General features: G+C 66.8%; 106 protein-coding genes and 3 tRNA genes (2 of these 109 cut by a window edge). 47 read left to right on the top strand and 62 right to left on the bottom strand.

The genetic code is table 11. The features are described 5' to 3' along the window. On the bottom strand, window positions 1-621 hold the 5' portion of the coding sequence (locus AC1U2B_RS19575; RefSeq protein ID WP_480218069.1) for an SDR family NAD(P)-dependent oxidoreductase. The gene continues 204 nt to the left of window position 1, outside the view; the window shows 621 of its 825 coding nt (coding positions 1-621); it begins with the start codon at window positions 619-621; the stop codon falls past the left edge of the window. 84 nt (window positions 622-705) lie between these two features. Here AC1U2B_RS19575 and AC1U2B_RS19570 point away from each other — a divergent pair, with 84 nt between their 5' ends. Beyond that, entirely contained in the window at window positions 706-1,572 is an 867-nt protein-coding gene (locus AC1U2B_RS19570) for an LLM class F420-dependent oxidoreductase (RefSeq protein ID WP_480218068.1), read from the top strand. Next, complete coding sequence (locus AC1U2B_RS19565) at window positions 1,569-2,066, top strand: nuclear transport factor 2 family protein (RefSeq protein WP_480218067.1); 498 nt, start codon at window positions 1,569-1,571, stop codon at window positions 2,064-2,066. The genes AC1U2B_RS19570 and AC1U2B_RS19565 overlap by 4 nt, the downstream gene beginning before the upstream one ends. On the opposite strand, the gene AC1U2B_RS19560 is transcribed toward AC1U2B_RS19565, so the two are convergent. The 4 genes from AC1U2B_RS19560 to AC1U2B_RS19545 all read right to left on the bottom strand — a co-directional run bounded on the left by AC1U2B_RS19560 (window position 2,063) and on the right by AC1U2B_RS19545 (window position 5,187). Then, window positions 2,063-2,668, bottom strand: coding sequence for a TetR/AcrR family transcriptional regulator (locus tag AC1U2B_RS19560; protein WP_480218116.1), 606 nt, complete (start codon window positions 2,666-2,668; stop codon window positions 2,063-2,065). The genes AC1U2B_RS19565 and AC1U2B_RS19560 overlap by 4 nt on opposite strands. A 113-nt stretch (window positions 2,669-2,781) precedes the next feature. After that, on the bottom strand, window positions 2,782-3,837 hold the full coding sequence (locus AC1U2B_RS19555; RefSeq protein WP_480218066.1) for a DUF6670 family protein: 1,056 nt from the start codon (window positions 3,835-3,837) through the stop codon (window positions 2,782-2,784). A 24-nt stretch (window positions 3,838-3,861) separates the two neighbouring features. After that, window positions 3,862-4,695, bottom strand: coding sequence for an SDR family NAD(P)-dependent oxidoreductase (locus tag AC1U2B_RS19550; RefSeq protein ID WP_480218065.1), 834 nt, complete (start codon window positions 4,693-4,695; stop codon window positions 3,862-3,864). Window positions 4,696-4,788: 93 nt separating this feature from the next. Further along, a complete protein-coding gene (locus tag AC1U2B_RS19545; RefSeq protein ID WP_480218064.1) occupies window positions 4,789-5,187 on the bottom strand; it encodes a hypothetical protein in 399 nt (132 codons plus the stop codon). A 214-nt stretch (window positions 5,188-5,401) separates the two neighbouring features. Between AC1U2B_RS19545 and AC1U2B_RS19540 the strand changes: the two genes are divergently transcribed. Beyond that, a complete protein-coding gene (locus AC1U2B_RS19540) occupies window positions 5,402-6,373 on the top strand; it encodes a dipeptidase (RefSeq protein WP_480218063.1) in 972 nt (323 codons plus the stop codon). A gap of 24 nt (window positions 6,374-6,397) precedes the next feature. Here the strand turns inward: AC1U2B_RS19540 and AC1U2B_RS19535 are convergent, their stop codons facing one another. The 6 genes from AC1U2B_RS19535 to AC1U2B_RS19510 all read right to left on the bottom strand — a co-directional run bounded on the left by AC1U2B_RS19535 (window position 6,398) and on the right by AC1U2B_RS19510 (window position 12,597). After that, entirely contained in the window at window positions 6,398-8,119 is a 1,722-nt protein-coding gene (locus tag AC1U2B_RS19535; RefSeq protein WP_480218062.1) for a dipeptide ABC transporter ATP-binding protein, read from the bottom strand. After that, a complete protein-coding gene (locus tag AC1U2B_RS19530) occupies window positions 8,119-9,078 on the bottom strand; it encodes an ABC transporter permease (RefSeq protein WP_480218061.1) in 960 nt (319 codons plus the stop codon). The genes AC1U2B_RS19535 and AC1U2B_RS19530 overlap by 1 nt, the downstream gene beginning before the upstream one ends. Further along, on the bottom strand, window positions 9,071-9,997 hold the full coding sequence (locus tag AC1U2B_RS19525; RefSeq protein ID WP_480218060.1) for an ABC transporter permease: 927 nt from the start codon (window positions 9,995-9,997) through the stop codon (window positions 9,071-9,073). The genes AC1U2B_RS19530 and AC1U2B_RS19525 overlap by 8 nt, the downstream gene beginning before the upstream one ends. A gap of 3 nt (window positions 9,998-10,000) precedes the next feature. After that, window positions 10,001-11,713 (bottom strand): peptide ABC transporter substrate-binding protein, encoded by a 1,713-nt coding sequence (locus tag AC1U2B_RS19520; RefSeq protein ID WP_480218059.1) that lies wholly within the window; start codon window positions 11,711-11,713, stop codon window positions 10,001-10,003. 180 nt (window positions 11,714-11,893) lie between these two features. Further along, window positions 11,894-12,349 (bottom strand): SRPBCC family protein, encoded by a 456-nt coding sequence (locus tag AC1U2B_RS19515; protein ID WP_480218058.1) that lies wholly within the window; start codon window positions 12,347-12,349, stop codon window positions 11,894-11,896. A gap of 165 nt (window positions 12,350-12,514) precedes the next feature. After that, window positions 12,515-12,597 (bottom strand) — tRNA-Leu (locus tag AC1U2B_RS19510). A 291-nt stretch (window positions 12,598-12,888) separates the two neighbouring features. On the opposite strand from AC1U2B_RS19510, the gene AC1U2B_RS19505 reads away from it, so the two are divergent. The 7 genes from AC1U2B_RS19505 (at window position 12,889) to pknB (ending at window position 22,579) form a co-directional block, all read left to right on the top strand. After that, window positions 12,889-14,412 (top strand): FHA domain-containing protein, encoded by a 1,524-nt coding sequence (locus tag AC1U2B_RS19505; RefSeq protein WP_480218057.1) that lies wholly within the window; start codon window positions 12,889-12,891, stop codon window positions 14,410-14,412. A 124-nt stretch (window positions 14,413-14,536) separates the two neighbouring features. Then, the gene (locus AC1U2B_RS19500; protein ID WP_043391430.1) at window positions 14,537-15,004 is read left to right on the top strand and encodes an FHA domain-containing protein FhaB/FipA; all 468 of its coding nucleotides are present in this window, start codon (window positions 14,537-14,539) and stop codon (window positions 15,002-15,004) included. Beyond that, entirely contained in the window at window positions 15,001-16,551 is a 1,551-nt protein-coding gene (locus tag AC1U2B_RS19495) for a PP2C family protein-serine/threonine phosphatase (protein WP_480218056.1), read from the top strand. Before AC1U2B_RS19500 ends, AC1U2B_RS19495 begins: the two co-directional genes overlap by 4 nt. 28 nt (window positions 16,552-16,579) lie before the next feature. Continuing rightward, window positions 16,580-17,995, top strand: coding sequence for a peptidoglycan glycosyltransferase RodA (locus tag AC1U2B_RS19490; protein ID WP_480218055.1), 1,416 nt, complete (start codon window positions 16,580-16,582; stop codon window positions 17,993-17,995). Beyond that, the gene (pbpA, locus tag AC1U2B_RS19485; RefSeq protein WP_133760052.1) at window positions 17,992-19,470 is read left to right on the top strand and encodes a D,D-transpeptidase PbpA; all 1,479 of its coding nucleotides are present in this window, start codon (window positions 17,992-17,994) and stop codon (window positions 19,468-19,470) included. The genes AC1U2B_RS19490 and pbpA overlap by 4 nt, the downstream gene beginning before the upstream one ends. Continuing rightward, window positions 19,467-20,699: a protein kinase domain-containing protein gene (locus AC1U2B_RS19480; protein ID WP_043986310.1), complete on the top strand. Its 1,233-nt coding sequence runs from the start codon at window positions 19,467-19,469 to the stop codon at window positions 20,697-20,699. The genes pbpA and AC1U2B_RS19480 overlap by 4 nt, the downstream gene beginning before the upstream one ends. Beyond that, window positions 20,696-22,579 carry a Stk1 family PASTA domain-containing Ser/Thr kinase gene (gene pknB / locus AC1U2B_RS19475; RefSeq protein WP_480218054.1) on the top strand — a complete coding sequence of 628 codons (1,884 nt, stop codon included), beginning with the start codon at window positions 20,696-20,698 and terminating at the stop codon, window positions 22,577-22,579. Before AC1U2B_RS19480 ends, pknB begins: the two co-directional genes overlap by 4 nt. A gap of 309 nt (window positions 22,580-22,888) precedes the next feature. Here the strand turns inward: pknB and AC1U2B_RS19470 are convergent, their stop codons facing one another. Together AC1U2B_RS19470 and AC1U2B_RS19465 are read right to left on the bottom strand one after the other, a co-directional pair. Beyond that, window positions 22,889-23,557: an aminodeoxychorismate/anthranilate synthase component II gene (locus AC1U2B_RS19470; RefSeq protein ID WP_480218053.1), complete on the bottom strand. Its 669-nt coding sequence runs from the start codon at window positions 23,555-23,557 to the stop codon at window positions 22,889-22,891. A 37-nt stretch (window positions 23,558-23,594) separates the two neighbouring features. Then, window positions 23,595-24,416 (bottom strand): DUF881 domain-containing protein, encoded by an 822-nt coding sequence (locus tag AC1U2B_RS19465; protein WP_480218052.1) that lies wholly within the window; start codon window positions 24,414-24,416, stop codon window positions 23,595-23,597. 80 nt (window positions 24,417-24,496) lie between these two features. Here AC1U2B_RS19465 and crgA point away from each other — a divergent pair, with 80 nt between their 5' ends. Continuing rightward, on the top strand, window positions 24,497-24,781 hold the full coding sequence (gene crgA, locus AC1U2B_RS19460) for a cell division protein CrgA (RefSeq protein WP_020099906.1): 285 nt from the start codon (window positions 24,497-24,499) through the stop codon (window positions 24,779-24,781). A gap of 148 nt (window positions 24,782-24,929) precedes the next feature. After that, the gene (locus AC1U2B_RS19455; RefSeq protein ID WP_480218051.1) at window positions 24,930-25,343 is read left to right on the top strand and encodes a PH domain-containing protein; all 414 of its coding nucleotides are present in this window, start codon (window positions 24,930-24,932) and stop codon (window positions 25,341-25,343) included. Between the two features lie 62 nt (window positions 25,344-25,405). Here AC1U2B_RS19455 and AC1U2B_RS19450 read toward each other — a convergent pair whose 3' ends face one another. Next, on the bottom strand, window positions 25,406-25,933 hold the full coding sequence (locus AC1U2B_RS19450) for a peptidylprolyl isomerase (protein ID WP_480218050.1): 528 nt from the start codon (window positions 25,931-25,933) through the stop codon (window positions 25,406-25,408). 131 nt (window positions 25,934-26,064) lie between these two features. On the opposite strand from AC1U2B_RS19450, the gene cwsA reads away from it, so the two are divergent. Then, on the top strand, window positions 26,065-26,433 hold the full coding sequence (gene cwsA / locus AC1U2B_RS19445) for a cell wall synthesis protein CwsA (protein ID WP_260934728.1): 369 nt from the start codon (window positions 26,065-26,067) through the stop codon (window positions 26,431-26,433). Between the two features lie 62 nt (window positions 26,434-26,495). Here the strand turns inward: cwsA and AC1U2B_RS19440 are convergent, their stop codons facing one another. The 11 genes from AC1U2B_RS19440 to dnaA form a co-directional block, all read right to left on the bottom strand. Further along, window positions 26,496-26,867, bottom strand: a complete 372-nt coding sequence (locus tag AC1U2B_RS19440; protein WP_480218049.1) for a hypothetical protein — start codon at window positions 26,865-26,867, stop codon at window positions 26,496-26,498. Between the two features lie 243 nt (window positions 26,868-27,110). Beyond that, a tRNA-Ala gene (locus tag AC1U2B_RS19435) sits at window positions 27,111-27,183 on the bottom strand. Window positions 27,184-27,335: 152 nt separating this feature from the next. Beyond that, window positions 27,336-27,409, bottom strand: a tRNA-Ile gene (locus AC1U2B_RS19430). A 90-nt stretch (window positions 27,410-27,499) separates the two neighbouring features. After that, entirely contained in the window at window positions 27,500-28,384 is an 885-nt protein-coding gene (locus AC1U2B_RS19425; protein WP_480218048.1) for a DUF3566 domain-containing protein, read from the bottom strand. Between the two features lie 43 nt (window positions 28,385-28,427). Continuing rightward, complete coding sequence (gyrA, locus tag AC1U2B_RS19420) at window positions 28,428-30,944, bottom strand: DNA gyrase subunit A (RefSeq protein WP_480218047.1); 2,517 nt, start codon at window positions 30,942-30,944, stop codon at window positions 28,428-28,430. A gap of 80 nt (window positions 30,945-31,024) precedes the next feature. Next, a complete protein-coding gene (gyrB, locus tag AC1U2B_RS19415) occupies window positions 31,025-33,052 on the bottom strand; it encodes a DNA topoisomerase (ATP-hydrolyzing) subunit B (protein WP_480218046.1) in 2,028 nt (675 codons plus the stop codon). A 218-nt stretch (window positions 33,053-33,270) separates the two neighbouring features. Then, window positions 33,271-33,879 (bottom strand): DUF721 family protein, encoded by a 609-nt coding sequence (locus tag AC1U2B_RS19410; protein ID WP_480218045.1) that lies wholly within the window; start codon window positions 33,877-33,879, stop codon window positions 33,271-33,273. Further along, entirely contained in the window at window positions 33,876-35,042 is a 1,167-nt protein-coding gene (gene recF, locus AC1U2B_RS19405; RefSeq protein WP_043391467.1) for a DNA replication/repair protein RecF, read from the bottom strand. Before recF ends, AC1U2B_RS19410 begins: the two co-directional genes overlap by 4 nt. Further along, window positions 35,043-35,954 (bottom strand): phosphogluconate dehydrogenase (NAD(+)-dependent, decarboxylating), encoded by a 912-nt coding sequence (gene gnd, locus AC1U2B_RS19400; protein ID WP_480218115.1) that lies wholly within the window; start codon window positions 35,952-35,954, stop codon window positions 35,043-35,045. 10 nt (window positions 35,955-35,964) lie between these two features. After that, on the bottom strand, window positions 35,965-37,155 hold the full coding sequence (gene dnaN, locus AC1U2B_RS19395; RefSeq protein WP_043391472.1) for a DNA polymerase III subunit beta: 1,191 nt from the start codon (window positions 37,153-37,155) through the stop codon (window positions 35,965-35,967). A gap of 627 nt (window positions 37,156-37,782) precedes the next feature. Then, window positions 37,783-39,252, bottom strand: a complete 1,470-nt coding sequence (gene dnaA, locus AC1U2B_RS19390) for a chromosomal replication initiator protein DnaA (RefSeq protein WP_480218044.1) — start codon at window positions 39,250-39,252, stop codon at window positions 37,783-37,785. Window positions 39,253-39,862: 610 nt separating this feature from the next. On the opposite strand from dnaA, the gene rpmH reads away from it, so the two are divergent. The 11 genes from rpmH (at window position 39,863) to AC1U2B_RS19335 (ending at window position 50,538) form a co-directional block, all read left to right on the top strand. Then, entirely contained in the window at window positions 39,863-40,006 is a 144-nt protein-coding gene (gene rpmH / locus AC1U2B_RS19385) for a 50S ribosomal protein L34 (RefSeq protein ID WP_073695092.1), read from the top strand. A 22-nt stretch (window positions 40,007-40,028) separates the two neighbouring features. Beyond that, window positions 40,029-40,406 carry a ribonuclease P protein component gene (gene rnpA / locus AC1U2B_RS19380; RefSeq protein ID WP_480218043.1) on the top strand — a complete coding sequence of 126 codons (378 nt, stop codon included), beginning with the start codon at window positions 40,029-40,031 and terminating at the stop codon, window positions 40,404-40,406. Further along, the gene (yidD, locus tag AC1U2B_RS19375) at window positions 40,403-40,678 is read left to right on the top strand and encodes a membrane protein insertion efficiency factor YidD (RefSeq protein ID WP_081936537.1); all 276 of its coding nucleotides are present in this window, start codon (window positions 40,403-40,405) and stop codon (window positions 40,676-40,678) included. The genes rnpA and yidD overlap by 4 nt, the downstream gene beginning before the upstream one ends. 43 nt (window positions 40,679-40,721) lie before the next feature. Next, on the top strand, window positions 40,722-41,735 hold the full coding sequence (gene yidC / locus AC1U2B_RS19370; RefSeq protein ID WP_480218114.1) for a membrane protein insertase YidC: 1,014 nt from the start codon (window positions 40,722-40,724) through the stop codon (window positions 41,733-41,735). A gap of 58 nt (window positions 41,736-41,793) precedes the next feature. Continuing rightward, the gene (locus AC1U2B_RS19365; protein WP_071286390.1) at window positions 41,794-42,348 is read left to right on the top strand and encodes a Jag family protein; all 555 of its coding nucleotides are present in this window, start codon (window positions 41,794-41,796) and stop codon (window positions 42,346-42,348) included. Between the two features lie 66 nt (window positions 42,349-42,414). Further along, entirely contained in the window at window positions 42,415-43,098 is a 684-nt protein-coding gene (rsmG, locus tag AC1U2B_RS19360) for a 16S rRNA (guanine(527)-N(7))-methyltransferase RsmG (RefSeq protein WP_418004097.1), read from the top strand. Between the two features lie 23 nt (window positions 43,099-43,121). Then, window positions 43,122-44,090: a ParA family protein gene (locus tag AC1U2B_RS19355; protein WP_377041980.1), complete on the top strand. Its 969-nt coding sequence runs from the start codon at window positions 43,122-43,124 to the stop codon at window positions 44,088-44,090. A 2-nt stretch (window positions 44,091-44,092) separates the two neighbouring features. Beyond that, window positions 44,093-45,109 carry a ParB/RepB/Spo0J family partition protein gene (locus AC1U2B_RS19350; RefSeq protein WP_480218042.1) on the top strand — a complete coding sequence of 339 codons (1,017 nt, stop codon included), beginning with the start codon at window positions 44,093-44,095 and terminating at the stop codon, window positions 45,107-45,109. A gap of 234 nt (window positions 45,110-45,343) precedes the next feature. Next, window positions 45,344-46,096 (top strand): acetyltransferase, encoded by a 753-nt coding sequence (locus AC1U2B_RS19345; protein ID WP_480218041.1) that lies wholly within the window; start codon window positions 45,344-45,346, stop codon window positions 46,094-46,096. Window positions 46,097-46,185: 89 nt separating this feature from the next. Continuing rightward, window positions 46,186-47,127, top strand: coding sequence for a prolyl aminopeptidase (gene pip / locus AC1U2B_RS19340; RefSeq protein ID WP_480218040.1), 942 nt, complete (start codon window positions 46,186-46,188; stop codon window positions 47,125-47,127). A 108-nt stretch (window positions 47,128-47,235) separates the two neighbouring features. Continuing rightward, on the top strand, window positions 47,236-50,538 hold the full coding sequence (locus tag AC1U2B_RS19335; protein WP_480218039.1) for a helix-turn-helix transcriptional regulator: 3,303 nt from the start codon (window positions 47,236-47,238) through the stop codon (window positions 50,536-50,538). On the opposite strand, the gene AC1U2B_RS19330 is transcribed toward AC1U2B_RS19335, so the two are convergent. Beyond that, window positions 50,539-51,516: an aldo/keto reductase gene (locus AC1U2B_RS19330; RefSeq protein WP_480218038.1), complete on the bottom strand. Its 978-nt coding sequence runs from the start codon at window positions 51,514-51,516 to the stop codon at window positions 50,539-50,541. Between the two features lie 118 nt (window positions 51,517-51,634). On the opposite strand from AC1U2B_RS19330, the gene AC1U2B_RS19325 reads away from it, so the two are divergent. After that, window positions 51,635-52,567, top strand: coding sequence for a helix-turn-helix transcriptional regulator (locus AC1U2B_RS19325; RefSeq protein WP_480218037.1), 933 nt, complete (start codon window positions 51,635-51,637; stop codon window positions 52,565-52,567). Here the strand turns inward: AC1U2B_RS19325 and AC1U2B_RS19320 are convergent. From AC1U2B_RS19320 to sigM, 6 genes are all read right to left on the bottom strand, one after another. Further along, window positions 52,508-52,990, bottom strand: a complete 483-nt coding sequence (locus AC1U2B_RS19320; protein ID WP_480218036.1) for an AAA family ATPase — start codon at window positions 52,988-52,990, stop codon at window positions 52,508-52,510. The genes AC1U2B_RS19325 and AC1U2B_RS19320 overlap by 60 nt on opposite strands. A 9-nt stretch (window positions 52,991-52,999) precedes the next feature. Further along, window positions 53,000-54,193: an N-acetylmuramoyl-L-alanine amidase gene (locus AC1U2B_RS19315; RefSeq protein WP_043986329.1), complete on the bottom strand. Its 1,194-nt coding sequence runs from the start codon at window positions 54,191-54,193 to the stop codon at window positions 53,000-53,002. Between the two features lie 158 nt (window positions 54,194-54,351). Beyond that, a complete protein-coding gene (gene trxA, locus AC1U2B_RS19310; protein WP_043391502.1) occupies window positions 54,352-54,684 on the bottom strand; it encodes a thioredoxin in 333 nt (110 codons plus the stop codon). Between the two features lie 40 nt (window positions 54,685-54,724). Beyond that, a complete protein-coding gene (trxB, locus tag AC1U2B_RS19305) occupies window positions 54,725-55,663 on the bottom strand; it encodes a thioredoxin-disulfide reductase (protein ID WP_480218035.1) in 939 nt (312 codons plus the stop codon). Between the two features lie 121 nt (window positions 55,664-55,784). Continuing rightward, entirely contained in the window at window positions 55,785-56,540 is a 756-nt protein-coding gene (locus AC1U2B_RS19300; protein ID WP_480218034.1) for an RsmA family anti-sigma factor, read from the bottom strand. A 51-nt stretch (window positions 56,541-56,591) separates the two neighbouring features. After that, window positions 56,592-57,152 carry an RNA polymerase sigma factor SigM gene (gene sigM / locus AC1U2B_RS19295; protein WP_480218033.1) on the bottom strand — a complete coding sequence of 187 codons (561 nt, stop codon included), beginning with the start codon at window positions 57,150-57,152 and terminating at the stop codon, window positions 56,592-56,594. Window positions 57,153-57,354: 202 nt separating this feature from the next. On the opposite strand from sigM, the gene AC1U2B_RS19290 reads away from it, so the two are divergent. Then, window positions 57,355-58,401 (top strand): hypothetical protein, encoded by a 1,047-nt coding sequence (locus tag AC1U2B_RS19290; RefSeq protein WP_480218032.1) that lies wholly within the window; start codon window positions 57,355-57,357, stop codon window positions 58,399-58,401. 8 nt (window positions 58,402-58,409) lie between these two features. Here the strand turns inward: AC1U2B_RS19290 and murJ are convergent, their stop codons facing one another. From murJ to AC1U2B_RS19275, 3 genes are read right to left on the bottom strand one after another with little or no spacing between them, the layout of a single operon-like run. Then, a complete protein-coding gene (gene murJ, locus AC1U2B_RS19285) occupies window positions 58,410-61,823 on the bottom strand; it encodes a murein biosynthesis integral membrane protein MurJ (protein WP_480218031.1) in 3,414 nt (1,137 codons plus the stop codon). Further along, the gene (locus AC1U2B_RS19280) at window positions 61,820-64,222 is read right to left on the bottom strand and encodes a hypothetical protein (RefSeq protein WP_480218030.1); all 2,403 of its coding nucleotides are present in this window, start codon (window positions 64,220-64,222) and stop codon (window positions 61,820-61,822) included. The genes murJ and AC1U2B_RS19280 overlap by 4 nt, the downstream gene beginning before the upstream one ends. After that, the gene (locus AC1U2B_RS19275) at window positions 64,219-65,007 is read right to left on the bottom strand and encodes an NUDIX hydrolase (RefSeq protein ID WP_480218029.1); all 789 of its coding nucleotides are present in this window, start codon (window positions 65,005-65,007) and stop codon (window positions 64,219-64,221) included. Before AC1U2B_RS19275 ends, AC1U2B_RS19280 begins: the two co-directional genes overlap by 4 nt. 124 nt (window positions 65,008-65,131) lie before the next feature. On the opposite strand from AC1U2B_RS19275, the gene AC1U2B_RS19270 reads away from it, so the two are divergent. The 3 genes from AC1U2B_RS19270 to AC1U2B_RS19260 are packed head-to-tail and all read left to right on the top strand — an operon-like array spanning window position 65,132 to window position 68,784. Beyond that, entirely contained in the window at window positions 65,132-66,598 is a 1,467-nt protein-coding gene (locus AC1U2B_RS19270) for a CCA tRNA nucleotidyltransferase (protein WP_480218028.1), read from the top strand. Window positions 66,599-66,616: 18 nt separating this feature from the next. Next, a complete protein-coding gene (locus AC1U2B_RS19265; RefSeq protein WP_480218027.1) occupies window positions 66,617-67,138 on the top strand; it encodes a pullulanase in 522 nt (173 codons plus the stop codon). A 44-nt stretch (window positions 67,139-67,182) separates the two neighbouring features. Then, the gene (locus tag AC1U2B_RS19260; RefSeq protein WP_480218026.1) at window positions 67,183-68,784 is read left to right on the top strand and encodes a diflavin oxidoreductase; all 1,602 of its coding nucleotides are present in this window, start codon (window positions 67,183-67,185) and stop codon (window positions 68,782-68,784) included. Between the two features lie 4 nt (window positions 68,785-68,788). Here AC1U2B_RS19260 and AC1U2B_RS19255 read toward each other — a convergent pair whose 3' ends face one another. Both AC1U2B_RS19255 and AC1U2B_RS19250 read right to left on the bottom strand, forming a co-directional pair. Continuing rightward, a complete protein-coding gene (locus tag AC1U2B_RS19255) occupies window positions 68,789-69,571 on the bottom strand; it encodes a TIGR03084 family metal-binding protein (RefSeq protein ID WP_480218025.1) in 783 nt (260 codons plus the stop codon). 9 nt (window positions 69,572-69,580) lie between these two features. Beyond that, window positions 69,581-70,870 (bottom strand): MFS transporter, encoded by a 1,290-nt coding sequence (locus AC1U2B_RS19250; RefSeq protein WP_480218024.1) that lies wholly within the window; start codon window positions 70,868-70,870, stop codon window positions 69,581-69,583. Between the two features lie 126 nt (window positions 70,871-70,996). Here AC1U2B_RS19250 and AC1U2B_RS19245 point away from each other — a divergent pair, with 126 nt between their 5' ends. Continuing rightward, window positions 70,997-71,602 carry a YqgE/AlgH family protein gene (locus AC1U2B_RS19245; RefSeq protein WP_043391524.1) on the top strand — a complete coding sequence of 202 codons (606 nt, stop codon included), beginning with the start codon at window positions 70,997-70,999 and terminating at the stop codon, window positions 71,600-71,602. Window positions 71,603-71,610: 8 nt separating this feature from the next. Here the strand turns inward: AC1U2B_RS19245 and AC1U2B_RS19240 are convergent, their stop codons facing one another. Both AC1U2B_RS19240 and AC1U2B_RS19235 read right to left on the bottom strand, forming a co-directional pair. After that, window positions 71,611-71,967, bottom strand: a complete 357-nt coding sequence (locus AC1U2B_RS19240; protein ID WP_418004119.1) for a hypothetical protein — start codon at window positions 71,965-71,967, stop codon at window positions 71,611-71,613. A gap of 49 nt (window positions 71,968-72,016) precedes the next feature. Continuing rightward, complete coding sequence (locus tag AC1U2B_RS19235) at window positions 72,017-73,054, bottom strand: LpqN/LpqT family lipoprotein (RefSeq protein WP_480218113.1); 1,038 nt, start codon at window positions 73,052-73,054, stop codon at window positions 72,017-72,019. A 243-nt stretch (window positions 73,055-73,297) separates the two neighbouring features. On the opposite strand from AC1U2B_RS19235, the gene leuS reads away from it, so the two are divergent. After that, entirely contained in the window at window positions 73,298-76,132 is a 2,835-nt protein-coding gene (leuS, locus tag AC1U2B_RS19230) for a leucine--tRNA ligase (protein WP_480218112.1), read from the top strand. Window positions 76,133-76,193: 61 nt separating this feature from the next. Here leuS and AC1U2B_RS19225 read toward each other — a convergent pair whose 3' ends face one another. Then, entirely contained in the window at window positions 76,194-76,859 is a 666-nt protein-coding gene (locus AC1U2B_RS19225; RefSeq protein WP_480218023.1) for an SDR family oxidoreductase, read from the bottom strand. Between the two features lie 54 nt (window positions 76,860-76,913). Here AC1U2B_RS19225 and ggh point away from each other — a divergent pair, with 54 nt between their 5' ends. After that, complete coding sequence (gene ggh / locus AC1U2B_RS19220) at window positions 76,914-78,254, top strand: glucosylglycerate hydrolase (protein ID WP_043986340.1); 1,341 nt, start codon at window positions 76,914-76,916, stop codon at window positions 78,252-78,254. A gap of 62 nt (window positions 78,255-78,316) precedes the next feature. Here the strand turns inward: ggh and AC1U2B_RS19215 are convergent, their stop codons facing one another. The 10 genes from AC1U2B_RS19215 to AC1U2B_RS19170 form a co-directional block, all read right to left on the bottom strand. Beyond that, entirely contained in the window at window positions 78,317-78,781 is a 465-nt protein-coding gene (locus tag AC1U2B_RS19215; RefSeq protein WP_043391536.1) for a MarR family winged helix-turn-helix transcriptional regulator, read from the bottom strand. Window positions 78,782-78,821: 40 nt separating this feature from the next. After that, window positions 78,822-79,559, bottom strand: coding sequence for an amino acid ABC transporter ATP-binding protein (locus AC1U2B_RS19210; RefSeq protein WP_480218022.1), 738 nt, complete (start codon window positions 79,557-79,559; stop codon window positions 78,822-78,824). Next, on the bottom strand, window positions 79,556-81,310 hold the full coding sequence (locus AC1U2B_RS19205; RefSeq protein WP_480218111.1) for an ABC transporter substrate-binding protein/permease: 1,755 nt from the start codon (window positions 81,308-81,310) through the stop codon (window positions 79,556-79,558). Before AC1U2B_RS19205 ends, AC1U2B_RS19210 begins: the two co-directional genes overlap by 4 nt. A gap of 90 nt (window positions 81,311-81,400) precedes the next feature. Beyond that, on the bottom strand, window positions 81,401-82,183 hold the full coding sequence (locus AC1U2B_RS19200) for an LLM class F420-dependent oxidoreductase (RefSeq protein ID WP_260971478.1): 783 nt from the start codon (window positions 82,181-82,183) through the stop codon (window positions 81,401-81,403). A 9-nt stretch (window positions 82,184-82,192) separates the two neighbouring features. Next, window positions 82,193-83,095, bottom strand: a complete 903-nt coding sequence (locus AC1U2B_RS19195) for an Rv0045c family esterase (RefSeq protein ID WP_480218021.1) — start codon at window positions 83,093-83,095, stop codon at window positions 82,193-82,195. A 33-nt stretch (window positions 83,096-83,128) separates the two neighbouring features. Continuing rightward, entirely contained in the window at window positions 83,129-84,700 is a 1,572-nt protein-coding gene (gene ahpF / locus AC1U2B_RS19190; RefSeq protein WP_480218110.1) for an alkyl hydroperoxide reductase subunit F, read from the bottom strand. A 130-nt stretch (window positions 84,701-84,830) separates the two neighbouring features. Next, window positions 84,831-85,394, bottom strand: a complete 564-nt coding sequence (ahpC, locus tag AC1U2B_RS19185) for an alkyl hydroperoxide reductase subunit C (protein WP_043391547.1) — start codon at window positions 85,392-85,394, stop codon at window positions 84,831-84,833. Between the two features lie 129 nt (window positions 85,395-85,523). Further along, a complete protein-coding gene (locus AC1U2B_RS19180; RefSeq protein WP_260934868.1) occupies window positions 85,524-86,612 on the bottom strand; it encodes an inositol-3-phosphate synthase in 1,089 nt (362 codons plus the stop codon). A gap of 52 nt (window positions 86,613-86,664) precedes the next feature. Then, a complete protein-coding gene (locus tag AC1U2B_RS19175) occupies window positions 86,665-87,210 on the bottom strand; it encodes a PadR family transcriptional regulator (protein ID WP_043391550.1) in 546 nt (181 codons plus the stop codon). A 165-nt stretch (window positions 87,211-87,375) separates the two neighbouring features. After that, the gene (locus AC1U2B_RS19170) at window positions 87,376-88,230 is read right to left on the bottom strand and encodes a DUF1707 SHOCT-like domain-containing protein (protein ID WP_480218020.1); all 855 of its coding nucleotides are present in this window, start codon (window positions 88,228-88,230) and stop codon (window positions 87,376-87,378) included. Between the two features lie 144 nt (window positions 88,231-88,374). On the opposite strand from AC1U2B_RS19170, the gene AC1U2B_RS19165 reads away from it, so the two are divergent. The 4 genes from AC1U2B_RS19165 to AC1U2B_RS19150 are packed head-to-tail and all read left to right on the top strand — an operon-like array spanning window position 88,375 to window position 93,387. Beyond that, window positions 88,375-88,806 (top strand): DUF5318 domain-containing protein, encoded by a 432-nt coding sequence (locus tag AC1U2B_RS19165; RefSeq protein ID WP_480218019.1) that lies wholly within the window; start codon window positions 88,375-88,377, stop codon window positions 88,804-88,806. Between the two features lie 4 nt (window positions 88,807-88,810). Next, window positions 88,811-91,267 carry a transglycosylase domain-containing protein gene (locus AC1U2B_RS19160; protein ID WP_480218018.1) on the top strand — a complete coding sequence of 819 codons (2,457 nt, stop codon included), beginning with the start codon at window positions 88,811-88,813 and terminating at the stop codon, window positions 91,265-91,267. Beyond that, window positions 91,264-92,919: a glycosyltransferase family 87 protein gene (locus tag AC1U2B_RS19155; RefSeq protein WP_480218017.1), complete on the top strand. Its 1,656-nt coding sequence runs from the start codon at window positions 91,264-91,266 to the stop codon at window positions 92,917-92,919. The genes AC1U2B_RS19160 and AC1U2B_RS19155 overlap by 4 nt, the downstream gene beginning before the upstream one ends. A 42-nt stretch (window positions 92,920-92,961) precedes the next feature. Further along, window positions 92,962-93,387 carry an SRPBCC family protein gene (locus AC1U2B_RS19150; protein WP_480218016.1) on the top strand — a complete coding sequence of 142 codons (426 nt, stop codon included), beginning with the start codon at window positions 92,962-92,964 and terminating at the stop codon, window positions 93,385-93,387. Between the two features lie 56 nt (window positions 93,388-93,443). On the opposite strand, the gene AC1U2B_RS19145 is transcribed toward AC1U2B_RS19150, so the two are convergent. The 3 genes from AC1U2B_RS19145 to AC1U2B_RS19135 form a co-directional block, all read right to left on the bottom strand. Next, window positions 93,444-94,040 (bottom strand): hypothetical protein, encoded by a 597-nt coding sequence (locus AC1U2B_RS19145; RefSeq protein ID WP_480218015.1) that lies wholly within the window; start codon window positions 94,038-94,040, stop codon window positions 93,444-93,446. Window positions 94,041-94,069: 29 nt separating this feature from the next. Further along, window positions 94,070-94,777 (bottom strand): hypothetical protein, encoded by a 708-nt coding sequence (locus AC1U2B_RS19140; protein ID WP_480218014.1) that lies wholly within the window; start codon window positions 94,775-94,777, stop codon window positions 94,070-94,072. A 167-nt stretch (window positions 94,778-94,944) separates the two neighbouring features. After that, window positions 94,945-95,589, bottom strand: coding sequence for a hypothetical protein (locus AC1U2B_RS19135; protein ID WP_480218013.1), 645 nt, complete (start codon window positions 95,587-95,589; stop codon window positions 94,945-94,947). A gap of 193 nt (window positions 95,590-95,782) precedes the next feature. Between AC1U2B_RS19135 and rpsF the strand changes: the two genes are divergently transcribed. The 6 genes from rpsF to AC1U2B_RS19105 all read left to right on the top strand — a co-directional run bounded on the left by rpsF (window position 95,783) and on the right by AC1U2B_RS19105 (window position 102,309). Further along, window positions 95,783-96,073, top strand: coding sequence for a 30S ribosomal protein S6 (gene rpsF / locus AC1U2B_RS19130; RefSeq protein WP_043391567.1), 291 nt, complete (start codon window positions 95,783-95,785; stop codon window positions 96,071-96,073). An 81-nt stretch (window positions 96,074-96,154) separates the two neighbouring features. Continuing rightward, window positions 96,155-96,664 carry a single-stranded DNA-binding protein gene (locus tag AC1U2B_RS19125; protein WP_043391569.1) on the top strand — a complete coding sequence of 170 codons (510 nt, stop codon included), beginning with the start codon at window positions 96,155-96,157 and terminating at the stop codon, window positions 96,662-96,664. A 47-nt stretch (window positions 96,665-96,711) separates the two neighbouring features. Next, the gene (gene rpsR / locus AC1U2B_RS19120) at window positions 96,712-96,966 is read left to right on the top strand and encodes a 30S ribosomal protein S18 (RefSeq protein WP_043391572.1); all 255 of its coding nucleotides are present in this window, start codon (window positions 96,712-96,714) and stop codon (window positions 96,964-96,966) included. A gap of 15 nt (window positions 96,967-96,981) precedes the next feature. Then, window positions 96,982-97,437 carry a 50S ribosomal protein L9 gene (gene rplI, locus AC1U2B_RS19115; protein ID WP_043391573.1) on the top strand — a complete coding sequence of 152 codons (456 nt, stop codon included), beginning with the start codon at window positions 96,982-96,984 and terminating at the stop codon, window positions 97,435-97,437. Between the two features lie 508 nt (window positions 97,438-97,945). Beyond that, entirely contained in the window at window positions 97,946-101,011 is a 3,066-nt protein-coding gene (locus tag AC1U2B_RS19110) for a replicative DNA helicase (RefSeq protein WP_480218012.1), read from the top strand. A gap of 422 nt (window positions 101,012-101,433) precedes the next feature. After that, complete coding sequence (locus tag AC1U2B_RS19105; protein WP_480218011.1) at window positions 101,434-102,309, top strand: glycoside hydrolase family protein; 876 nt, start codon at window positions 101,434-101,436, stop codon at window positions 102,307-102,309. A gap of 131 nt (window positions 102,310-102,440) precedes the next feature. Here AC1U2B_RS19105 and AC1U2B_RS19100 read toward each other — a convergent pair whose 3' ends face one another. The 5 genes from AC1U2B_RS19100 to AC1U2B_RS19080 form a co-directional block, all read right to left on the bottom strand. Beyond that, entirely contained in the window at window positions 102,441-102,740 is a 300-nt protein-coding gene (locus tag AC1U2B_RS19100; protein ID WP_480218010.1) for a hypothetical protein, read from the bottom strand. Between the two features lie 431 nt (window positions 102,741-103,171). Beyond that, complete coding sequence (locus AC1U2B_RS19095; protein WP_480218009.1) at window positions 103,172-103,585, bottom strand: nitroreductase family deazaflavin-dependent oxidoreductase; 414 nt, start codon at window positions 103,583-103,585, stop codon at window positions 103,172-103,174. Window positions 103,586-103,597: 12 nt separating this feature from the next. Further along, window positions 103,598-104,101: an SRPBCC family protein gene (locus tag AC1U2B_RS19090; RefSeq protein WP_480218008.1), complete on the bottom strand. Its 504-nt coding sequence runs from the start codon at window positions 104,099-104,101 to the stop codon at window positions 103,598-103,600. Beyond that, on the bottom strand, window positions 104,091-104,429 hold the full coding sequence (locus tag AC1U2B_RS19085) for a hypothetical protein (RefSeq protein ID WP_480218007.1): 339 nt from the start codon (window positions 104,427-104,429) through the stop codon (window positions 104,091-104,093). The genes AC1U2B_RS19090 and AC1U2B_RS19085 overlap by 11 nt, the downstream gene beginning before the upstream one ends. Window positions 104,430-104,452: 23 nt before the next feature. Next, on the bottom strand, window positions 104,453-105,313 hold the full coding sequence (locus AC1U2B_RS19080) for a hypothetical protein (protein WP_480218006.1): 861 nt from the start codon (window positions 105,311-105,313) through the stop codon (window positions 104,453-104,455). Between the two features lie 735 nt (window positions 105,314-106,048). On the opposite strand from AC1U2B_RS19080, the gene AC1U2B_RS19075 reads away from it, so the two are divergent. Next, complete coding sequence (locus AC1U2B_RS19075; RefSeq protein ID WP_480218005.1) at window positions 106,049-106,564, top strand: TetR/AcrR family transcriptional regulator; 516 nt, start codon at window positions 106,049-106,051, stop codon at window positions 106,562-106,564. Between the two features lie 88 nt (window positions 106,565-106,652). Here AC1U2B_RS19075 and AC1U2B_RS19070 read toward each other — a convergent pair whose 3' ends face one another. The 3 genes from AC1U2B_RS19070 to AC1U2B_RS19060 are packed head-to-tail and all read right to left on the bottom strand — an operon-like array spanning window position 106,653 to window position 111,042. Continuing rightward, a complete protein-coding gene (locus AC1U2B_RS19070; RefSeq protein WP_480218004.1) occupies window positions 106,653-109,688 on the bottom strand; it encodes an MMPL family transporter in 3,036 nt (1,011 codons plus the stop codon). Continuing rightward, the gene (locus AC1U2B_RS19065; protein ID WP_480218003.1) at window positions 109,685-110,152 is read right to left on the bottom strand and encodes a nitroreductase/quinone reductase family protein; all 468 of its coding nucleotides are present in this window, start codon (window positions 110,150-110,152) and stop codon (window positions 109,685-109,687) included. The genes AC1U2B_RS19070 and AC1U2B_RS19065 overlap by 4 nt, the downstream gene beginning before the upstream one ends. Further along, a complete protein-coding gene (locus AC1U2B_RS19060; protein WP_480218002.1) occupies window positions 110,149-111,042 on the bottom strand; it encodes an SDR family NAD(P)-dependent oxidoreductase in 894 nt (297 codons plus the stop codon). Before AC1U2B_RS19060 ends, AC1U2B_RS19065 begins: the two co-directional genes overlap by 4 nt. Before the next feature lie 298 nt (window positions 111,043-111,340). Between AC1U2B_RS19060 and AC1U2B_RS19055 the strand changes: the two genes are divergently transcribed. Next, window positions 111,341-111,934, top strand: a complete 594-nt coding sequence (locus AC1U2B_RS19055; protein ID WP_480218001.1) for a PadR family transcriptional regulator — start codon at window positions 111,341-111,343, stop codon at window positions 111,932-111,934. Between the two features lie 310 nt (window positions 111,935-112,244). On the opposite strand, the gene AC1U2B_RS19050 is transcribed toward AC1U2B_RS19055, so the two are convergent. Beyond that, window positions 112,245-112,643: a MerR family transcriptional regulator gene (locus AC1U2B_RS19050; RefSeq protein WP_480218109.1), complete on the bottom strand. Its 399-nt coding sequence runs from the start codon at window positions 112,641-112,643 to the stop codon at window positions 112,245-112,247. Between the two features lie 189 nt (window positions 112,644-112,832). On the opposite strand from AC1U2B_RS19050, the gene AC1U2B_RS19045 reads away from it, so the two are divergent. The 3 genes from AC1U2B_RS19045 to AC1U2B_RS19035 all read left to right on the top strand — a co-directional run. Beyond that, the gene (locus AC1U2B_RS19045) at window positions 112,833-113,321 is read left to right on the top strand and encodes an Hsp20/alpha crystallin family protein (protein ID WP_260938012.1); all 489 of its coding nucleotides are present in this window, start codon (window positions 112,833-112,835) and stop codon (window positions 113,319-113,321) included. Between the two features lie 747 nt (window positions 113,322-114,068). Then, the gene (locus AC1U2B_RS19040) at window positions 114,069-114,350 is read left to right on the top strand and encodes a hypothetical protein (protein WP_480218000.1); all 282 of its coding nucleotides are present in this window, start codon (window positions 114,069-114,071) and stop codon (window positions 114,348-114,350) included. 935 nt (window positions 114,351-115,285) lie between these two features. Continuing rightward, window positions 115,286-115,343, top strand: the 5' end (the start) of a protein-coding gene (locus tag AC1U2B_RS19035; protein WP_480217999.1) for a DUF309 domain-containing protein. The gene runs 419 nt beyond the window's last position; the window shows 58 of its 477 coding nt (coding positions 1-58); the start codon lies at window positions 115,286-115,288; the stop codon falls past the right edge of the window.

The raw sequence follows: 115,343 nt of genomic DNA, 5'->3' as shown, positions 1-115,343 counted from the left end.
GTCGAAATTGAGGCCGACCCGCTCCATCGCCGGTGTCCTGGTGAGGCCGAGGACGAGCTCGAGGACGTCCACGTTGTGCTCGCGCAGCTCCAGCCACAGGCCTTCGGCGTAGATCCGGCTGAATGCCTTCACACCGCCGTACACGGTGTGCCGCGCCGACCCGAGATGTCCGCTGAGCGACCCGACCAACATCAAGCCACCGCGGCCGCGCTCGCGCATCGGCGCTCCGAAATGCTGGACCAGCCGCAGCGGCGTGGTGATGTTCAGATCGATGACCCGCTGGAACGCGGCGAGGTCGCCGTCGAGGAACTCCGCGCTGTGGGTGTTGGCCCCCGCGTTGTAGATGAGCAGCCCGACTTCCAGATCAGTTGTCGCGCTGATGATCTGGTCGACACTGTCGTCGGTGGTGAGGTCGACGGTGAGTTCGCGTACCGCGACGCCCGATTCGCGACACCGGTTCGCGGTGGCCTGCAGCGGACCCGGCTTGCGGGCGATCAACACCAGGTTGATGCCGGCCTGCGCCAGCAGTGCCGCGAACTCGGCGCCGACGCCTTCCGAGCCACCCGCGATGACCGCCCACGGCCCGTACTTGTGCAGCTGCAACGCGTCTTCGCTAGACAAGTTCTCACCCCATATCTAAAATTCATTTTAGTTTTCTGCGTCCGAGGGTATCCGATCCAGACGCCAAGACGGAAGGGCGTGTGCATGCGGATAGGACTGCAGACACCGGTGGTCATCCAAGTTCCGGCCACCGCATCGACGTGGGAAAGAACCGCGGGCGCCGCGGAAATCGGGGAGATCGCCGCCGTGGCCGATCTGCTCGGCGTCGACTACCTCACCTGCTCCGAGCACGTCGTCGTGCCTGTTGATGTCGCGGCCACTCGGGGGTCGACGTACTGGGATCCGTTGGCCACCTTGGCTTTCATCGCCGGGCGGACATCGCGAATTCAGCTGGCGACGTCCGTGCTGGTGCTGGGCTACCACCATCCGCTGGAGATCGCCAAGCGCTACGGCACGCTCGATCAGGTCAGCGACGGCCGGCTGATCCTGGGGGTGGGCGTCGGGTCATTGCGTGAAGAGTTCGACCTGTTGGACGCCGCCTGGGACGACCGGGGCGCCCGGGCAGACGAGGCTGTGAGTGCCTTGCGTGGGGCCTTGGCCACCAATCACCCAGTGCACCAAGGCAAGTACTACAACTACGACTCCGTCGTCATGGACCCTTGCGCGCTGCAACTGCGGGTACCGATCTGGGTGGGCGGCCGGACCCGGCGTTCGCTTCGCCGCGCCGTCGAGCTCGGGGACGGCTGGATGCCCTTCGGCCTCGCGGCAGCCGAGATAGCGACAATGCTTGCCGCCGTGGACCTTCCGGATCCTTTCGACGTCGTGCTCGCCACGGGGCCGCTGGATCCGATGGGCGCGCCGCAACAGACACTCGACGAACTCGGGGCGCTCGAAGACGCCGGGGCGACGGCGGCAACGTGCGTGATCGCCTCCCGATCCGCCTCGCACTACTGCGAACAGCTCGGCGCTTTGGCGGACCTGACGAACCTGCCGGCCACGGAGCGGCGATGACCGAACAGCGGCTCGCCGAACTCGAGGCCCGTCTGCGCCGCATCGAGGACGAACGTGCGATCGAGCGGATGATCGCTTCGTACGGACCGCTCGTTGACGCCGGTGCGGCCGACGCCGTCGCCGCGATGTGGGCACCGGACGGGGTGTACGACGTCGAGAACTGGCTCATGACAGGTCGCGACGATATCGCCGCGATGGTGCGCTCACCCGGTCATCAGGAGTTCATCACCACCGGATGCACCCACTTCCTGAGTCCCGCCGTGGTCACCATCCATGGCGACGAAGCGGTCGCGGTCTGTGAGTCGACGCTATTGCTCAGGCGCGCAACGACTTACGAGGCCATCCGCGCCGGCGTCAGCCACTTCCATCTCAACCGCGCAGCCGAGGCACCGCACGGCTGGCTGATCGTCAAACGCATCACCCGGCTCCTCGACGGGACCGAGCCGCCCCGCAGGTTGTTGGCGGCCGGTGTCGACGGACGGATCGTGACCTAGCCCGTCGTGCTGTCCAGCGTGTGCCCGGCCATGGCCGCCAAGACCCGGTGGGCGCGGGCGACCATCTCAGCGGCAGGCTCCTCGGGATGATTGCGCCAGAACAGCATCAGTGCCGACACCATGTGTTCCCACACGCCGGTGGCGGCGACCAGATCGACGGGATCGGTCAGGCCGACCCCGCCGAGAGACCGCGACACTCCCGCGAACGCCTGCTGGCGCAAGATCGTCCGCTGCTCGCGCGCCGCATCCCGCGCCGGGCCCTTGGGGACCGACCGGTCGAACAGCACATGCCAGTCGCCCGGATGCCCCTCGAACGTCGTGAAGATCGCGGCCAGCACCGGCTCACCGGCCGCGGCACCGGCCCCGGCCAGGTGATCGGGGGACTGGAGCGCGTCAGCGACCGCCTGCTCGATCTGATTTCCGATCCTGGTGACGCACGCGGCGTACACCGCATCTTTGGACCCGAAGTAGCTGATGATCAGGGTCTTGGAGACCTCGGCCTGCGCGGCGATGGCAGCCAGCGACGCACCCGCGTAGGTGGCCCGGCTGAATTCGGCGATTGCCGCCTCGACGATCAGCTGCTCACGCTCGCCGCGCGGCACCCCTTTGGTGCCGGTTCTGCCGCTGACGGGCCGGGTGGTCATCGTGACAGCCTAATCAGGCTTGTCGGGTGTTCGAACCGTTGTTGACCGGTGCCCGGGACGAACGGGCCGATTCAGCGCGGCTGAACGTCGATCCACTCCAGATATGCACTGCCCGAAACTGATCCGGTACCCCAGGTACCGGTATACGAGTAGGCGGCGGCGTATCCCGGTCCGTGGCCGTGGCGCCACGGCGAGTCGACGGTGCCGATCAGGGCCAGAATTTCCCGGTTGCCGTCGCGCACCGACCACTTGAACTTGCGAGGCCTTCGCATGGTGTTGCCACGGTCGTCGACCAGTGGCTCGCCGTACTCGGTGACCGCGAAGTGGACGTCGGAGTACACCTCGGTTTCACCACCGAGGACTCGCACGTGAGCCAACTTGCAGGCAGTCCGGCCCCGGGCCCGGACGTCGGTCAGCAGCACCTGAGTGCGCTCGTCGAGGTTGATGATCTGGTAGGTGAAGAAGTCCATCGGCAGTTTGAGCCGTGCCGGCACCGGACTGCCGGTAAGTGCCTGGTGCGTACGGATTCTCGCGTACTCGAAGGTGCCGAGACCGCTGACGTCGACGCCGTCGACGGTGCCCGTGTACGGCGCGAGCAAGCTCAGGTGGTCGTACACCGGCGATTTCACGAAGTACGAAACCTGATCTGTGACATCGAGTTTCAGATCGACGTCGAACTGCGGGTAGCGGCCGCGTACGACGACGTGGGGCAACGCCACATTGATGGCCAGGTCCTCGGCCCAGCGCAGCCGTCGGCCGTCGGCGGTGAACGAACAGTCGGCGTGCATGTCGTAGGCCCGATAGAAGCGCTGGTCCGCATGCGCCGTCGACGAGAAGACCGTGGACGTATCGCGCGCATCGGGCGCCGCGAGGTGGTCGAGGTCGAACAGTTCGGTACCCGATGCGCCCAGCAGCGTCATGGTGTTGAGGTAGCGGTACGGCTCCGGCAGGTCCGGGACGAACACCCCGAAATGCGTTACGCCCCAGGCGCGTGAGACATCATGGGGTTTGAGAATCTCAGGGGCATCGAACGGCAGGCGCGACGCCGGCAGCCGACTGTCGACCAGCGGCAGCAGGCCATCGATGACGACGCGCGACAGCGCACGGGAGACCAGGTGCTTGTTCATCGGATCCTTCGAGTTGCGGCCGGGCTACGTGAGCGCCGCGAGGGCGCGGTCGGCCGTGGCAGGGGAGATGAGGTCGATCGTCGGTAGGACCGCACGCAGGACCGCCGGGCTGACTTCCACCGGCTGATGCGTGACCGCGCGGACGATCCAGCGTCCCGCTTCTTCCGCGGAAAGTGCTGCGGCACTTTCATATTCGGCAGTGGGCGCGATCATCTCGGTGCGGACCAGCGGGAAGTAGACATTGGTGGCGCTGATGCCGGGGTGGGGCCGCTCGGCGTTGAGGCTGCGGCCGAAGATCGCCAGCGCGCTCTTCGAGGCGGCATAGGCGGAGAATCGCGGAAATGTGTTGGCGTGCAGGCCCCACGTGCAGATGTTGATGACCTGACCGCGGCCGCGTTCGATCATGCCGGGCAGCAGGCCCAGGCTGAGCTGGACGGCCGCGAGGTAGTTGAGGGACATCGTGCGCTGGTAGTCGTGCAACCGGTCGGTGGCGTCGACGATGCTACGGCGGATCGAGTGGCCGGCGTTGTTCACGAGGACGTCCACCCGCTGATCGGCGAGCTCGGTCAGCAATCGGGCGGTCGCGTCTTGGTCCGCGAGATCGCATGTGCGCCAAGAGCATCCGGTCTCGGCGGCCAGGCTCCGCAGTTCGTCTTCGCGACGGGCGACGGCGATGACCGTGGCGCCACGGGCGCTGAGCTGGGCGACCGCCTGCCGGCCGATTCCGGCCGAGGCACCCGTCACCACGATGGTCAGATCACTGACGTCACGACCCGGACCGGCCAGCGCGGCATCGAGCCGCTCGGGCAACAGCGTCCGGCGCTGAACGAGATCCATAACAACATTACGAATGGACATGGCTTCCTCCCACACGGTGTTCTCACCGGGACTCAGCCGATATTACCATGCGGTCACTTTTGCTGATGTGGCCCGCCGGGGCACGCCGTGGCGCTACGCCGCGCCGATGACGGACCCGGCCATCCACAGCGGCGGCTCACAGTGGTCGCCGAGCGCGGCGTGCGGATTCATCGCACTCCAGCGCTGACGGCGCGTCATCCGGTCGTAGTGCTCGTCGGCGACCGACTTCAGGAAGTCCACGCTGCCGCTCATGAAATCCAGTCCGTACCCGGTCAGCACATACGCGGGCAGGCCCGGCGTGAACTGCTCGGAGATGTCGTACCGCTCGCAGCGGTGGTGTGTCCCGCGGTGATCTGTACTGGCTGCCCACTGCAGCACCGCCGGCCGGCGCCAGGACGTCGCCGTCGCCTCGACCGCGGTGTACCAATCGACGCCGGTGGCGGGAGCGATCCGGGTCGGCACCGGGATCTCGTAGACGATCTTTGTCTCCACGCCGATCACTCCACTCGCCACTCGCCGACCGAAATTCGTGTACCGAGTGTGGGCACTGGCCCCGTGGTCGAGGAAGAGTTGCCGGCTCGATCAGCCCGGTTCCTCGCACAAATCAAAGATTCGGCCGGCGAGTGTGGGGTAACGGCGAATCGGTAGAAGTGCCGTGATGATTGGCAGTGCGCTGCCCGCGGCCGATGCGGCAATATCGGTTGGCATGTCCTCGCTCCTATGGGACCAGCACAGCTGCCTGCCGCTACAGGTCGGAACCGCCATAGAGCCGCTGACCCGGTACCAGCGTCCCGGAGGCGCTTTTGTCTCGGTCAACGCCGGATATTCGCCGCACTCATTCGCCGAGACCACAGCCCTGCTGGCCTATTACCGCGCCCAGGTGACAGCGCATGGGCAACTACATTTGGCGAGCAGTACCGATGACATCACAGCGATTACCTCGGCCGGCGGGATCGCGGTGGCCTTCGACCTCGAAGACTCCAAGCCGATCGATGACAATCTGGACAATCTCAGTGTGCTGGCCGCGCTCGGCGTCCGCACGCTGCTGCCGACGTACAACCACGCCAACCGCGCGGGATGCGGCTGCCTGGACACCGAAGACACCGGTCTGACGGCCTGGGGCAGACAGATCGTCGCCGAAATGAACCGGGTCGGCATCGTCGCTGACGGGTCGCACTGCAGCATCCGCACCGGGTTGGATCTGTGTGAGGTGTCGACGAGGCCTGTTGTATACAGCCATTCCTGTATGCGATCGATATGGGATCACCCTCGCAACATCACCGACGACCAAGCCCGAGCTTGCGCAGACACCGGTGGCGTCGTCGGCATCACCGGTGTCGGAATATTCCTGGGGCCCAACACACCAACGCTGGAGGCGATGACGCGCCATTTGGAATACGCCGTCGACCTGATCGGCATCGAGCACGTCGGGATCAGCACCGACTTCTCCGTCGACTACGCCGATTTCAATGCCGAATTACAGCGCAATGCACATCTATTCGACGACAGCTACACCCGGTGGGGCCCGATCCAGTGGATGCCACCCGAAACCATGCTTACCCTCGATGCTCACCTGTCCAGCCGAGGTTGGAGCGCGGCCGATATTCGGGCCGTGTTGGGCAGCAACTTCTTTCGCGTCGCAACAGCGGTCTGGGGCGGAAATGTTGAACCTTCATAGGACTCTTTCAGGACGGCCCCTGCATCAGCCGGCGAGCTCGATCTTTCCGCCCGGGATCGCGTCGATCAACATTCGGGTGTAGTCAGACGTCGGGTTCTCGTACACCTGGTCGGTAGGCCCGGAATCCACCACCTCGCCGCGGGACATCACGATCACGTTGTGAGCGATCTCCTTCACCACCGCCAGGTCGTGGGTGATGAACAGGTAACTCAGGCCGAGCTCGTTCTGCAGATCGCGCAGCAGCGTCAAGATCTGCGCTTGCACGAGCACGTCCAGCGCGGACACCGCTTCGTCGCACACCACCACCTCAGGGTTGAGTGCGAGCGCGCGGGCGATCGCGACGCGCTGCCGCTGACCGCCGGACAGCTCGTTGGGGAAGCGCTGCATGACCGACTGCGGCAGCGCGACCAGGTCCAGCAGTTCCTTCACTCGGGCGGTGCGAGAGGACTTGTCTCCTATGCCGTGGATGTTCAGCGGCTCGGCGATCGCCCGGTAGATGGAGTACATCGGATCCAGCGACCCGTAAGGGTTCTGGAACACCGGCTGTACCCGGCGGCGGAACTCCTTCGCTGCCGCGCCGCGCAGCGACGTGACGTCTTTCCCGTCGAAATGCACGGTGCCCGAGGTCGCCTCCAACAGCCCCAGCACCATGCGCGCCACCGTCGACTTTCCCGAGCCGGACTCGCCGACCACCGCGGTGGTCGTCCCCCGCCGCAGGGTGAAACTCACATCGTTCACGGCGCGAAAGGTCGAGCCGCCGCTGAAGGGGACGGCACCGCGGATCGGGAATTCCTTGACCAGGTTCGCCGCGACCACGACGTCCTGGGGGCCGGATGACGGGTGCTCGGGTTCGGCAATGGTGCCGGTGACCTTGAGCTGCAGCGCCTGGTCGCCGGAGAGTGCACCCTGGTCCAAATCGGCGTGGGCACGCCGGGCGGCCAAGGAGGGCGCCGCGCGCACCAACCGCTTGGTGTACTCGTGGTGCGGGTCCTGCAGGATCTGCAGGGCGGGTCCCGACTCGACCACCCGCCCCTTGTACATGACGACCAGGTGGCTGGCGCGTTCCGCGGCCAGGCCGAGGTCGTGCGTGATGAGTAGGACCGCCGTGCCGAGCTCGGTGGTCAAATCCTCGAGATGGTCCAGGATCTGCCGCTGCACGGTCACGTCCAGGGCCGAGGTCGGCTCGTCGGCGATCAGCAGCTTCGGCCGGCACGCGAGTCCGATCGCGATCAGCGCCCGCTGCCGCATGCCGCCTGAGTACTCGTGCGGGAACTGATTGACTCGCTTGTCGGGGTCGCGCATGCCTGCCTCGCTGAGCAGCGCGATGGCGCGTTTGCGCGCATCGCCCCGCTTCGCTGCGCCATTCGCCTGCAGGGTTTCGCGGATCTGGAATCCGACGCGCCACACCGGGTTGAGGTTGGTGTTGGGGTCCTGCGGGACCAGGCCGACGCCGCTGCCCCGGATCTTCTCGAAGTCGCGGCGGGACGCGGCGGCCAAGTCCTGGCCGTCGAAAAGAATCTGACCGCCGGTCACCTTCCCGGTCCCCGGCAACAGGCCGAGCACCGCGGCGGCCGTGGTGGATTTGCCCGACCCGGACTCCCCGACGATGGCCACCGTTTGCCCCGGGTAAACGGTGAGGCTCACATCTCGCACTGCGGGCACCGACTTGTTCTGCACCCGAAACTCGACCTGCAGGTCGCGGATGTCGAGCAACGGCGCAGATCCGTCCTTCGACGTCTGGGGCATCAGCGGGTCCTCGCCTTCGGGTCCAGCGCGTCGCGCAGCACGTCACCGAGCATCATGAAGGTGAGCACGGTGATCGCCAGCGCCGCCGCGGGATAGAACAGGATCGGCGTGCCCTCGCGGAGCAGTTGCTGCCCGGCCGCGATGTCGATGCCCCACGACACTGCCGTGGACGGTAATCCGATGCCGAGATACGACAGGGTCGCTTCGGTGACGATGAAGATGCCCAGCGAGATGGTGCCGACCACGATCACCGGACCCAGCGCGTTGGGTATGACGTGGGTGAACAGGGTGCGAATCCGGGACGCTCCCAGCGAGCGCGCCGCCGTGATGAACTCCTCGTTGCGGACCGCGATCGCGGCCGATCGGGCGATGCGCGCGATCTGCGGCCAGCTGAAGATCGCGAGCACGATCACCACGGTGAACACGGTTCGCGAGCTGATCATCTGCATCGTGACCACCGCCGCCAGGATCAGCGGGATACCGAAGAAGATGTCCGCCAGCCGCGCGATCACCGAGTCGATCCAGCCACCGAAGAACCCGGCTACGCTGCCGAGCAGGCCGCCGATCAGGACCACGACGATCGTGGTCAGTACGCCCACCGCCACCGAAGCACGGGCGCCGTAGATCGTTCTGGTGTAGATGTCGTAGCCCTGCCGGTCGGTCCCGAACCAGTGCTCGGAGCTGGGCGGGAGCAGCGACTGCTCGAGCGAACCGTAGTGCGGGTCCTGACTGGTGAACAGTCCTGGGAAGAGCACGACGACCACGATCATGGCCAGCAGCACCATCGACACGATGAACTCCGGCTTGGTGCGCAGCTCCAGCCACGCCGACTTCCAGAAGCCGGCGGGATGCACGCCGGCGGCGACCGCGTCGACCTCGGCGACGCTGACCGCGTCAGGGCCCGCGACGAAACGCTCCTGGCCGGGGTACCGGGTGGGTTGGGTCGGCGTCTCAGGCATAGCGGATCCTCGGGTCGAGGGCGGCGTAGAGCAGGTCGACCACCACGTTGGACGCCAGGTAGATGAGCACGAGCACAGTGACAAAGGACACGACGGTCGACGATTCGCCCCGGATCACCGCCTGATAGATGGTTCCGCCCACTCCCGGAATGTTGAAGATGCCCTCGGTGACGATCGCGCCGCCCATCAGCACACCGAGGTCGGCGCCGAGAAACGTCACCACCGGGATCAGCGAGTTGCGGAGCACGTGCACCACGATCACCCGCGGGCGGGACAGCCCCTTCGCCGTGGCGGTCCGCACGTAGTCCGCCGAGAGGTTCTCCGTGATCGACGAGCGGGTCAGCCGGACAACATATGCGAACGACACCGCACCGAGCACGAAACCGGGCAGCAGCAGGTGATAGAGGTCGAGGTGGCCGCCGACGGTGACGGGGAAGATCTGCCAGCGCACACCGAACAGGTACTGAGCCGCAAAGCCGATCACGAAGATCGGGACGGCGACGATGAGCAGCGTCACGATCAGGATCGTGGTGTCGACCCACTTGCCCTTGTTCAGACCCGCGAGCACGCCGAACGTCACACCGAACACCGCCTCGACGGCGATCGCGATGAGCGCGAGGTCGACCGTGACGGGGAAGGCACGCTTCATCACGTCGAACACCGGCTGGCCCGAGAAGGAGGTGCCGAAGTCCAACCGGAACACTCCGCTGATGTAGTGCCAGTACTGCAGGTAGAACGGCTGGTCCAAGTGATACTGCGCGCGCAGCGTCGCGATCAGCGCGGGCGACATGGGCTTGCCGCCGCCCAGCGCGGAGATCGGGTCGGCCGGCAGCAGGAAGACGAGCGCATAGATCAGGAAAGTGGCGCCGAAGAACACGATCACCACCTGCCCGAGCCGGCTCAATCCGTATCTCAGCATCGGTTACCCCTTGGTGTTCTCGGCAACGTCGCCCTTGATGATCTGGGTGAAATCGGCCAGGCCGTTCCAGGTCAGCTGGGCCGTCACACCCGGCCCGACGCCGCCGGCGGCTGTGTAGTCCCAGAGCGGGATCACCGGGAGGTCGCGCATGAGGATCGCCTGGGCGCGATTGACCAGTGCATACGACTGGTCCGGATCGAGCGCCCGTTCGGCCTCGATCAGCTTCGCGTCGAAAGCGGGTGAGCTGTAGACGGGATCGTTGGAGCCCGCGCCGGTGACGAACTGGGGTTGCAGGAACTCGATCATCGACGGGTAGTCGCCCTGCCACCCGCTTCGAAATGCGGTCCGAATGGTCCGCTTGGTGATTGCGTCCCGGACCTGCTTGAACGTCGGCTGCGGAGCGCCGTGCGCGTCGATGCCGAGCGTGTTCTTCAACTGGTTCGACAGCGCGTCGATCCACTCCTGGTGATCGCCGTCGGAGTTGTACGCGACCTCGAACGATCCCGACCACGGCGCGATCGCGTTGGCCTGCGCCCACAGCTGCTTGGCTTTGACCGGATCGAACTTCAACACATCGTTGCCCGGGATGTTCGGGTCCCAGCCCGGTAGCGACCGGGCGGTGAAGTCCTGCGCCGCACCGCGGGCGCCGCGGAAGATCGCCTTGATGATCTCGGGCCGGTTGATCGCCATCGAAATCGCCGCGCGTCGTAGGCGACCCTCCTCGCCGCTGAAATGCGGCAGGTAATAGGGGATTCCGAGCTGCATGTTCTGAGCGGTCGGTTTGGTCAACGCCCGGCTCCCGAGCACCTTCTGATATGTGCCCAACGCACTCACCGGCACTGTGTCGAGCACGTCGAGGTTGCCGGACTCGAGGTCGGTGTACGCGGTGTCGAAGCTGCTGTAGAAGATGAAGCTCAGGCCACCGTTCTTGGGCTTGTCCGGACCCTTGTAGTTCGGGTTGCGCACCACGTCGAGCTTGACGTTGTGCAGCCACGCGTCCGGGCCCTTCAGCATGTACGGGCCGTTTCCGACGGGATGCTCGCCGAACTTGGCCGCGCCCTCGGTGAAGAACACATCGGGCAATGGCTTGAAGGGCGTAAACCCGAGCCCCAGTTTGAAGTCGATGTTGGGGCTGGTGAGGCGCACCGTGAAGGTGTAGTCGTCAACCACCTTCAAGCCCGACATCTCGGTCAGCGAGGACCCCTCGGCGGCAACGCTGTCGTATCCCTCGATCGGCGAGAAGAAGCTCTGCTGCAGCTGCCCATTGACGGTGGCCGCACCGAAATTCCAAGCGCGGACGTAGTTTTCGGCCCGCACCGGGGTGCCGTCGGTAAAGGTCCAGTTCCGCACGAGGTGAACCGTGTAGTGCTGGTTGTCGGTGGTGTCCACTGACTCCGCGTTCGCCAGCACCGGCGTGCCGTCGGCGGTGTAGCTGTAGAGCCCCGTGAACAACGAATCGACGACGCGACCGCCCATGTTCTCGTTGGTGTTGGTGGGCACCAGGCCGTTCTGTGGTTCACCACCGTTGACGGTGATGATCGCGTCCGGGCCGGTGCCATAGTTGCCGCGCGCACCTTCCAGGCTGCACCCCGACGCGGCCAGCACTGTGCCCAGCACCGCCGCGCACAATGCCCTTGCTGCCCATTTCACCTCGGACCTCCGATCGCGGGCCTTCACATTCCCACAGCTCGATCCCCTCGGCCAGGCAGGGAACATTGAGTACGAGCCGTCGTGCTCGCGTAGGACGAGGGGATCGATACGTCCTCTTCGCTGCGAAGCGCGGCCACCCGAAAGCCACTGGCGCAGGTACGCCCGACGAGTTCCACCTACACGGACGATTCCGCTGATTGCACTAGAGACGGTCAGCGGCTCGTGACCTAGATGGCCGCGGCACCGTCAGGCCGTCTCGGCCTCGGCTTTGATCCGGTTGAGCGTGGTGGTCATGTCCCGGATGTTGCGCCGGGTGCGCAATTGGCCACCGAAGATGCCGAACACCGTGTCGAGCAGGCCAGGCGTCATCCAGAACGACTCGGTGACGTCCGTGCCATCACCGGCAGACGCGAGAGCGTAATGCCAATTGTTTACCGCCTTATCGCCGGCAAGCACCGCGAAGCCGAATTCGCGACCGGGCTCGCAAGCCGTGACACGGCACGTCGTCCAATAGATCGGCCCGATCTCGTTGCGCTTGACGTGGCCACGAAACCGCGCGCCGAGTGCCGGTCCGGTCGCTCCGTCCAGCCATTCCGATTCGAACACCTCCGGCGAGTATTTCGGGGTGTTGCGAATGTCGGCAATCAGGTTCCAGACCTGATCGGCCGGCGCGTTCATGTGCACGGTAACCGCACCTTTCATGGCGCGATCCTATCGATCAGTACCGCCCGGCAGGCCGCTTCACGTCAGGCCCACGAGTGTGAGGGCTGTGCACGAATTCGGGCCGGTTCACCTGCGCAGCCCTCACAGTCATGCTCTACAAAGCAAAAGCCGCGAATCCGAACCGGATTCGCGGCTTTTGTTGAGTGGGCGAAGGGGGACTTGAACCCCCACGTCCCGAAGGACACTGGCACCTGAAGCCAGCGCGTCTGCCATTCCGCCACTCGCCCCAAACAACTGGGAGAGACTATCACCACCCCTACCCCCGGCTCCAAATCCGCCGCTGACCAGTGGCTTCCGGACCAGCCAACCTGGGCGTCGAGGGTGCCAACGGCGCGCGAAACCGCGCGAACGGATCGCCTGGGGGCACGCCCCACACCGCCTGACCAGCGCCTTTCGAATTCTCACGATTCTGTTGGTCACGTATTACAAGGTCAGGCCGATACCATGCGTAACAGTGGTGTCCGGAGTTATTGCGCACATCACATCTGGAGTACCGAGACGAGGCGAGGCAGGGGGACATGGGTCTGGTCGACCGGTTCGAGCGCAAGCTCGAGACCACGGTCGGAGACGCTTTTGCCCGCGTCTTCGGGGGGTCGATCGCACCCCCGGAAGTCGAGGCCGCATTACAGCGGGAAGCCGAATCGCGTGCCCACGATGTCGGCGGCGGCCGTATTTTGGCACCGAACGAATACGTCATTACGCTCAGTTACACCGATTTCGAGAAGGTAAACGCCGATCCTGACCTCACACCCAGTGCTTTTGCCAAACACCTTGAGGGATTCGTCCATGAGCGGGGATGGCAAACGTATGGTGAGGTGGTCGTCAGGTTTGAGCCGTCACCTGGCCTTCATACCGGCCAATTCCGCGCCCACGGCGCGGTCAACCCCGACTCAACCGCCGGGCCAGCGCGGCCGGCGGCACCCAGCGACCGCGTGCACACCGCAGAACCAGGAGTACCAACGATGACTGACAACCCGACCCACCGCCCCGGCCAGGGACAGGGCCAGCCAGGCGACGAGTACGACTACGGACGGCAGCCCGAAGAGCAGCGCGGTCAGCAGTACCCGCAGGACCCGAACCAGGGCTACGGCCAGCCCCCGCAGGGCTACGGACAGCAGGGCGGCTACGGCGCCCCGCAGGGTGGCCCCGGTTACGGACAGCAGGGCGGCTACGGACAGCCGGGCGACCAGGCCGGTTACGGCGCGGGCCCGTCCGGATACGGCCAGGGCGGCTTCGGCGGCCCGCAGGGTGGTCCTCCCGGACCGCCGCCCGTCGGCGGCCCGCAGGGCGGTTACGGCCAGCCCGAGCAGGGCTACGGACAGCAGAACTACGGCCAGCAGCCCGAGCAGGGTTACGGCGGCCCGCAGGGCGGCTACGGCCAGCAGCCCCAGCAGGGCGGTTACGGCCAGCCCGAGCAGAACTACGGCCAGCCGGGCTACGGCCAGCAGCCCCAGCAGGGTGGCTACGGCCAGCCCGACCAGGGCTACGGCCAACCCCCGCAGAGCTACGGCCAGCCGAGCTACGGCCAGCCCGCCGGCCAGGGCGGCTACGGCGAGCAGAACTATGGCCAGCCGCAGCAGGGCTATGCACAGCCCCCCGCCGATCAGGGCTACGCACAGCCCGATCAGGGTTACGGCCAGCCCCCGGCCCAGGCCGGTTACGGCGATCAGGGTTACGGCGGCGGCGCGGGCGCCGGCTACGCCGAGCCCGAGTACGGCCAGCCGGGCGGATACGCCGGTGGCTACGGTGCCGCCGGTGCGAACGTCACCCTGCAGCTCGACGACGGCAGCGGCCGCACCTACCAGCTGCGCGAAGGCGCGAACGTCATCGGCCGCGGCCAGGACGCGCAGTTCCGCCTGCCCGACACCGGCGTCTCGCGCCGGCACCTCGAGATCCGCTGGGACGGCCACACCGCGCTGCTCTCGGACCTGAACTCGACCAACGGCACCACCGTCAACAACGCCCCGGTTCAGGAGTGGCAGCTGGCCGACGGCGACGTCATCCGGGTGGGTCATTCCGAGATCGTGGTCCGCGTTCACTGAGCTCGGTTTCCGTCACCGGCCGGGTCATGTGCGCACCGGCCGGTGACCGCCAAAGTATCGTGACGATGCCGACGGCTACCGGGCACCGGGCCCAGCCTCGACGCGGCAACGGAGAGGACGTCGGATGCAGGGGTTAGTTCTGCAGCTGACGCGGGTCGGTTTCCTTCTGTTGCTCTGGCTTTTCATCTGGTCGGTGCTGCGCGTGCTGCGCACCGACATCTACGCACCCACCGGAGCCGTCATGGTGCGGCGCGGTCTGGCGTTCCGGGGCACCCTGCTGCCCAATCGGGACCGACGCCGGTACGCGCGCCAGTTGGTGGTGACCGAAGGTGCCCTGCAGGGCACCCGGATCACCCTGACCAGCCAGCCCGTTCTGATCGGCCGGGCCGACGACTCCACCCTGGTGCTCACCGACGACTACGCCTCGACACGGCACGCCCGGCTGTCGCCGAGAGGCTCCGAGTGGTACGTCGAAGACCTAGGATCGACCAACGGTACATACCTGGACAGGGCGAAAGTGACGACGGCGGTAAGGGTTCCAATGGGAACGCCGGTTCGAATCGGCAAGACGGTAATTGAGCTGCGCCCGTGACACTTGTACTCCGATATGCCGCGCGCAGCGACCGCGGCCTGGTCCGCGCCAACAACGAGGACTCCGTCTACGCGGGGGCCCGCCTGCTCGCGCTGGCCGACGGCATGGGCGGCCACGCCGCGGGTGAGGTTGCCTCGCAGCTCGTCATCGCCGCGCTGGCCCACTTGGACGACGACGAACCCGGCGGCGACCTGCTGGCCAAGCTGAACGATGCCGTCCACGACGGCAATACGGCTATCGCCGCCCACGTCGAAGCCGATCCCGAGCTGGAGGGCATGGGCACGACCCTGAGCGCCATCCTGTTCGCGGGCACGCGCCTCGGCATGGTGCACATCGGCGACTCCCGCGGCTACCTGATGCGCGACGGCGAGCTGACCCAGATCACCAAGGACGACACCTTCGTCCAGACTCTGGTCGACGACGGCCGGATCACCGCCGAAGAGGCCCACAGCCACCCGCAACGCTCGCTGATCATGAAGGCGCTGACCGGCCATGAGGTCGAGCCGACGCTGACCATGCGCGAGGCCCGCGCCGGGGACCGCTACCTGCTGTGCTCGGACGGACTGTCCGACCCGGTCAGCCACGAGACCATCCAGGGCGCCATGCAGATCCCGGACGTCGTGGACTGTGCCGACCGGCTCATCGAGCTGGCGCTGCGCGGCGGCGGCCCGGACAACGTCACCGTCGTCGTGGCCGACGTCGTCGACTACGAGTACGGCCAGACCGCACCCATTCTGGCGGGCGCGGTGTCCGGTCAGGACGACGACACCTTGCCGCCCAACACCGCGGCCGGACGTGCCTCCGCCTTCAATCCGAAGCGCACGGCGGCAGCGGCGAAAAAGCCTGTGCCGCAACCTGATCCGCCGCCGCGAAAGAGCCACACCCGGCGCAACCTGATCATCGGCGCGATCCTGCTGATCCTGCTGCTCGTCAGCGGACTGGCCGTCGGGCGCTACATGATCCGCAGCAACTACTACGTCGCCGGCTACAACGGCTCGGTCTACATCATGCGCGGCGTGCCGGGCTCGCTGCTCGGGCTGCCGCTGCAGGATCCCTACCTGCTGGCCTGCCTGGACACCCACTCCGAGATGACGATCATCGGCGTCGACGACACCCGCGCGGGCTGCCAGCCCATGAAGGTCTCCGACCTGCGCGAGTCTGGCCGGGCCCAGGTCACCGCCGGCCTGCCGACCGGCACCGTCGACGACGCGATCCGTCAGCTCAAGGAACTCAGCCGCAGCTCGCTGCTGCCGCTGTGCGCGCCGCACGTCGCCACCCCGCCGGCGGCGCCCGCACCCACCCCCGGCGCACCGGCCCCGTCGCTGTCGGTGGTGCCGCAGCCGCCGCGCGGTCCGGCCCCCGGACCCGAGGCGCCAGGTTCGACGACGCCGGCCCCCGCACCAACACCGGCGCCGAGCCCGGCACCGGCCCCCAACCCGTCCAGCCCTGCGCCTGCCCCGACCTCGCCTGCGGCTCCGTCCCCGACGGCCACGGCACTCCCTCCGCCACCTCAGGAGCCGGGCACAAACTGCCGGAACGCGTCATGACGCCCCGAGAGCGAGCGGGAGTCGAGGCATGACGACGCAGCCGCAGTCTCCGGTTGCGGTCGCTCCTCCACTGCCCAATCGGCGCAATTCCGAATTGGTGCTGCTGGGGTTCGCGGCCGTGATCACGACTGTGGCGCTGCTGATCGTCGAGGCCAACCAGGAGTCCGGCCTGCAACTGGACCTCATCCAGTTCACCGTCGGCTTCGTCGTGCTGTTCGGCGGCGCCCACCTGGCGGTGCGCCGCTACGCGCCGTACGCCGACCCGCTGCTGCTGCCGGTGGTCGCGCTGCTGAACGGCCTGGGCCTGGTGCTGATCTACCGGCTGGATCTGTCGGCGCACACGCGGCCCGCGGGCATCCTGCCGGGCGGCAACGCCAACCAGCAGATGCTCTGGACACTGCTGGGCATTCTGGTGTTCACCGCGGTGCTGATGTTCGTGCACGACCACCGGATGCTGGCCCGCTACGGCTACATCTGCGGCCTGACCGGCCTGGTGCTGCTCGCGATCCCCGCGGTGCTGCCGGACTCGGTGGCCGAGCAGTACGGCGCCAAGATCTGGATCCGCCTGCCGGGCTTCTCCATTCAGCCCGCCGAATTCTCCAAGATCCTGCTGCTGATCTTCTTCGCCAGCGTGCTGGTCACCAAGCGCAGCCTGTTCACCAGTGCCGGCAAGCACATGTTCGGGCTGGACCTGCCGCGACCGCGCGACCTGGCACCGCTGCTGGTGGCCTGGATCGGGTCCATCGGCGTGATGGTGTTCGAGAAGGACCTCGGAGCGTCCCTGCTGCTCTACGCGACGTTCCTGGTGCTGCTGTACGTCGCCACCGAGAAGCTGAGCTGGGTGATCATCGGGCTGAGCTTGTTCTGCGTGGGCAGCCTGGTGGCGTACCACCTTTTCGATCACGTGCGGGTGCGCGTGCAGAACTGGCTCGACCCGTTCGCCGACCCCGACGGCGCCGGGTACCAGATGGTGCAGTCCCTGTTCAGCTTCGCCACCGGCGGCATCTTCGGCACCGGCCTGGGCAACGGTCAGCCCGGCACCGTGCCCGACGCCTCCACCGACTTCATCATCGCGGTGGTGGGTGAGGAGCTCGGGCTCGTCGGCCTGGCCGCGGTGCTGATGCTCTACACGATCGTCGTGATCCGGGGTCTGCGCACCGCCATCGCGGTCCGGGACAGCTTCGGCAAGCTGCTGGCGGCCGGCCTGTCCGCCGCGCTGGCGCTGCAGCTGTTCATCGTCGTCGGCGGCGTCACCAAACTGATCCCGCAGACCGGCCTGACCACGCCCTGGATGTCGTACGGCGGCTCGTCCCTGCTGTCCAACTACGTGCTGCTGGCCCTGCTGCTGCGGGTCTCGCACGTCGCGCGCCGGCCGCTGTCCACCCGGGGCGCCAACGCGGCACCGATCGCGGCGGCCAACACCGAGGTGATCGAGAAGCAATGAACACCTCGCTTCGTCGCGTCTCCGGACTGGTGATGGCACTGGTCGTGATGCTGCTGCTGAACGCCACCACCACCCAGGTGTTCGCCGCCGACAGCCTGCGCGCCGACCCGCGCAACCAGCGGGTCCTGCTCGACGAGTACTCGCGCCAGCGCGGCCAGATCACCGCAGGCGGCCAACTGCTGGCGTACTCGATGCCGACCAACGGCCGGTTCCGCTACCTCCGCATCTACCCGAACCCGCTGGTCTACGCGCCCGTCACCGGCTTCTACTCGCTGCAGTACTCGAGCACCGGCCTCGAGCGGGCCGAGGACAGCATCCTCAACGGCTCCGACGAGCGGCTGTTCGGCAACCGCATCGCGGACTTCTTCACGGGCCGCGATCCGCGCGGCGGCAACGTCGACACCACGATCGTGCCGCGGGTGCAGCAGGCCGCCTGGGACGCCATGCAGCAGGGCTGCGGCGGCAACCCGTGCAAGGGTTCGGTGGTGGCGCTCGATCCGTCGACCGGCAAGATTCTGGCCATGGTGTCGTCTCCGTCGTACGACCCCAATCTGCTGGCCTCGCACGAGAGCGAGCGGCAATCCGCCGCCTGGCAGGAGCTGCGGGACAACCCCGATTCACCGCTGCAGAACCGGGCGATCTCCGAGACGTTCCCGCCGGGGTCGACGTTCAAGGTGCTGACCACCGCCGCGGCGCTGCAGGCCGGTGCCACCCCGGACACCCAGCTGACCTCCGCGGCCCGAATCACGTTGCCGGACAGCACCGCCACGCTGGAGAACTACGGTGGCGCGGCGTGCGGCGGGGGCCCGACGGTCTCCCTGCGCGAGGCGTTCGCCAAGTCCTGCAACACCGCGTTCGTCGAACTGGGCCTGCACAACGGGGCCGACGCGATGCGGACCATGGCCAAGCAGTTCGGCCTGGACACCCCGCCGCCGTCGATTCCGCTGCAGGTCGCGGAGTCGACCGTCGGCCCGATCTCCGACGCCCCGGCCCTGGGTATCTCCAGCATCGGCCAGAAGGACGTCGCCCTGACCCCGCTGCAGAACGCGATGGTTGCCGCGACCATCGCCAACGGCGGCGTCAGCATGGCCCCGTACCTGGTCGATGACCTGAAGGGACCTGACCTTTCCAACATCGCGGCTACCTCACCGCACCAACAGCGGCGGGCCATCTCATCCCAGGTCGCGGCTACACTTACGGATCTGATGGTCGGCGCCGAGCAGGTGACGCAGCAGAAGGGAGCCATAGCCGGCGTGCAGATCGCATCAAAGACGGGCACGGCCGAACACGGCACCGATCCACGTCACACACCACCACATGCGTGGTACATCGCTTTTGCCCCGGCGAAATCCCCGAAGGTCGCCGTCGCCGTCCTAGTGGAGAATGGTGGAGACCGTTTGTCCGCGACCGGCGGTGCGCTGGCCGCACCCATCGGGCGGGCCACCATCGCCGCGGCGCTACGGGAGGGATCATGAGCGCGCGGGTCGGAGTCACACTTTCCGGCCGCTATCGACTTCAGCGACTCATCGCCACTGGCGGCATGGGTCAAGTCTGGGAGGGCGTCGACAGCAGGCTCGGCCGACAGGTCGCCATCAAGGTGCTAAAGGCCGAGTACTCGACCGACCCCGAGTTCGTCGAGCGGTTCCGCGCTGAGGCGCGCACGGTAGCGATGCTGAATCACCCCGGCATCGCCAGCGTCTACGACTACGGCGAGACCGAGCTCGACGATTCCGGCCGCACCGCCTACCTGGTCATGGAGCTCGTCAACGGCGAGCCGTTGAACTCGGTGATCAAGCGCACCGGCCGGCTGTCGCTGCGGCACTCGCTGGACATGCTGGAGCAGACCGGCCGGGCCCTGCAGGTCGCGCACAGCGCCGGCCTGGTGCACCGGGACGTCAAGCCCGGCAACATCATGATCACCCCGACCGGCCAGGTGAAGCTCACCGACTTCGGCATCGCCAAGGCCGTCGACGCGGCTCCCGTCACCCAGACGGGCATGGTGATGGGTACCGCCCAGTACATCGCGCCCGAGCAGGCCCTGGGCCACGACGCCACCGCGGCCAGCGACGTCTACTCGCTCGGTGTCGTCGGCTACGAGTCTGTGTCCGGCCGGCGGCCGTTCACCGGCGACGGTGCCCTGACCGTCGCGATGAAGCACATCAAGGAAGCGCCGCCACCACTGCCGTCCGACCTGCCCCCGAACGTCCGCGAGCTGATCGAGATCAGCCTCGCCAAGGACGCCATCCACCGCTACCGCAGCGGCGGCCCGTTCGCCGACGCCGTCGCCGCGGTCCGGGCCGGACGCCGCCCCCCGCGGCCCAACCAGGCGCCGACCATCGGCCGGGCCGCTCCGGCGGCGATTCCGTCGAGCACGCAGGCCCGCACGAGCAACGAACTGGCCGTGCGTCCGGCACCGGCAACCCCGCGGCCCCGGCCCGCCGCCGGTAGTCACCGGCCGGCCCCGCCCGCGCGGCGGACTTTCTCGCCCGGTCAGCGCGCCCTGTTGTGGGCGGCTGGTGTCCTGGGTGCGCTGGCAATCGTCATCGCGATCCTGATCGTGCTCAACGCGCAGGACCGGCAGGACCAGAAGAACCAGCAGCAGTCCACCGTCACCAACACCATCACCGAGACCACGAAGACGCCCGGCGCACCGGCGGGTCAGTCGGCTTCGCTCCCTGAATTGTCAGGACCGGCCATTTCATGACCACGCCCCAGCACCTCTCCGACCGCTACGAACTGGGGGACATCCTCGGCTTCGGCGGCATGTCCGAGGTTCACCTCGGCCGCGATCTACGTCTGCACCGAGACGTGGCGGTCAAGGTGCTGCGCGCCGACCTGGCCCGGGACCCGAGCTTCTACCTGCGTTTCCGCCGCGAGGCGCAGAACGCCGCCGCACTGAACCACCCGGCGATCGTCGCGGTCTACGACACCGGTGAGGCCGAGACGCCCAACGGCCCGCTGCCGTACATCGTCATGGAGTACGTCGACGGCGTGACGCTGCGCGACATCGTGCACACCGAGGGGCCGCTGCCGCAGCAGCGCGCCATCGAGATCATCGCCGACGCCTGCCAGGCCCTGAACTTCAGCCACCAGCACGGCATCGTGCACCGGGACATCAAGCCGGCGAACATCATGATCAGCAAGGCCAACGCGGTCAAGGTCATGGACTTCGGCATCGCCCGCGCCATCGCCGACAGCAGCAACCGGATGACGCAGACCGCGGCGGTCATCGGCACCGCGCAGTACCTGTCACCCGAGCAGGCCAGCGGACAGAACGTCGACGCCCGCTCGGACGTGTACTCGCTGGGCTGCGTGCTCTACGAACTGATCACCGGTGAGCCGCCGTTCGTCGGCGATTCCCCGGTCGCGGTGGCCTACCAGCACGTCCGCGAGGACCCGGTGCCGCCGTCGCAGCGGCACGCCGGCATCTCGCCCGAGCTGGACGCCGTCGTGCTCAAGGCCCTGGCGAAGAACCCGGACAACCGGTACCAGAGCGCCGCGGACATGCGGAACGACCTGATCCGCGTGCACGCCGGCGAAGCTCCCGACGCACCCAAGGTGCTCACCGACGCCGAGCGCACCGCGATGATGGGCACCGGCGGCTTCGGTGGGCCGCGCAGCATGATGCCCGAGCAGATCACCGTCACCCCGCAGCCGTACCGCTCGACGGACCGGGCCGCGACGCCGATCGGTCGCTGGCTCATCGCCGCCGCCATCCTGGCCGTGCTGACGGTCGTCGTCACCGTGGCCATCAACCTGATCAACGGCAAGCCGCATGATCAGCAGATTCCGGACGTGCGCGGGCTGGCTCAGGCGGACGCCGTCGCCAACCTGCAGAACCGCGGCTTCAAGACCCGCACGCAGCAGCGGCCCGACTCCACGGTGGCGCCGGACCATGTCATCGGCACCGAGCCGTCGGCCAACACGTCGGTGGCCGCCGGCGACGAGATCACCATCAACATCTCCACCGGTCCCGAGCAGCGCGAGGTCCCGGACGTCTCGAAGCTCTCGCCTTCCGACGCGATGGCCAAGCTGCAGTCCGCCGGTTTCCGGAACATCCAGCAGACGGTGTCGCAGTCGCTGCCGGACCAGAAGGACCGCGTCATCGCAACCAACCCGCCGGCCCACCAGACGTCGGCCATCACGAACGTGATCACGATCATCGTCGGCTCCGGGCCTGGTTTGGTGCCGGTCCCGGACACCAACGGGCAGAACGTCGAGGTCGCGACCAAGAACCTCAACACCGTGGGCTTCATGACGATCCTGACGGCCCCGGTCGACAGCCCGAAGCCGGCCGGCGAGATCATCGCGAGCGATCCGCCGGCGGGTACGCCGACGGCCAAGGACGCGCCGATCACGCTGAAGGTCTCGCAGGGCAACCAGTTCGTCATGCCGAACCTGGCCGGTCAGTTCTGGACCGATGCCGAGCCGAACCTGCGCGCCCTGGGCTGGACCGGCGTGCTGATCAAGGGCGCCGACGTGCAGAACAGCGGTCAGCGCAGCAATGCGGTGGTGAGCCAGATGCCGGCAGCCGGCAGCGGCGTCAACTTCGGCGCGTCGATCACTCTGAGCTTCGCTTCGTAGTCTTGCCGGGGGACGTTCTGGCAGGCCGTTGCTCGCACTTTTACGCCATGAAGTGAGAGTCAGTCACCCAGCGGCCCAACATCGCGTTGACTCTCACCTCAGGGACACGGCCACTCGGTCTTTTGCGCCATCAGGTCAGGGTCAACGGGATTCCGGCCCCAGCAGACGTTGACTCTCACCTCAGGGCCGTGGTTACTCGCACTTCCGCGCCATGAAGTGAGAGTCAACGACCCGGGCAGCCCACAACGGCGTCCACCCTGAACCCACGGCACACGCCACTCGCACTGCGTGGATGGAAGCTCGGCGGAATTAGGCCGTGCGGGTCGCGGCCGAGACGGCGTCGGCGACTTCCTGCTCGAGCCGACTGACCAGTCCCTCGTCAGGCGCCTGGCCGCAGAAGGCGAGCCAGTTGGCCAGCATCCGGTGACCGCCCTGCGTCAGGATGCTCTCCGGGTGGAACTGGACCCCGTGGATCGGCAGCTCGCGGTGCCGGACCGCCATGATGACGCCGCTGTCGGTGTGGCCGATGGCCTCCAGCTCATCCGGCAGCGTCTCCGGCAGGATGGTCAGCGAGTGGTAGCGAGTGGCCGTGAACGGGTCCGGAAGTCCTTGCAGCACACCACTATCCGCGTGGTGCACCAGGCTGGTCTTGCCGTGCAGCAGTTCCGGCGCGCGGTCCACCGTGCCACCGAAGGCCACCCCGATGGCCTGGTGTCCCAGGCACACGCCGAGTAGGGGAGTGCGGGTCTCGGCACAGGCGCGGACCAACGGAATGGACGCGCCGGCCCTTTCGGGAGTACCAGGGCCGGGGCTCACCAGGATCCCGTCGAACTCCTCGGCCACGGCGGCGACGCCCTCGGGGGTGGAGACCCGCTCGTCGTCGCTACGCCAGACCTGCGCGTGCACCCCGAGCTGACCCAGGTACTGGACCAGGTTGAACACGAAGCTGTCGTAGTTGTCGAGGACGAGAACCTGCATGCCGCCAGGCTACTGGGTCACCCACAGACCCGATCAATCAATATGTGACCGGTCCAGCCGGTTTGGCGTACTGGAGCTTCAACGGCATCCGGTGGCCGACGACGTCGACCGACGCCCGCGGCTCCTCGGTGTAGCCGAGCCCGAACCGCACCACGTACTGCTTGTACAAGGTCACCAGCGGCGCGGCGGCCAGCGCGGCCCGCATGCCCTCGACGTTGCCGATCACGGTGACGACGTACGGCGGGCTGTAGGTCCGGCCGTTGAGCAGCAGGGTGTTCCCGACACAGCGCGGGGCCGACGTGGCCAGGATCCGCTGGTCCTGCATCTGCACGGCCTCGGCACCGCCCAACCACAGTGCGTTGAGCACCGCCTGGACGTCCTGCTGATGCACGACGAGGTCGTCGGGGGTGGCGTCGCGCGGGTACTGACCCTGCGCATTGCGCTGCGCGTCGTTGAGGGTGATCACCAGGCCCGGTCCACGCATGGGATCGAGGCCCAGCTCCAGGCCGAGCTCGTTGGCGCGGCCCGTGATGGCGCCGAGCGCGGCGTCGGCGCCGGGCGTACCGCCGTGGTGGTTTTCGAGCTGATGCTGCAGGTTGTCGCGCTCCGCGGTCCGGGTGGCGACGGTGCGTTGCGCCTCTTTCACCATGTCGACGAGGCGGGGCGCGTCGCTGCGCCGGATCTCGCTGCCGCCGGACACGCTGTGCGTGGTGGCCAGCAGGAGGCCGGCAAGCACACAGACCACCGGCACACCGAATCGCCAGGCGGAGTGGCGGGCCGGTTGGGCAGGTTCCGAGGTCCCGGCCGTCCACCAGGGCCTGCGAGGCGACACGTCTTCTGCGTTAGGCTCTGAGTGCATACCGCTCCATCGTCGCACCGAATTGCCGGTTTTTCTCCACCGGCGCGAGTGTGCGGCACCGACTGTCCGCGAAGGTACCAATGCCCAAGTCCAAGGTTCGCAAGAAGAACGACTTCACCATCAACCCGGTGAGTCGGACGCCGGTGAAGGTCAAGGCCGGACCGTCGAGCGTGTGGTTCGTGGTGTTCTTCTGCTCGCTGATGCTGATCGGCCTGATCTGGCTGGCGGTCTTCCAGCTCGCCGCGCTGAACCCGGCCGGTACGCCCCACCTGCTGCAGTGGATGGCCGATCTCGCCCAGTGGAACTACGCGATCGCCTTCGCATTCATGATCACCGGTCTGCTGCTGACCATGCGGTGGCGCTGAGCTGCGTGAACGGCCCCGGTTCGTTACATACCGGTCTCGTTGCGTAACCCAACTGGCAACCTGGCGGTCACGCAATCACATCGATGTGATTCATCCCCATTGGGGATAGTGCCTGTGGATAACTTGCCCCTGAGGGTGTGGACATCTCATGGAACAAACTCAATGGAGCCCCCCGACCGCCGGCATCGCGGCCTGTGGAGCATTCGGCGTCGCACTGACGGCAGTGGCCCTGACATCGGTCACTGACCTGCCCGGACGTGTTCTCGGCGGCATCGCGGCCATCGGTCTGCTGGTGTTCGCCGTCATGTCCTGGCGGGCGCGGCCGAAGCTCGCCATCACCCCGGCGGGGCTGGTGGTGCGCGGGTGGTTCAGCACTCAGACTTATACACAGTCCGACCTCAAGAGTGTGCGTATCACCGAGTTCCGCCGGCTGACCCGCAAGGTGCGGCTCTTGGAGCTCGACACCGTCGACGACCGGCTCCTGGTCTTCACGCGATGGGATGTCGGCACCGACCCCATCAACGTCCTCGACGCCCTGACCGACGCCGGCCTGATTCCTTAGTTCCAACGCAAACGGCGCGACAGCCCCGGTAGGGACTGCCGCGCCGCGCGTCAGGCTGGGATTCAGGAAATGGTGACCGAGTCGACGACGACTGCTTCGGTCGGGCGGTCGCCGCGGTCGACGGACGTGGTGGCGATGGCGTCCACGACCTTCTGCGACTCCGCATCGACGACCTCACCGAAGATGGTGTGGCGACGGTTCAGGTGCGGGGTTGGGCCGACGGTGATGAAGAACTGCGAGCCGTTGGTGCCCGGGCCGGCGTTGGCCATGGCCAGCAGGTACGGCTTGTCGAACTGCAGCTCCGGGTGGAACTCGTCGGCGAACTGGTAGCCCGGGCCGCCACGGCCGGTGCCGGTGGGGTCGCCGCCCTGGATCATGAAGCCATCGATGACGCGGTGGAAGACGACGCCGTCGTAGAACGGGCCGGAGGTGCCGCCCGAGGCGTTCTCGGCGGAGTAATCCTTGGTGCCCTGGGCCAGACCAACGAAGTTGGCGACGGTCTTGGGCGCGTGGTTACCGAACAAAGCAATCTTGATGTCGCCGCGGTTGGTGTGCAGCGTCGCGGTCGCGGTCTGAATAGGGCTCGTCACGGAAAGTCAGTCTGCCACTCACATTTAAGACCCCGAAGTCGCCCCCACCGAATAACGTGGAAGGCCTAGCGTAGAGCCAAGCCCCCGCTTGGGAGGTCTGCAGAAATCGTGTCCGGCAGAGAGGTTGGTTGATGAGCACTGTCACCGAGAACGTCCCCGAGGTCAGCCGCCCCAGCTCCGGTGCCCGCCTGGGTCGTGGGCTGAAGTACACCATCGCCGGGCCGCTGCTGATCCTGCGCGGCGTGCTCGGGCTCGGCGTCGGCTCCACCCTCGGTACCGCGCGCTGGGTGGGCCGGCGGTGCCACCGCAGCGAGGATTCCGCGGGAGATCTCGCGGTGGTGGTGCAGTCGGGCGCCAACCGTCGCCGGCCCCTGCTGATCGCCGGCGCCACCGTCGCGGTCCTGGCCCTCGGTGGCATCACCTTCTCGATCGTGCGGCGCTCGATGCAGCCAGAGCCCTCTCCGCTGCCCCCGAGCGTGGACGTGACGCCCCAGCCCTAGGTTTCCGCGTCGAGGGTGAGCTTGTGTGTCAGATCCGGATCTGACACACAAGCTCATGTTCGTCAGCCCGCCTTGGTGCAGGCCGTGATGAGGGCATCTGGGTCGGTCACGCTGATCCCCAGCTCCCGCAGCGTCACTGGCACGCCACAAACCTTGGCCTTGACGGGTGGGTCGATGGTCAGCGCCACCACGCCGTCGGACGAGCCGTTCACCAACCAGCGTCCGCGGAAGCCGTGTACACCCCAGGACGTGATGCGGCCGTCCCACCGGCTGGCTGTCGCAATGGAGCTCAGCGGGATCTCCGCGGCGAAACCCCACCCCATGGTCACGTGCAGCGCTCCCTCGCGCACTTCCACCGCGCTGTGCTTCGGCCCGAGACCGAACGGCACCGACAACGGAAGCATCCACTTCGCGTAGCTGATTTCTGTCGTCATGGCGGCAGCGTAGGACGGCGACGTTGGAGCCCCTTTGGAACACGGCAGACGCCGCTCTCCCTTGACATGTTCGACTGGCGCCGTCAGCTTTCCTTGACCGTCAAGGAAGCTGACGGGTCGGAATCGCACTTGGTACAGGAAGAGCCGGCACACGGGGCCATGCCTTCGTCGCATCGAGTCTGCCGGGCAGCAGGATCCAAAAACGGCCCCGGTGACGAACACCGAAGCCGTTGTCTTGATTTGTGGAGCCTAGGAGATTCGAACTCCTGACATCTGCCTTGCAAAGGCAGCGCTCTACCAACTGAGCTAAGGCCCCTCGATGGTGTCCGGAATTGAGTGCCAGACCTCTGCGCCATGCTGGGTCCGCCATACGAAGCCGGCGGCGACTGCGACCATGGCACCGAGCACCAGCAGAACCAATCTCACGGTGCACCCTTCCGGTGGGGGAGTCGGTGATACCGACTTCCGTGGGCCTAGGAGGACTCGAACCTCCGACCTCTTCGTTATCAGCGAAGCGCTCTAACCGCCTGAGCTATAGGCCCGAAAGTGGCCTTGCGGCCGAGCGATGAGATTACCGTATGGGGACCTCTGCGCCCAAAACGCGACGTCAGTCGCGCCCGCAGGCCTGCCGACTAGTCGCGATCGGCGAGCGTCACCTCAACCCCGCCGACCAGATCGGTCGTCAGGTTGTAGACGAACGCCGCGGCGGTGGCCATGGCCGTCAACAGCACGATGTTGACCAACCCGACGAGGGTCGCGCCGCCGAAAATCGTACTGGCAGAAACCAATTCACCGCCGCTGCCGCCACCACTGGTGAGCAGATCGCCGACATTGCTGTTGAGCTTGCTCCACACACCCATGCCACCGAGGACCAGGTAGAGGAACGCCACCGCGATCATCCAGACGAAGAACAGCGCCACCGACAGCACCAACGAGACCTTCAACACGCTCCACGGATCGACGTGGCGCACCTGCATGCTGGCCCGCACCGGGCCGTCCTGCCGGGCACCCACGCGGCTCCGTGGTGCCGCCGAACGTGCTGGGGCCGGAGAGACGGTGGCGACGGTGCTGCGCGGCTCCCGTGGTTCGCCCGACGCCCGACGCTGCGGCTGGCGGGACAGATCCGGGATCTCGCTGGCGTAGGCGGCCTCGGGCCGCGTCTCCGTCCGAACCGTCTCGGTCGTCCGGACGGGCTTCGGCGGCACGTTGCCCGTCGGAGTCACGGCCGGCACCGGGGGCACCGGCGGGACGTCGGGGGTGACGGCCGGCGTGATGGTCGTCTCGGCTTCGGAGGCCGAACCCCCGCTGCCGCTGACGAACCGGTTGAGCCGGTCATCCAGGCTCTGCGCGGCGGCCGCGGGCGCGTCCGCCGGAGCTCCCGTACGGGCCCGCTGCCAGGGCGGCGCTTCGCCGCCCTGGTCGGCCGCATGGGCGCCGCCACCCGATCCGGCAGGCCCGTTGTTGCTCGCGGGTCCGTCACCGGTACGGGTGTATCCCGGCTCGTTCGGGGAACTCACCTGGCGGCTCCTTCAATCAGTGCGGCTGCGGGCAGCCGCAGCACTACGTTTCGTCGGTCTCGGTCGCGGTTTCGATCTCGGCGTCGATATCGTCGCCACCTTCGGCCTCTTCGGCGTTGCGCGCGACGGCAATCAGTGTGTCGCCCTCACCCAGGTTCATCAACCGCACACCCTTGGTCTGCCGCCCGGCCTTGCGCACCTGACGTGCCGCGGTCCGGATGACACCACCGCCGGAAGTGATGGCGTACAGCTCGGTCTCGTCATCGACGATCAACGCTCCGACCAGACTGCCACGCTTCGGGTCGTACTGAATCGTGAGGATGCCCTTGCCGCCGCGGCCCTGCGCGGTGTACTCGTCGATGGCCGTCCGCTTGGCGTAACCGCCCGCCGTCGCAACCAACAGGTAGGTGTCCGGGATCACGACGTTGAGCGACAGCAGCCGGTCGTCCTCGTTGAACCGCATGCCCTGCACACCGGAGGTGGCCCGGCCCATCGGCCGCAGCGCCTCGTCGGTCGCCGAGAAGCGGATGGACTGGCCGTTGGCGGAAACCAGGAGCAGGTCCTCTTCGGCGGAGCACAGCACCGCGCCGACCAGTTCGTCACCGTCGCGCAGGTTGATCGCGACGATGCCGCCGGAACGGTTCGAGTCGAAGTCGCCCAGCTTGGACTTCTTCACCAGACCGTTGCGGGTGGCGAGCACCAGGTACGGCGCGTCCTCGTAGCTCTTGATCTGGATGACCTGAGCGATGCGCTCTTCCGGCTGGAAGGCCAGCAGGTTCGCCACGTGCTGACCGCGCGCGATCCGCGAGGCCTCGGGCAGTTCGTAGGCCTTGGCCCGGTACACCCGGCCCTGCGTGGTGAAGAACAGGATCCAGTCGTGCGTGGAGCACACGAAGAAATGGTTGACGATGTCGTCCTGCTTGAGCCCGGCACCCTGCACACCCTTGCCGCCGCGCTTCTGGCTGCGGTACAGGTCGGTCTTGGTCCGCTTGGCGTAGCCGGTCTCGGTGATGGTGACGACGACGTCCTCGCGCTGGATGAGGTCCTCGTCCGTGACGTCGCCGTCGGCCGCGATGATCCGGGTACGACGGTCGTCGCCGTACTTGTCGGCGAGCTCCTTGAGCTCGTCGTGGACGATGGCGCGCTGCCGCTCGGGCTTGGCCAGGATGTCCTCGAGGTCGGCGATCTCGGCTTCGATCTTGGCCAGGTCGTCGACGATGCGCTGACGTTCCAGGGCGGCCAGGCGACGCAGCTGCATGTCGAGGATGGCCTGCGCCTGGATCTCGTCGACCTCGAGCAGCTCCATCAAGCCGCCCCGCGCTGCGTCGGCGTTCGGGGAGGCCCGGATCAGCGCGATGACTTCATCAAGGGCGTCAAGAGCTTTCACCAAGCCGCGCAAGATGTGGGCGCGCTCGTTGGCCTTGCGCAACCGGTACCGGGTGCGCCGGTTGATGACGTCGAGCTGATGCGCGACGTAGTAGCGGATCATCTGATCCAGCCGCAGGGTGCGCGGCACGCCGTCGACGATCGACAGCATGTTGGCGCCGAAGCTGGTCTGCAGTTGGGTGTGCTTGTAGAGGTTGTTCAGCACCACCTTGGCGACCGCGTCACGCTTGAGGTCGACGACGATGCGCAGACCCACACGGTCGCTGGACTGGTCCTCGATGTTGGAGATGCCGGCGATCCTGCCGTCGCGCACCTGCTCGGCGATCGAGGTGATGAAGTTGTCGTGGTTGACCTGGTAGGGCAGCTCGGTGATGACGAGCGAGGTGCGGCCCTTGGCGTCTTCCTCGATCTCGACGACACCGCGCATCCGGACCGAGCCGCGGCCGGTGCGGTAGGTGTCGGAAATCCCCTGCGTCCCGACGATTAGACCGTGGGTGGGGAAGTCCGGGCCCTTGACCCGCTCCATGCACGCTTCGAGGGTGGCTTCCTCGTCGGCTTCGTGGTTCTCCAGGCACCAGTACACGGCCTCCGCCAGTTCGCGGAGGTTGTGCGGCGGGATGTTGGTGGCCATACCGACGGCGATACCGCCGGAGCCGTTGGCCAGCAGGTTCGGGAACCGGCTGGGCAGGACGGTCGGCTCTTGCACGCGGCCGTCGTAGTTGGGGATGAAATCGACTGTCTCCTCGTCGATTTCGCGCAGCATCTCCATGGCCAGCGGGGTGAGCCGGGCCTCGGTGTAACGCATGGCGGCGGCGGGGTCGTTGCCCGGCGAGCCGAAGTTGCCCTGGCCGTCGACCAACGGGTAGCGCAGCGACCACGGCTGGGCCATGCGGACCAGGGTGTCGTAGATCGACGAGTCGCCGTGCGGGTGGTAGTTACCCATGGTCTCGGCGACCGAACGCGCAGACTTGGCGTGTGAACGGTCCGGCCGGAAGCCCGAGTCGTACATCGCGTAGAGCACGCGGCGGTGCACCGGCTTGAGGCCGTCGCGGACCTCGGGGAGGGCACGGCCGACGATGACGCTCATGGCGTAATCGATGTAGCTGCGCTGCATCTCCTGCTGGATGTCAACCGGTTCGATGCGGTCGCCCTCGGGCGGCATGGTGTCGGTCATCGAATTCCTTCTCCGGATTGTTTCACGTTAAACATTGATTTTTGGTGGTCGGGCTGAGCCGGACTCACAGTCTCTGGTCGCTAGACATCAAGGAATCGAACGTCTTTCGCGTTCCGGGTGATGAAGCTGCGGCGCGCTTCGACGTCCTCGCCCATCAGGATCGAGAACAGTTCGTCGGCCGCCGCGGCGTCATCGAGGGTGACCTGGCGCAGCACCCGGACGGACGGATCCATCGTGGTCTCCCACAGCTCCTTGGCGTCCATCTCGCCCAGACCCTTGTAGCGCTGGATGCCGTCGTCGGTGTTGATCCGCTTACCGGCGGCCTTGCCGGCCTCGAGCAGGCCGTCGCGCTCGCGGTCCGAGTAGGCAAATTCTGGTTCGCTGCGTTGCCATTTCAGCTTGTACAGCGGCGGCTGGGCCAGGAAGATGTGGCCGTTTTCCACCAGCGGCTTCATGAAACGGAACAGCAGCGTCAGCAGCAGCGTCGAGATGTGCTGGCCGTCGACGTCGGCGTCGGCCATCAGCACGATCTTGTGGTACCGCAGCTTCGACAGGTCGAACTCGTCGTGGATACCGGTACCCAGGGCGGTGATGATGGCCTGGACTTCGTTGTTCTTCAGCACGCGGTCGATGCGGGCCTTCTCGACGTTGATGATCTTGCCGCGCAGCGGCAGGATCGCCTGGAACATCGAGTCGCGGCCGCTCTTGGCCGAGCCACCGGCCGAATCGCCCTCCACCACATACAGTTCCGACTTCGTCGGGTCGGTGGAGCGGCAGTCGGCCAGCTTGCCGGGCAGACCGCCGATGTCTGTCGCGCTCTTGCGGCGCACCAGCTCACGCGCCTTGCGCGCGGCGACGCGGGCCTGAGCCGACGACACCGCTTTGTTGACCACCGTCTTGGCTTCGGCGGGGTTGGCCTCGAACCAGTGGGTCAGCTGCTCGTTACAGATCTTCTGCACGAACGACTTGACCTCGGTGTTGCCCAGCTTGGTCTTGGTCTGGCCCTCGAACTGGGGCTGGCGGACCTTCACCGAGACGACGGCCGCCAGACCTTCACGGATGTCGTCACCGGTGAGGTTGGCTTCTTTTTCCTTCAGCAGCTTCTTGTCGCGCGCGTATTTGTTGACGACGGTGGTCAGCGCGGCGCGGAAGCCCTCTTCGTGGGTGCCGCCCTCATGCGTGTTGATGGTGTTCGCGAAGGTGTGCACCGACTCCGAGTACCCGGCGTTCCACTGCATCGCGATCTCGACCTCGTGGCCTTCGGCCTTGCCGCCGAAATCGATGATGCTCTGCTGGATGGCGCTCTTGGTGCGGTTGATGTGCTTGACGAAATCGACCAGACCATCGGGGTAGTGGTAAACCCGGTGCTTGACCTTCTGCGGACCCGACGCTTCGGCTGCCTTCTCCTCGGCAGTCTTGGGTGCTTCGGCGTGATCGCTGACCACCTCATCGACAACCGCTGCCGCGACGACCCGCTCGTCGGTCAGCTCGATCGTCAGACCCTTGTTCAGGAAGGCCATCTCCTGCAGGCGGCGGGCGATGGTCTCGAAGTCGTAGACCGTGGTCTCGAAGATGTCCGGGTCGGCCCAGAACCGAATGGTCGAACCGTTCTTCTTGGACGGCTCACCCTTGCGCAGCGTGCCGGGGACCGACTTGTCGTAGGTCTGGTGCCACTCGAAACCGTCCTTGTGGATGTCGGCCTCGAGCCGGGTCGACAGGGCGTTGACCACCGAGACGCCAACGCCGTGCAGACCACCGGACACCTGGTAGGCGCCTTCTTCGAACTTGCCGCCGGCATGCAGCACGGTCATGACGACGTCGATGGTCGGGATACCGGTGGCGTGCATCGCGACGGGGATGCCGCGGCCGTCGTCGGTGACCTGGACTCCACCATCCTCGAGGATGCGGACATCCACCTTGGTGGCGAAACCGGCCATCGCCTCATCGACGGCGTTGTCCACGACTTCCCAGACCAGGTGGTGCAGACCGCGCTCGCCGGTGGACCCGATGTACATACCGGGACGTTTACGAACCGCTTCCAGACCTTCGAGGACCTTGATCGAATCGGCACCGTACTCAGCCGGCGCATCCTTCTTTTGGGCAGCCACGTCGGACGCGTCTCCTTGGGGTTCACGGGGCGGTGAGGACACCGCACTCAGATCTGTCGACAGTCTACCGGTAGGGGCCGACGGCACTGACTTTCTGACAGCGTTTTGACACGTCTGTTCGCGCCGTGCGGGGAATTTCTCGGGTGACGTCGCCTCCGGACGCTCCAGGGGCGTCATCTTGGACGCATCGGCGCGCTCAGAGACGCCCGAAATCGGCCTCAGCCGAAGGTGTCGCGGGGACCGCGGGCCCCGTAATTACGCGGGCCCTGCTTCCACGTCGGCCCCGACGGACCCAGGATTTTCAGCGACGTGACGACCCCGTCGCCGACGGCGGCCGCGATTTTCGCCAAAATCTGGGACTGCACCATCCGCAACTGGGTGGCCCAGGCCGTGGATTCCGCCGTCACCGTCAGAATGCCCTCGCGTAGTGAGGTGGGGGAGGCGTGCTCCGCGATCTGGTCGCCGACCACCGTCGACCACTGGCCGAACACCGATCCTTCGGCCATCCGGCCCGACCAGCCCCGGTTGCGGGCCATATCCATGGTGGCCGAGCCCAGCAACTGCGGGTCCCGGCGATCGGGCCCGGGTCCGGACCAGGTGCGCCGGCCGCCGCCGCGGCGAGCCTTGGAGACGGGCGCGTTCCGGCCCCGGCCGACATCTTTTCCTTGACTGCGGGCCGCGCCGCGCGCTTCCTCCAGCGTGCGGCGCACCAGATCCATGCCCTTGAGATGGGCGAGATGCGGTGGCGGGAAAGCACTTTCCGGCAGCTCAGGCTTCGCGGGCTCGTCTGCCCCGTCCGGTTGATTCGCTCGGTCAGCCTCGCTCATGCGTCCACCACCGAAATCCGCCCGCCGTCGTCGTCGTCGCGCATCACCACATTGATCCGGGTGCCGTCCCAGTCTTGGGGAATGTCATCGGGCACCGCGGCAGTGACCAAAACCTGCTCCGCCGATTGTGCCACGTCAGCGAGCGCCCGACGGCGTGCCGAATCGAGTTCGGCGAAGACATCATCAAGGAGCAGGACCGGGTCGGTGCCGTCGGTGCGCAGCAGTTCGTACGCGCCCAGCCGCAGCGCCAGGGCCATGGACCACGATTCGCCGTGGCTGGCAAAACCTTTCGCGAGCTGGTCGCCGAGGCGCAGCTCGAGATCATCGCGGTGCGGGCCGACGAGGCACACGCCGCGCTCGAGTTCCGCGGTTCGGCGCCGCGTGAGTTCGTCGAGCAGTGCGGTCTGATACGCCGCGATGTCGGTCGACCCGGTGCCGGCCTGTTCCTCGACGGCCGCCACGGAACTGCGGTAGCGCACCGACGCGGGCCGCGACGACGGCGCCAGCAGGTGGTAGGCCTTCGTGATCTCCGGGTGCAGTTCGTTGATCAGGTCGACGCGGGCCGCGATCAGCTCGGCCCCGTGACTGGCGAGATGACCGTCCCAGACGTCGAGGGTTTCCAGCGCGCCGGCGTCACTGCCGCGAAAACGGCTGGCACCCGCGGATTTCAGCAACGCGGTGCGCTGCCGGACGACTTTTTCGTAATCCGCGCGCACCCCGCCCAACCGGGGCCGACGGGTGCTGGCCAGTTCATCGAGATAGCGTCGACGCTCCCCGGGATCGCCGCGAACCAACGACAAATCTTCCGGTGCGAACAACACCGCCCGAAGGGCGCCGAGAATTTCGCGGGCCGACCGGACGGGGGAGCGGTTCAGCCGGGCTTTGTTCGCGCGGCCGGCGGTGATGTCGAGATCCACCGCCAGTTCCCGGCCCTCGTTGACGACGATGGTGGACACCACCGCCCGCTCACAGCCAGACCGGATCAAGGGTGCGTCGGACGCCACCCGGTGAGACCCGAGTGTGGCGGTATACCACAGGGCCTCAACGATATTGGTCTTGCCGAAACCGTTCTGGCCGACGAACACGGTCCGACCCGGAGCCAGTTCCAGGTCGAGCCGCGGCCATGATCGGAAGTCGGTCAGGGTGAGCTGTCGAACGAACACCTAGCCGGACTTACTGACCCTCTGCACGGCGTGGCCACCGAACTGATTACGAAGTGCTGCAACGGCTTTCATGGTCGGCGAGTCCTCCTGTCGAGACAGGAACCGCGCGAACAGCGACGCCGCGATGCCCGGCACGGGGACCCGCAACCGGATGGCTTCCTCAACCGTCCACCGGCCTTCACCGGAGTCCTCGGTGTAGCCGCTGATGTCGGCCAACTGGGGATCTTCCTTGAGCGCCTTGGCCAGCAGCTGCTGCAGCCAGGACCGCACGACGGTGCCGTTGGACCAGGCCTGGTACACCGCCTGCGGACTCTTGATCAGTGGCTCGGCGGCGAGCATCTCGTAACCCTCGCCGTAGGCGGTCATCAGCGCGTACTCGACGCCGTTGTGCACCATCTTGGCGAAATGTCCGGCACCGACCGGGCCCGCGTGGACGAAGCCGTCGGCGAGATCTCCCTCGGGCCGCAGCGTCTCGAAGATCGGCATGACGCGCGCGACGTCGTCGTCACTGCCGCCGATCATCAGGCCGTAGCCCTCGGTCAATCCCCAGACACCACCGGAAACCCCGGCGTCGATGAAGCCGATACCCTTGTCCGCCAACAGTTTTGCGTGAATACCGTCTTCGGTGTAGCGGGAGTTACCGCCGTCGATCACCAGGTCACCGGAGCTCAGCACCCCGGCGAGATCCTCGATGGTCTCGCGGGTGATCTCACCCGAGGGCACCATGACCCACACCACGCGCGGCGCTTCGAGCTGCTCGGCGAGGGCCGCGAGTGACGGCACGTCGCTGACCTCGGGCCGCGGGTCGTATCCGATGACTTCGTGGCCGCCACCGCGCAGACGCTCGCGCATGTTGAAGCCCATTTTTCCGAGGCCGATCAACCCCAGCTGCATGTGTGCGTCCTCCGCTATTCGGTTCCGGTCAGCCCGGCAGGCGCACTGGCATCAACAAGTACACGTAGTCGGTGTCCCCGGCGGGGAACGGTCCGGATCCCGAGTACTGATTCTCCCCGGCCGGACGCAACACCGCAGGCTTGCTGGGGGTGGTGAAGCCGAAAGTGACGCGGTCGGCGTGCAGCGAACCCAACCCGTCGGTGAGATAGGTGGGGTTGAACGCGATGGTGAGCGGCTCACCGTAGAACTCGACCGGCAGGTCTTCCTCGGCGCGACCGACGTCGTCGGCACCGGCCGACAGCCGCAGGATGTCGTCGGCGAACTCCATCCGGACCTGGGCACCACGGTCGGCGACCAGCGCGACACGCTTGATGGCTTCGGCGAGCTCGGCGACACCGATGGTGGCCACCGCGGTGTGCTCAGCCGGCAGCAGCTGGCGGAATTTCGGAAATTCGGCATCCAGCAGGCGCGTGGTGGTGCGCTTGCCGTTGCTGCGGATACCCAGCATCCCGTCCTTGCCGACGGCCTGACCGGCACCCAGCGACAGGTGCACCTCGTTGCCGTCGGATCCTGACTTGGCCGACTCCGCGAGGGTCTTGGCCGGCACCAGCACGGCGGCTTCGAGATCCGGCACCGCGGAATTCCACGTGAGCTCACGAACCGCGAGACGGAAGCGGTCGGTCGCCGCCAGGACGACCTTCTCGCCCGAGATCTCGACGCGGACACCGGTCAGCATCGGCAGGGTGTCATCGCGGCCGGCGGCGACCGCCACCTGGCCGATGGCCTCGGAGAAAACGCTGGCGGGCACGACGCCGGTCTCGTCCGGCAGGGCCGGCAGCGCGGGGTAGTCCTCGACCGCCATGGTCGGCAGCGAGAAGCGGGCGCTACCGCAGCTCAGCGCCACCCGGGTGCCTTCGACGCTGAGTTCGACGGGCTTGGCCGGCAGTGCGCGAGTGATGTCCGAGAGCAGCTTGCCCGACACCAAAACGCTTCCAGGAGAAGAGATTTCGGCAGCGACGCGGACTTCGGCGGATACCTCGTAGTCGTATCCGGAGATGGTCAGACCGTCGTCGGAGCCGGTCAGCAGCACACCGGCCAGGACCGGGTTGAGCGGCCGGGACGGCAGGATCCGGGCCACCCAGGCCACGGCGTCGGCGAAATCTTCCCGAACCAGACGGAACTTCAAATCGGTCAGACCCGCTGTCGTCGCCACGTCCATAGCGTCCCTTCGCTGTAACCCCACCACGCTTGCCTGCCGGATCCCGCCGTGAGGCGAAGGCACCACGCATCGGCGTTGGTTCCGGCTATCGAACAACACCGTAGAGCGTTCCGCGTGAAGTTGAAAGCTAAACGATCAGGCCGGAGAGCGCGCGATGACCCCCGGAAACCTGTCGGGATCCGGTTGTCCACCGGGAGTTTCCCCACCGGACTGCTTTTAGAAGAAGATCTAGAGAGATCTAAAGGTATTAGTAATAGGGGTTGTGCACGCTGTGGATGGATCCACGGAGTTGCTGGTGGAGGGCTCACCGGCGGGATCCCGGCCTGTGCGCAGACTGTGCAGGCGCCGTTAATCCAATCCGTGTATTTGTGGAGCGATCTGGCCGTGTGGATTGTTCTGAGCAAAATCCCAGGGTTTATCCCATGTAGTACACAGCGCTGTGCACAGCCGAATCGTGTGACAAAAGATGCCTGTGATGCCAAAGTTTTTTCTGACGAACCGGCACGACGGTGCGAAAATCGGCCTGGATCTCGTCGGATCCGGGCGATGGGAAGAGCACGCTTGTGCCGAAAAACAACACCGGCCCACAGGCGTGATCGCCCGGGGCCGGTGTTGGAAGAGACGGATTCAGTGCTTGGAACGCTGCCGGATCCGGGTGGTGAGCTCTTTGACGTGATCGAAAACCTCACGCCGCGAAGCCATTTCCTTCTTGATCTTGCGCTCGGCGTACATCACCGTGGTGTGGTCGCGGCCGAAGGCCTGGCCGATCCGCGGCAATGACAGGTCCGTGAGCTCCCGGCACAGATACATGGCGATCTGCCGGGAGAGCGCGACGGCGCGGGTCTTTCCGGGGCCGCGAAGCTCCTCGACGCTGGTCTCGAAGTACTCGGCCGTGGCCGCCATGATCGTGGCGATACTGATCTGGGTGGTGCCGGCGTCGGCGATGAGATCTCGCAGCACAATCTCAGCCAGGGACTTGTCGATCATCGTCTTGTTGAGCGACGCGAACGCCGTCACGCGGATCAACGCACCCTCGAGCTCGCGGATATTGCGGTCGATGCGACTGGCAATCAGCTCCAGCACGTCGTCCGGCACATCCAGGCGATCCATCTGCGCCTTCTTGCGCAGGATCGCGATGCGCGTCTCCAGCTCGGGCGGCTGAACGTCGGTGATCAGACCCCATTCGAATCGAGTGCGCAGCCGGTCTTCCAGCGTCGCAAGCTGTTTCGGCGGCCGGTCCGACGAGATGACGATCTGCTTGTTCGCGTTGTGCAGCGTATTGAAGGTGTGGAAGAACTCTTCCTGAGTGCTTTCCTTGCCTTCGATGAACTGGATGTCGTCGACCAGCAGCACGTCGATGTCGCGGAAGCTGCGCTTGAACGACGCCGTCCGGTCGTCACGCAACGAGTTGATGAAGTCGTTGGTGAACTGCTCGGTCGAGACGTACTTCACTCGCATACCCGGGAAGAGCTTCTGCGCGTAATTACCCGCCGCATGCAGCAGGTGCGTCTTGCCCAGGCCCGACTCACCCCAGATGAACAGCGGGTTGTAGGCCCGGGCCGGCGCCTCGGCGATGGCCAATGTCGCGGCGTGCGCGAACCGGTTGGACGCCCCGATGACAAAAGTGTCGAAGGTGTAGCGCCGGTTCAGGCTCAGATCAGCGGATTCGTCGGCGGGCGGCCGGTTGAAATACCGGGGCCAGCTCTCCTCCGCGCTCGAAAGCTCTTCGGTGTCGTCGTCGAGGTCGTCGGCCGCGGTGAGCGGTTCGGGCTCGGGGGCCTCAGCCGGCTCCGACGGCACCGATCGGTCGTCGATGTCCGGGACTGCGATACGAACGCCCAGGTCAACGCGCTGTCCGAGGTGCCGGCTCAACGCGGCGATGATCGGTTCGCGCAGGTGGCGTTCGATCTCGTTCTGGACGAACTGGGTCGGCACCGACAGCAACGCGAAACCTTCGGTCAGCACCAGCGGCTGAACCATGCGCAACCAGGCCCGTTGTTGGGCGGTCAGCGTCGTGGTGCCGCCGAGGTCACCGTTGAGTTCGGCAACCACGCTTTTCCAGATGTCGGTGAACGATGCACCCGGGCTAGCGGTCAACGACTACTACCCCCTCGGAGCCGCCTGACCGGCGGCTCAATAAAACGACGACAATCTGTCCACATAGTTATCCACAGACTGTGGACAAAGTAGAAGAATGCCGTCGTGCTCGTGTTTTGCATGCAGGAAGCCCGCGCGCTGAGGCTCGTCACAGGAACGTCTGTGGGCTCGTAGCGTCGGGACCTCTCTGGCTTGTTGTCTTGCGCCGTCGTACAACGGCATTGGCAGAAGCTAACAAGTTTTCTGTTCGTCCGCCAACCGTTCGGCAACATTGGTTCGAGGTTCTTGGGCGTGTCGGCTTGCCACGTTGCGAGTGTTACAACTGTGACGAGCACAAGCGCGTTCCCGCTGCGCTTCCCTCTCGATGCGGTAACGGTTCCTGACGTGGGACGGCGAGGTTTGACCCGGGGAATCCAGATCAGTACCCTCGAACAGTCGCCCACAAGTGGTGATACGGCTGCGACTGGGGAAGTTCTGCCACGAACTTTATCGGTACCGCGCCGGCTAGCAAGCAAGATGCGTGCGCTTACCAGCGACGACCGTGCCCACCGGCATGACTCGTTCATGTCGGTGGCGAGTGCGGGCGTCACATAGTTGAGGAGATATAGCCGTGGCCAAGGGCAAGCGGACTTTCCAGCCGAACAACCGCCGTCGGGCTCGTGTGCACGGCTTCCGTCTGCGTATGCGGACCCGCGCCGGCCGCGCCATCGTGTCGGCACGCCGCGGCAAGGGCCGTCGCTCTCTCACTGCGTGACCTGACGCAGGATCGAAGCACCGTGCTTCCGGCTCGTAACCGGATGACGCGCTCGACAGACTTTCGAGTCACCGTGAACCGCGGTGTCCGTGCGGCACAGCGGGATCTCGTGGTGCATTCGTTGGCACCCGGAGTTCCCGACGGCGCCGAGTCGAACACCGAGGACGCGCCGAAAGTCGGTCTCGTCGTAGGTAAATCGGTCGGCAATGCCGTCCAGCGACACCGGGTGTCCCGTCAGCTCCGTCATGCCAGTCGTGATCTGCTGCCCGAGCTGCGGAGCGGCGAGCTATTGGTGATCCGGGCCCTGCCCGGCAGTCGCGAGGCGGCCACCGCCACGCTGCAGGACGAACTACGAGCGGCTGTGCAGCGCGCTCACGCAAAGTCCGGATCCCGGCAATGACAGGACGGCTGGCCCGCGGGCTGATCTTTCTCATCGAGCTGTACCGCAACATGGTGTCGCCGATGCGTCTGCCCAGCTGCCGGTTCAGCCCCACCTGTAGTGAATACGCCGTCGAGGCGCTCACCGAACACGGTCTCTTCCGCGGTTGTTGGTTGACGACAGTCCGGCTGGCCAAGTGTGGCCCGTGGCATCACGGGGGATGGGACCCCATCCCCGAAAGACGGTCCGCGGCAACCGCCGCGCAGTCAAGGAGCGATTCGCTTGTCTTTTAACTGGTTCAGCCTGGACTACATCTATTACCCGGTATCGGGGATCATGTGGCTCTGGTACAAGCTCTTCGGCGCGATCCTCGGCGCGGAGAACTTCTTCGCCTGGGGCCTGTCGGTGATGTTCCTGGTGTTCACCCTGCGTGCCATCCTGTACCGGCCGTTCGTCCGCCAGATCGAGACCACCCGTCAGATGCAGGAACTGCAGCCCCAGATCAAGGAACTGCAGAAGAAGTACGGCAAAGACCGGCAGCGGCTCGCGCTCGAGATGCAGAAGCTGCAGAGCGAACACGGTTTCAACCCGCTCCTGGGCTGTCTGCCGATGCTGGCGCAGATTCCGGTGTTCCTTGGCCTGTTCCACGTTCTGCGGTCGTTCAACCGGACTGAGGGTGCCGGGATGGGGATCGGGGCGCAGGCACTGTCCCTGGAAGAGAACCGGACGACCGGCAACTACTTCTTCAGTGCCGTCGACGTCAGCCACTTCCTGAACACGGACTTTTTCGGTGCGCCGTTGGGCGCCACCATGATTCAGACCGGCGAGAGCCTCAAGGCGTTCGCCCACTTCGACCGCATGTCGGTGATCCTGGTCGGCATCCCGCTGATGATCGTGTCCGGTATCGCCACGCACATGAACAGCCGCGCGTCGGTGGCCCGGCAGAGTCCCGAAGCGGCCGGCAACCCGCAGACCGCGCTGATGAACAAGCTCGCGCTGTACGTGTTCCCGTTGGGTGTGGTGGTCTCCGGGCCGTTCCTGCCGATCGCCATCCTGATGTACTGGGTGGCCAACAACATCTGGACCTACGGCCAGCAGCATGTGGTGTTCAACCGGATCGAGAAGCGTGAGGCGGAGGAGAAGGAGCAGGCGATCGCACGTCGCTCCGCCAACGCCCCCGCACCCGGTGTGAAGCCGAACAGGTCGAAGAAGGGCAATCCGCCGGCTGCCGCGGCGAGCACCGGCGCCGACGTCGAACAGACCGGTACGGAGCTCGACGGCACGACGGAGTCCGATTCTGCGGGCTCGAAGCCGGCCCCGGGTGCCAAGCCCAACAAGAAGAAGCGTTGACCGGCCAGAGGGTAAAGACCCTGAGCGACGGCCGGTGCAAGAGGGAGAAGGCAGGGATATGACAGACACAGAAACGCAGGCGGAAGCCGGCATCGAGGCCGAGGCCCCGACGACGACTGCGGCCGCTCCTGCAAGCAAGGGCGACGATCTCGAAGAGCGTCTGGTCGCCGAAGGTGAGATCGCCGGGGATTACCTCGAGGAACTCCTCGATCTGCTGGACTTCGATGGTGACATCGATCTGGACGTCGAAGGGGACCGCGCGATCGTCAGCATCGACGGTGGCAACGATCTGACGAAGCTGGTCGGTCGCAAGGGCGAGGTGCTGGATGCACTCCAGGAGCTGACCCGGTTGGCCGTGCACCAGAAGACCGGCGAGCGCAGCCGGCTGATGCTGGACATCGCCAAGTGGCGTCGGCAGCGGCGTGATGAACTGGCAGCGCTCGGCCAGAAGGTGGCAGACCGGGTGCTGGCCTCGGGCGAGCGCGAAGAGCTGTCGCCGATGACGCCGTTCGAGCGCAAGATCGTGCACGACGCCGTGGCGGCCGTGGATGGCGTGCACAGCGAGAGCGAGGGCGTGGAGCCGTCTCGCCGGGTGGTTGTCCTGCCTGATTGAGCACCTTAATTACATCGATGTTGTTCGTCGGCGGCGAGCTGGCGGGGAAAGCGGAGGCTGTTTCACGTGAAACATGGTGACGCCCCATCCCCACCGGCCGCCGCCGTCGACGTTTTTGGTGACCGTGCCGAGCTGGCACAGCGCTATGCGGAGATCCTCGCGGGCGACGGAATCGAACGCGGACTGATCGGACCGTCCGAAGTCAGCCGACTGTGGGACCGTCACGTGATGAATTGCGCCGCTATAGGTGAGTTGGTCTCCAGCGGCGAACGAATCGGCGATATCGGCAGTGGAGCCGGCCTGCCGGGGATCCCGTTGGCGCTCGCTCGGCCCGACGTTCACGTGGTTCTGATCGAGCCGCTGCTGCGCCGTGCCGACTTCCTTCGGGAAGTCGTGGCCGAGCTCGGTATCGACGTGACCGTGATTCGGGGTCGCGCCGAGGAGCGGGCGGTGCGGGCCGAGGCAGGGGAGCTCGACGTAGTGACCTCCCGAGCGGTGGCCGCCCTCGACAAGCTGGCCAAGTGGAGCCTGCCACTGCTGAAAGTCGATGGCCGGATGTTGGCCCTCAAGGGGGAGCGGGCGGCCGACGAAATCGTCGAACATCGTCGGGCACTCAACTCACTCGGTGCTGTGGACGTAAGGGTGGTGAAATGTGGCGTGAACTATTTGACTCCGCCCGCAACCGTGGTCGTGGCGACGCGCGGAGCCAAGCGCGCAGGGACCGGCCGAGCGGTGAAGAACCGGCGATGACATCGCCGGCCAGGGGGAGCAACATGTCCCAGGTTTCAAAAGCGGCCGACCCGGCCGCCACATCAGGAAAGGCAGCAATCGATGCCGATGTTTCACGTGAAACGTGGACCCCAAGCGTGACCATGGATACGCCGATCGGGGCGGAAGCCGAACGCGCGGTCCAGATCATTCACGGAGCCAAGGGACAGCAGCTGCCGCGCCCGGAGCACCAGCGGGTGTTCACGATCGCCAACCAGAAGGGTGGCGTCGGTAAGACCACCACCGCGGTCAACATGGCCGCGGCCCTGGCGCTGCAGGGTCTGAACGTTCTGGTCATCGACCTGGACCCGCAGGGCAACGCCAGCACGGCGCTGGGCATCGAGCACCGCCCGGGTACCGCGTCGTCGTACGAGGTGCTGATCGGGGAGATCACCCTGGAGAGCGCGCTGCAGCGCAGCCCGCACAACGAGCGCCTGTACTGCGTTCCGGCGACCATCGACCTTGCCGGCGCCGAGATCGAGTTGGTCAGCATGGTGGCACGTGAAACGCGGCTGCGGAACGCGCTCGCCACGCTGAAAGACCACAACTTCGACTACGTCTTCATCGACTGCCCGCCCTCGTTGGGTCTGCTGACCATCAACGCGCTTGTCGCGGCGCCGGAAGTGCTCATCCCGATCCAGTGCGAGTACTACGCCCTGGAAGGTGTCGGTCAGCTGCTCCGCAACATCGAGATGGTCAAGGCGCACCTGAATCCCCACCTCGACGTCACGACCGTCGTCCTCACCATGTACGACGGCCGCACCAAACTCGCCGACCAGGTCGCGATGGATGTCCGCGACCATTTTGGCGATAAGGTTTTGCGGACCGTCATCCCACGCAGCGTCAAGGTTTCCGAGGCTCCGGGGTACGGCATGACGATCCTGGATTACGACCCGGGATCACGTGGAGCAATGAGCTATTTGGACGCCAGTCGTGAACTCGCCCAGCGTGGCGAGCACGGAGTGAGGAAGTAACGATGTCGCAGCCACGTAAGCGCAGCGGACTCGGTCGGGGACTGGCGGCGCTCATCCCGACCGGTGCACCCGAAGACGAGCAGCAGGACACCTCGCTGCGGATGGGGTCCGCCGCCGCCGACGTGGTGATCGGTGGGGCACCGTCGATCCCGACCAACGGCACCGCGGCCGCGGCAGCGGCCAAGGCGGAAGCCGAAGCCATCGGTGCGGTGTACCGCGAGATCGAGCCGGTGGAGATCCAGCCGAACCCGCGCCAGCCGCGGACTGTCTTCGACGGTGACGCGCTCGCCGAGCTCGTGCACTCCATCCGCGAGTTCGGCCTCATGCAGCCCATCGTGGTGCGCGAGCTGAGCGAGCCGTCGGGCCCGCACAAGTACCAGCTGATCATGGGTGAGCGGCGGTGGCGTGCCTCGCAGGAGGCCGGCCTCACCGCTATCCCGGCGATCGTGCGCGAGACCGCCGACGACAACATGTTGCGCGACGCGCTGCTCGAGAACATTCACCGGGTCCAGCTGAACCCGCTCGAAGAGGCGTCGGCCTACCAGCAGCTGCTGGAAGAGTTCGACGTCACCCACGAGGAACTCGCGACCCGCATCGGCCGGTCGCGTCCGGTCATCACCAACATGATCCGTCTGCTGAAGCTGCCCATCGCGGTGCAGCGTCGGGTCGCCGCCGGTGTGCTGTCGGCCGGCCACGCCCGTGCCCTGCTGGCGCTCGAAGGGGGAGCGGAGAAGCAAGAGGAGCTAGCCGCCCGGATCGTGGCCGAGGGGCTGTCGGTGCGCGCGACGGAAGAAGCCGTCACCCTGGCCAACCGCGACGGTGACAAGCCGACGCCGGCACCGAAGCGCAAGCCGATCCAGATGCCCGGGCTGCAGGATGTGGCCGAGCAGTTGTCGACCGCGTTCGACACCAAGGTGACCGTGAGCCTGGGTAAGCGCAAAGGCAAGATCGTCGTCGAGTTCGGCTCGGTGGACGACCTCCAGCGCATCGTCGAACTGATGAAGACCGAACAGGGCTAACTGGCCGATTTTGGGGTTTGCGACAACCCGACCAGCCACCAGGACCCGTTACGTCACTGTGACGGTGAGGTTTTTTGGGTGTGCGGGACGGGGGAGGGGAACCGCGATGTTTCACGTGGAACAGTGCCGCATTTGGCCGCCGTCGATCTGGACTGAACAAATCGGGTCGGCGGCGCCTGCTTCTTTTATCCTGGAAGGGCAGCCTGATCCGATCGGGCGGACGACGGGAGTCTGGTGACATCACGAATCACGCCGCTGCGCCTCGAATCGTTCGAGCGGCTGCCGAAGCACGCGCGGCGTTGTGTCTTCTGGGAAGTCGACCCGTCGGCGCTCGGCGACAGTGAGCATCTCAGTGACCCCGAGTTCGAGAAGGAAGCATGGCTGTCGATGGTCATGCTCGAGTGGGGATCGTGCGGACAGCTGGCGGTAACCTGCGACCCGGACCGCGCCGAGGACCCCAACGATGACGCACCCTGTCTGGGCTACGCGTTCTATGCGCCGCCGCGCGCAGTGCCCCGGGCGGGGCGTTTTCCCACCGGACCGGTCAGTCCCGACGCGGTGCTACTGACGTCCATCGGCGTCGACTCCAGTGAAGACGGCGAGGCGCTGTCGCGCCATCTCATCGCGGCCGTCGTCGCCGATCTGGTTCGTCGTGGTGTGCGGGCGCTGGAAGCGTTCGGCCGCACGACAGAGGTCGCCCAACTCGGTAGCCCGCACGCGTGCCCGGCAGAGCTGGCGGCGACGGTCGAGGCGTTCGGGGAGTGCGCCGTCGAGCAGTGCGTGATCGAGGCCGACTTCCTCCAAGACAACGGGTTCGAGATCGTTGCGCCGCACCCATATTTCCCGCGACTGCGACTGGAGCTGGAGCAGGGACTCGGCTGGAAGGCTGACGTCGAGGCCGCGCTGGAACGACTGCTGGAGAGCAACGTGTTGCAGCAGCCGGTGGGCGCGCTGCCCAGCCCGGTGCTGTGGACACCGCGGCGCTGAGATCGATCCGCGTGGACGCCAGTCCCAACTGAGTGGTTCCACGTGAAACACCGACCTTCCCGTACCCTCGCCGCCATGGGGCGTCGTCGATGAATCCGGATTCCTCGGGCCTGCTCGATGTCGGCGACGGCAATCGGATGTACTGGGAAACGCGGGGCAATCCGGCCGGCCGCCCGGTCCTGATCGTCCACGGCGGACCGGGTGCGGGCCGCTCCCGCAACGCACACAAACAATTCGACCCAGCCCTCTTCCGCGTCGTGTCCTTCGATCAACGTGGCTGCGGCGACAGCGTGCCCAGCGCGGCTGATCCGACGACGGACATGTCCTGCAACACCACCGAGCATCTGCTCGCCGACATGGAGGCGCTGCGGCGTCACCTCGGCATCGAACAGTGGCTGCTTTACGGCGGCTCCTGGGCGTCCACGTTGATCCTCGCCTACGCGCAGCGGCATCCTGAGCGGGTGCTCGGCATCGTGCTGATCGGCGTGACGATGACGCGGCCGCAGGAAGTCGATTGGTTGTACCGCGGGCTGCGGATCGTCCGGCCGGTCGAGTGGGAGCGGTTCCGCGACGGCGTGCCGGCGGAGCACCGGGACGGGAATCTCGTCGAGGCATACCGGCAGCTGCTGGAGCATCCCGACGCCGCGGCGCGGGAGCGGGCCGCGCAGGACTGGTGCGCGTGGGAAGACGCCGCGATCGCCCACGAGACTCTGGGGAAGCCGGGTCAGTACACGGCGAAGATGGATGCAGCGAGACTGGCGTTCGTGCGGATCTGCACGCACTACTTCGCGCACACCGCATGGCTCGAAGACGGTCAACTGCTGCGCGATGCGCATCGACTCAACGGCATCCCCGGTGTGCTGATCCACGGCCGCCTCGACCTCTCCGCGCCGGTGCGGACGGCATGGGAACTCGCGCAGGCATGGCCCGACGCCCAGCTCCGGATCATCGAGGACTCCGGCCACACGGGCAGCCCCGCGATGGCGGCGGCGATCACCGACGCGGTCGCGCGGTTCACTCCGCGGAGCTGACGGCGCGACGGTTCCACGTGAAACAACGGGGGTCGTAGGACAGTGCGCCGGGGTAGATACGCGTCTGCGCTGATGTTTGTGGCCCACCCCGGCGGCACGCTGATTAGCATGAGCGAACTGCGTGCGGGTACCCCATTGGTGGACTGGAGCGACGTGGGCGTGAGCGAGCTGCCGACCGGAACGGTGACGCTACTGCTGGCTGACGTCGAAGGCTCGACGCGGCTCTGGGAGACCCAGCCCGACCAGATGGCCGCTGCCATCGCGCGTCTCGATGAGACCGTCTCCGCCGCACTCATCACCCACGCCGGGGTGCGGCCGGTCGAGCAGGGGGAGGGCGACAGCTTCGTCGTCGCATTCGGTTGTGCGTCGGACGCGGTCGCGTGCGCGCTGGATCTGCAGCGCTCGCCGCTGGCACCGATCCGGCTGCGCATCGGAATCCACACCGGCGAGGTCCGCCTGCGCGACGCCGGCAACTACATCGGCCCGACCATCAACCGCACCGCGCGACTCCGGGATCTCGGGCACGGCGGCCAGACGTTGTTGTCGGGAGTGACGGCGGCACTGACCGAAGATCAGCTCCCGGACGGTGCGTCGCTGACCGACCTCGGCACGCACGTGATGCGCGATCTCCCGCGGCCGGAACGCGTCAGGCAGTTGTGTCACCCGGATCTGCGCAACGACTTCCCGCCGCTGCGGGCGCCGGGCTCCGTCGTCGCGCACGGACTGCCCGCCGAGTTGACGACCTTCATCGGGCGCCAGACCGAGACGACGAATCTGCGCGACGCCCTGGCCGCGCATCGGCTCGTCACCCTCAGCGGAGCCGGTGGCGCGGGCAAGACGCGGCTGGCGGTCCACGTCGCTGCCCGCGCGGTCGGCGACTACGACGACGGCGTCTGGTTCGTCGACCTGGCTTCGGTGACCAATCCCGACGCCGTGCCGGTCACCGCGGCCCGCGTGTTCGGGCTGCCCGACCAACCCGGCCGCTCCACGACGGACACCCTGCTGCGGTTCGTCCGCGACCGCCGACTCCTCATGGTCCTCGACAACTGCGAGCACGTCCTCGACGCGAGCGCCACGTTCGTGGCGTCTCTGCTCGGGGCGGCACCGGGAGTCACCGTGTTGGCCACGAGCCGGGAGCCGCTCGGTGTCCCTGGGGAAGCGGTGTGGCAGGTGCCGTCCCTGTCGCTCGCTGACGAGGCCGTCGAACTGTTCGCCGACCGGGCGCGGCTCGCGCGCGCCGACTTCGTCGTCACCGAGGACAACGCCGCCACCGTCGCCCAGATCTGTCAGCGGCTCGACGGTATGCCGCTGGCGATCGAGTTCGCGGCGGCCCGGCTGCGCGCGCTGTCGCTGCCCGAGATCCTGGACAGCCTCCACGATCGGTTCCGGTTGCTCACCGGAAGTTCTCGGACGGCGGTGCGGCGGCAGCAGACGTTGCGCGCGTCCGTGGATTGGTCGCACGCACTCTTGAGTGAGCCCGAGCGCGTGCTGTTCCGCCGGCTGGCGGTATTCCTCGGTGGCTTCGATCTGGGGGCCGCCCGGGCGGTAGCGGCGTCGGATGTGGCCGAGCGGTATCAGGTTCTCGATCAGCTGAGCCTGCTCGTGGACAAGTCTCTTGTCGTCGCCGAGAGTACGGCCGGCGGTACCCGCTACCGGCTGCTGGAGACGGTGCGCCAGTACGGGTTGGAGAAGCTGGGGGAGTCGGGCGAAGCCGACGCGGTGCGGGTGCGCCATCGTGACCACTACGCGGCGCTGGCGGCCGTGCTCGATGGGGCCGGTCGGTCGGCGCGGAACCAGCCGCGTCTCGACGACGTCGAACTCGAGATCGACAACCTGCGCGCGGCGTTCGACTGGAGCCGGGACAGCGGGGACATCGACGCGGCGGCGACGATGGTGTCGTCGTTGCAGCCGCTGTGGCTCAAGTGCGGCCGCATTCGGGAAGGGCTGGCGTGGTTCGGCAGCGTGCTGAGCGACGAGCACCTGCGTACCCTCCAGGCGGCGCCTGTGGCCTACGTACGGGTGCTGGCGGACAAGGCGGTACTCGATGTATGGGCCGGTGTGTCCGGGAGCCTGGAGATGGCGGAGCGGGCCCTGCACCTTGCGCGACAGGTCGACGATCCAGTTCTGTTGGCCCGGGCGTTGACGGCGTGCGGCTTCGTCGCCGGCAACAGTGACGACCCGCGGCTGGCCCACGAGTACTTCGCGGAGGGCATCCCGATTGCGCGGGCGTCGAACGACATCTGGCGGTTGGGTGCGATCCTCACCTGGCAAGCCCAGGCGGCGTGCGTGGCCGGAGATCCCGTGACGGCCCGTGCGGCCGCCGAGGACGTTCGTGATCTCGCCGAGGCCACCGGCGCCCGATTCGACTCGCGAGAATGGCGCGCCAATCTCGCGTGGGCTCAACTGATGCAGGGGGAGTTGGACGCCGCCGTCGCGCACTTCCGGGCAGCTGTCGCCGAAGCCGAAGCGGCGCACGACTCGATCTGGACAGTGGGGGCACTTCAAGGTCTCGGCATCGCCTTGGCTTGGCATGGTGAGGCGGCCGCCGCGCGAGCAGCGGCAGAGACTGCCGTGGAGCTAGCGGCAGATCTCGGTGAGTTCATGCTCGGCGTCGGCACTGCAGCCCTGGCTTCGGCGGCCCTCGCCCATGGCGATGTCGCGACAGCCCGGACGGCCAGCCTGGCGTCCGAACGTCATCTCAGTGTCCAGCCGGCCGCCGCGGTCACCACGTATGCGCGCACGGCCGAAGCAGAACTGGCGGGCGGTGATCTGGTGGCCGCGCGCCGGCTGGCCGACGAGGCGGTGCGGGTGAATGTGGGCTGGCATCTGATGCTCGCAGGCATCACCAGGGCCCGCGTGGCGATGGCCCAGGACCAACCGGATCAAGCGTCACGTGACGCTCACGCCGCGCTCGGTGTTGCTGTCGAGATTGGGGCCGCGGCCGGAGTTCCGGAGATCTTCGAATGCCTGGCGGCGCTGTCCGGCGATCACCGGGAGGCAGCCCGGCTCTACGGCGCAGCAGAGTCGATTCGCGGACACGTCGGTGCCGTTCGCTTCCAGGTCCACCAGGCGGGCTACGAGGCGTCGGTGGCGGCCCTGCGGGAGGCGATGGGGGAGACGGACTTCGACGCCGCGTGGGCCGAGGGCGCCGGGCTGTCGGTCGAGGAGGCGATCGCGTACGCCCAACGCGGCCACGGCGAGCGCAAGCGTCCGGCGAGCGGCTGGGGCTCGCTGACACCGGCCGAACGGGAGGTCGTGAAACTGGTGTGTGAAGGCTTGGGCAACAAGGACATTGCGACGCGGTTGTTCGTCTCCCCGCGGACGGTGCAGGCACACCTGACTCACGTCTACACCAAGCTCGGCCTCAGCTCCCGGATCCAGCTGATCCAGGAGGCGGCACACCACGAGTGATCAGCGCTCGTACATCGCCATCTGTTCGGGGTTGTAGCGTTCCCCGACTGCTGGGCTCAGGGTGTTCAGGGCCTGCAGTTGTGCGGTGCTCAGCTCCACCGCGTCGGCGGCGATGTTCTCCTCCACCCGTGCGACGCGCTTGGTCCCAGGGATGGGAGCGATGTCGTCGCCTTGCGCCAGCAGCCAGGCCAACGCCACCTGGGCCGGGGTCGCTCCCACCTGATCGGCGACGGCTTTGACCTCGTCGGCGATGCGCAGGTTCCGGGTGAAGTTCTCTCCGGTGAAGCGGGGGTTGTCCTTGCGGAAGTCGGTGTCGTCGAACTGTTCGGGGGAGCGGATGGCGCCGGTCAGGAAGCCGCGGCCCAGCGGGGAGAACGGCACCAGTCCGATGCCCAGCTCACGCAAGGTCGGGATGATCTCGGCCTCCAGATCGCGGGTCCACAGCGAGTACTCGGACTGCAGCGCGGTGATCGGGTGCGTGGCGTGGGCGCGCCGGATGGTTGTGGCGGCCGCCGCCGACAACCCGATGTGGCGCACCTTGCCTTCGGCGACCAGCTCGGCGACCGCACCGACGGTGTCCTCGATGGGGGTGTTCGGATCGACGCGGTGTTGGTAGTACAGATCGATGTGGTCGGTACCCAACCGACGCAGCGACCCTTCGACGGCGGTGCGGATGTTGGCCGGGCTGCTGTCGAGGTTCCAGGCGCCCTCGCCGGTGTGGGACACCAGACCGAACTTGGTGGCCAGCACCACATGATCGCGTCGACCCTGCAACGCCTTGCCGACGAGTTCTTCGTTGATGTACGGGCCGTAGATCTCGGCGGTGTCGATGAACGTCAGCCCTAGATCGAGGGCACGGTGAATCGTCCGGATCGACTCGGCGTCGTCGGCGCCGGCACCGGTGTACCCGTGCGACATCCCCATTGCTCCGAGGCCAATTCTCGACACGGTCAGGTCCCGCAGTTGGATGTACTTCATTGCCCCTCCGGCCAGTTGAGTTCCATCAACGAGTCAACCGCGTAATCGGCCGGCCGGGGAGGGCCTGCGATGACAGGTACTGCCAGACACCCCCGCACCCCGGCGCACCGGCCATAGTGTGGGAACCGTGGACCACCGCCGCGAGATACGCGAATTCCTGACCTCGCGCCGCGCCCGCATCACGCCGCAGCAGGCCGGCCTCGAGGTGTTCGGCAGAAAGAGACAGGTGCCAGGACTGCGCCGCGAAGAAGTCGCCATGCTCACCGGAGTCTCCGCGGACTACTACATCCGGCTCGAACGAGGCAATCTGGTCGGCGCCTCCGACAGCGTCCTGGACGCGCTGGCGCGGGCTCTGCAACTCGACGATGCCGAACGTGACCATCTATTCGATCTGGCGCGCATCGACAACGCCGCACGCGCCACGAAACGCGCGTCGACGTCGACGACGCGGATCAAACCCGTTGTGCGGCAGGTGCTCGACGCGATCACCGACGCCGCTGCCGACATCCGCAATGAACGCGGCGACATCATCGCGGCCAACAAACTCGGTGCCGCGCTCTACAGCGAAACGCACGCCGAGACCGTGCAGCCGCCCAACGTCGCGCGCTACACCTTTCTGAACCCGAGCGCGCGGGACTTCTTCGTCGACTGGGACCGCGCCGCCACCGACATCGTCGCGGTGCTGCGAGCTGCTGCCGGACGTAACCCCTACGACAAATCGTTGTCCGATCTGGTCGGTGAATTGTCCACGCGCAGCGATGAATTCCGGGTGCGCTGGGCCTCCCACAACGTCCGCCGCCACACGAGCGGCACCAAACGCATGCGCCACCACATCGTCGGCGACCTCGAATTGAACTACCAGAGCTTCGAATTGCCCGGAGAGCAAGGACTACGGCTGAGCGTCTTCACCGCCGAACCCGACAGCGCCAACCAGCAGGCGCTGCGCTTCCTCGCCAGCTGGGCCGACACCACCACCGGCGCCCGGGGGGCCTCACAACCCGGGTTCGACGCCGTCCGCGATGTCGGCCAGGATGTCGACGACCTCGGATAGCGGACGCGTCGTCTCGATCTCATGGGTGGCGGACTGCCTCAACAGCGGTTCGGTGCCTGCGATGTCAGCCAGGATCCGGGCGCGCTCGTCAGTGGTCTTGCCGAACGGATTGTTCGTCCGGCGCTGCAGCCTGTCCAAGATGACTTCGGTTGGGGCGGTGAGTAGTACGACCGCGTCGAACCGGTCGTAGAACCGCCATTGATTGACCACGGTGCCCTGAACGAACAACGGCCGTTCTCGCCGTCGATTCAGTAGGTCGTCGATCAACGGCTCTTGCCAGAGGGGCTCGCCGTCGATGACTTCGATCCACGGCCCGTCGTCGGTGTCGACGGTGGCGTAGCCGCGTTGCGCCAGAGCGGCGAGTGCCGTCGACTTGCCCACCCCGGACATACCCGTGACGAGGACCGCCGCGTGGCGACTCATACCGACGGACTAAGCGCCGGCCTGGCCGGCCTGTTCCACCGACATCTCGTGAGCCAGCAGCTCGGCGAAGGTGAAAGTGCCTGTGGGACGGTCGTTCTTGCCCAGCAGGTACAGCCGCTTCACGGCGGCCAGGATTCCTTCGGCAATGGAGTCGCGGGCACCGGGGGAGGTCAGCAGCTCGCGGTCGTGCGGGCTGCTGACGTAACCGAGGTCGACCTGCACGGTGGGCATCCGGGTCAGCCGCAGCAGGTCCCAGGTCCGGCCGTGGGTCCGGCAGTCGCGGAAACCGCTGCGCGCCACCACTTCCCGCTGAATGAAGTCGGCGAGGTTGCGGCCGATGGTGGACACCGAACCGTGCGAATTCCCGAAGTAGAACGACGCGACGCCGTTGGCTGCCGGGCTGGGCAGGCTGGCGCAGCGCAGGCTGATCATCAGGTCGGCGCCGACGGCGTTGGCCGTCGCGGCGCGCTCGGCGTCGGCCGGGCTGCCGCCGACCGGGCGCGACAGGAACGTGTCCATGCCGATGGCCGTCATGCGGCCTTCCAAGCGGCTGGCGAGATCCCAGAGGACGTCGGCTTCACTGACGGGGCCGGACCGGCTCGTCATGATGAGCCCGCGGTCATCGCCGCCGCGGCCCGGATCGATGATGATCCGCTTTCCGGTCAGGCGGGGGCCGCTGCGTCGGACGAGTTCCTCTTCGCGGATCGCGTGCGGCGAACCGCCGGTGACCCGGGAACCGAGGAAGTACAGGGAGCGCAGCGTCTCCGGACCACAGATGCCGTCCGGGAACATGCCGTACTCGCGCTGGTACGACATCAGGCCGTTGTGGGTCTGCAAGCCGAAATGACCATCGACGAGACCGGTGTAGAAACCGAGATCCTGCAGCCGCGCCTGCAGGGTGGCGACGTCGTCGCCGTACATGGGGGCACCGAACTGGTGCGACAGCGTGCGCGCCCCCAGGCGGTACGAGGCTTCTTTCAGCGAGCGATAGGTGGCCTCACCGACCATGCCGTCGACGAGGAGCCCACGCTGCTGCTGGAAGGCGCGCACGGCCTCATCGAGATCGTCGTCGAAATAATCGAGAGCGACGTGCTTGCCGGTGGTGAGATCCGCGTCGGGACTGTCCAGCAGTCCCAGGGCGGCCAGTGCGGCCCGAATCTCGGTGACCGAACCTCCCCGGTCACCGCGACGCAGTATCGACATTCCTGGCCTTTCAATCACGGACGCCAGGCGGGCGGACAGCTAGCGCACTGGCGGGACGCCTGCACCCATTGTCGCAGACCCTCCTCAGGAATCCGCAACTTCACAGGCAGCAGCGGTGCGCCCCGCCGAATCCGGCGGGTGCGCAGCCGCTGATGCGGTCAGAGTTCGTCGGCGATCTCGCGCAGCAGTGCCGCCTTGCCCTTGGCGCCGACGATGCGCTTCACAGGCTCGCCGTCCTTGAACAGGATCAGGGTCGGGATCGAGACGACGTTGAAGTTGCGGGCGGTCTCGGGGTTGGCGTCGACGTCGAGCTTGGCGACGGTCAACTCCCCGGCCTTCTCGCCGGCCAGTTCTTCGAGCACCGGGGCGATCATCTTGCACGGTCCGCACCAGGTCGCCCAGAAGTCGACCAGCACCGGGGTGCCGCTCTTGATCACGTCGCTGTCGAATGAACCGTCGGTGACGGTCAGCGTTGCGCTGCCCTCGCTCATGTATTGCTCCTCTCGGGTGAACTCTGTGGGGGAAGGACGATCAGCCGTGGTGCTCGGCCAGCCAGCGCTCGGCGTCGATGGCCGCCGCACAGCCGCTGCCGGCCGCGGTGATCGCCTGGCGGTAGGTGTGGTCGACCAGATCGCCTGCGGCGAAGACGCCGTCCAGCGACGTGTTGGTGGTGCGACCCTCCACCTGCACGTAGCCCTCGTCGTCGAGATCGACGACGCCGCGCACGAGACCCGAGCGCGGGTCGTGGCCGATGGCGACGAACACGCCGGTGACGGGCAGCTTGCTCTCCTCGCCGGTGGCGGAGTTACGCAGACGCAGTCCACTGACCTTCGAATCACCTTCCACCGCAACAACTTCGGTGTTGGTGACGAAGGTGATCTTCTCGTTGGCCTGCGCGCGCTCGAGCATGATCCGAGAGGCGCGGAACTCGTCACGGCGGTGGATCAGCGTCACCGAACGGGCGAAGCGCGTCAGGAACGTCGCCTCTTCCATCGCGGAGTCGCCGCCGCCGATCACGGCGATGTCCTGGTCGCGGAAGAAGAAACCGTCACAGGTGGCACAGGTGCTCACGCCCTGGCCGATCAGCTCCTGCTCACCCGGCACGCCGAGGTGGCGCGCAGCCGCGCCCATCGCGAGGATGACCGCGCGGGCCTGATGGGTCTCGCCGTCGACGGTGACGGTCTTGATGGGGCCGTCGAGGGACACCGCGTCGACGTCTTCCATGCGCAGATCGGCGCCGAACCGCAGGGCCTGCTCGCGCATCTCGTCCATGAGCTCGGGGCCGGTGATGCCCTCTTTGAAGCCCGGGTAGTTCTCCACCTCAGTGGTGGTCATCAAGGCACCACCGAACTGGACACCTTCGAAAACCACCGGCTTGAGCTGGGCGCGAGCCGCGTACACCGCTGCGGTGTAGCCGGCCGGCCCGGAGCCGATGATGATCACGTCGTGCACGGTGTCTTGGGTGGTCATGGCCGCCTTTCATCTGGCTCTGGTCAGGCTCATACCTGGTTGGCCTGCTGCCAGAGTCGGTACGCCTATAACACCAGGGTAAGTGCCGGTGTTCCCGGCCGTTTGGCGGGCCACGGGGCGGTCAGCGGCGCGGCTCTGCCGGGGCGTCCACGATGACGGCATCCGCGATCAGGCCGGCATCGGTCGAGCTGCAGCCGGGAGACACCACCAGGGCCATCATCGAGCCGCGGTCGGTCCTCGGCAGCAGCAGGAGCACCTGGGCGCGGTCGTGCGCGGTCACGGTGGCGGCGCCCAGCACCGGGGTGGTCGGGGCGTAACCGAGCCCCTGCAGGCAGGACCGCAATCGGTCCGGCTCGGCGAGGGGCCCCAACTCGGCTGGCCTGCCCCGCAGCCCCAGGATCTGCCGATCGGCCCACGGCATCCCCGCCTGGCGCTGGACGGTCAGCGACGCCGCGGTGGGGCCGGCCGAGGTGCGGGCCGGTTCGTCGGACCCGCTGATCACGACGACGGCGCCGATGCCGACCGCCACCAGTGCGGCAGCCGCCCCGGCGATGGCGATGGGACGCGACCTGCGTGCTCCGTGGCCGGCGGAGTGACCGGGGACGACGGTGTGGCGCGCCGGTTGGGTTCCGGCGTCGCGCAGGGCGGATCCGATGTGCGCGGTGACCTCTGCGGGGATATCGCTCTCGGCGTCGTCGTCCGCCAGGTCATGCAGATCGCGGCGGACCTGTTCGAGCTCCGCGTACCGCCGGGCGACTGCCGGATCGTCGCGGATCCGCTGGCGCAGTCGGGCCGCCGTGGCGTCGTCGAGCAGTCCGGCCTGCAGGTCGGCCAGCTGCTGGTGGGTGACGGACTCGTCGGTGTGTTCGTCGTCCACGAGCCGAAGCCTAATCCGGTGCGGTGCGTGGGCCCTGCGCTGCTTTGCCCGTCAGTCCGCCGAGTGCGACAGATGCGCCAGGGACTGGGCGAGTTTCGCGCGGGCCCGGGAGCAGCGGCTCTTCACGGTGCCCTCCGCGATGCCCAGCATCGCCGCGGTCTCGGCCACCGAGTAGCCCTGCATGTCGACGGCGACGACCGCGGCCCGCTGCTCGACGGGTAGTCGCAGCAGCGCCCGCTCGATGACGATGCTGGTCTCGACGTGGCGCGCCGGGTCGGCGATCCGGCAGTCGGCCTCGTTGAGTTCTTCGGTTCGGTGAAAGCGGTTGTGACGCAACCGGTCCAGGCAGGAATTCACCACGATGCGGCACAGCCAGCTGCGAACGGAACTGTCGTTGCGGAACCGCGGTGCGTGGCGGTGGGCTTTGAACAGGGCGTCCTGCAGGGCGTCCGCGGCGTCCTGCGGGTCGTGACTGGTCAACCGGGCAAGCCGGTACAGCTGGTGACGGTGCCGGTAGAACAGCTCCTCGAACGCGTACCGCTCGCCGGCGATGTGCGCCGCGAGCAATTCTGCGTCTGACGCGTCCGACGGTGGCGCCCCGAAACTCCCCACTTCCGAACCATAAAGCGGGTTGCGGAGGGAATCCGACGCAAATTTGCGGAGATGACGAAAAATACCGTTTGACCAGTACCGATGACAGTCGGCCAGCCTGTGGATAACCGGAGGATGGCGGCTGTTTCGGCGATGTGCCAATTTGCCGGCGGTTCACGCGAAACCGGCGCGGCAACCGCGCGTCGCTTAGTAGCCTCGGCCGATGACGCCGATGGCATCCGAGTCGATGAGAATTGTGCGCCGGTCAGGACTCGCCTGGCTCACGGCTGCTGCGCTGATCAGTACGCAGGTCGCGGGTTGCTCCGAACCCGGCAAGCCCAAGCCGATCCCGAATTCGTCATCGGCGACGTCGGCTGCCCCCACACCTGATGCGGCCGGCTTCAGCGGCCCGATCATCGAGCATTGCGCCACGCACACGCAGAGTACGACGCTGAGCAAGCTGAACATCGGCAGCGGCGCGCTGGTGGATATCGCGACCTTCCCTGTCAGCTGCAACATCGGCAACGGCCAGTTCACCCGGACGCGCTACAGCAAGGACTTCCGCAAGCTCGCGCTGGATTCCCTGACGATCAACGACGGCCACGTCCGGTACTACGACTCGAGCACCGGATCGACCGTGGATGTCACCGAAATCGTGCAGCCTTCTCCCACCGGCGATTTCGGCAATCAGCAACGGCCGGACCACCGAAACCCACAGTTCGACGAGCAAGGCCTGCTGGTCTTCTACGATGCGCGCGCCAAACTGTTCAACTTCTACGACACCGATTCGAAGAAGATCGTGCGGACCAGCCCGACGTACCTGCCGAACTTCGTTCGGGCCGTGGTGAAGAACCCGGAAGAGGCCGCGCAAGGCGAGGGCGACCTACCCGGCGGCGACAGCTTTCGTGGGTGCCCGGCGTTGTGGTTCATCGACGCCACCCGCTACCTGCGGCAGGTCCACGACGACGCCGGTCACTATCTGGTGATCGACGCGGTCCCGCCGCCCGGTGCCGAAAGCCCGGCCTGCAGCGACACCGACGGGCAGCGAATCACGCCGCCGAGCACCGAAATATCCGAGGCGGCAGCAGACCCGACGGGCACGACCATCATCTTCACCGTGTTCAGCCGCAACGACATCAAGGTCTGGAACATGTACCAGGCGAATCTGCAGGATCCGTCGCACCCGACCCAGATCAAGATGTCCGGGAACATCCTGGAACGCTCCGGCTACGACGGTGGCCAGGCGATGTCCTTCGTCGGCTGGAACTGACCGAGGGGTTACGCGGCAGCCTTCACGACCACGTTGGAGATGTCGGTCTTGCTCTTGCCGTCGACCGTCCCCAGCGTGGAGATCCAGATCAGCAGATGCTGGGTCGGCTGTGCGTTGCTGATCGTGATGGTGTTGGCGCCGGTCTTCATGGTGGCCGGCTGCGTCAGGACGGTCGTGGCGTCCAGCGAGGCCGGGGTGGCCGACTGGGCGGACCGGATCTGGATCGCGGTGCCCGTGCTGGTCAGGTTCAGGCTGACCGACGCCACGGTGGTGGCCTGGGGCAGGTTCAGCATGAGGCCGACGCCGTTCTTGAAACCGGGGAACGGGGCAGGATCGGTGTAGACGTCGGTGGACCAGGCATCACCGGACGCGCCGGTGATGGCCTTGCCCGCGGTCTCCGGGGAGTCCGCGCCGCCGCCGGGTGAAAACACCGTCACACCAACGGGTTTCACCACATTGCCGGGCGTCGCGGCGCCACTCGTGGTCGGATGTTGGCTGTTGAGGCCGAGCTGCTGCTTGTCCAGGCCGCCGCCGACGTCGCCGAAGATGCCCCTGAGCACCGACGCCAGCACCAGCAGTGCCACCAGCAGGACCGCGCCGCCGACACCCACACCGATGAGTACGGCCTTGCGCCGCTTGGCGGCCGCCTCGAGTTCTGCCGCGTCCGCGGGCTCCGGGCGCTGCGAGCCGTCGACGGGCTCCAGCAGTTCCGTGGTCTCGGCGACGGTGGTCGCCTGCTGCAGCAGATTCAACAGCGTTGGGGCCGAGCGGATCCCGCCACCCTCCTGCACGGCCCGGGCCGCGGCGGCGGAGATCTGGAAGGGGATGGCCCCGTCGACCGAGCGGGGTTCGACGGGCTGGCCCGCGCTGTTCTGCGTCGCGGGCAGCATGCCGCTGAGGGCACCGGCTTCGGGCAGCGGCCACCGGTTGATCAGCAGCGCGTACAGCGTGGCGCCGACGCCACGGATGTCGTCTTCAGGGGTGGCCGACGGCAGGGTGCCGGGGAAGGCCAGGACCACGTCGCCTTCGATGCTGACGCGGATTCGGCCGGGATGATCGATCGACAACGCGACGCCGGACCGGTGCGCGGACTCCGCCGTCGACGCCAGGGACTGGATGGCGCGGGCGCCGCCCATCGGGGACGGTTCCGTCGCGGCCACCTCGGCCAGGGAACCGCCGCGGATCCACTCGCTGACCACCAGGCCACCGTGGCCGAGCCGGGTGACGTCCAGGATCCGGGCCAGCCCGGGTCCCTCGACATGGCTCAGTTTGCTTGTCCGGGTGAGGATTTCCTGGACCATCAACGCGGGCAGCGCGCCGTCGTGGTCGACGAACGTCAGCGCGACCTGGCGATCGAGCGCGATGTCGAGCGCATGCCAGAACTGCAGATCGGGTGGACCACCGTGGAAGACGAGCAGGCGGTAGCGGCCGTCGGCGACGACAGCGCCGGCCCGCAACGCGGCATCGTCGCCGCTGCCTGAGGTATCCGAGATGTGGGCGGATCCCTGGTCCGCGGGTGCGTCGGTCACCGCAAATCCTTTCCGAAGCCCGCCCGTGGTACCACCTTCCGGGTTTGCCCCGCCTGTGGCGGACGCGCCGGGCCGCCGTGGTACCGGAGATGAATTGCCGTGTCCAGGGTACGGGACCGCGGTCCGTCCCGAGTCCGGTACAGCCGAGCTGACCTGGACTGCGGGAGTCGGTGCCGGCGTGCCGCGGCCCAGTCGGCGGCGCACGAAAGCCACCGCGGCCAGGGCATCGGGCACCTTGGCCGCCACCAGTACCGCCACGATCACCGGCAGCATGATCAGGCCGAGCAGAAACAGCCGCAGCAACGATCCGGCGGCGCCGCCGTGCTCGGTCAGCCCATCGAACCCCAGCAAGCGGTCGGCGACATAGGCCAGTAGCCCCGAACCCAGGGAGGCGCAGATGGTTACGAGGATGGTCCGGATCACCGGCAGCTCGATCATCCGGCCGCGCGGCGGCCGCAGCGCGGTCCGCAACAACACGTAGCCGACGGTCGCGCCTGCCAGGAAGCCCAACCCGTTGGCCAGGCCCAGGTACCCGGCGACCAGTTCCCGGTCATCGGTCAGGTGGGGAGCGATCAGTGAGCCGACGATCTTCACGATGGTGATCACGACGATCAGGACGATCGGGATCCACGGTTGTTCGCGCGCGTAGAACACCCGAAGTTCCAGCAGCACCATGGAATACGGGATGAGGGTGAACGCTGACAGGGTGATGGCCATGCCGAGATACCCGGCGTCGGCGGCACCGAAGTTGCCGTACGCGAACAGGGCGCTGCCGATGGCGGGGCCACCGACGGTCATGAAAGCGACGATCGGGATCAGCGTCACCATGGTCAGCCGGGTGGCCAGGGAGAAGTCGGCGAGCACGGCGGGGTTGTCGTTCGCGGCGGCGTTGCGGGACAGCCGCGGCATCACCACGGTCAGTACCGTCACGCCGATCATGCCGAACGGCAACTGCAGCAGCAGCCAGGCGTAGTTGTAGATGGCGGGGCCGGATGCGGCTGCGTGGCTGGCGATTTCGTTGCCGACGATCAGACCGATCTGGCTGATCAGGACGTACAGCATCATGGCGACGGCCATGGTCCCGAACTTCTTGAGCCGGTCGTCGATCCCCCACAGCGGCCGCAGGTCGACGCGGTGCTGGTGCAGTGAATACAGCAGTACCGCGGCCTGGGCGACGACGCCGAGGGTGGTGCCGATGCCGAGCACCAGCAGCTTGGCGTTGCCCATCTCGACGGGGTCGATCGAGAGTTCGCCCGGGACAAGCACATACACGCACAGCGTGATGATCGCCACCACGTTGTTGATCACCGGCGCCCAGGCCGGCGGCCCGAAGACGTTGCGGTTGTTCAGGATTGCCATGTAGACCGAGGTCAACCCGTAGAAGATGATCTGGGGCAGCAGCAGATACGCGAACGCGGTGGTGAGCGGCTGATTCACCTGCGGGTCGCTGCCCAGCATCAGTCGCACCAGCAGCGGTGCCGCCGCGACCGACAGCACCGTCGTCACCAGCAGCAGCGCCGTGGCCAGCGTGACCAGGCGCCGCACGAACGCGGCGCCGCCGTCAGGGTCGTCGCGTTCGGCCCGGGCCAGCACCGGCACGAAGATCGCGGTGAACGTGGCCTCGAGCACCAGGGCGGCCACCATGTTCGGCAGCTGGTTGGCCACCGTGAACGAGCTGGACAGTGCCGCACCGAGAATCGCGGCGAGCAGCACGATGCGCAGGAAGCCAGTGATGCGGCTGACCAGGGTGGCCAACGCCATGCCCCAGGACCGGGAGACGACGGCGGCGTCGGACAGTTCGGCTCGTCGCGGCGGTGGTGACGCCGTGGCAGCGGGGTTCGGGCGGGGTGGGGCGCCGAGTGCCCGTTGATTCGCTCGGCGCGGCGCGCTCATGAGTCCTCCGGCGCGTGCTCGATGGCGGTGTCGAGAGGATCGGGCCGGATCGGCCGGGCATGGTGTGGACGGTCCAGGTCGGCGCGGTCGGGCTGACCGCGGAACCGGTGCCATAGCCGTCGGCCGGCCAGCAGGAACAGCACCGCGCCGGCGGACAGGGTGATGAAGAACAGCACCTTGCCGTAGGCGTTGGAATGCACCGACAGCCGGACCGGTTCGCCGAGCGTCAGTCCGTTGGCGGTGCGCAGGGCGACGTCGACGGCGACGCGCTGGGTGAAGTGCACCTCGATGGGCACACGCAGCGGCAGGTAGCCCGGGGGCAGTTCGATCTCGCCCATGTCGGTGACGGTCATGCCGGGCGGCGCGTCGATGACCAGCCGCACCCGGATGGGCAGCGGCAGATCGTTGCGCAGGGCCAGGGGGAGGGGACTGCGTTCGGTGGCCAGCGTGTACGAGCCGCCGGGGTTGACCACGGTGACGGCGTGGAAGAGGTCGTTGATGGTGTGCTGCGTGGTGGTGATGCGCTGCTGGGCCAGGGCCTCGCGGACGCTCGGCGGCACGGACTGGGTCAGCGCCCGCAGCATGTCCTCCCGCAGCGGCGCCGTGTACTGGTCGCCGGTCAGCCCGGTCTGGGTGTTGACGGTCAACGCGGCGGTCAGGCCCCAGATCCGCTCCATGGTGGTCGAGATCTGGCTGGTGATGCCGTCGCCGTAGCGGGCCTTGGGGTTGCCCGTCCCGTTGTCCGGCGGGGTGGCGGACGAGGTGGGCGGCAGGGCCTGGGCGTCGGCGATCACGGCGGGCATCGGGCGGGCGACGGCCAGCCCGGAGTGGATCGCGGTGGCCACCGACGTCAGGATCGCCTGGGCGTCGTCGGGTGTCACGTCCCAGGCCAGCGGCGGCATCAGGATCTGGTTGCGGGGCTGGGCGTCGGGTTGCAGCCCACGCCACAGCACGGAGGCGATGGCGTCCTGGCGGCGCGCCACCGGCGAGTCATGGATGAGTGGCACGTGCAGCGAGGTGTCCAGGTATCCCGGCGAGATCGGGGTCCGCCCGGCGCCGGCCAGGGCCGCAGCCACGCACGGGTCGAACGGCGCGACGGTGACCTTGCTGCTGTAGCGGCGCGGTGCGGTGTCGGCGGGCTGCCCGGACTCGTCGGCGGTGACGGGGGCCGCGGCGATCGCGACGGTCGGTTCGGGCTGCGCGGAAAGCAGCCGCACCGCCGGGCCGGTGAGCGGGCCGTCGCCGACGACCGTGGCGCCGCGCAGGGACTGGATGCCGAGCAACTGGTTGACGATCGGGCCGGTGTCGGTGGTGGCGGTGGAACTCAGGACGGCGTCGCCGACGCGTTGCAGCGCGCGCAGGTCGGCCTGGGCGTACACGGTCGGGGTGACGCACACCCGCTGGGCGAGTTGCCGCAGCCGGTTCAGCCACTCGGTCGCGGCTTGTTGTCCGGTGCCTGGATGGGTGGGTGAGTTCAGGCCGGCGGCCGGGTCGTCGGATACGACGTAGCCGCCGCTCATCGCGTTGACGGTGATCAGCAGGTCGGGGTCGACGGCCAGGCACATCGCGCCGCGCACCAGGCCGCCCGGATCCACCTGGTCGTTGGTGGCGAAGTCCGCCGCGGCCAGCAGGGTGTCCAGTCGGCCGCCGTTGGCCAGCGACGTGGCGAGATCGTCGTCGGCGAGGCGGGCGGGTTCGGTGCGTCCGGGGACGCCGGCCGCCAGGTGCGGGCGGTCGGCCAGCGGCCACAGCAGGGTCAGCGCGACGGGGTGCGCGGTGTCCGGTGGGACGACGGCGTCGATCGGCTGCTGGCCACCGCTGCCGTCTGAGGTGGCCGGGGTGGCGGGCACGCCCAGTACCGGCAGCAGGAAGCGGGCGTCGTCGAGCCGGGCCGCCGACCCGTAGTCGGGTGTGCCGTTGACGTTGACCAACAGCGGATACACCCCGGGACGGTCGATGCCAAGGGCGGGATGTTCAGCTGACCGCACCGGGTACGCCAGCCGGAACGGCACGCTCTGTCCGCGCGCCAGATCCTGCGAGACCGTGGTGAAGTCGCCGACTGCGGAGAAGTCCGTCGGCTCCCCGGCCAGCGTCGTGCGCAGCCCGGACGACGACGTCACCGCGGACGCGTGTTCGAGACGCACCATGACGTCGTGCACCGGACGGTCCCCGACGTTGGTGACGGTGCCGCTGACCGTCACCACCGGCTCGCTGGTGGTGGTGACGACATCAGGGGTGACGTGGTCGATGCGCAGCTGCAGGAACGTCGTCCCGCCCGGCTCCCCGGCCGACGACTGTGGCGTGACCGGAGCGGTGAGCAACAACAGCAGGGCGGTGACCGCAAGCACGCGCAGCAGTGCTGTCGAGGCCGACCCCGACAGCACCGACCTGACGTTCACGACCCGGGTCCGCAGCCGTTCGCGCGGCGGCCGGGCTGAGTATGGGCGGAGTCGTCGGTGCGATGGTTCCGCGTGCGGGAATGGGTCTGTGGGCGGCGGCGCGGCGCGGTGCGCGGCAGCGGCGGCAGGGCGCCCGGTCCATCGGTGTGGAGTTTGTCGATCAGTTCGCCGGCCACTTCGGCGAGCTTGCGCTCGTCGGCGTAGGCCAGGCGGGACGGCAGTTCGCGCAGGGGTACCCACGCCACTTCGGTGACCTCGACGTCGTCGTCGGAGAGTTCGCCGCCCAGGAATCGCATCAGGTAATGGTGCACTGTCTTGTGCACGCGCCGGCCCTCGGTCACGAACCAGTAGTCGATGCTGCCGAGTGCGGCCAGCACGCTGCCCTGCAGTCCGGTCTCCTCGGCAACCTCACGGATGGCGGTCTGTTCGGCCGTCTCGCCGAGTTCGATGTGCCCCTTGGGCAGTGACCACAACATCCGGCCACGCCGGTCGATGCGGCCGATGAGCGCGGCCATCTGGGTATCTTTGGGGCCGTCGAGGCCGTCGATCACCAACCCGCCGGCCGACGTCTCGTGGACGGTGCGCAGCCGGTCGTTGTTGGCCTTGCGGGCAGCCGGTGCCGCGGGAGCCGTGGCGGCAGGGACCGGTTGTGCAGTGTTGTTGCGGGGGGCAGCAGCCGAATCGGCGTCGGTGCGCTGGGCGCTGTCGCTGGGCGGACCTGCCGAGCGTCGACCGCGACGTCGCCCGCGGCGCCGTCGTGGTTTGGCACGCTCGCCTTCCGACACCCAAGCGATAGTAGCTGCTCAGGTTGGGCGCTCTGTCCCCACTCGCCGGTCAGTGGCCCAGTTGTGACCGTGCCGCGATGGTCGGTACTCCGCCGGTGGGGTGGGCGCATTAGGCTCATCGGACGTGCCGAACGATGCAAGTGCCGATGCCGGGTTGCTGACCGCTGCTGCGGTCGCACTGAACAAGCATGCGGATTTGCTCGTGGACCTGGGCAGGGTGTTCGCCGCGGCGGGTCATGAGCTGTATCTGGTCGGCGGCAGTGTGCGTGACGCACTGCTGGGCCGCGAGCTGAACGACCTGGATTTCACCACCGACGCCCGTCCGCCGCAGTTGCAGAAGATGCTGCGCGGCTGGGGAGAAGCGTTGTGGGACACCGGGATCGAGTTCGGCACCATCGGGGTGGCCAAGTACGGGCAGCGCATCGAGATCACCACGTTCCGGGCCGACAGTTATGACCAGGTGTCGCGCAACCCCGAGGTGGTGTTCGGCGACCGGCTCGAGGACGATCTCGTGCGCCGGGACTTCACCGTCAACGCGATGGCGGTCCGGATCAACCCGGATCTGCCCGGCGGCATCGGGGAGTTCCACGATCCGCTGGGCGGGCTGACCGCGTTGGCCGGCAAGGTGCTCGATACCCCGTCGGCGCCGCAGGTGTCGTTCGGTGACGATCCGTTGCGGATGTTGCGGGCCGCCCGGTTCGTCTCACAGCTGGGGTTCTCGGTGGCGCCGCGGGTGCTGGAGGCGCTGCTCGAGATGGCGCCGCAGCTGGGCCGGATCACGGTCGAGCGGGTGGCTGCCGAACTGGACAAGCTGATGCTGGGCGCCGACCCCATGGCGGGTGTGGACCTCATGGTGCAGACCGGGCTGGGCGACGTGGTGCTGCCCGAGGTCGGTGCCATGCGGATGGCGATCGATGAACACCACCAGCACAAGGACGTCTACCACCACTCGCTGACGGTGCTGCGCCAGGCCATAGATCTGGAGGAGCCCGAGACGGGACCCGACCTGGTGTTGCGCTGGGCCGCGCTGCTGCACGACATCGGCAAGCCGGACACGCGTCGCCACGAGGCCGACGGCGGCGTCAGCTTCCACCACCACGAGGTGGTCGGCGCCAAGATGACGCGCAAGCGCATGCGCGCGCTGAAGTACTCCAAGCAGATGGTCGACGACGTCTCGCAGCTGGTGTATCTGCATCTGCGGTTCCACGGCTACGCCGACGACAAGGGCACCGGCCAGTGGACCGACTCCGCGGTGCGGCGCTACGTCACCGACGCCGGCCCGCTGCTGAGCCGGCTGCACAAGCTGGTGCGTGCGGACTGCACGACGCGCAACCGTCGTCGGGCCGCGCGCCTGCAGGCCAACTACGACGGTCTCGAGCGGCGCATCGACGAGCTGGCCGCTCGGGAGGATCTGGCGCGGGTGCGCCCGGATCTGGACGGCAACGAGATCATGACGTTGCTCGGGATCCCGGCCGGCCCGCAGGTCGGCGAGGCCTGGCGGTTCCTCAAGGAGCTCCGGCTGGACCGCGGCCCGCTGGACCACGACGAGGCCATCGCCGAATTGCAGAAATGGTGGAACGCCAGAGCCTGATCAGCCGTCCATTCAGGTATGGACTATTGCCTGAGTGATGGGGATGGGTCGGCGTCGTGGTGGCCGGGGGAGCCGGCCGTGGATGCCGACGGTGACGGCACGCTCGACGGCGTGCGGCTGGATGTGGACGGCGACGGATTGTTCGACGACGCATTGGCCGACTTCGATGGTGACGGCCGGGCCGACCACGCCGTCGTCGACGTGGATGGCGCGCGGGTGGCGTTCACCGATGACGGGTCGGGTACCTGGGCCGTCGGCTCGGGGCTGCGGTGGTTCGGCTTGGACGGCACCGAGCAGAGCGGGGGAGCGGTCGTCGACTTCGACGGTGACGGAGCCGCCGACGACCGCCTGATCGACGCCGACGGCAACGGGCTCGCGGACCGGGTGCTGGCCGGACCCGTCGCGTACGCGGACACCGACGGCGACGGGCGGTGGGACGTGCAGCTGTCCGACACCGACGGCGATGGGGCGGCCGACGGTGCCGCGCCGGTGAGCCCGGCCGAAACAGGGAGCGCCCACAACGGGCACCCGTCGAACTAAGGTCACCCTAAGTTGCGCCTGAGGTAGGCGCGGGGAGGGTGATCGTGACTGTCGGACCCGGCTTCTCGCTGATCGTTGGCTACGGCACCGACATGGGTAACGCCGAGGACGCCGCGATGTCGTTCGCCGAGGCTTTCCAAGAGGCCACCGGGATCACCGCGGTGGCCACCGAGCTGAACCAGGTCGACGTCGCCGCGCTGGCGTCGGTCAGCCACTTCGTGGCGGTCACGTCGACGTTCGGCGACGGCGAATTTCCCGACACGGCCACGCTCTTCTGGGAAGCGCTCAGCGCCGACACGGCCGGCCGCCTCGAGCAGTTGAGCTTCGCGGTGCTGGCCCTGGGGGACAGCGGTTACGACCTGTTCTGCCACGCGGGCCGGCTGCTCGACGAACGACTCGAGGAACTCGGCGCGACCCGGCTGGCGGGCCGCGTCGACATCGACGGCCCCTACCGGGAACACGCCGCGGCCTGGACCACCGAGGTGGTCAAGCTGCTGATCGAAGCGCAGCCCACGGCGTCCACCGACCGAGTCGTTGCGCCGGCGACCCCGGAACGTGCCGGTCGGTCCGACCCGAACCAGCCGGTCGACGTGCGGATCGCGGTCAATCGATTGCTGACCGCGCCCGAGTCGGACAAGGAGGTCAGGCACTACGAGCTGGATCTCGCCGGCACCGGGATCAGCTATGCGGCAGGTGATTCGATCGCGGTGCACGCCACCAATGACCCGATTCTGGTCGAGCAGATGCTGACCGCGCTGGGCGTCGACGGCGGCGAGGGCGTGGACGGCCATGACGTCCCGCTGCGCGCCATGCTCACCGAGCAGCTGGAGATCCGGTTGCCGTCGCGAGCCCTTCGGTCATTGGTGGCCGGCCGGGTGGCAGAGGCGCCCGACGCCGATGAACTCGGCGACGGACCGGGCACGTGGTGGTACGGCAAGGATGTGCTGGACCTGATCCGGCTGGCCGAGCTGACCCTCGACGAGGTGCTCGACACCCTGCGGCCGTTGCAGGCCCGCGACTATTCGATCGCCTCGAGCCCGCTGCGCCACGCCGACACCGTGCATCTGACCGTGGCGACGGTGCGGTACGCCGAGGTGGATCGCAGCCACGGTGGGGTGGCGTCCACGTTCCTGTGCGACCGCGCCGAGACGACACGGGTGCACCTGCGGCCGAACCATCATTTCCGGTTGCCTGCCGCCGACGTGCCGATCATCATGGTCGGCCCAGGTACGGGGATCGCGCCATTCCGGGCCTTCCTGCAGGAGCGGGCCGCCGCCTCAGCGCCCGGCGCCTCGTGGTTGTTCTTCGGCGACCGGCGCCGGGCCACCGATTTTCTGTACGCCGACGAGCTCGAGGGCTTCCTGGAATCGGGCACCCTGACCCGACTCGATCTGGCGTTCTCCCGCGACGGTGGGACGAAGGAGTATGTGCAGCACCGGATGTGGGAACAGGCGGCGGAGGTATTCGACTGGCTCGAAGCCGGCGCGTACTTCTACGTCTGCGGTGACGCCGAGCGCATGGCCAAGGATGTCGACGTGATGCTGCACCAGATCGTGGCCGACCGCGGCGGGCTGGACCCGGCGGCTGCGCACGCCTACGTCAACGATCTGATCAAGAACCACCGCTACCTGCGGGACGTCTACTAGGCGGTCAGGCCCGGCCCGCTCCCGGCGGCCCGGCGAAGGCCTGGGCGATGGTCAGCCACTTCTGGGCGTCTTCGCCGACGGCCGTCACGTCCAGTTCGCGCAGCGGCCGTCGCTGGGTCACCAGCAGGCAGAAATCCTCGGCCGAGCCGGTGACCCGCTGCGCGGCGTCGTCCGGACCCCAGGCCCACACGCCACCGTCGGGTGCGGAAAGTTCCACGTGAAACACGTCGGCCGGCGGGGTCAGCTCGTGGAGTGTGAAGGCGAAATCCCTTGTCCGAACCCCGATGTGCGCGATGGATCGCAGTCGGGCCGTCGGCTCGCGCCGGACCCCGAGGGTGTCGGCGACGTCAGCGCCGTGCGCCCAGGTCTCCATCAACCGGGCGCTGGCCATGGACGCGGCGCTCATCGGCGGGCCGAACCAGGGCAGTTTGCGGCCGTCGGCCACGCCTTCCAGCGCGTCGTGCAGCGTGGTCCGGGTGGCGCGCCACTGCGCCAGCATCTCGGCGGGCGGAGTCTGCGCGAGTTCCTCGGCCGCCACGTCGACGAATCCGAGCGGGTTCTTCCACGCCTCGGTGAGCGTCGCGGCGAAGGCGTCTTCGTCGGTCACCGCCAGCACGGACACCTGGTCCGTCCACCACAGATGTGCGATCTGATGGGCGATGGTCCAGCCTTCGGCCGGGGTCGCAGTGGCCCATTCGCCGGGCGGCAGATCGGCCACCAAGCGGTCCAGGTCGTCACTCTCGGCACGCAGATCGGCGATCACACCGGCAGCAGCATTGGGGGCCATGGCAGCACCCTAGACGGTACCGGCGGTCCTGCTGCGCTTGGCCAGTGTCGCGTGCAGGGCCAGGCCCACCAGGTAGACGACGGCACCGCTGGCCATCAGCGCCGAGGACTTGCCGTCGGCCGGAATCACGGCCGCGGACACGGTGATCGCGGCGATGAACGCCATCCAGAACAGCGCGTCCTGGACCGCGAAGACGTGGCCGCGCAGGGCGTCGTCGACGTCGAGCTGCATCGCCGAATCCGCGCACAACTTGACCACCTGCCCAGCCGTGCCCAGAACCAGACTGCATGCGATCAGCACCGGGATCTGCAGGCCCGCACCGGAAAGCTGAACCACCGCGGCGATGGCAAGGGCCCCGTTGGCGGTGGCGTAGCGACCCCAGCGTCGTACCGCGGCCGGCATGACGACGTTGCCGAGAAACGACCCGAGGCCCGCGGCGGCCACGAACACGACGGTCACCGCGAAGCCCGCGACGTGTTCGCCGCCGCCGTGCCGGACCAACACCAGCACCATGAGGGTGTTGATCCCGAACACCATGCGGTGTGAGGCCAGGCCCGTCAGCGTCGCGGCCACCGTCGGCACATTGGCCACCGACCGCAGTCCGTAGACCCAGCCGGTGATGACGGCGTAGATGGCCGACCCGTGGACCGCGCGGGCGCTGTCGTCAGGTCCCAGGAGGTGGGGGTGGAAGCGCACCACCAGCCACAGCGCGAGTGCAACCGGCAGCGCCGCCAACCAGATCACCACGGCCGAGCTGGCGTCGCCCGCGCCGAGCAGCCAGCGTGGCAGCAGCATCAGGTTGGCGCCGGCGAATGCTGAGACGGCCCCGCACGCGGTGACCACCGAGTTCATCGACACCACCTGTTCGGTGGGTACGACGTGCGGCAGTGCGGCCGACATACCCGAGGAGACGAAGCGGGTGAAGCCGTTGATGATCAACGCGCCGAACAGAATCGACGTGTCGCCTGCGGCGGTGGCCAGCAGCGCGCCGACGCCGATCATCGTGAGCAGTCGCGCCAGGTTTGCGACGATGAGCACCTGCCGGCGATCCCAGCGGTCCAGCAGCGCGCCGGCGAACGGACCCAGCAGCGAATACGGCAGGTAAAGCGCCGCGAAGGCGCCGGCGATGGCCCACGGGTCGGCCTCGCGCTCCGGATTGAACAGCAGGCCGCCGACCAGACCGGCCTGGAAAAGGCCGTCGCCGAACTGGCTGACCACGCGCAGTTCCAGCAGCCGGCGAAAGTCCGGCAGGGCCTGCACCGCATGCAGGACGACGTGGTGGGGGCGGCGGTCGGTCACTGGAATATTCGTGTCCTGATTTGAGAGTGCCGGGCGTGATTGCAGCGACCTGCTCCACAGTACAAATATCCTGGCAAGCCGTGTGCGTTGGTCACGGTGAGCGCCTGTGGATGCCATGATGGAGGCGTGGCGCAGTCAGAGGAACCGGAGGATTTCATCGCCCCTGCCACGCACCGGATTCGGGCGGGGACGCTGCTGCTCGCCAACACTGATTTGCTGGAGCCGACCTTCCGGCGCAGCGTCATCTACATCGTCGAGCACAACTCCGGTGGCACGCTCGGCGTCGTCCTGAATCGGCCCAGCGAGACGGCCGTCTACAACGTGTTGCCGCAGTGGGCGAAGCTCGCCACCAAACCCAAGTCCATGTTCATCGGCGGTCCGGTGAAGCGTGATTCCGCGCTGTGCCTGGCGACCATGAAAGTCGGCGTCGACGCATCGTCGGTGCCCGGGCTGCGGCACGTCCAGGGCCGCATCGCGATGGTCGATCTGGACGCCGAACCCGAGGACATCGAAGACGCCGTCGAGGGCGTCCGGATCTATGCCGGCTACTCCGGCTGGTCGGTGGGCCAGCTCGACGGTGAGATCGAGCGCGACGACTGGATCGTGCTGTCGGCGCTGCCGTCGGACGTCCTCGTGGAACCGCGCGTGGATCTGTGGTCGCGGGTGCTACGGCGTCAGCCGATGCCCATGGCGATGCTGGCGACGCACCCGATCGATGTGAGCCGGAACTAGCGGCAAATTCAGCTGCAGGACAGCGTGCAGCTGGCGCAGCTGCCGGCGCAACTGTCGCCGGCGGGAGCGTTGTCCCGGGCCATCATGGCGGCTCCGGCCTTGGCGCCCTGGTAGCAGCCCGCGGCGAAGGTGCCGACGGCTCCGATGACGCACACCATCAGCACCATCACACCGGTGCTGGGCGGTGCGACGAGAGCGACGGCGCCGCCGGCGGCCAGCATCACGGCCGTCGCCAGCTGGATCGGTGCCACCGAGCGCAGTACGCGCGGCACGGTGTCGGTGGAATGGGGGCGACGCAGCGACCAGGCGCCGACGCCCGCGGTTACCACGGCCGCGCACAGGCACAGCACCGCGGCGATCAGCATGCGTCTCAGGATAGGGGCGGCCGGGCGGCCGCTCCAAACCGGCGACCGGTCAGCGGCCCACGCCGGGGATCGATGCGGTGAGGGGCACGGCGCCGGCGGTGTGCGGCAGGACAGCGGCCGGTGCCGGAACCATGGGGGCGGCCGGGGCCGGAGCCGGTGCGACAGGTGCGGGAACTGCGGCAGGGGCTGGTACGGCGGCCGGAGCCGGAACAGCGGCGGGTGCCGGTACCGCGGCCGGTGCGCCCGGCACGCTGACCTTGAACCCGTTGACGATGGCGTCGGTCGCGTTGCCGGAGGCGACGGTCACCTGCGCACTGGTCGTCACCGACAGCGTCACCAGGTAGCGGTCCGCGCCGGACGTCGCGATGAGGTGCCGCCGCGAGGTGTTCAGCGTCATGTTGTTCTCGCGGAACGTGCCTTCGATGATCGCCGACGGCATGCCGTAGAAATCGGCCATCGAGCCGTCGGTGGACCGCCACGCGACCTGCTGCTGGCTGTCGATGAAGCCGTGGCTGATGGCTTCCCTGGGATCGAAGTCGCCCGCCAGCTTGTAGACCTGCAGAGCGGCGTTCGAGGTGTAGAGGCCGTCGCCGCCGACGCGGTCCGCGATCACGGCGAACGCGTCGGGCACATTCGGATCCGGCACCGGGGCCCAGCCGGGAGGCACCGGCAGGACGATGTTCAGCGCCGTGAAGCCCGCGGGCGTCTGCCGCTGCATCGCGACGTTGTGGGCGCGGAGGTATTCGGCAATGGTGCCCGAGGCGGCCGGCGCGATGGCCGGCGTGGGCACCGGGGCCGGCGCGATGACGGGTTGGGCCACGGCAGGCTGGGGAAGCGTGGCCGGCTGGGGGACCCCGGCGGGCTGACCGGCGGGGATGAAGGCAGGGCCGGCGGGCTGCGCGGCCGCCMCCGGCGCCGGGGCGGCCTGCACGGTGACGGTCTGGGTCACGGTCGCGGGCGCCGGGAGGACGGGCTGGGGTGGCAGCGGGTCAGCGGATGCGGTGCTACCGGCAAAGCCGACGACGCCCGCCAGACCTGCGGCGACACCTCCTGCCAGCAGTCGCCAGTGGCGGGCGTTCTCGAACATGTGGCGCCGGTCCTTCCGCTTCACTTCTGCATCACGCGTTGCACTCGAGCCGACTGTATGTAGGTGGGTGCCCTGCCCACCAGGTCCGGCGCGCACCTGCAACCGTGCTCTGACCGCACTGCAACGGAACCGAGACCAACGGCGATCGGCTGGCGTGATGCAGGTCGCGCCGGGGGTGTTGACTACCCTGTGCACGTGAGCGAATCCCCGAATGCGCAGGCCAACGCGCGTCCCGAGGCGGCTGTGGCCGTAGACGCCGACAGCCCGCAGCACCGTTACACCGCCGAACTGGCCGGCACGATCGAGGCCGACTGGCAGCAGGTGTGGACGGACCGCGGCACCTTCAACGTGCCGAACCCGGTCGGCTCGCTCGCGCCCACCGATGGTTCGCCGGTCCCGGCGGACAAGATGTTCGTGCAGGACATGTTCCCGTACCCCTCGGGTGACGGCCTGCACGTCGGGCATCCCCTGGGCTACATCGCCACCGACGTGTACGCCCGTTACTTCCGGATGACGGGCCGCAACGTCCTGCACGCCTTGGGCTTCGACGCCTTCGGCCTGCCGGCCGAGCAGTACGCGGTGCAGACGGGGACGCACCCGCGCACGCGGACCGAGGCCAACATCGTCAACTTCCGGAGGCAGCTGGGACGCCTCGGCCTGGGGCACGACGCCCGGCGCAGCTTCGCCACCACCGACACCGACTTCTACAAGTGGACGCAGTGGATCTTCCTGCAGATCTACAACGCCTGGTTCGACGCGTCGGCGCAGAAGGCCCGCCCGGTCGCTGAACTGATCGCCGAATTCGATTCGGGTGCAAGGACTCTCGACGACGGCCGGGACTGGTCGGCGCTGTCCGCCGCTGAGCGCGCCGACGTCGTCGACTCGTATCGCCTGGTCTACCGCTCCGACTCGATGGTCAACTGGTGCCCGGGCCTGGGCACCGTGCTGGCCAACGAAGAGGTCACCTCCGACGGCCGCAGCGAGCGCGGCAACTTCCCGGTGTTCCGGAAGCGCCTGCGGCAGTGGATGATGCGCATCACCGCGTACTCGGACCGGCTGCTCGAAGACCTGGACGTGCTGGACTGGCCAGACAAGGTCAAGGCCATGCAGCGCAACTGGATCGGCCGCTCCACCGGTGCCGCTGTGCTCTTCTCGGCCGGTGACGCGGACATCGAGGTCTTCACCACCCGCCCGGACACCCTGTTCGGCGCGACCTATCTGGTGCTGGCTCCCGAACACGACCTGGTCGACTCGCTGGTGGCCGATGCCTGGCCCGCCGATGTCGACGCGCGCTGGACGTCCGGCGCGGCCACTCCGACCGAGGCGGTTGCCGCCTACCGCGCCGCCATCGCGGCCAAGTCCGACCTGGAGCGCCAGGAGAACAAGACCAAGACCGGCGTCTTCACCGGCGCCTACGCCACGAATCCGGTGAACGGACACCAGGTTCCGATCTTTATCGCCGACTACGTGCTGGCCGGCTACGGCACCGGCGCCATCATGGCGGTGCCCGGCCACGACCAGCGCGACTGGGAGTTCGCCACGGCGTTCGGCCTGCCGATCGTGGAAGTCATTGCCGGGGGCGATCTTTCGGAGTCCGCCCACACGGGAGACGGCGCGCTGGTCAACTCTGACTACCTCGACGGCCTGAACGTCGCCGACGCCAAGGCCGCCGTCACCGAGAAGCTGGTGGCGGCCGGCCGGGGACAGGCCCGCGTCGAATTCAAGCTCCGCGACTGGCTTTTCGCCCGTCAGCGGTACTGGGGCGAGCCGTTCCCGATCGTCTACGACGCCGACGGCCGGGCCCACCCGCTGCCGGACTCGGCGCTGCCCGTCGAACTGCCGGACGTGCCGGACTACTCGCCGGTGTTGTTCGACCCGGACAACGCCGACAGCGAGCCGTCGCCGCCGCTGAACAAGGCCACCGAATGGGTGCACGTCGACCTGGATCTGGGTGACGGTCTGCAGCCGTACACGCGCGACACCAACGTCATGCCGCAGTGGGCCGGCAGCTCCTGGTACGAGCTGCGCTACGCCGACCCGCACAACTCGGAAACGTTCTGCGCCAAGGAGAACGAGGCCTACTGGATGGGTCCGCGCCCCGAGATTCACGGTGCCGCTGACCCAGGTGGTGTCGACCTGTACGTCGGCGGCGTCGAGCATGCGGTGCTGCACCTGCTGTACTCGCGGTTCTGGCACAAGGTGCTGTTCGACCTCGGCCACGTGTCGTCGCGCGAGCCGTACCGTCGCCTGGTCAACCAGGGCTACATCCAGGCGTTCGCCTACACCGATGCCCGCGGCGCCTATGTGCCGGCAGCGGAAGTTGTTGAGCGCGAAGGCAAGTTCTTCTGGACCGGCCCGGACGGCGAGATCGAGGTCAACCAGGAGTTCGGCAAGATCGGCAAGAGCCTGAAGAACTCCGTCTCGCCCGACGAGATCTGCGAGGAATACGGCGCCGACACCCTGCGCGTCTACGAGATGTCGATGGGTCCGCTGGAGGCGTCGCGGCCGTGGGCCACCAAGGACGTCGTCGGCGCGCACCGGTTCCTGCAGCGCGTGTGGCGCGTCGTCGTCGACGAAACCACCGGTGAGCCAAGGGTTTCCGACGACGCCCTGTCCGACGACACCCTGCGCCAGCTGCACAAGACCATCGCCGGGGTGAACGAGGACTACGCGGCGCTGCGCAACAACACCGCAGCGGCCAAGCTCATCGAGTACACCAACCACCTCACCAAGGAGGGCGTCACCGCCCGCGCCGCGGTCGAGCCGCTGGTGCTGATGGTCGCGCCGCTGGCCCCGCACCTGGCCGAGGAACTGTGGCGCCGGCTGGGCAGTGCCGCGTCACTGGCGCACGGCCCGTTCCCCGTCGCCGACGAGCGCTACCTGGTCGACGACACCGTCGAGTACCCGGTGCAGGTCAACGGCAAGGTGCGCGGCAAGATCGTCGTCGCCGCCGATGCCGACAAGGCCACGCTGGAAGCCGCCGCCCTCGCCGACGAGAAGGTGCAGGCCTTCCTGGCCGGCGCGACCCCCAAGAAGGTCATCGTGGTGCCCGGCCGACTGGTCAACATCGTCGCCTGACCTGTGATTTGTGCACGATTTTCCGCGCCGACCGCGGAAAATCGTGCACAAATCCCACGGATCAGCGCGGGCGGATGATCACCTCGTGCTGGTGGGCGTCGTCGGGGGTGGCCACCACCTGCGCGATCACCTGGGCGACGGTCGAGGGCTTCAGGAACCGCTCGGGCTTGTAGTCGCCGCCTTCGTAGGCCACCAGGTTCCATTGCATGTCGGTGTCGATCCGGCCCGGGTAGACCGTCGTCACCCGCAGTGACGGTTCGTCGGCGCGCAGGGCGTCGGCGAAGGCCCGCAGCGCGAACTTGCTGGCCGCGTACGACGCCAGGCCGGGGGACGGGCTGCGACCGGCGCCGGAGTTGACGAAGATCACCTGCCCCCGGGCCGCGCGCAACGCCGGTAGCAGGGGCAGCGTAAGTCCCACGGCGCCAATCACATTCACTTCCATGGTGGCCCGCCACTCCTCGACCGACGATTCGCCGACCCGGCCGGGGTACGCCACGCCGGCGTTGTGCACCAGCACGTCGAGCTCGACGATCGGCTCGACCGTCGCCTCGACGCCTTCATAGTCGGTGAGGTCCATGGGCCAGGTGGTCGCGCCCAGCCGCTCGGCGACGGCGTCGAGTTCGGCCGACGGCCGGCCCGCCAGGAACAGCGTGTGGGTCGGGGCCAGGGCTTCGGCGATGGCCAGTCCGAGGCCCCGGGAAGCGCCGGTGATCATTGCGGTCGGCATGGCGTGAGCCTACCGATCAGCGAATCCCGGAGCCGCGACGCACAATGGACAGCGATGCCACCCGACCACAGCTTCGCGCCCACCCAGCTCTCCGCCCGCGCCGCCTACCTGCTGCGCGGAAATGACCTGGGCGTCATGACGACGGCGGCGCCGCTGCTGTACCCGCACATGTGGAGCTGGGACGCCGCGTTCGTGTCGATCGGGCTGGCGTCGCTGACCGTCGAGCGCGCCGTCGTCGAACTGGACACGTTGTTGTCGGCGCAGTGGGCCAACGGCATGATCCCGCACATCGTGTTCGCCAACGGCGTCGACGGCTACTTTCCCGGGCCGGCTCGATGGGAGACCTCCACGCTGGCCATCAACGCGCCGCGCAACCGGGACACGTCCGGCATCACGCAGCCGCCGGTGCATGCCATTGCGGTGCAACGGATTCTGGACCACGCGCGCACCCGGGGGAGGTCCACCCGGGTGGTGGCCGAGTCGTTCCTGGACCGCAGGTGGGACGACCTGGTGCGCTGGCACCGCTGGCTGGCCGAGGCGCGTGACCCGCAGGAGCGCGGCCGGGTGACGCTGTATCACGGCTGGGAATCCGGCATGGACAACTCGCCACGGTGGGATAGCTCCTACGCCAACGTGATTCCGGGCGCGGTGCCCGAATACCAGCGCGAGGACAACGCGATCATCACCGACACCAGCCAGCGCCCGTCCGACGTCGAGTACGACCGGTACCTGTGGCTGCTGGAGGAGATGAAGTCCGTCCGGTACGACGACGCGCTGCTGCCGAAGGTGATGAGCTTTCAGGTCGAGGACGTGTTCGTCTCGGCCATCCTGTCGGTTGCGTGCACGGTCCTGGCGGAGATCGGCGAGGACTACAAACGGCCGAATGCCGATGTGCGCGAACTGTATTCGTGGGCCGAGCGGTTCCGTCAGGGTGTGGTGGCGACCACCGACGAACGCACCGGCGCGGCCCGCGATTTCGATCTGCGAGCCGACAAGTGGATCCCGAGTGAGACCGTGGCGCAGTTCGCCCCGTTGCTCTGTGGCGGCCTGCCGCATGACCGCGAACGCGCGCTGCTGCGCCTGCTGGAGGGCCCGCGGTTCTGCGCGCACCCCGACCTCAAGTACCCACTGATCCCGTCGACGTCACCGGTATCCCGCGACTTCCGCCCGCGGGAGTACTGGCGCGGCCCGGTGTGGCCGGTGATGACGTGGCTGTTCTCGTGGTGTTTCGCTCGCCGCGGGTGGTCGGAGCGGGCGTCGATCCTGCGTCGGGAAGGCCTGCGGCAGGCCAGTGACGGCACGTTCGCCGAATACTACGAACCCTTCACCGGGGAACCGCTCGGCAGCATGCAGCAGTCGTGGACCGCCGCGGCTGTGCTGGACTGGCTGGGTTGAGCTAGGCCGTATTGCCGCGCTTCTCATCGCGGCTCGTTCCTCGCCGCTTGATCGTCGCGCGGCTAGTCGTCGTTGCTGGTGGCCAGCTTCTCCAGTGGCGCAAGGGCCTTGGAGATGTTGTCGATGTCCTCGGGTGTCAGCTTGGCCATCATTGCGATCAGGACCTTGCGACGGGCCTCGAGGGCCTCACGGTGCTGCACGAGTCCGCGCGGCGTCACGTTCACCAGGACGGCGCGCAGGTCAGAAGGGTCACGGGACCGCTTGACCAGGCCCAGCTTCTCCAACCGCCGGATCGCCACCGTAGTGGTGGGGGTGCGGACCCGCTCATGCGCGGCCAGCTCGGTCATCCGGATGGGTCCGCGATCCAGCAGGGTGAGCAGGATGGACAACTGCGCGAGGGTCAGGTCGGCGCCGGCCTCGGCGTCCTTCGGGATCTCGACGCGTCGGCGCATCACGTTGAACAGCTTGGAGAGGACCTGCTGCAGGTCTCCTGCAAGGTCCGCGACCTGCGGCTCCGTCGACGACATAGTTCGATAGTCTAACGTGTATGCCGGATACTGGCCGGTATTAGACAACCTGCGCCAGAAATTGACGTAAACGTTGAGTCTCTGCGGATTCGAAGATCCGCTCGGGGGTTCCGGTCTCGATCACGCGACCGCCGTCCATGAACACCACCGAATCTGCCGCTGACCGGGCGAAACCCATCTCGTGGGTGACGACCACCATGGTCATGCCGTCGGCCCCGAGTTCGCTGATGAGCGTCAGGATGCCCTTGACCAATTCGGGATCCAGCGCCGAAGTGGCCTCGTCGAAGAACATCACCTGAGGGTTCATGGCCAGGGCGCGGGCGATCGCGACACGTTGCTGTTGTCCGCCGGAGAGGGTCGCGGGGCGGACGTCGGCCTTGTGCTTCAGCCCGACGCGCTCCAGCAGTTTCAGGCCGAGTTCGCGGGCGGCCTCGGCGTCCAGGCGCTTGAGTTTGCGGGGCCCCAGCGTGACGTTCTCCAGCACCGTCCGATGCGGGAACAGGTTGAAATGCTGGAACACCATCCCGATCCGCTGGCGCAGCTGATCCGGGTTGTCCTTCAGGACCGAACGGCCGTCGAGCAGGATGTCGCCGCGGTCCGGTTCGTACAGCCGGTTCAGGGTGCGCAGCAGCGTCGACTTGCCCGAGCCCGACGGGCCGATGACAGCCGTCGTGGTGCCGGCCGGGACGTCCAGGTCGACGCCCCGCAGGACCGTGCTGGTACCGAAGGACAGGTGAATGTCGTTGGCGGCCAGGGAAACCGGCTGCGGGGCGGTCATGCGATCTCCTCGGTCGCGGCGGTGAGCTCGGGTTCGGCGGGCCGGCCCTTGCTCAATCGCCGGTCGATGTAGTTGACCAGGTGGGTCAGAGGCACGGTCAGGGCCAGGTAGAACAAGCCGGAAGCAACCAGGGGAGAAAGGTTTCCGGTCTGCGCGTTGAGATCGCGGCCCACCTGGAACAACTCGCGCTGAGTGGCGATCAACCCGAGGAAGTACACCAGCGACGACGCCTTCAGCAGCGAGATGAACTGGTTCATCAGCGCCGGCAGCACTCGGCGGACGCCCTGCGGCACCACCACCAGGCGCATCGACGCCGGGTAGCCGAAGCCAAGCGCACGCGAAGCCTCGAGCTGGCCGGCGTCGACACTCTGAATACCCGAGCGCAGAATCTCCCCGATATAGGCGCCAGCCATCAGCCCCAGCGCGGCAATTCCCAAGGGGTACGGGTTGTTTCCGGTCAGCGAGCCCACCACCGGACCGATGCCCAGCCCGATCACCAGGATGATCACCACTTCGGGCAGACCACGGAAGATGTCGGTGTACACCCGCGCCGGCCACCGCAGCCAGCGCGACCGGGAGATGCCCGCGATGGCCAGCGTCATACCGATGATCAAGCCGATGATGCTGGCGCTGACGGTCAGGATGAGGGTGTTCGGCAGGCCCGTCTTGAACAGATCCGGGATGGCCTGCCGATACAGCCGCCAGTCCAGGAATGCGTCTTTCAGTTGGGACAGGGTGGATTTCGGTGCGGGACCTGACGTCGGCGCCCCGGACGCATGCGACGCGGCGATGGCGTTGAAGTCGGGCAGTTGCGGCAGCGGAGCGGCCTTCGATCCGGGCTTCCAGCCCGGCGGCAGGGCTCGCGGTACCCAGTCCGAATAGAGCCGAGCCCAGGTGCCGTCGGCGATGACGGCGTCGAGCCCCGCGTTGAGCGCGTCGATCAGAGGCTTGTTCTCCTTCGCGACCGCGTAGGCCACGAAATTGTCCAAGCTGAAGGTGTTTTCGACGATCCGCGCCGGGTCACCCGGCTGCACGGTGCCGGAAGCCTGCTGCGACGGCGCCACCCAGGCGTCGATCTGCCGAGTCTTGATGTTGGCGTAAACCGTGGCGTAGTCCGGGAATTTCACCGGTTCCAGGTGCAGGGTGTCGACGACGTAGGCCTCCTGCACGGTGCCCTGTACGACGCCGATGCGCTGTCCGGCCTTCAGTGCACCGAACCCGTTGATGGCCGATCCGCTCGGCACGACGAGCGAAAAGTAGCCGAAGTCATAGCCATTGGTGAATCCGACGGTGCGGCGCCGGGCGTCGGTGGTGGTGATCGATGACGACCCGACATCGAACCGGCGGGAGGCGACCTGGGCGAGCAGCCCGGCGAAATCGGTGCCGACGAAGTTGACGCGCAGCCCGATCTTCTCGGCGATGGCCCGCAGCAGCTCGTTGTCGAAGCCGGTGAACTGGCCGCCCGAGTTGATACAGATGCTCGGCGGCGCATCGGACAGCGTGCCGACGGTCAGCACCCCGGGGGTGCCCAGCCCCAAGGTCTCCGCCCGCACCGTCGAAAGCGGTTGGGTACCAGGCGTCGTGTACTTGTCGGTGCCGTCGCCCTTGGCGGCGGTGGCCAGGTTGGTGGGCAGCGCGCTGGCGCTCTGCACGCCCGGCGGAGCGCACTGGTCGGTGGTGGCGCGGGCCGGGACGCCCACGGACAGCGAGCAGACCAGGAGTGCCACCAGTATCGCTACTGTCGCACGCAGGAAAGAGGTCACGCAGGTCAACCTAGCGGGTGCCCGGCCGAATTCAGCGGCTTCAGCTCGCCCGGAATTGATCCGGCCGGGCCGCGTCGGTTACTGGCTGTCGCGCCACCGGCACAGGGTTTCGGCGTGGCTCAGGTCGTAGTCCGGTCCGTTGACGCCCACAGTCAGCAACGAAACACCCAGCGCGGTCAGGGCTTCGGCGTTGGCGATCAGGCCGTCGCCGCTGTCGTCCACGCCGGCCGAGCGGACGATGGTGCTCGGGTCGCGGCCGACGTCGGCACAATGCCGGTCCAGCACGGCGGCCTTCTCCGGATACGTCGACGCCGTGGTGAAGCTGTGCCACATCTGGGCGTACTGGGCGACGAGCTTGAGCGTCTTGCGTTCGCCCTGGCCGCCGATCAGGATCGGGATCTCGCGCACCGGGGCCGGATTGAGCTTGCCCAACCGCGAGATGATCCGCGGCATCGCCGCCGCCAGGTCGTCGAGCCTGCTTCCGGCCGTGCCGAATTCGTAGCCGTACTCGTCGTAGTCCTTCTCTTTCCAGCCCGATCCGATGCCCAGGATCAGCCGCCCGTCGGAGATGTTGTCGACCGTCCGCGCCATGTCCGCCAGCAGTTCCGGGTTGCGGTACGAATTACAGCTGACCAGGGCGCCGATCTCGATCCGCGAGGTTTGCTCGGCCCACGCGCCCAGCATGGTCCAGCATTCGTAGTGCGCGCCGTCGGGATCGCCGTACAGCGGGAAGAAGTGGTCCCAGTTGAAGGCGACGTCGACGCCGAGGTCCTCGCTGCGACGGACCGCGTCGCGCATCAGGCCGTAGTTGGGGGAGTGCTGGGGCTGCAGTTGAACCCCGATGCGGATGGGAAAGGTCATGTCCCCACGCTAGCGGCCGAGGACGCCCCGCAGAATGTCCACGAGCGCCGCGGGCTGATCGCCCTGCACCGAGTGCCCGGAATCGGCGACCATGTGGGTCCGCTGGAAACCCGGCGCACCGGCGGCGAAGGCGGCGGCATCGTCGTCGTTGACGAAGTACGATTTGGCGCCCCGCACCAGAGTGGTGGGCATGGTGATGGATGGGACGTCGTCCCACAGTCCGGCAAAACCGTCACCGACGCGGAGCGAATCGTAACGCCAGGTCCAGGTGCCGTCGTCGAGTTGCTTGGCGTTGTGAAAGACGCCGCGGCGCAATGAGTCCCGGCTGCGGTGCGGGGACGCCGCCATGGTGACGTCGAGCATCGCGCCGAAACTGGGGAAGCTGCGGTCGCCCTTCACCAGTGCGACCGCGCCCAGCTGGGCCTGGGTCATCTGCTCGTGCCGCTCCGGCGCCGACGGGGTGACGTCGATCAGGACCAGCGAGGGCACCAGGGCAGCGTCGGTCGCCGCGATGCGCAGCGCGGTCAGTCCGCCCAACGACATCCCGACCACCAGCCGGGCCGCCGGGGCATGTCGCTGAATCACCGGGGCCACCGTCGACGCGTTGAGCTTGGGCCCGTAGTCGCCGTCCTCACGCCAGGCCGACCGCCCGTGCCCGGGCAGGTCGATCGCCAGCGCCGGCACCCCGAGGCCGAGGATGACGGTGTCCCAGGTGTGCGCGTTCTGCCCGCCGCCGTGCAGGAACACCACCTCGGGTTCCGAGGTGCCCCACTTCAGCAGGCTGATCGGCCCGTCCTCGATCCGCGACACCGCGGGCAGCGGACCGGTCGCGCCGATCTGCTCGGCGTTCTCTGGCAGCAGCGCGAACTCGTCGAGCGCCAGCAGGTCGTCGTCGGAAATCTCGAGGGCCACGTTTCGGACACTACCCCCGGCGCCGGGGAGCGCTCAGCTGCCGACCGGGGCGGAGGTCCGGATCAGGTGATCGAACGCCGACAGTGCCGCTGTCGCACCGGCTCCCGCCGCGATGACGATCTGCTTGAACGGCACCGTCGTGCAGTCACCGGCGGCGAACACGCCGGGGACCGACGTCTGGCCGCGTTCGTCGATGACGATCTCGCCGCGCTTGGACAGTTCGACGCTGCCTTCGAGCCACTCGGTGTTGGGCAGCAGGCCGATCTGGACGAAGACGCCCTGCAGCTCGAGGGTGTGCGCCTCGCCGGTGGTGCGGTCCTGGTAGGTCAGGCCGGTGACCTGATCGCCGTCGCCGAGCACCTCGGTGGTCAGCGTGCTCAGCAGGATGTCGACGTTGGGCAGGCTGCGCAGCTTGCGCTGCAGCACCTCGTCGGCGCGCAACACCGAATCGAACTCGATGAGCGTCACGTGGGAGACGACACCGGCGAGGTCGATCGCGGCCTCCACGCCGGAGTTGCCGCCGCCGACGACGGCGACGCGCTTGCCCTTGAACAGCGGTCCGTCGCAATGCGGGCAGTAGGTGACGCCCTTGTTGCGGTACTCGGCCTCGCCCGGCACGTCCATCGAGCGCCAGCGGGCGCCGGTGGACAGGATGACGGTGCGAGCGGTCAGGGATGCGCCGCTTTCCAGCGAGATCTCGATGAGCCCGCCCTCGTCGATCGCGGGCAGCAGCTTCGCGCCGCGCTGGGTGTTCATCACGTCGACGTCGTACTCGCCGACGTGGGCTTCCAGCGCCGCGGCGTACTTCGGTCCTTCGGTGTGCGGGACGGAGATGTAGTTCTCGATCGCCATGGTGTCGAGGACCTGACCGCCGAATCGCTCGGCGACCACGCCGGTGCGAATTCCCTTGCGGGCAGCGTAGATTGCAGCCGCGGCCCCAGCCGGTCCGCCGCCGACCACCAGCACATCGAAGGGGTCCTTCTCGGCGATGGCTTCGGCGGTGCGCTGTGCGGCGCCGACGTCGACCTTGCCGATGATCTGCTCGAGGGTCATCCGGCCGGAGTCGAACACCTCACCGTTGAGGAAGACGGTGGGCACCGCCAGCACCTTGCGCTGTTCGACCTCGTCTTTGAACAGCGCGCCGTCGATGGCGACATGGGTGATGCGCGGGTTGAGGATCGCCATCAGGTTCAGCGCCTGCACCACGTCGGGGCAGTTCTGGCAGGACAGCGAGAAGTAGGTTTCGAAGTGCAGGTCGGCGTCGAGGCCCCGCACCTGCTCGAGCAGTTCGGGGGCTTCCTTCGACGGGTATCCGCCGACCTGCAGCAGGGCCAGGGCCAGCGACGAGAACTCGTGGCCGAGGGGGATGCCGGCGAACCGGACCTCGACGTCGGTGCCGGCGCGGCGGATCGCGAACGACGGCCGGCGGGCGTCGTCGTCGGCACGCGAGTAGGTGATCTTGTCCGACATCGCCGCGATCTCGGTGAGCAGTGCGGCGAGTTCGGTGGACTTGGGGCTGTCATCGAGGGAGGACACCAGCTCGATGGGCGCGGTCAGGCGCTCCAGCAGGGACTTCAACTGGCCGGCGAGTGAGGTGTCGAGCATGCGGATCAACTCCATCGATGAGAGGACTGGCTGGGCCATTCGTGGCCCGAAAGATATTGGTGGAAAACAGTTTTGATGGGCGGTGCGGGCCGGATGAACCAGACCCGCACCGTCAACCAACAGTGCAGAGCTAGATCTTGCCGACGAGTTCCAGCGACGGGGCCAGGGTCTCTTCGCCCTCTTCCCACTTGGCCGGGCAGACCTCGCCCGGGTGGTTGCGCACGTACTGGGCGGCCTTGACCTTGCGGACCAGCTCGGCGGCGTTGCGGCCGATGCCCTCGGCGGTGACCTCGGTGAACTGGACGACGCCGTCGGGGTCGACCAGGAAGGTGCCGCGGTCGGCCAGGCCCTGGTCCTCGCGGAGCACCTCGAAGTTGGTGCTGATCTGCAGGGTCGGGTCGCCGATCATGGCGTACTGGATCTTGCCGATGGTGTCGGACGAGTCGTGCCACGCCTTGTGGGTGAAGTGGGTGTCGGTGGACACCGAGAACACCTCGACGCCGAGGCGCTGCAGCTCCTCGTAGTGGTCGGCGAGGTCGCCGAGCTCGGTCGGGCAGACGAAGGTGAAGTCGGCCGGGTAGAAGAAGAAGATCGCCCACTTGCCCGCGATGTCGGCGTCGGACACGGGGATGAAGGTGCCGTTCTTGTACGCGGTGGCGGAGAACGGCTTGATCTGCTTGTTGATCAGGGCCACGGGAACCTCACTTCGGGTCACTATCGGATGTTGGTTACGAGTCCGTAGCTTAGTCCCATTTTCTGGACTAGTTCCAGTTTGAGGAGGGCCCCCCCCCCCCCCCCCCCCCCCCCACTCTGACGTCGATATTTACCCCTCGATGAAGGCTTCCAGCTGAGTGCGGGCGAGGTCGTCGGCGACCTGCTCCGGCGGGCTCTTCATCAGGTAGGCCGAGGCCGGCAGGATGGGGCCACCGATGCCGCGGTCCTTGGCGATCTTGGCGGCGCGCACGGCGTCGATGATGATGCCGGCCGAGTTGGGGGAGTCCCAGACCTCGAGCTTGTACTCCAGGTTCAGCGGCACGTCACCGAAGGCGCGGCCCTCGAGGCGGACGTACGCCCACTTGCGGTCGTCGAGCCACGCGACGTAGTCCGACGGGCCGATGTGGACGTTCTTGTCGTAGACCTTGTCGGCCAGCGAGCCGGTCAGGTTCGAGGTGACGGCCTGGGTCTTGGAGACCTTCTTGGACTCCAGGCGCTCGCGCTCGAGCATGTTCTTGAAGTCCATGTTGCCGCCGACGTTCAGCTGGTACGTGCGGTCCAGGGCGACGCCGCGGTCCTCGAACAGCTTGGCCATCACGCGGTGGGTGATGGTGGCGCCGACCTGGCTCTTGATGTCGTCACCGACGATCGCCACACCGGCGTCCTCGAACTTCTTGGCCCACACCGGGTCGGAGGCGATGAACACGGGCAGCGCGTTGACGAACGCGACCTTGGCGTCGATGGCGCACTGCGCGTAGAACTTGTCGGCCTCTTCCGAGCCGACGGGCAGGTAGGAGACCAGAACGTCGACCTCGGCGTCCTTGAGTGCCTTGACCACGTCGACGGCCTCGGCGTCGGACACCTCGATGGTCTCGGCGTAGTACTTGCCGATGCCGTCTAGGGTCGGGCCGCGCTGCACCGTCACATTGGTGGGCGGCACGTCCGCGATCTTGATGGTGTTGTTCTCGGAAGCGAAGATGGCCTCGGACAGGTCGAAGCCGACCTTCTTGGCATCCACATCGAACGCGGCCACGAACTTCACGTCGCGCACGTGATACTGGCCGAACTTCACGTGCATCAGTCCCGGCACGATCGTGTTCTCGTCAGCGTTCTGGTAGTACTGCACGCCCTGGACGAGCGATGCCGCGCAGTTGCCTACGCCGACGATTGCGACCCGAACCTCGTTCGACTCAGACATGTGACGGTCTCCTTTTCCTACTCTTTCAGTGCGTTCGCCGGGGCGTGAGCGCTCAGGTTTGGTCGGCGTGACCCTGCGCCACGCGCTCGGCTGCAATCAGTTCGTTGAGCCATTTCACTTCGCGCTCACTGGACTCGAGACCGAGCTGATGCAGCTGGCTGGTGTAGCGGTCGAGTGAACTACTGGCCCGTGCGATCGCCTCGCGCAGACCTTCGCGACGCTCCTCGACCTGACGGCGCCGCCCTTCCAGGATTCGCATCCTGGCTTCGGCGGGCGTCCGATTGAAGAACGCCAAGTGCACACCGAATCCGTCGTCGGTGTAGTTCTGGGGGCCAGTGTCCGCGACGAGTTCGGTGAACCGTTGCTTGCCGGTATCGGTGAGTTGGTAGACGCGGCGCGCGCGGCGCACCTTCGTCGAACCGAGCGGTGCGGCGTCTTCGACGATCAGGCCGTCGGCCTGCATGCGACGCAGCGCCGGGTAGAGGGAGCCGTAGGAAAAAGCCCGGAAGGCTCCCAATAGTCCGGTCAGGCGCTTGCGCAGCTCGTAGCCGTGCATGGGGGACTCCAGCAGAAGCCCCAGGATGGCCAGCTCCAGCACAGTGTCACCTCCCGATTTGACTGACGGCGTCACCTATCAGGCGCTACGACGCCTCAACACCTCGCACAATAGTATCGCGCCGATATATACGGAGCCAATCGAGAGCTCATATGGAGATGAACAGCATTCGATGCGGGCGTCAACGCGGCCCGAACATGGGGCGAATCAGCCGGGGTAGTTGATCTGCTTCTGGTTGCCGTCCGGGTCCAGATCGATGTAGCCGCTGTTGTTGAACTTGCCGGACACGTAGATCGAGATCTCGACGGTGTCCGGCGGCGCCGTGATGTCCTTGCTGGCCTTGATCGAGATGTAGACGGTGTTGATCTCGTTGCGCTTGATGCCCAGGGTCTCCGGGGCGCCGTGCAGGATGCCGGCGATCTTCTCGACGTTGAATTTGCCCAGGTCGACGACGCGTTCGTCGCTGCTCACCGAGGTGGTGTCGGGGTCGTCCCAGCCTCCGCGGTAGTCGTACCGCAGCACTCGGCGCGGTTCGGCCGGGTCGGAGCGCTCGAGGATCGCGTAGTCCCCGTAGATGTTCAGCTCATAGCCGGTGGTGTCGCCGAACTTCTTCTTCATCTGGGCCAGCAACCCGGTCAGCCCGCCGAGCGACTGCAGCTGGCGCGGTGGGGTCAGCACGATCGGCGCGATGCCGTCGGGCTTGGCGCCGGGGTCTTCGGCTGCGCTCAGCGGCGACTGGCCAGGCGCGGCGTAGATACCCCAGCCGATCGCGAGACCGACCACGAGCATCACGGCGGCGCCGGCGGCGAGCACGCCCCAGCCGGTCGACGGCACCGCGCGGCCCGCGCCCGTCTTCAAGTTGGGGAGCTTGACCGACGAGTTCCCGGTCTGCAGATCGGTCACCAGCGAGCGCAGCTCCCCGAGGGTGACGGCCTTGGTGGCCGTCGCGACGCGCTGCCGGTGCTCCTCGGCCGACAACTGGCCGTCGGCCAGCGCCGTGTCCAGAATCTGGCAGGTGTCGTTGCGGTCGCTGTCTTTCGCCCGGGTCGCTGCGGTGGCCACCGGGAAAGAGTAAAGGTCAGGTGGCACGGCCGCGTGAGCCCGGCCACAAGCCGTCTACCACTGCACCTCTCAAGCTGGCTACAACCCGGCTACATGCGTGCCATCACGCATCGGCGTCCAGCTGCCCGACGTACTCTGGTCAACGTGCGATTGCAGCGGCAGGTGGTCGACTATGCGCTCCGGCGCAGGTCGCTGCTGGCCGAGGTCTACTCAGGCCGTACCGGCGTCACCGAGGTGTGTGACGCCAACCCCTACCTGCTGCGCGCAGCAAAATTTCATGGCCGGTCCAGTTCGGTGATGTGCCCCATCTGCCGGAAGGAACCACTGACATTGGTGTCGTGGGTGTTCGGCGATCACCTCGGGGCGGTGTCGGGTTCGGCCCGTTCCGCCGAGGAGCTCGTCCTGCTGGCCGCCAAGTTCGACGAATTCGCGGTTCACGTGGTGGAGGTATGCCGCACTTGCAGTTGGAATCATTTGGTCAAGTCATATGTATTAGGGACGCCGAGTCCCCCGAAGTCGGCGAAGCCTCGTGGCACGCGCGCGGCGCGCTCGAAAGCGCGCACCGCCAGTGAGTGACGGAGTGAGTGGGGCTGGGCGTCACAGCCGGTCAGGCGACGACGCGACCAGAGGACCGGCCGCCGGCGCGCAGCAAGGTCGGCCTGGCCCCGTGCCGCCGGATGACCGGCGCACCATGATCCTGCCGTCGGTCGGGAAGGCCGACGACCCGCGGCTGCGGGATCCGATCGACGCGGTGAAGGCGGCGCTGGACGGCACCAAACGGCCGAGCCAGCCCCCGATGAGCGCCGGCGGCGGCATGAACCCGCCGCCGAAGTCGCCGCCACCACCGCCCCCGCGGACCGGTGGTGGAAAGTCCGGCGGACCCCAGCTGCCGAAGTTCAAGTGGAACTGGAAGCTGTTTCGGCGGCTCTGTTACGCCGGCATCGTCGTGTTGCTGGTGCTGCCGATCGTCACGTTCGGCATGGCGTACCTCATCGTCGACATCCCGAAGCCGGGTGACATCCGCACCAACCAGGTGTCGACCATCCTGGCCAGCGACGGCACCGAGCTGGCGAAGTTCGTCCCGCCGGAAGGCAACCGGGTCGACGTCAACATCGACCAGATTCCCGTGCATGTGCGCAACGCGGTGATGGCCGCCGAGGACCGCGACTTCTACACCAACCCCGGCTTCTCGTTCTCCGGCTTCGCGCGCGCGTTCAAGAACAACATCTTCGGCGGCGACCTGCAGGGCGGGTCGACCATCACGCAGCAGTACGTGAAGAACGCGTTGGTCGGTGATGCCCGCTCCGGCATGGGCGGCTTGGTCCGCAAGGCCAAGGAGCTGGTGATCGCCACCAAGATGTCCCGGCAGTGGTCGAAAGACGAAGTGCTGCAGGCGTATCTGAACATCATCTATTTCGGCCGCGGCACCTATGGCATCGGCGCGGCGTCGAAGGCGTATTTCGGCAAGCCGGTCGAGCAACTCGACGTGGCCGAGGGCGCGCTGCTCGCAGCTCTGATCCAGCGGCCGTCGACCCTGGACCCGGCCGTCGACCCCGAGGGCGCCGCCGAGCGCTGGAACTGGGTACTGGACGGCATGGTGACCATGGGTGCGCTGTCCAAGGAGGACCGCGCGCAACAGAAGTTCCCGGCCACCGTGCCGCCGGAGCAGGCCCGCCAGGAGAACCAGACCGAGGGCCCGAACGGCTTGATCCAGCGGCAGGTGATGAAGGAGCTGCAGAGCATCTTCAACATCAACGAGCAGGCGCTGAACACCGAGGGGCTGCAGGTCACCACGACCATCGACCCGAAGGCGCAGTCGGCCGCCGAGGATGCGGTGTCGAAGTACCTGGACGGCCAGGCGGACGACATGCGGGCGGCGGTGGTGTCGGTCGATCCGCACACCGGCGGCATCAAGGCGTACTACGGCGGCTCCGACGCCAACGGCTTCGACTTCGCGCAGGCGGGTCTGCCGACGGGTTCGTCGTTCAAGGTCTTCGCGTTGGTGGCGGCGCTGGAGCAGGGCATCGGCCTGGGCTACCAGGTGGACAGCTCACCGGTGACGGTCAACGGCATCAACATCACCAACGTCGAGGGCGAGGGCTGCGGCACCTGCAGCATCGCCGAGGCATTGAAGCGGTCGCTGAACACCAGTTACTACCGGTTGATGCTCAAGCTCAAGCACGGCGCGCAGGATGTCGCCGACGCCGCGCACAAGGCCGGCGTCGCCGACAGCTTCCCCGGCGTCGAGCACACGCTGTCCGAGGACGGCAAGGGCGGACCACCCAACAACGGTGTGGTGCTTGGTCAGTACCAGAGCCGCGCGCTGGACATGGCGTCGGCGTACGCGACGCTCGCCGCGTCCGGCCAGTACCACAAGCCGCACTTCGTGCAGAAGGTCGTCAACGGCGACGGGCAGGTGCTGTTCGACGCGTCCTCGCAGGACGGCTCGGGTGAGCAGCGGATTCCGAAGGCCGTCGCCGACAACGTGACCTCGGCGATGCAGCCGATCGCCGGGTACTCCCGCGGCCACAACCTGGCAGGCGGCCGGGCCTCGGCGTCCAAGACGGGCACCGTGCAGCTCGGTGACACCGGCGCCAACCGCGATGCGTGGATGGTCGGCTACACGCCGTCGCTGTCCACCGCGGTGTGGGTCGGCACGACGGCCGGGACGCAGCCACTGGTGAACAAGGGCGGCGGACCGGTGTACGGATCGGGGCTGCCGTCGGACATCTGGAAATCCACGATGGACGGCGCGCTGAAGGGCACCGACAACGAGTCGTTCCCCAAGCCGACTGCCATCGGCGGGTACGCGGGCGTCCCGCAGGCCCCGGTGATCAAGCCACCGGCGCCCGATGATCCGCAGGGGCCGCCGCCGGGCGCGCCCTCGGAGACGGTGGTCCAGCCGACGCTCGTCATCGCCCCGGGTATCACCATCCCGTTCGGACCGCCGACGACCATGCAGGTCGGCCCGCACCAGGATGCGCCGCCTCCTGGCGGCGGTGACCCGAACCAGCCTGGCCCCCCGCCGCCGCCGTGACGGTCGAGGAACCAGACGAGCCCGGCGCCCCGACGGTCTCGCCCGCCCGGCTGGCCCGGGACCTGCGTAGCGCCGACGACCGCGACCTGCCCAGCCGCACCGACGTCCTGGGTGCCGCGCTGTCCAGTGTCGTGGGCGGGCCGGTGGGCCGGCACGCCATGATCGGGCGGGCGCCGTTCCTGACCCCGTTCCGGGTGATGCTGCTGATCGCGCTCGTCTTCCTTGGGCTGGGCTACACCACCAAGGCGCCGTGCCTGGTGACGACGGGCTCCGGCACCGCCGATCAGCGGGTGGCGAACTGGCAGAACCAGCGGGCCTACTACGAGTTCTGCTATTCGGACACCGTGCCGCTGTACACCGCGGAGCTGCTGAACCTGGGCAAGTTCCCGTACAAGTCCAGCTGGATCGAGACCGACAGCGCGCACAAGCCGCGCATCCAGTACGACGGCACGCGGGCCATCCGCTACATGGAATACCCGGTGCTGACGGGCATGTACCAGTACGCGTCCATGTCGGTGGCCAAGACCTACACGGCGCTGTCGAAACTGGTCCGGATACCGGTGGTCGCCGAGGTGATCATGTTCTTCAACATCTCGGCGTTCGGGCTGGCCCTGGCGTGGATGGCCACGGTCTGGGCGACCATGCGAATGTCCGGCCGACGGGTCTGGGACGCCGCGATCGTGGCGGGGTCGCCGATCCTGATCTTCCAGGCGTTCACGAACTTCGACGCGCTCGCGACGGGGTGCGCGGCCGGCGCCATGCTGGCCTGGTCGCGGCGGAAACCAGTGGTGGCCGGCGTGCTCATCGGGGTCGGCGTGGCCCTGAAGCTCTACCCGCTGCTGTTGCTGATTCCGCTGGCGATGCTGGCGGTGCGGACCGGCAGGTGGCGGCCCGTGGTCAAGACCGCGATCGCCGCGCTGGTGACGTGGATCGCGGTGAACCTGCCGATCATGCTGATGTACCCGCGCGGGTGGTCGGAGTTCTTCCGGCTCAACACGCGGCGCGGGGATGACATGGACTCGCTGTACAACGTGGTGAAGTCCTTCACCGGCTGGAGCGGCTTCGACACCAACCTCGGGTTCTGGGAACCGCCGACGGTGCTCAACACCGTCACCGCGGTGCTCTTCGTCCTGTGTTGTGCGGCAATCGCTTACGTCGCGTGGACGGCCCCGCAGCGGCCGCGGCTGGCGCAGCTGGCGTTCCTGGTCGTCGCGGCGTTCCTGCTGACCAACAAGGTGTGGAGCCCGCAGTACTCGCTGTGGCTGGTGCCGCTGGCCGCGCTCGCGCTGCCGCATCGTCGAATCCTGTTGGCGTGGATGACCATTGACGCACTGATCTGGATTCCGCGGATGCTGTATCTGTACGACGACCCCAAGCTCGGGCTGCCCGAACAGTTCTTCACCACGACCGTGCTGCTGCGGGACATCGCGGTGATCGGCTTGTGTGCGTTGGTGATTCGTGCCATCTACCGGCCGGAGGTGGACCTGGTCCGCTGGGGCGGCCGGGTGGACGATCCGTCCGGCGGTGTGTTCGACGAAGCCGACGACGATCCGCCGCGCTGGTTGCCCGCCCGGCTGCGTCCGCGCCCGGCGGCAGTGGCTGAACCCGATCCCGCGTCCGAGCCTGAACCGGAGCTTGCGCCCACGGCATAAAAAGGGGCTGCGTTCTGTCGCGCTCGGTGGCAGGGTCGAGGCGTGACTGACCTGACCTTCTCCGATTCCATCGTCGTCGACACCGATCCCGAGACCCTCTATGCGCTGGTCTCCGACGTGACCAACATGGGCCAGTGGAGCCCGCAGTGCAAAGAGTGCTGGTGGGAGGACGAGGACGGCGGCCCGGTGGCCGGCGCCTGGTTCAAGGGCCGCAACGAGGAGGGCGACCGGACCTGGGAGACCCGCAGCCAGGTGGTCGTCGCCGAGCCCGGCCGCGAGTTCGTGTGGGAGGTCAACGGCGGCTGGGTGCGCTGGGGCTTCACCGTCGATCCCGTCGACGACGGCACCCGGCTGACGCAGTCGTGGGAGTTTCTGCCGGCCGGTATCGAGGGCTTCCACGGGCGCTGGCCCGACGACGCCGAGCATCAGATCGCACTCCGCACGAAGTACGCGATCACCTTTCCTTGACGTCAAGGAAAGGTGACGGCCCGGGATCGAACATGCCGGGGAGGGCCGGCCCCGACTCAGCCCTGATACGGCGGGTAATACGCGTATTGCGGAAGTTGTTGTGGCGCAGCCTGACTCTGCCCCGCTCTGATCCACGCGGTGGTTGACGGCAGCAGCACCAGGACCATCGTGACGATCGGAAATGCCAGGCCGACAAAGGCGCTGACGACACTTTCGGGCGAGTACCGGCCATCCGACGTCACGGCGGTGGTGAAGACGGAGGTCATCAGGTTGCTCACGATGGCGACCGCACATCCACTGACCACGAGCCACCGGCCGAGCATCTTGCGCCGAAAGAGCAGCACTGCGCCGGCGATGAGCAACACGCTCAGCAGCGTGCCGAGCACGAACCCGATGATCACCACGGCGACCATTCCGATGGCAAGGACGCCGAAGATGCTGTCGAGGAGTTCGAGATCAGAGTGGTCGAAGTTGCTGCCGATCGATGCGATGGCGATCAGGAAGAACAGTGAGACGGCGGTGAGGCCGAGGCCGAGCAATCCGCCCAATGCCGCCAGCACTCCGGCGGTGATCGCGGTGCCGCCGCTCGGTTGGGCCGGTGCCGCCGGCGGGGCAGGGTAGGCGCCCGGCTGCGGGTACTGCGGATACGTCATGTTTCCCCTCTGACGCCAGGTTGAACCATTTAGCCCTGGTACGGCGGGTACTGCGGAAAGTACTGCGGCGCAAGGGGAGGCTTCTTGGCGGCTAGCCACGTCGTCGTCGACGGCACCAGGGCCAGCACGATGGTCGCGATAGCGAAGAGGACGCCCACCAGGTCGGCGCCGACGCCGCGGCTATAGGAGTATTCGCCGAACGAAGCGGGCGTCATCGTGATGTTGATCAGGGCACTGAAAATCGAGATGCCGCAACCCAAGCAGATCAGCCAGCGGCCGACCTGCTTGCGTAGCAGCAGGGTCAACGCTCCAGCCAGCATTAGCGCGCCGGCGATGATGTTGAGTGTCACGACGGCGATCAGGCTTCCCCAGCCGACGTCGGCGGCCGAGTCGCGCATCATGGCGGACAGTCCGAGTGCCTGAGCGGACCCGCCGAAGAAGTGCGTCAATCCGCCGAGCAGTGCCAGCACACCCGCGGTGACGGCTGTGCCCCCGCTGGGTGACGCGGGTGGCATGGGGGCGGGCGGAAAACCGCCCGGATAGCCGCCGGGATAGGCACCCGGTTGTGGGTATGCCTGCTGGTAGCCGGGCTGTGCCGGGTAGCCCTGTGGATACCCCGGCTGCTGCGGATACCCCGGCTGCTGCGGATACCCCGGCTGCTGCGGATTCCCCGGCTGCTGCGGATACCCCGCCTGCCCCGGAAATCCCTGGCCATAGGGCCCCTGTGGATACGTCATGCGTCCCCCTCGCTGACAAAACGCTGTGAAGTCAGCCTATCGGCCGTGATGCGTATGCCGGGGTGACAGAAGACTCCTGCGTTGATTGTGAACTGACGCCGCAGAAGTTCGAGTGAATGTCTGCGTAGACGCACAGTCAACGCCCCGCGCGGACGGCTGGCTCCGACTCAGCCCTGATACGGCGGATGCTGCGGAAAGTACTGCGGCGCAGTGAGATTCCGCTTGGCGTGCATCCATCGGGTGGTCGAGGGTAGGAAGGTCAGCACGACGGTCGCCACCGAAAAGATCACGATCGGGAGGGCGATCACCCCGACAGGGCCGGCCCCGTCCGCATTCGCCGCCAGGAAGGCTCCCAGCCCGAACGCGAAGATGGGCACGCATCCGATGCCGATGAGCCACCGACTGGCCGGCTTGCGCGACAGCAGCATGAAGCCTCCGACCAGGATCAGCAGGCCGCCGACGACCGACATCGCAAGGAACAAGTGGCCGACGTGCGACGAAGAGCGGGTGGTGAAGGGGCCCGGTTCTTTCGTGAGGGACTGCGCCAAGGCCATGGCACCGAGGCAGCCATGCAGCAGTCCGCCCATGATCGACAGCACGCCCGCGATGACTCCACCGACTCCGCCAGTCGACGTGGGCGGCAGGGGTGCGGGCGGAAAACTGCCCGGATAGCCGCCGGGATAGGCGCCCGGCTGCGGGTATCCCTGCTGGTAGGCGGGGTGCGCGGGGTAACCGGGCGGATACCCCGGCTGCTGCGGGTAGCCGGGCTGCCCGGGGATCCCCTGGCCGTAAGGACCCTGCGGATAGGTCATGCGTCCCCCTCGCCGACAACAATCGTGCACCCAGCCTATCGATCTTTACGGCTCCGTCAGGGCGGCACTTCTGAGCGCCGATTTCGCAGCTCAGGGGCTCTTCGGGTAACCTGGCCCGGTTGCCGACGCAGGCGACCCTCCTGCCACGGAACACGCCGTGGCCGACACGACCATAGGAGGTGATGGGTTCCACATGCGTCCATACGAAATCATGGTCATTCTCGACCCCACACTTGACGAGCGCACCGTAGCTCCGTCGCTGGAGACGTTCTTGAACGTCGTCCGCAAAGACGGCGGCAGCGTCGAAAAGGTGGACATCTGGGGCCGCCGCCGGCTGGCTTACGAGATCGCCAAGCACGGTGAAGGCATCTACGCGGTTGTCGACGTGAAGGCCGAACCGGCCACGGTCAACGAGCTCGACCGTCAGCTGAACCTGAACGAGTCGGTGTTGCGTACCAAGGTCCTGCGGACCGACAAGCACTAGAAGCACCGAAGCTCTGCGGATTTGTCGCGAGCCTTGCGTAGGCTCGCGCCTAATTCACCCAATCCGTCCCAGGAGGATCTCGTGGCTGGTGACACCACCATCACCGTTATCGGAAACCTGACCGCTGACCCGGAACTGCGCTTCACGCCGTCCGGTGCTGCCGTTGCGAACTTCACCGTGGCCTCGACGCCGCGGATGTTCGACCGGCAGAGCAATGAGTGGAAGGACGGGGAGGCGCTGTTCCTGCGCTGCAACATCTGGCGGGAGGCGGCGGAGAACGTCGCCGAGAGCCTGACCCGGGGGTCGCGTGTCATCGTGACCGGCCGGCTGAAGCAGCGCTCGTTCGAGACCCGTGAGGGTGAGAAGCGCACCGTGATGGAGGTCGAGGTCGACGAGATCGGCCCGTCCCTGCGGTACGCGACGGCGAAGGTGAACAAGGCCAACCGCAGTGGCGGCGGTGGTGGCGGCTTCGGTGGCGGCGGCGGTTCCCGCCAGCCCGCCGGTGGCGGCGGCGCTCCGGCCGACGACCCGTGGGGCAGCGCCCCGGCATCGGGTTCGTTCGGCGGCGCCGACGACGAGCCGCCCTTCTGATCCACGTAATTGGCTGGGAAACCAGCTAGACCCAGAAAGAGAAACACATGGCTAAGGCCACCAAGCGGCGTCCGGCCCCGGAAAAGCCGGTCAAGACCCGCAAGTGCGTGTTCTGCTCCAAGAAGGCGCAGATCATCGATTACAAGGACACCGGACTGCTCCGGACCTACATCAGTGAGCGCGGCAAGATCCGTGCCCGTCGCGTCACCGGTAACTGCGTGCAGCACCAGCGCGACATCGCCATCGCCGTGAAGAACGCCCGTGAGGTTGCGTTGCTTCCGTTCAGCTCGTCGACGCGATAGGGAGGACTGAGAAATATGAAGCTCATTCTGACCACCGAGGTCGACCACCTGGGTTCGGCCGGCGACGCCGTTGAGGTTCGTGACGGCTACGGCCGTAACTACCTGCTGCCCCGCGGCCTGGCCATCCTGGCCAGCCGTGGTGCTGAGCGCCAGGCCAACGAGATCCGTCGGGCGCGCGACGCCAAGACGGTTCGGGACCTGGACCACGCCAACGAGCTGAAGCAGGCGATCGAGGCCCTCGGCCCCGTGTCGCTGGCTGTCAAGGCCGGTGCCGACAGCGGCAAGCTGTTCGGTTCGGTGACCGCGGGCGACGTCGTCGCCGCGATCAAGAAGGCCGGTGGCCCGAACCTCGACAAGCGCACCGTCGAGCTGCCCAAGGCGCACATCAAGTCGGTCGGCACCCACAAGATCGCGGTGCGTCTGCACCCGTCGGTCAACGTGCCGGTGTCGCTGGCTGTCGTCGCCGGATAGGCATGCAGTAGCTCAAACAGCAGAACGCCCGGGTGGAGTCAATCTTTGACTTCGCCCGGGCGTTTTCTGTTGACAGCGGGCGAATTTTTTCAGCCAATCTGCAAACAGTGATCTACGCCGGCTGTTAACCTGCGCGGCCCCTTTCTGCTACGCGCCCGCAACACAACACGCCCGAGATGGCTACCCGGCACGACACGCCGCACCAATTCTCATGCACAGGCTCACAGCCGATATATAGGCCGTTGACCTCGAAGTTTGGGAATTTACTCGCGGGTATTCCACAAGTTCTCCCCAAGCGCTCAACATCGTTGTCCACGTCTTTCCACCTTTCATCCACAGGGTTGCTAACAGGGGCGGTTCCGGACTGCTCCAGCAACGCCTAACGTGGTGCGTCGCACGGCAGGTGAGCGGCTTGAGAGCCCGGTCTGTCGGCAGGGTGAAGTACGGTCACGAGTAGCTCGTTCGAACGTTTGTTTGCTGTTGGTTTTCGGGGGAAGAGGAGCGCTTCGTGGCTGTCGCTGACGACCTGGGTCGGTCCGACATGGAGGAGCCGCGCAGCGAGGATTTCGGCCGGCAACCGCCGCAGGACATGGCTGCCGAGCAGTCGGTGTTGGGCGGCATGCTGCTGTCCAAGGACGCGGTCGCCGACGTCCTGGAGCGTCTCCGCCCCGGCGATTTCTACCGGCCGGCACACCAGAACGTCTACGACGCCATCCTCGACCTGTACGGCCGCGGGGAGCCCGCTGACGCCGTCACTGTCGCCGCGGAGCTGGACCGTCGCGGTCTGCTCAAGCGCATCGGTGGCGCGCCGTATCTGCACACCCTGATCTCCACCGTGCCCACCGCCGCCAACGCCGGCTTCTACGCCGGCATCGTCGCGGAGAAGGCCACGCTGCGCCGTCTCGTCGAGGCCGGCACGCGCGTCGTGCAGTACGGCTACGCGGGCGCTGAAGGCGCTGACGTGGCCGATCTGGTGGACCGGGCGCAGGCCGAGATGTATGACGTCACCCAGACCCGCAGCAGCGAGGATTTCACCGTCCTGGAGGAGCTGCTGCAGCCCACCATGGATGAGATCGATGCCATCGCCTCGAATGGCGGTATCTCGCGTGGCATCCCGACCGGCTTCACCGAGCTCGACGAGATCACCAACGGTCTGCACCCGGGTCAGATGATCATCGTGGCCGCGCGCCCCGGTGTGGGTAAGGCGCTGGCGCTGGACACCCCGCTGCCCACTCCCGGCGGTTGGACCCCCATGGGTGACGTCTCGGTGGGCGATGAGCTGATCGACGCCAACGGACGGCCCACCCGCGTGGTCGCCGCGACTCCGGTGATGGAGGAGCGGCCGTGCTACGAGATCGACCTGTCGGATGGCACCACCATCGTGGCCGACGCTTCGCACCAGTGGCCGACCGGCCGCGGCATCGTCACCACCGCGACCCTGCGGCCCGGCGCTGACCGGCTCGAGCCGGCATTGACCGCCGGTGGGCTGGCCGTGCTCACCCGCCCCGTGACGATTGCCGATGTGCGCCGGGTGGATTCGGTGCCGGTGCGCTGCGTCGAGGTCGACAACCCGGCCCACCTGTACCTGGCCGGGCGGTCGATGGTGCCCACGCACAATTCGACGATCGGACTGGACTTCATGCGGTCCTGCTCGATCAAGCACCAGCAGGCCAGCGTCATCTTCTCGCTGGAAATGAGTAAGACCGAGATCGTCATGCGACTGCTCTCGGCCGAAGCCAAGATCAAGCTGGGCGATATGCGTTCGGGCCGCATGAGCGACGACGACTGGACCAAGCTGGCCCGCCGCATGAGCGAGATCTCCGAGGCGCCGCTGTACATCGACGACTCACCGAACCTGACCATGATGGAGATCCGGGCCAAGGCCCGTCGTCTGCACCAGAAGGCCCAGCTGCGTCTCATCGTGGTGGACTACATGCAGCTGATGACCTCGGGTAAGAAGTTCGAGTCCCGGCAGCAGGAAGTCTCGGAGTTCTCGCGGTCGCTGAAGCTGATGGCCAAGGAACTCGAGGTTCCGGTGGTCGCGATCAGCCAGCTGAACCGTGGTCCCGAACAGCGCACCGACAAGCGCCCGCAGGTGTCGGACCTTCGTGAGTCGGGCTGCCTGACCGCCTCGACGCGCATCCTGCGCGCCGACACCGGCGCCGAAGTCACCTTCGGTGAGCTGATGGCGACGGGGGAGCGGCCGCTGGTGTGGTCGCTCGACGACCGCAAGCGCATGGTCGCCCGGCCGATGACCAACGTGTTCTACAGCGGGCACAAGGAAGTCTTCCTGCTGCGCCTGGCTTCCGGGCGTCAGGTCGAGGCCACCGCCAACCATCCGTTCATGACGCTCGACGGCTGGGTTTCCTTGGGCGACTTGGCTGTTGGCGATCGTCTCGCGGTGCCCCGCACCGTGCCGGAGCCGGTGCACACCGAGCGTATGGCCGAGTCCGAGGTCATCATGCTCGCGCACATGATCGGTGACGGCTCGTGCGTGAAGCGTCAGCCGATTCGCTACGCATCGATCGATGAGGCGAACCTCGTCGCCGTCGCTGGTGCGGCGCGACACTTCGGAGTAACGGCCGTGCGCGACGAATACCCCGCAGCCCGCGTGATCACACTGCGGATGCCGGCGCCGTACCGGTTGACCCACGGCAAGCGGAATCCGATCGCCGCCTGGCTGGACAAGCTGGGGCTGTTCGGCAAGCGGAGCTACGAAAAGTTCGTTCCCCAAGAGGTTTTCGCCTTGCCCAACGATCAGGTGGCGTTGTTCCTGCGGCACCTGTGGGCGACGGATGGTTCGGTGCGCTGGGACGCGAAGGTTGGTCAGGGCCGGGTTTACTACGCCACGACCAGCCGACAGCTGGCCGACGACTTGGTGCAGCTGCTGCTTCGTGTTGGTGTTTTCGCTCGGATCAAGCGCGCCAAGAAGACCGGTTACCGCGACTGCTGGCACGTGCTGATTTATGGCGCCGCCAACCAGCGTCGGTTCGTGACCCAAGTAGGGGCGCACGGTGCGCGAGATGCCAAGGCACTGGAGGTGCTTGCTCATCTGCGCGGCGTGGTGTCGAACTCGAACCTCGACACTGTGCCGAAAGAATTGTGGCAGCAGGTGAAGTCGACGCTGACCCGTCGCGGCATGTCGCACCGGGAGTTCGCCGGCGCGATGGGCACCCAGTTCTGCGGATCGACGATGTGGAAGCACGCGCCGAGCCGCGATCGACTGCACCGAGCGGCGGCCGTGCTGAATGACACTGAGCTGCATGACCTCGCGACCAATGACGTGTTCTGGGACGAGATTGTCGAAATCACCAGCATCGGCGAGCAGGACGTCTATGACGGCACTGTTGCTGGCACGCATAACTTTGTGGCACAAGGGATTTCGGTCCATAACTCGCTCGAGCAGGACGCCGACATGGTGATGCTGCTGCACCGCCCGGACTCCATCGACCGCGACGACCCGCGCGGTGGTGAAGCCGACATCATCCTGGGCAAGCACCGTAACGGCCCGACCGCGAATATCACTGTGGCGCACCAGCTTCACTTCTCGCGGTTCACGAATATGGCGCGGTAGCCAAGCAGCTGTTTTGAAATGAGATCCTCCAGCCGCCAAGCTGACTGCGTCGATCACAGGACCCCTCCCGGCGCGTGTGTCCCCACTAGCGGCAGAACAGCAGCGAACTTTGATACGTCGTCGCGGGGTGTTCTGTGCGCGCATCAACTGCGCGCTTCGAAGACGTCCGCTGCGGCCATATGCAACAAAGGAAGCATCTTCTCCGACCTCGGGTGACCGAGACAGAAATACCTGCGGGCCCACGCGGCGGGCCAATGCGGCGCTGGTGTCGCACACGAAGCCTCGCCCGCAACCAGGGCCGATGACGGAACCTTGAGGGCATGTCGGTCCCTGCTGATAGTCAGGAGTGGGGCCAACGACATGAGTCCCGCTGCAGGCTCGCCCGACTCTTAGGGCGATGCCTCCGACGAAGGGGAATTGAATTGAGCATTGGAATCAACCAGAGCAATCTGTGCCAGTTGTCGGCCGCCAACCTGGCCATCGCTCTGGACGGCATTGCCCGAATGGGTTTCACCACAGTGCGATTCGCGGTCGACTGGGGGTATTTGAGCAACGCTTTCGGCTCGACGAACTACGCGCCCGTCACTGCGGTGAACAACGCGTTGGTCGCGCGGGGCTTGACCCCCATGCCGTGCCTGGGCATCCACTACCCGTTCAACCACAGCGCTACCGGTTTCGGGAACTTCGTGGGCAAGTGCGTCCAGATCTTCGGCAACATTCCCTACTACGAGGTGTGGAACGAACCGAACCTGATCGCGTTCTCCATCGGCAGCCCAGCCACCTACCTGTCCTACCTCAAGGCCGCCGCACCGAAGATCAGAGCTGTTGGGTCACAGGTGATCTCAGGCGGCATGGCGGCCTACCCGACTTTCGGCTCGAACAAGTCACCGGTCGACTGGCTCAACGGTATGTACGCCGCAGGCGAGAGCAGCGACTACGACCTACTGGGCTACCACCCGTACAGCATCAAAGACGACCAGAACGCCACCTTCGTGGATCCGCGCACAAACCCATTCGGCATCGCGCAGATCAACGCACTGAAGGCGGCGCAGGCCGCCAAGGGTGACACCCGGCCCATGGCCTTCACCGAAGTCGGCTACATCACCCCCGGCAAGGTAAGCCTGGCTGACGCCTCTGACTGGCTGACATGGCAGCTGGCCAACCAGGATCCGTCCTTCCCGTTGACCTGGTTCTTCTGCTACCAGGACACCGCGGGCGATGGTGGTGGCTACGGGATTCTGGACTCCTCCGGAGTCCGCAAGCAGCCGTACTACGACACGGTCGCGGCCCTGGTGTAACACCCAAGCCAAGCGGCGGGACTCCGCAGTGGGGCCCGCCGCTTGCGCCGTGCCAAGACACACGAGACGGACAATCGGCGGTCGACCAGTGAACGTCCGTCGCCACAAAAGTGCAACTCGATGCGGTCTGATCAGGTCGCGGTGGGTTGTGCGACGGAGATGGCTCCGTAGATCGTGACGACCAGCAGTGCTGCGTTGACCGCGCCCACAGCGAGGGAAGAGAGCACGAAATGCGCCGTGAGTTTTGGACCGTTCTCGGACAGGAAGCCTAAGCCGATCAGCACCGGGCCCACGATCCCGCCCGTCCAAATGGAGACGGCGAGGACGGGGACGGGGACGTTCATGGTGTTGTGGACGAATCTGGCGATGAGTCCACTCGCCGTTGTTGCACCCGCGAACGTCAGGCTCTTGTGTCTCGCAACCGATTTCATTTTCTCCCGATCGATTGCATCTCAGATGCGAGTACCCCAAAAGGCCTGGTCATTTCGGCCTGTCGGCGAACCTTCTGTAGGAAATGCAGCGCTTCGTGAGACAAACCTCCGTGCAGCGGGCGTGAGACAAATCCGATAGTCGCTGGTCAGAGCAGCGGTCAAATGCAGCCGAACGTGAGAACCTACAAGCGGTCTGATTTCCGCGGTCTGGATCGTGAAGGACAACCTTATCTATAGGGCGGGCTCGATCATCCTGAAGCAAAGGATCGAAGAATGGACGCGGGCCACAGAGGCGCTCGGATTGACCCCTTTGCGGACGCTGGTCCGACCAGTTCGACTAGGTATTGACGGATGGGCTCGTAGCAGGCAGAGCGACCGTGCTATGCCAAGGAGCCAAGGATGTCAGTTGCCAGAGCCTGTAACGACTAGGGCTACGGCGTGACTGAGTTGGTATTGCCGTCGAGTATGAGTACAACCCATTCTGGCTTGGCGTACTTCACGATCCATCGTCCGATCGGTCGGAGGTGGCGGAGCGCTTCTGGACTAGAAGCGACGGTGATTTCGTTGAAAGTCGATGTTCTTCTCCGGCGCTGGAGGTCGACCGCTCCTGCCGCTTCAAGATTCTTGATCCAGTCGCTGTGACGGCCGTAGCCCGCCATCACCGCGTATCCGGAATATGCTCGGAGCAACACCACCGGGGTTCTGTAGATCTTTCCGGATTTTCTGCCTTTGTGCAGGAGCAGGCCGTAGGGCGGCAGCGTGCCGGCCCATTTTCCCTGAATTCGGTTGGTGACTCGCTTGTTAAAGCGGGCAAGCCTGCGGGACGCGCGCCGAGGTATAGGCATTGGATAGATTCCTTATCGGTAGTAGGTAGTGCGGTCTTTGCTGAAGTGTCGTTCGAGCTTGCGGTTGAGGATGAAACCGAGGAGCGCTGCGTATGGCGCCCTAAGCATTTTGGGGATGATTCGTGCCAGGGGGCCTTCGATGCCTTCACCGTGCAAAACGCAGGTGCCACCTTCGGCGGGGTGCAGGGTGATCCAGTGGTCGATGCGCAGTCCGGGGATGCTGCCGCCCCAACGCAGAGAACGTTCAGTATCGACGGCTTGCCAGTGGGCGCGCGGTATCGGCAACAATCCGCTTCGCCCGGTGCCCATCCACAGCCTGGCTCCGGATTCCAGGGGCCCGCGGACACGGAACGGAAGACGGTTGCCCCATTGGTTCCAGTCGTTGACATCGACGATGACTTGCCACACAGCGCTCAAGGGGGCGTCGATGAGCGATTCTGTTTCGACGTACCAGTAAGGGGCCGCCGCGGTGCTCTTCGGCCCGGTTGTTTCATGAAATGGCGTGTCAGCGGGCATCGCCGGACTCCGTGGCCGTGACGTGCTTTCTGCCTGGTGCTTGGTCGCGGCCTGGCAGAGTTTGGGCGAGGACGAAGTTTGTGATGTGGTCGCTGACGGGTTCGACGGATCCGTCCGGGCGATCGGCGCTGGCGAACACGATGTCCATATGCGAGTAGTGCGGAACGACGTGCGCTTCTCCGACATTCATAAACGGCACGCGGGGGGCGAGCGGGACATGGGACTCGAAGACTGATACCAGGGGTTTGGTGCGCATCTGCTTCTCATGTTTGACAGCCGACAAATCGCCCGTGCGCGCGCCGAGCATCACGAACAATTGATCGACCATGTAGCGCAGGGAGTGGTACGGCTCTACGCCGGCGCCCGGGCGCCCATCAATGCGCGGGCACAGGTGCGCACGTCCACCGGCTGCGTGGGCCCGACCGTCGAACGCCAGCCGGACATGAGGTGGTGATCGGCAGCTGCTCGCAGTGGCGTATGCCCAAATGCGAAGGCCACCAGGCCCCGTAGCACCGGCACCCGCCACGTCCACGCCGGCATAGGAAACGTCCGGGTCCGTTGCGGCCCATCGATTGTGCCGAAAGAAATACGGCCCGGGTTAGGGCTAACCCCCGTGCTGAGCCACATCCCCAGCTCCGCTTCGCTGGTCAACCGATAGCCCAAAGGATCAGGTCGTCCGATGAGGGCCTGCCATGGAGTAGCCGAGAACATCAGCCGTGTGACCGCCCGCCAGGCCCACCGGTGACGAGTCCCCGCAACGAGGGCGTCGGCGCGCTGTAGCACTCTGGCTTCGGTGTCAGGGGTGAGGTAGGCGTAGGTGCCCAGCAACCGGGTGAGGTAGACGTTCAGTGTCACGAAAGCCCCGGAGAACCTCGGTAGCAAACCCGAGTTCAGCCCGGCTACCGCCAATGGGTATATGGCGCCGGCCAATGACCGCACCGGCCACCCCAGTACTTGCAGGATCGGGTTGGTGCGCAGGCCGAAATCGCAATCGACCGGGGTATCGAGGGCAATGAACCCCTTACACAGGTCATATCCCGGAATGCCATCGAAATCCCACGCCCCGAACGCGGCTGCGGCGATCGCCCCGCCGGAATGTCCGCCGACGAACACCTTTTGCCGCCTTACCGTGGGGTCCGGCACTCCGCGTTCGATCGTTTCGCGCATATCGCTGACGACCTGAGCAAAACCCAGACCAGCCAGAAACGGCATTCCGGCGCTGGTTTTGAATCCTTCGAAGGTTCGGCCACCAACTGGCACCCCACGTAGGTAGTAATTGAACGCTAGATCGGGATTGCCCGCCGCCACCGCCGCTCGGACCCCGGAAGCGTCGTCAAGCCCTTCAGTGCGCCGCGCCAACGCCCAGAACTCGACTGCCTGGCCCTTGCTTGCCGCCGACCGGACAATCGCGCGGGCGATACCGTCAAGCGAGTGGCACCCACAGTAGTTACCCGGTTGAATCACCAGGACCGCGTCGGCCCGCGACGCCTGGTCCGGGCCGTCAGCCAACCGGTAGCGCAGGTAGCTGAGATGATCGATCGCGTCTGGGTGCGGAGCTGACGAACCTGGCAGTGGCGATAACCACCTGACCTGACTGACTTCGACAACGCCATCGTCGGCGATGACATCACCTTGCTGGCGTGTGAAAACTCCTCGCACCGTGTGCGGGGAGTCCACCCCGTCTCGCAACCCGCACAGCGTCCCGATGGGGACGACGGACTCGGCCCGGCCCTCGGCAATCACCGGAGCACGGCCGCGGGAATCCGCGTCTGCTTCAACTGCGATACGAAGTGCAACGTCTGTAGGCGGGGCATGAAGCGGGACTCCTTATTAAGTTGAACTTGAATAACGGGAAGGTACTGTGAGCGCCAGCCCATGTCAACGACTTCACGAACTCGGCTCTCTGTGGCCGCTCGTCGGAACGAGCTGCTAACCGTTGGTTGTCTGATGTTTGCGACGCGCCCGTATGACGAGGTGTGGATCGACCGTGTGGCCAAGGCCGCCGGGGTTTCGGATGCACTGATCTACCACTATTTCGGCAGCAAGAAAGCGTTCGTCGTCGCCATCGTCAAGCGCGAAGCCGAGGCGCTGCTTGACGTTCTTGTAACCGATCCCTCGGCACCCCCTGAGGAGCAGTTTCGCGCGTCATTGGATGCTTACCTCGACTACCTGCAGAATCATCCGCATGGCTACCTGACGATTTACCAGGGCCTGGGTAATGCTGATCCCGAGGTTCGCGAAATCCTGGCCGGCAACCGGCGAGTGCTCCAACAACGGATGCTCACCTGGTTGACCGACAGCACCCCCACCGAGGCTCAACGCCTCACCATCCACGGCTGGATCGCATTCCAAGTCGACGTCTGCGTGACCTGGCTTAAAGATCCCACCATCAGCCGGGACGAACTGCGTGACCTACTTACGGGCGTTTACAACTCTGTCCTTGCCGTCATCAAGAACCAGTAAGACGGAAAACGCAGTCATGGTCGGGGCGCCGTGCAGCGTGTGGATGGAGCCGTCGTGGGTGCGAATTGACCACGACAGTCGGCGGGGGTCACGGGTTGCGTGCGGGCCACCACATCCGTTCACCCAGCAGCGTCATGGCCGCGGGGATGAATATTGTGCGTACGACTGCGATATCGAGGAGAAGGCCGATGCCAACTGTCGAGCCGATTTGCAGCAGGGTGATCACGCTGCCGCTCATGAGTGCGAACATCGTGATCGCAAAGACCAGTCCGGCGGTTGTGATCACGCTGCCGGTGGATCCGAACGCTCGGAGCACCCCGCGCATCGTTGAGTTGCCTGTAGCTTCCTCTCGGATCCGGTCGGCAAACAGCATCGAGTAGTCCGCGCCGACGGCGACCAGCATCATGAAAGAAACCGGCAGCACGGACCAGTCGACGGGGATACCAAGCAGGTGCTGCCACAGCAGCACGCTCACGCCTGCGGCAGCACCGAACGAGAGCACGACCGTCGCGACCATCACCGCTGGTGCGACCAGGGCACGCAACAGCACGATGAGCACGAGGGACACCCCGATGACGGCGACCAGCCCGAACAACCAGAAGTCGTGCAGCACTTGGGTTCGCATCTGCGCGGAGACCGATGCAAGGCCAAATCCGTCGAACTGGGCGTTGGCCAAGACGGTGCTGTGTGCTGCGGTGCGGGCGGCGGCCGGGATCGATGCGGCGGTGTTCAGGGCCTCGTCGGAGTAGGGGTTGATCCGCCACACGACCAGCATCCGTGCGGACCGCCCGTCGGGCGACATCAGCATCCGGGCGCCGTCGACGAATCGATCCGAGCGCAGCCCCTGCTCGGGCAGGTAGAAGCCGCGGCCGGGGCCATCAGCGGTGGCGTCGGATAGCTGGGTCAGGTATCCGGTGGCGTCGCCGAGCCCTTCCTGGAGCTTCGTTGTCATGGTGATCACCTGGTCGGTGCCGGTCTTGATCTGGCCCAGGCCGCCCGAGAGTTGATTGATTCCGGTGGACAGCTCGTTGACGCCGGCGGTGAGCTGTCCGAGACGGGCCTTCATCTGCTGCGGAGACAAACCGTCCAGGCCCGCAAGCAGGCCCTGCAGGCGGGCCAAGGCGTCGTCGGCCTGAGCGAGCGCCGCTGGCGCACTGTCGCCTATCCCTGCGGGGAGCACATCGGTGGCGATGGCTGACCAAATCGCGTGGGAGGCACCACCATTGGTGGCGCGGTCGAGGTTGGTGAATGCTGTGCGTGCGGCGGCGCAACTGGGGTTTGCCGTGCACGCCGGTGTCCCCGGCTCGAGCAGTGGTCCGAACACCTCAGAGAGGCTGGCCGCCGATGAGGCCTGTCGCTGCTGGGCGCTGCGAACCTCACCGGAGGCCGTGGTGAGCGCGCCCACTGCGGCGCGCAGCATCGCGGTGGCTTGGCTGATGTCGATCGTGCTGTCGGTGGCAGTGGCCAGAGTGCGCTGCGCCGAGGTGAGGGCATCGAGTACTCCGTTGGCGAGGTTCACCACGCGCTGTGTGCCGTCCACTAGCGCCGGGACGCGTTGTGCGGCGGCGGCGGCGCCGGTGTTCAACTGGGTGACGCCTGCGGCGAGCGCTTTGAGTTGCGGGGACGCCTCTGCAAGCTGCTTGTGTGCGTCGCCGAGTCCGTTGGCGACTGTCCGGGTTTGATACCCGATGGCTGACTCGGGGATCGGTTTGCCTTCCGGGCGGGTGATGGACCGGACATACGCGACCTGGTCAAGATTGCTCACGGCGATGGCAATCGACTCCAGTGCGGCAAGGTCATTGGTGTTGCGCATGTCGTGATCGGCGCGCACGAGCAGAAACTCCTGGGCGGCCTCGTTGACACCCCAGTGCCGGATAACGGTGTCATACCCGCTGCGGGAGTCGGTGGCGCGCAACTGCATACGATTCTCGTCAAAGCCGACGATCATCGTCGGCAGCACCGCCGCGGCAGCAATCAACATGACCAGCGCGACGGCTGATAGTGGCATCGCACGGCGCATCACCCACCCACCGATAGATCGCCAGCGCTGTTCCCGGCTGGGGCGCGGCTCAACCCACCCGCGAGAACCTAACAGGTGCAAAAGAGCTGGTGGCAGCGTCAAAGAAACCAAGCATGTGGCGGCGATGGCGAGTGCTGTGGCGGGTCCGGCGGTCACAAAAATCCCGACCTTGCAGAAGATCATGGCACCGCTAGCGGCCACGATGGTCAACGTGGACGCGGTGATGATCCGTGTGACCCGGATCGCCGAGGCGACCGCTGAGTCGCCCGCACCCCGTCCCAGCCGCCGTGCCTCGTGGTAGCCGGCAACGGCAAAGATCGCGTAGTCGGTGGCAGCGCCCAGGACCATCGCGGTCATGATCGCGATGGAGAAGTTAGAAACCGGGACCATGTGGTGTTCGCCGAGCAGCGAGATGATCGGGCGGGCGATTCCCAGCGATAAGCCCAGAGTCAGCAGCGGCACCATCGCAACACCGGCCGATCGGTAAGTCAGCAACATCAGCACGGTGATGAGCGCCACCGACACTGCGGTAATCACCAGCAGCGACTTGTCGATCCCGGTGTAGAGGTCCGACAGGGCCGGCGCCGTTCCTGTGAGTTCTACCGAGGTTCCCGGTGGATGGGGCACCTCGTTGATGATCTCCCGGATCCGATCGGTACTTCGCTGCGCTTGGGTGGAACCGATACCGCCAGTCTCACCGATAAGCAGATTGATCGCTTTGCCGTCCGGGCTCAGACCCACTGCGCGCGCGGCGGGGTGGCCGTAGGTGTCGATGACGTAGGCGACATGTTGGGTGTCTCGCTGCAGCCGGGCGACGAGTTCGGCGTAGTAGTGCTGATCGGCTGGCCCGATGCCGCGGTCGTTGGCGATGACAACAGAGCCCTGCGCGCTCGACACCGGCGTGCCGAACTCGGTGGCCATCGCGGTCAGGCCCTGCACTCCTGGCAGATCGGCCGGGATGAACGGCGCCGAATACTTGTGAACGGTCACCTCGAGCTGGGGGATCGCAACGTTCAGGCCCGCCGCGACAGCAACCCAGAACAGCAGCACCCATGCCGCATGTCGGGTGCACCAACCGCCGAGCCGAGCCGAGAGGGTGTTCACCGCGTCTCCTGCGCCGCCGAGGACGGCGTGAGGCGCGGCTGTAGGCGCACGATGGGGATGGGGCGATCGGTCAGCAGCTGGTATTGGGTATAGCGGTTCTTGTTGATGCCGTTGACGATCTGCCATTGACGTGCGAAATCCCTATCGCCGGGCAGAAAGATCGTGGCTGTGACTTGGTAGTGGCGCCTCCCGACGCGGATATGACTCGTGGGGCTATTGCGGATGTTTACCAGCCAGTCTGGCGCATTGCGCGATCCCCCGTTAGAGCCGACCACCAGGTAGGCCGATCCGTCGCGGCCGTAGGTCAACGCGGTGATCCGGGTCGCTCCTGTGCGCCGCCCAATAGTCGTCAATAGCAGCGTTGGATTGCCCATGAGGAGTTTGTGGCCAATCCAGCCGTTGCTATGGACGTATACCCAGCGATGAATGCGCAGTATTCGATGGTAGAGATCACGGCCGGTCATTGGATTCCTTCGATTGGGGTCGCGGCGGACGGTGTGCGGCTGCCGTCTTCGGCGGTGCGCTGGTGCTGTGTTCGCCAGGCTGTCTCGAAGCCGGGAAGTCGCCGATAGGCGACGCTCGTCGCGCGCCGATGCAGGGAAGGTGCGAGGGCGGCCAGGATTTCACCGATAGTTCCCGCCAGCGGGGCTATCCGAGGTGTGCGGCGTCCAAGCCCCTGGTAAATGAGTTGCGCGCCCTGCGAGGGCGTGAGAAGCCGCGCATCCACGTAGGCGTCGGTTGCTGCGCTCATCGCCGTGTTCACCAGTGGCATGTACACCGTCGTCATGGACACCCCGTGCGGGGCCATTTCGGCTGCTGCAGTGCGTGTCCACACATCCAGGGCTGCCTTGGAAGCGTTGTAAGCGGCGAACGGTGGTGTGGCGTTCTGAGTTGCCATGCTCGACACGTTGACGATCTGGCCGCTGCGGCGTTCTCGCATCCCGGGCAGGAAGGCGAGGATCAGCCCGAGGGCGCCGAAGAAGTTGACCTGCATGGTCCGCTGGCAGTCGTGCAGTCGCTGATAGGACTGCGCCACAGGTCGGCGGATCGATCGCCCAGCATTGTTGACCAATATGTCCACGCCACCGTGGCGGTCCAGGACGGTGTTGGCGACCGCCTGCACATGATCAGTCAGTGAGAGGTCCACCGGGTAGATGCTGGCTTCCCCGCCGAGTTGCTGGACCAGCTCGGCGACTTGGTCTAGTTCCCCGTGGCGGCGTGCGAGAAGGATGAGTTGGGCTCCGGAGGGCGCGAGTTGGAGAGCGAGTTCACGCCCTATGCCGTCGGACGCTCCGGTGATGACGATCCGGCGGCCCGCCAGACCTGCCCGGGGTCTGTTGAATATGCGGATCATCGTGTCGCCGTACCTGTCCAAAAGATTCGGTGCCCGCTCGCGATCGCGATGACATGAGCGCCGTGACGTTCCACCGCGCCTTGGGATGTCTGCAAAAACCTGCCGCAAAACCGCCTTGAGGGGCTCCGGCGCATCCCGAGCCCCGGCAGGGTGGTCGACGGCACCGAGTCCTGTACCTGCTGGACCGGCTGGTCGAGTTCCTCAATCACCCAAAACATCATTAGGCCTCCGCATGCATATGAAAAGATTTGCCTAGGAACATATATGACTATGCCGCTAGCTGGCTAACATGAGTGGTATGTCACTCAGGCACGCGGTCCTTGCTTCATTGCTGGATGGCGAGGCAACCGGCTACGAGCTGGGTAAACGTATGTCCGTATCTGTTGCCAACTACTGGCATGCTTCGCGGCAGCAGATTTACGCCGAGCTCTCGAGGCTCCACGACGACGGTCTGGCGGACGTGACCGATGTCATCCAAACGGCACGGCCCAGTAAGCGGGTTTACGCGATCACTGCAACTGGTATCGCGGAGCTTGGAAGATTCACCCAGCAGCAATCACGTGCCTACGCGATGAAAGATGAGCTGCTCATCAAGATTCAGGCTGCCGATGTCGGTGACCTCGACGCAGTCATCGCTGATCTGGAAAGCCGCTACGAGGAGTCGGCGGCGCGGCTGGCCACCTATGAACGCCTGGTCGCCACATACCTCAAAGGGCGAACCGAGGAGCAGTACCTTGCTAGCGCCCGCCGCATCGGCCCATACCTGAATCTTCGGCGCGGCTACGACTTTGAACGCGAGAACATGAACTGGTTTCAGTGGGCGGGCGCCGCATTACGTGCCCGCGCCGCCCAACGTGGAGAAAGCGGCGTCGAGACGGCGCAGCTTGCCTAGCCGCTATTGAACATCGCGGGCGGCCTCAACAAGACAAACCCGAATGACCCCTGTATGAGACGGCGGTAGTGGTTGCAGGTCAGAGCATTTCGATTGGCCACGGGATCTGAGAACCTACAATCGCGGGATTCGCGGACCGTGCAGCGCCAGCCGCGCGAACATCAGAAACACTGACATGCGGCACGTTTCATGTCGACCGCCGAGGCTCACGAACGACCGTGTTCGTGCGGCGCTACAGCGCGAGCGAGGCTCCACGATGGCCTCGTCCGAGCCGGCGCTGGTGTTGGCGCACCGTGCATCTCATCTCCGGCTACGTGTGCCTGTCGATGTCTCGCGTACCACTGCGCCTGGATGATCTGGGTGCGCGTGTGGGTACCGGGGTCTGTTCACCAGCCTGTAGTGCGGCGTTGCGCCGTTCCAGTGCGCTGTTGTCCGATGCGAGTTGGCTGTTCTGATGTTGAAGGTCGCCGTTTTGGTCTTGTAGGTCCAGGATGCGGCCGATGCCGGCGATGTTGACGCCGGCGGCGACCAGGGTGACGATCCGCTCGATGCGGGCCAGATCATCGGCGCTGTATCGGCGGGTGCCGCCCTCGGAGCGGGCCGGGGACAGGAGACCGTGACGTTCCCACAATCGGAGTGATTGTGTTGGGGCGCCGGATAGTTCGGCGGCCACGGTAATCCCGTACACCCCGTGGCCGGGTGCGGGCATCCGCTGTCCGGGTGCCCGGTTCGGCAGGGCGGCGCCGTCGTTGGTCAGATCCACGATCTTTTTCTCGTTCCCTACTTGCATCTGATATCTGCCAGTGCTATATAAAAATCTATACCAGATGGCACAGATAAATCAGTCTGGTTGACGCAACAGATGGCACAAGGGAAAGGACAGATGGAGGTGGCCACGATGCTGATGCGTACCGACCCGTTCCGGGAGTTGGACCGGTTCACCCAGCAGGTGCTGGGCACGGCAGCACGCCCGGCCGGCATGCTGATGGATGCCTGGCGCGACGGAGATGAGTTCCATGTGGAGTTCGATCTGCCGGGTATCTCCGCAGATTCGCTGGATCTGGATATCGAGAACAATGTGGTGACCGTGCGCGCCGAACGCGCCCCGGTGGATCCGGCCCGGGAGATGTTGGCCGCCGAGCGCCCCCGCGGGGTGTTCTCTCGCCAGCTGGTGCTGGGCAACAACCTCGACACCGGCCGGATCACCGCGGACTACCACGACGGGGTGCTGCGCCTGGTGATCCCAGTGGCCGAGAAAGCCAAGCCCCGCAAGATCACCGTGGGCCGCCCCGATGCGACCAAATCGATCGATGACACCACCGTGATCACCGAGGACGGCGAGCAGGTGCGCGGCGGTAGTGCGGTCAGGGAGCCGGTCGGCGCCTGACCCAGGTTTGTCCCCTCCGGGGAACCGGGCTGCTGCTCCCTCGCCCAGCCCGGTTCCCCGGGTCCCAGTCGCCGTCAATGACCGGTTTACCGCTGCCGCAGCGACATTCGGGGTCTCGCGCGGTCGCATCCCACATTCTTGAATGGCCGACCTGCTGACAACAGGAAGAGGAGGTGAGCACTGATGCAGAGCACAACGATGGCGGCGCCGGCAGCGCCAAGCCCCACCGAGCCAGAGCTACTGGCCATGTCCCTGGGCGTCGATGACCCCACGGGGGTGATGGCGCTGATCGCCGAAGTCGACGCCATCTTCCGCGCGCCTGTGGAAGCTCCCCGGTGTCGGCGGCCGGCACCACCAGCGGTCGGGTGCGCCCTTCGCGGGCCCCGGCGCGCTGGTCGGTCTTCCAATCACTCGGCGCCGCGACCGCACAGTGAGCCGGTCCAGCGTATCGATCCGATGCAGCGCAGCCCTCCGATGCGCAGATCACCAGCCCCACAACGCAATCCGATGACTCTGCGAGCAGTTCCGTGAAAGCGAGGTGATGGCATCACCGCGACAGCGGCCGGGCTGGCCCACCCCCCTGGGCCACATCCTGGGCGTCGTCCCCACCCACGCCGGGTACGTTCGGACGCGCCAAAGCCCAACCGAGGCAACACTTCCCCATGGCGGGTGGCCCCGGCCGCTGCCGACACCGATCACGTGGACGGTGACAACCGCGAATCACGCCCCACCCCAGGAGAACCACCCATGACTGCCGAGCCCGAACAAACCGATGTCACCGACGAGCGGACCGCGCAGCATGCACACTCAATACATCTTCAGCGCGTGCGCAAAGCAAACGCGGCCGTCCGGGAGGCGCAGACCGCCCTGCGCAACACTGTCGAAGAAGCCCGCAGGGCCGGCCACACGTGGGAAGACATCGCCACAGCCTTCAACAGCACGGGTCATTCTGACACCCCCGACATTCTCGGCATCAGTGACATTCCCAGCATCAGTGACATCGTCCAGACCGTGCTGGGAACGAGCTAAGCCGATCGGCTAAATCTGCTGCCGCTCAATCCAACCCGCCAGGCTCTGCGAGTAGTCGCCACGGCGAGATGATATTCCTCAACCAGTCGATCTCCGAGGCGCCGCCGTATATCGATGACTCGCCGAACCTGACCATGATGGAGATCCGGGCCAAGGCCCGTCGTCTGCACCAGAAGGCTTGTTAGAAACATCCTCGCCGGACCAACCACAGCTACAGCCGCGACCGAATGGCCTTGAACAGGCCAGCTTGAGTTGCGTGCCGGTCCTGTGTGCCTCGGATCACGTAATACCGACGTTCGGTTCCGGCCACGGGTCACGACTAACCACATGTAGCGGTGGCTAATTCCACGAAGGTTCAGGCGTTCCGGAACCTTCGCGGCGAACCCACCGCTTACGCACAACCCAGATGGCCCGGGAGAACCCCTCCTCGGCGGGGACATTCTCGAAAGGGGAACTGGAGCAGCATGTTTAGTCGTCTACTGTCGCTCGCCGGCGCCGCAGCGGTCCTCGGCGCGTTGCTATCCACCGCAATCCCTGTGCACCTGGGCTCTGTGGACCGGGCCGGAACTCCAATTCCCTGCGGCAACGGCTTTCACCCACGCCTCGAAGTCGCCCGAGAACAAGACCAACTCAACTTCGATCAGTACACCAGCGGCGGGCCCATGTTCGTGACGAGCAACTATGTCGAGCAGTGCCAATCGATACTGTCTGATCGCCAATCAACCACGCTCCCGGTCGGCGCCGGTGGCGCTGCAGCGCTTATCGCCGCCATTGTCCTGTGGAGTCACCGTCGTGCCCACGTGGGCCAGGACCCTGCCGTGGCACCGATGTTGATCCGGCCGATCAACCGAGAGCCTGCATTGTTGTAACAGCGGGTGTGTCACTCGGACTCACGCCGGTCGTCTTCTTGACGGCTAGAGCGGTCTAATGAACACATGGCAGAACGCGATCGCGACGAATCCGGGCGGCCTCGCAACGATCGACCTCGCGACG

This window comes from Mycolicibacterium sp. P4_G11 (assembly GCF_056555145.1).
The sequence above is the reverse complement of the archived record's forward strand: the minus strand, read 5'-3'. Positions and strand labels throughout refer to the sequence as shown.

Coding starts and splice junctions, on each gene's coding strand:
- AC1U2B_RS19570 (WP_480218068.1), top strand. CDS start 706: ATGCGGATAGGACTGCAGACACCGGTGGTCATCCAAGTTCCGGCCACC.
- AC1U2B_RS19565 (WP_480218067.1), top strand. CDS start 1,569: ATGACCGAACAGCGGCTCGCCGAACTCGAGGCCCGTCTGCGCCGCATC.
- AC1U2B_RS19555 (WP_480218066.1), bottom strand. CDS start 3,837: ATGAACAAGCACCTGGTCTCCCGTGCGCTGTCGCGCGTCGTCATCGAT.
- AC1U2B_RS19550 (WP_480218065.1), bottom strand. CDS start 4,695: ATGTCCATTCGTAATGTTGTTATGGATCTCGTTCAGCGCCGGACGCTG.
- AC1U2B_RS19540 (WP_480218063.1), top strand. CDS start 5,402: ATGTCCTCGCTCCTATGGGACCAGCACAGCTGCCTGCCGCTACAGGTC.
- AC1U2B_RS19535 (WP_480218062.1), bottom strand. CDS start 8,119: ATGCCCCAGACGTCGAAGGACGGATCTGCGCCGTTGCTCGACATCCGC.
- AC1U2B_RS19530 (WP_480218061.1), bottom strand. CDS start 9,078: ATGCCTGAGACGCCGACCCAACCCACCCGGTACCCCGGCCAGGAGCGT.
- AC1U2B_RS19525 (WP_480218060.1), bottom strand. CDS start 9,997: ATGCTGAGATACGGATTGAGCCGGCTCGGGCAGGTGGTGATCGTGTTC.
- AC1U2B_RS19520 (WP_480218059.1), bottom strand. CDS start 11,713: ATGTTCCCTGCCTGGCCGAGGGGATCGAGCTGTGGGAATGTGAAGGCC.
- AC1U2B_RS19515 (WP_480218058.1), bottom strand. CDS start 12,349: ATGAAAGGTGCGGTTACCGTGCACATGAACGCGCCGGCCGATCAGGTC.
- AC1U2B_RS19505 (WP_480218057.1), top strand. CDS start 12,889: ATGGGTCTGGTCGACCGGTTCGAGCGCAAGCTCGAGACCACGGTCGGA.
- AC1U2B_RS19500 (WP_043391430.1), top strand. CDS start 14,537: ATGCAGGGGTTAGTTCTGCAGCTGACGCGGGTCGGTTTCCTTCTGTTG.
- AC1U2B_RS19490 (WP_480218055.1), top strand. CDS start 16,580: ATGACGACGCAGCCGCAGTCTCCGGTTGCGGTCGCTCCTCCACTGCCC.
- pbpA (WP_133760052.1), top strand. CDS start 17,992: ATGAACACCTCGCTTCGTCGCGTCTCCGGACTGGTGATGGCACTGGTC.
- AC1U2B_RS19480 (WP_043986310.1), top strand. CDS start 19,467: ATGAGCGCGCGGGTCGGAGTCACACTTTCCGGCCGCTATCGACTTCAG.
- pknB (WP_480218054.1), top strand. CDS start 20,696: ATGACCACGCCCCAGCACCTCTCCGACCGCTACGAACTGGGGGACATC.
- AC1U2B_RS19470 (WP_480218053.1), bottom strand. CDS start 23,557: ATGCAGGTTCTCGTCCTCGACAACTACGACAGCTTCGTGTTCAACCTG.
- AC1U2B_RS19465 (WP_480218052.1), bottom strand. CDS start 24,416: ATGCACTCAGAGCCTAACGCAGAAGACGTGTCGCCTCGCAGGCCCTGG.
- crgA (WP_020099906.1), top strand. CDS start 24,497: ATGCCCAAGTCCAAGGTTCGCAAGAAGAACGACTTCACCATCAACCCG.
- AC1U2B_RS19455 (WP_480218051.1), top strand. CDS start 24,930: ATGGAACAAACTCAATGGAGCCCCCCGACCGCCGGCATCGCGGCCTGT.
- cwsA (WP_260934728.1), top strand. CDS start 26,065: ATGAGCACTGTCACCGAGAACGTCCCCGAGGTCAGCCGCCCCAGCTCC.
- AC1U2B_RS19440 (WP_480218049.1), bottom strand. CDS start 26,867: ATGACGACAGAAATCAGCTACGCGAAGTGGATGCTTCCGTTGTCGGTG.
- gyrA (WP_480218047.1), bottom strand. CDS start 30,944: ATGACCGACACCATGCCGCCCGAGGGCGACCGCATCGAACCGGTTGAC.
- AC1U2B_RS19410 (WP_480218045.1), bottom strand. CDS start 33,879: ATGAGCGAGGCTGACCGAGCGAATCAACCGGACGGGGCAGACGAGCCC.
- dnaN (WP_043391472.1), bottom strand. CDS start 37,155: ATGGACGTGGCGACGACAGCGGGTCTGACCGATTTGAAGTTCCGTCTG.
- yidD (WP_081936537.1), top strand. CDS start 40,403: ATGACAGGACGGCTGGCCCGCGGGCTGATCTTTCTCATCGAGCTGTAC.
- yidC (WP_480218114.1), top strand. CDS start 40,722: ATGTGGCTCTGGTACAAGCTCTTCGGCGCGATCCTCGGCGCGGAGAAC.
- AC1U2B_RS19365 (WP_071286390.1), top strand. CDS start 41,794: ATGACAGACACAGAAACGCAGGCGGAAGCCGGCATCGAGGCCGAGGCC.
- AC1U2B_RS19355 (WP_377041980.1), top strand. CDS start 43,122: ATGTCCCAGGTTTCAAAAGCGGCCGACCCGGCCGCCACATCAGGAAAG.
- AC1U2B_RS19350 (WP_480218042.1), top strand. CDS start 44,093: ATGTCGCAGCCACGTAAGCGCAGCGGACTCGGTCGGGGACTGGCGGCG.
- pip (WP_480218040.1), top strand. CDS start 46,186: ATGAATCCGGATTCCTCGGGCCTGCTCGATGTCGGCGACGGCAATCGG.
- AC1U2B_RS19335 (WP_480218039.1), top strand. CDS start 47,236: ATGAGCGAACTGCGTGCGGGTACCCCATTGGTGGACTGGAGCGACGTG.
- AC1U2B_RS19330 (WP_480218038.1), bottom strand. CDS start 51,516: ATGAAGTACATCCAACTGCGGGACCTGACCGTGTCGAGAATTGGCCTC.
- AC1U2B_RS19320 (WP_480218036.1), bottom strand. CDS start 52,990: ATGAGTCGCCACGCGGCGGTCCTCGTCACGGGTATGTCCGGGGTGGGC.
- AC1U2B_RS19315 (WP_043986329.1), bottom strand. CDS start 54,193: ATGTCGATACTGCGTCGCGGTGACCGGGGAGGTTCGGTCACCGAGATT.
- trxA (WP_043391502.1), bottom strand. CDS start 54,684: ATGAGCGAGGGCAGCGCAACGCTGACCGTCACCGACGGTTCATTCGAC.
- trxB (WP_480218035.1), bottom strand. CDS start 55,663: ATGACCACCCAAGACACCGTGCACGACGTGATCATCATCGGCTCCGGG.
- AC1U2B_RS19290 (WP_480218032.1), top strand. CDS start 57,355: ATGACGCCGATGGCATCCGAGTCGATGAGAATTGTGCGCCGGTCAGGA.
- murJ (WP_480218031.1), bottom strand. CDS start 61,823: ATGAGCGCGCCGCGCCGAGCGAATCAACGGGCACTCGGCGCCCCACCC.
- AC1U2B_RS19265 (WP_480218027.1), top strand. CDS start 66,617: ATGGACTATTGCCTGAGTGATGGGGATGGGTCGGCGTCGTGGTGGCCG.
- AC1U2B_RS19255 (WP_480218025.1), bottom strand. CDS start 69,571: ATGGCCCCCAATGCTGCTGCCGGTGTGATCGCCGATCTGCGTGCCGAG.
- AC1U2B_RS19240 (WP_418004119.1), bottom strand. CDS start 71,967: ATGCTGATCGCCGCGGTGCTGTGCCTGTGCGCGGCCGTGGTAACCGCG.
- AC1U2B_RS19225 (WP_480218023.1), bottom strand. CDS start 76,859: ATGCCGACCGCAATGATCACCGGCGCTTCCCGGGGCCTCGGACTGGCC.
- ggh (WP_043986340.1), top strand. CDS start 76,914: ATGCCACCCGACCACAGCTTCGCGCCCACCCAGCTCTCCGCCCGCGCC.
- AC1U2B_RS19215 (WP_043391536.1), bottom strand. CDS start 78,781: ATGTCGTCGACGGAGCCGCAGGTCGCGGACCTTGCAGGAGACCTGCAG.
- AC1U2B_RS19210 (WP_480218022.1), bottom strand. CDS start 79,559: ATGACCGCCCCGCAGCCGGTTTCCCTGGCCGCCAACGACATTCACCTG.
- AC1U2B_RS19200 (WP_260971478.1), bottom strand. CDS start 82,183: ATGACCTTTCCCATCCGCATCGGGGTTCAACTGCAGCCCCAGCACTCC.
- ahpF (WP_480218110.1), bottom strand. CDS start 84,700: ATGCTCGACACCTCACTCGCCGGCCAGTTGAAGTCCCTGCTGGAGCGC.
- AC1U2B_RS19180 (WP_260934868.1), bottom strand. CDS start 86,612: ATGTCTGAGTCGAACGAGGTTCGGGTCGCAATCGTCGGCGTAGGCAAC.
- AC1U2B_RS19145 (WP_480218015.1), bottom strand. CDS start 94,040: ATGACGTATCCGCAGTACCCGCAGCCGGGCGCCTACCCTGCCCCGCCG.
- AC1U2B_RS19140 (WP_480218014.1), bottom strand. CDS start 94,777: ATGACGTATCCACAGGGGCCCTATGGCCAGGGATTTCCGGGGCAGGCG.
- AC1U2B_RS19135 (WP_480218013.1), bottom strand. CDS start 95,589: ATGACCTATCCGCAGGGTCCTTACGGCCAGGGGATCCCCGGGCAGCCC.
- rpsF (WP_043391567.1), top strand. CDS start 95,783: ATGCGTCCATACGAAATCATGGTCATTCTCGACCCCACACTTGACGAG.
- rpsR (WP_043391572.1), top strand. CDS start 96,712: ATGGCTAAGGCCACCAAGCGGCGTCCGGCCCCGGAAAAGCCGGTCAAG.
- rplI (WP_043391573.1), top strand. CDS start 96,982: ATGAAGCTCATTCTGACCACCGAGGTCGACCACCTGGGTTCGGCCGGC.
- AC1U2B_RS19100 (WP_480218010.1), bottom strand. CDS start 102,740: ATGAAATCGGTTGCGAGACACAAGAGCCTGACGTTCGCGGGTGCAACA.
- AC1U2B_RS19095 (WP_480218009.1), bottom strand. CDS start 103,585: ATGCCTATACCTCGGCGCGCGTCCCGCAGGCTTGCCCGCTTTAACAAG.
- AC1U2B_RS19090 (WP_480218008.1), bottom strand. CDS start 104,101: ATGCCCGCTGACACGCCATTTCATGAAACAACCGGGCCGAAGAGCACC.
- AC1U2B_RS19085 (WP_480218007.1), bottom strand. CDS start 104,429: ATGGTCGATCAATTGTTCGTGATGCTCGGCGCGCGCACGGGCGATTTG.
- AC1U2B_RS19080 (WP_480218006.1), bottom strand. CDS start 105,313: ATGCCGTTTCTGGCTGGTCTGGGTTTTGCTCAGGTCGTCAGCGATATG.
- AC1U2B_RS19075 (WP_480218005.1), top strand. CDS start 106,049: ATGTTTGCGACGCGCCCGTATGACGAGGTGTGGATCGACCGTGTGGCC.
- AC1U2B_RS19065 (WP_480218003.1), bottom strand. CDS start 110,152: ATGACCGGCCGTGATCTCTACCATCGAATACTGCGCATTCATCGCTGG.
- AC1U2B_RS19060 (WP_480218002.1), bottom strand. CDS start 111,042: ATGATCCGCATATTCAACAGACCCCGGGCAGGTCTGGCGGGCCGCCGG.
- AC1U2B_RS19055 (WP_480218001.1), top strand. CDS start 111,341: ATGTCACTCAGGCACGCGGTCCTTGCTTCATTGCTGGATGGCGAGGCA.
- AC1U2B_RS19050 (WP_480218109.1), bottom strand. CDS start 112,643: ATGCCCGCACCCGGCCACGGGGTGTACGGGATTACCGTGGCCGCCGAA.
- AC1U2B_RS19045 (WP_260938012.1), top strand. CDS start 112,833: ATGCTGATGCGTACCGACCCGTTCCGGGAGTTGGACCGGTTCACCCAG.
- AC1U2B_RS19040 (WP_480218000.1), top strand. CDS start 114,069: ATGACTGCCGAGCCCGAACAAACCGATGTCACCGACGAGCGGACCGCG.